We start from the raw sequence: 115,343 nt of genomic DNA on the forward strand, positions 1-115,343 counted from the left end.
CTGCGCCGGGTGCTGTCGCCTGCCCACTCACCTACCCATTTTCGAGCCAGTCCTTTCGGAGGGCCGCACCACCGAAAGGACTCACGAGGCCGTAGGCCCTCACGCTTTCGCGGCCGCTTCCTTCTGCAGTTCTATTGCTATGTCGATCAATTGGTCCTCTTGGCCGCCGACCAGTTTTCGGGCACCTGCTCGCACGAGCATCTCGGCGGACGATACTCCGTAGCGTTCCGCTTGCCGCTCAGCATGTTTGAGGAAACTCGAGTACACGCCGGCGTAGCCCATCATCAGTGCCTGCCGATCCAGCAGGCACTCCTGCGGCATGACCGGACGGACGACGTCTTCGGCGGCGTCGGCAATCTTGAAGAAGTCGATGCCGGTCTGCACGCCCAACTTGTCGCACACTCCGACGAAAGCCTCGACCGGCGTATTGCCCGCACCGGCGCCGAATCGTCTTGTACTGCCATCGATCTGCGAGGCACCCGCGCGAATCGCATACACCGAGTTGGCGACAGCGAGGTCGAGGTTCTCGTGACCGTGGAACCCGACCTGAGCATCACCGTGCAATTCGTCGACGATGGCGGCGACTCGATCCGACACCTGCTCCAGAACCAAGGCTCCCGCCGAATCGACGACGTACACACACTGACAACCGGCGTCCGCCATGATCCGCGCCTGCTTGGCCAGGAACTCCGGCGGTGCCGTGTGCGACATCATCAAGAAGCCGACGGTCTCCAGGCCGCGTTCGCGGGCGAGACCGAAATGCTGGATCGACACGTCGGCTTCGGTGCAATGCGTCGCGATTCTGCAGATCGATGCACCGTTGTCCTGAGCGATCACGATGTCCTCTTTGACACCGACACCCGGCAGCATCAGGAAGGCGACTTTGGCATTCTTGGCAGTCTTTGCCGCGATCGAAATCAATTCCTGTTCAGGTGTTTTCGAGAATCCGTAGTTGAAGGACGAGCCACCGAGGCCATCCCCGTGGGTCACTTCGATGACCGGAACGCCGGCACCGTCGAGCGCAGCGACGATGTTCTCGACGTCCTCCGCGGTGAATTGGTGACGCTTGTGATGGGACCCGTCACGCAACGAGGTGTCGGTGACTCGGATGTCGATCGTGTCGGAGAAGGGGCGAGGCGTATTCGTCTTGTTCGTCATAAGTCTGTTCCTCACACACGCACGTCGAGTATTTGCTTCGCGGCTTCGGCGCCGACCTTGGCAGCGGCCGCGGTCATGATGTCGAGATTGCCCGCGTAGGGCGGCAGATAGTCCCCCGCGCCTTCCACTTCGACGAAGATGGACACTTTCGCAAGACCGCCGGACACTACCGACGGCGGATCGAACTGCGGTTCGTTGAGCAACCGATAGCCGGGTACGTATTCCTGCACGGCTGCCACCATTCGGTGGACCGATTCGGTGATCGCGGCTGTGTCGGCGTCCTCCGGGATGGCACAGAAGATGGTGTCGCGCATGATCATCGGCGGATCGGCCGGGTTGAGCACGATGATCGCCTTGCCCCGCTTCGCGCCACCGATCGTTTCGACGCCACGGCTTGTCGTCTTGGTGAACTCGTCGATGTTCGCGCGCGTCCCCGGACCCGCGGAGACCGAGGCCACCGACGCGACGATCTCCGCATAGGAGACCTCGACGACACGCGAGACCGCAGCAACCATGGGGATGGTCGCCTGTCCCCCACACGTGATCATGTTGACGTTCGGCGCGTCGAGATGCGCACCGAGGTTCACCGACGGCACGACGGCAGGTCCGACCGCAGCTGGCGTCAGGTCGATCGCACGGATACCTGCTTCGGCATACCTCGGTGCGGCCGCCCTGTGCACGTATGCCGACGTGGCCTCGAAGATCAGGTCTGGCAACTCGGGCTGCGCAAGCAGCCAATCGACGCCTCCCGCAGAGGTTTCCAGGCCGAGACCGCGTGCGCGGGCAAGTCCGTCGCTATTGGGATCGATACCGATCATCCACCGGGCTTCGAGAACGTCGGAGCGTTGCAACTTGTACAACAGGTCGGTGCTGATGTTGCCGGAACCGACGATGGCCACTGTCGCTTTAGTCATTTGATCCCCTATACGAATTGCAGCGAGACGGACCCGAGCCCGCTGAAGTCTGCGTGGAAACTGTCACCTGGCCGAACGTCGATCGCGCGTGTGCACGAGCCGGGCAGGACGATATCGCCTGCCTTCAGCCGCACACCGAAACTCGCGACCTTGCGGGCAAGCCACGCGACGGCAATCACGGGATCGCCGAGGACCGCGTCGCTGCGACCTTCCGCGATGAGTTCACCGTTGCGATGCAGGGTCGCGTCGATCCCACGCAGGTCGATGTCGCCGGGCTTCACTCGCTCCTTGCCGAGGACGAAACCCGCGGAGGACGCGTTGTCGGAGATGGTGTCCTCGAGTTTGATCTTCCAGTCCGTGATGCGACTGTCGATCAACTCGATTGAAGGTGCGACCGCCTCGGTTGCCGCAAGGACGTCGGCTTCGGTGCAGTCCTCGCCGGGCAGATCGGCACCGAGTACGAACCCGACCTCGACCTCGACGCGCGGAAAGCAGTATCGCGCAGCAGGTATGGGTTCGTCCTCGCTGACCGCCATGTCCGCGAGGAGGTGCCCGTAATCGGGTTCGTCGACGCCCATCATCTGCTGCATCGCCTTCGACGACAGCCCGACCTTGTGCCCGACGACCCTGGCTCCGGCGGCGAGCCTGTTCCGGATGTTGAGTAGCTGAATTTCGTAGGCGTCGACGACGTCGATGTCGGCGAACGCTGCGGTGAGCGGACCGATCGGCGTCCGGTCGCGCTCGGCAGTGGCGAGCCTGCCCGCGATGTCGGCGCGTTCCTCTGTGGTGAGCATCGGTTCCCTTCCCTGTCCTACCTGGCTACCCGCGCACGCTGCGCGGCATGCAAACCCGCGCGCCTGCCGGAGAAGATGCAGTCCGCGATCGACAACCCGCTGACGTAGGAGTTCGAGCAGATCCCGACGGCAGTCCGGCCCGCCGCATACAAGCCCGGAATATCCTGTCCACCCGCTGTCTTGACTGCTCCCGTTGCTTCGTCGACGACGACGCCACCGAGCGTCAACATCGGGCACGGATTCGTCACGCTCGGTTTGATGGAAATATCGAACAACGAGAAGGGCGGCGTCCGTACGGCTTTGGTGAATTCGGCGGGCTTACCGACCGGATCGGGTTCGCCTGCATCGATGGCGAGGTTGTGTTCGGTCACGGTTGCAAGCAGACCCGCGGGGTCGATGCCCGCACGTCGAGCCACTTCTTCGACAGTGGCACCCTTCTTGGCTTCGAGCCGGAAGAGACCCTCGGCCTGCAGCCGTTGAAACCAGGTCGACTGGTCGCCGAGTTGGGACCGCGCCTCGCGGACTAAGTCGGCGTCGGCGAGCAACCAGCCCCGACCCTCGTGTTCGGCGATGAGCGCGTGACCGACGGCGGCGCCGTAACGCGATTCGTCGATCACCCGCGAGCCGGCCTTGTCGACGACCAAGGCCCGCAGGAACGCTGACGGCGGCACGATGAAACGCCATGCGGAGACGTTGCCGAGCCGATCTGTGGCGGCGCCGACGCTCTGCGCGAGCGCTATACCGCTGCCGTCGTCACCAGTAGTTCCGAGAACCAGACCGCCACGATATTGCGGCGCGTGTTCTTTCACGAGCTCGCGGTTGGCGATGAATCCGCCTGCACTCACGATCACGCCGGACCGAGCTTCGATCCGAATCGGTTTGGCGTGCGCGCGCTCGAGCCGCAGGATCCGGGCTTCCAAAGCTCTGCGCAGCGGTGGGTAGTAAATCCCGGGTTTCGCCGAGAGCCGCGCCAATCTGGCGAACAGGTTCTGTACTTTTGCCGGTGCATCGCGCATCGTCGTGGCTTCCACGCCGATCACTCGACCATCGACGTCGGTGACCAATTTGGTCGCGCGGGTGTGCGGCCGAAAATCGACACCGGCTCGTTTTGCCGCGGCGGCGAGCGGACCCGAGATCTTCTTGCCCGAGGTCCCCTTCGCCTTCGCGCGGTGTCCCCGCGGCGCGGGCTTTGCGATGCCACGGAAGGCGCCTGCCGCTTCGCTTCCCGAGTAGTAGAGGTAGTGCTTGTTGCTCGGATAAGACGTCTTGTACGGGCACAGCGACCCTTCGAACGGGACGCCGTGTGAACTGAGCCAATCGATCATCGCCGGGCTGCCGTCTACGAATCGACGCAGCGTCTCCGGGGACACTGCGTCGCCGACCTCGTGGGTCAGGTAGGCCAACATCGCCTCCGGTGTGTCCTCCACTCCGGCTGCCCGCTGTATCGACGTTCCGCCGCCCGCGTACACGACGCCACCGGAGAGTTCGGTCGCACCGCCGCCGTTGAAACGGTCGATCGCAACGACCTTCGCTCCCCCGGCCACGGCCTCCAGCGCCGCCGACGTACCGGCCGCGCCGTAGCCGATAACGACCACATCGGCCGAAAGATCCCAGGTCATCGATTGCACCTCTCGCAAAACTGCAACGTGTTTCGGTTTGGCTCGCAAAATTCCGCGATACTTCCTGGCAGAAAGATTGGACCCGCAGGCCTATCATTCTATAACGTGTTCTACATGAGCAAGCTCGAATACGACATCGTCGTTGTCGGCAGTGGCGCCGGCGGTATGACCTCCGCCCTCACCGCGGCGCACCGCGGACTGAGTGTCGTCGTCATCGAAAAGGCAACCCACTACGGCGGCTCGACGGCCCGCTCCGGTGGTGGTGTGTGGATCCCGACCAACGAGGCACTTGCCGCCGACGGCGTCGACGACGACCTCGAAGCTGCGCGGACCTACCTCCACCACATCGTCGGCACAGACGTGCCTGCCGAGAAGATCGACACCTACATCGATCGCGGTCCCGAGGTGATTTCGTTCGTGCTGCGGCACACCCCGCTGCGTTTCAGTTGGGTTCCCGGCTACTCCGACTACTACCCCGAGGCACCCGGTGGCCGCCTCGGTGGCCGCACGATGGAGCCCAAGCCTTTCAACGCCAAGAAGCTCGGTGCCGAACTTGCCAACCTGGAGCCCGATTACGGCAAAGCTCCGCTGAACGTCGTTGTCACACAGGCCGATTACAAGTGGCTCAACCTCCGCAAGCGGCACTACAGGGGCAAGCTGCGCATCATGCGGGTCGGCGCACGGCTCACGCTCGCACGGCTCACCGGCAAGCATCTGCTCGGTCGTGGCCAGGCCTTCGTCGCCGCAATGCGAAAAGGGTTGCTGGACGCGAACGTTCCGATCATGCTCGACACCCCGATGACCGATCTCCGCACCGAGAACGGCATCGTCACCGGTGTCGAAGTGCTGATCAACGGCCAACCGCAGCTCATCACAGCTCGCTACGGCGTCATCCTCGCTTCCGGCGGGTTCGAACAGAACGAGGAGATGCGCAAGAAGTATCAGCGCGAGCCCATTGGCATCGAGTGGACTGTCGGTGCGAAGGCGAACACCGGCGACGGCATCCAGGCCGGCCAGAAACTCGGTGCTGCAACAGATCTGATGGAAGACGCGTGGTGGGGTCCGTCGATCCCGCTCACCGGCGGACCATGGTTCTGCCTTGCCGAACGCAACCTGCCCGGCGCGATCATGGTCAACGACCGCGGCCAAAGGTTCCTCAACGAAGCCGCGCCCTACGTCGAAGCAGTGCACCGGATGTACGGAGGCGAAAACGGCATCGGCGAGGGGCCAGGCGAAAACGTCCCGACGTGGATGATCCTCGATCAGCGCTATCGCGACCGCTACATGTTCGCGGGACTGCAACCGGAGCAACGTTTTCCGAAACGTTGGGTAGAGGCCGGAATCGTCACCTCGGCGCCGACCATCGCCGAGCTTGCCGCCAAGGTCGGTCTGCCTGCAGACGCTCTGACCGCAACGGTCGAGCGGTTCAACGGCTTTGCGCACAAAGGTCACGACGACGACTTCGGTCGCGGAGTCAGCGGCTACGACCACTACTACGGCGACCCACGCAACAAGCCGAACCCCAGCCTCGGCGCATTGGAAAAGGCACCGTACTACGCGATCAAGATGGTGCCCGGCGATCTTGGCACCAAGGGCGGGTTGCGCACCGACACCGCTGCACGAGTGCTGCGCGAGGACGGCAGCGTCATCGACGGTCTGTACGCGGTCGGCAACACCAGTGCACCGGTGATGGGTCACACCTACGCGGGCCCCGGCGCAACCATCGGTCCAGCAATGACATTCGGCTATCTCGCCGTACTCGACATTGCCGAGCGGGCGAAGTCGAAGACCCAGTCCGCCGACCGCATCACGAACTGAGGACGACAAGTGCCCATCGATCCGAGTACCGCAATCGGTGCCGAACTACCCGCGGCGTCGTTCGGCTGGGACCCGTCCGACGTGCAGCTCTACCATCTCGCACTCGGCGCGGGCGCCGACCCGCTTGGGGAAACCGAACTGCGTTACCTGGAAGATGTTGCGCCTCAGGTGCTTCCCACGTTCGCGACGGTCGCAGCCACCTTCCACGCGACAGAAGCACCTCGGGTGTCGTTTCCCGGCGTCGAAATAGATCTCGCAAAGATCGTGCACGGCAGCCAGGAGGTAACCGTCACCCGGCCGCTGCCTGCATCCGGAAAAGCGATGACGACGACTCGCATTGCCGAGGTGTGGGACAAGGGCAAGGCTGCGGTGATCGTTCAGGAATCGACAACGGTCGACGTGGACGGCAACGAGCTGTGGCAGTCCCGCTCGTCCATCTTCGCCCGCGGCGAGGGCGGATTCGGCGGTGAGCGTGGACCTTCCGAGTCGCGAGCGTTGCCTGACCGCGCACCCGATCTCGACGTGAGAAGTACGACGCTGCCCCAGCAGGCGCTGCTGTACCGGATGTGCGGCGACCGAAATCCGCTGCATTCCGATCCCGCCTTCGCTGCTGCCGCAGGATTCCCGCGACCGATTCTGCACGGCCTCTGCACGTACGGAATCGTCTGTAAGAGTGTTGTCGACGCGGCGCTCGGCGGAGACGCTGCGCGAGTCAAGGGTTTTCGCGCGCGTTTCGCCGGAGTTGTGTTTCCCGGCGAAACGCTGCGGATCCGCATCTGGCAAGCGGACGGACACCTGATCGTCGACGCATCCGTCGTCGATCGCGACAACTCACCTGCGTTGTCCGACGTGGTCCTTACTCTGGCTTGAACTCGCCACCGCGAAGGGCGCAATCGCCAACGCGAAGAGCAATAGGACGACAACCGGGGCGAGCACCGGCAGCCACGCCACCTCAAGTGGAACAGCAACGACCGCAAGGCCGACGCACGCGAAACCGACTGCGCCGAACAGGGTCTGCCAGGTCGTCGGCAGCGACTGCTCGGTGGTCGTCGCCTCAGCGTGAATCATGAGCAGATACAGCGTCGCGGCCAGGCCAGCTGCCGAGGCAAGCACTGCAGACGGCTCTCCCAATGCAAGAACCGCGACGCAGGCAAGTACCGCGAGTGCGGCCGCGGATCGAATCCACGCACTCAGAACAACGAGCATGGCCGCTGGGGCAGCGACCGCCATCGCAATCGTTGGCGCGCTCGGCAGCGTCGCTGCGACCATGACCAAGCCCGCTGCGGCGGCGAACAGCCGGTAGGCGACATTCGGCGGGATCTTTTGCGAGGTCGCCCAAGAGGTCATCGTCGAACCCTTTGTTTGCCCGCATGATCGGGGACCAATTGCAGAACAAGGTCGAGGGTGATTCCTTCTCGCCACGCGACGATATCCACGCCGACCGTCCCCATGTCGCGATACATCGCAGCGCGCTCGAGCCGCCACATCCGGGCCAATCCGGGAGTGAGTTCGTCTTCGAAAGGCGGGCCACGCAATACGTCCACCGCGACCACCGGATGCCCCCGCTTCCGGAGGTCGATCAGAGACAACGCAAATTCGGTGTCGAGCAACGTCGAGAACGCCACGACGAGCGCACCCGGCGGCAGCGCGGCCCGATGCGCCAAAGTACCTGTAGTGCTTGCAAACTCGTCGCCGACAGCGAGCACCGTGTCCAGGATCCGATAGAACTGACGTCGACCCATGTCCGGTGCAAGCCAGCGCGGCGCCCGGCCGAGCCCGATGATTCCTGTGCGATCACCTCGTTGCAGCGCGCTCTGCACCACCTGCGTTGCACCGCGCACCGAACGCTCGGTCGCCTCTGTGGCCGGTCCCGGCGCCTGGTCGTAGGTATCGATCACGACGACGACGTCGGCCGCCCGATCGGTGAGCCGTTCGGTCACGTGCAACCGGCCGCGCCGCGCGCTCACCGGCCAATTGATCACTCGCAGTTGATCTCCCGGGACGTAGGGCCGAATGTCGGCATATTCCACACCTGGGCCGTGATGGCGTGTCAGATGTGTCCCGAGACGGTCTGGCAGATCGATGCGAGGGATCGGGGTCCGCTGTGTGGCCGCGAGCGGGTAGACGTGGACCTCCCCGACCTGCGCGTCCGCGGTGCCGACCAACAGCCCCGCCGCGGCTGTGGCTTCGACGCGAACCATCGGCAGATACCGGCCCCAGCGCTGCGCCGAGACCCGCAGGGTATCGCCGTCGGCTTCGACGTCGAGACCACGTACCGCGGTCGGTGCAACGCGGACAACCGAATTCGACGAATCCGTCGTGTCGAACCGAACCTCGATCTCGGCGTCTTCGGTTTCGAAGCACCTGACAAGGCCGGGACTGGCCGTGACCCGTACGGTCGCCTCGCGCTGCTGCCACAGCACCGAGGCAAGCACACCGATCAGCGGCGCGGCGAAGGCAAGCAGCTGCCAACTCGAACCGATCACCGCAACAGCGAGTGCGGCAGCGGCGCACGTGACCACCGACAGCGTCAATGCCGATGGACTCCAACGCATTGCAACCTCGACGCTCGCGCGATCATGCGCCGCCGGGATCGAGGTGGTCATCCCGACGTCCGAGGGACCGGCAATCGTTTGAGTAGTTCCTCGACGATGTCCTCACCGTGAATTCTGCGGACCCACATCTCCGGCCGAAGACTGATTCGATGGGCGATCGCGGGGACAGCAAGTGCCTTGACGTCTTCGGGTATGACGTAGTCGCGGCCCAACAGCAACGCCCGTGCCCGCGAAAGCTGGACCAGGTCCAACTCGGCGCGCGGACTCGCGCCGACCTCGACCTGCGGATGACTGCGCGTCGCACCCGCAAGCGCGACGACGTAGCGCAGCACGTCTCGGTGGACGGACACCTGCTCGACCGATTCGCGCATGGCGAGTAGGTCGGTCGCGTCGATCACCTGCTGCACCGTGGCTACGACGGACCCGCGGTCGAGTCGGCGTCGCAGCATCGTGTGCTCGTCTTCCTCGCCGAGGTAGCCGAGCCGCAGCCGCATGGCGAAGCGATCCAGCTGCGCTTCCGGTAGCGGGTAGGTGCCCTCGTACTCGATCGGGTTGTCGGTCGCGAGAACGATGAACGGTGACGGCAACTTTCGCGTTTCACCGTCGATACTCACCTGCCCCTCACCCATCGCCTCCAACAGCGCCGCTTGGGTTTTCGGCGGTGTTCGGTTTATCTCGTCAGCCATCAGCAGATTCGTGAAGATCGGACCGGGCCTGAATTCGAATCTGCCCGAGTGCATTTCGTAGATCGTCGAGCCGAGCAGATCCGCGGGCAGCAGATCGGGTGTGAACTGGACGCGGTTGAAATCGAGCCCGAGAGTCGCCGCAAAAGACCTCGCTATCAACGTCTTTCCCAGGCCGGGCAGGTCTTCGATCAGTACGTGCCCGCCCGCAAGTACCGCCATCATGATCATGGTCATGGCGTCGCGTTTGCCGACCACGACACGTTCGAGTTCGACGAGCACCGCCTCGGCGCGCGCAGTCGTGATGTCCGATGGCGCAGTCATGGTGACCTCACCTTCACAACTTCTCCAATCGCTCGAGGATCTCGTCCAAAGCGGTGCGCCCAGGCCCAGGGTCGTCGCGGTCGGCGAACGACACATTGAGTGGGTCGACCCATTGCCACAGCGTCGGGCCGAACAGCATGCGCCCCGACGCAACAAGTGCTGCACGATCTTTCGTCTGCCTATGCCCGGTCGAGGAGGAGAATTCCCGAGCAAGCAGTGGCCGCAGATGCCGGTCCCAGTCGCCTCTCGATCCCTCCGACCAGCTCAACTTGATCTCGGTCCGAGATCGCCACCGCCGCAAGGCCTCGACCGCAAGCGAGTCCGATTCCACCTGTCCGGCATCGTCTTCGGTGCTCGCCAGCCAGAGCACGAAGCCCAGCAGCACGAGCGCTACCGCAATACCCGTGACAAGCAGCAGCATCGAGCGGCGGTCCGCAGCGAGCACCAACAGCTCGACCGCCACCACCACCGCGATGCCACCGCCGAGAATCTTTGTCACAGTGGGCTCCGCAGGTCGTCGGACACCAAGCGCAGCAGCCCGATCGCTGACTCGCGGTCTGCTTCCGTCATCCGATGCTGACTGAATCTGGCCTCGGTGAACAGGCCGACCAACTCTGCTGCCGCACCCGAATGCAGCACACCGTGCCCGACAGCGCGGGCCAGCACCTCGGTCGGAGTGTCCGACGCCAGCGGCGCGGCCTCGGGAGCTGCGGACAGTGCTCGCTCCATCGCCGTGTAGCAGGCGATGATCGCGGTACGCGGGTCGCGATCCGGATCCGACATTGCCGCCAAACCCAATTCAGCAGCGCGAGCGAGTGATTCGGAAACCGAGTCTTCGCCATCCTCGGTGTCGTCGCCGGTCGGTTCGGCACCGAGATCGGGCACGGGTTTTCGAGCTGCGATCACAACGCCGGCTGTTGCGATGACCAGCAACAGCAAGCCGGTGACGAGGATCGTCGGCCAGAGCGTCGGCTCGTCGGAGACAAGGGGCTCGACAACGTCGGCCGTCGGTCCGCCGTCACCCGCATCAGCAGCATCCTGCTCGGACGTCGCATCGCTCGTATCTTCGGGTTCAGCGCCGAGCGACGCCCCGCCGAGCAGACCGAAGACGGCGACGAAGAGCACCCCGATGACAAGGACCGCGGCGACGGTGCGCCGATCCAGTGCGACCGAACTGGTGTCGATCGGCAGCTGCACCCGCGTCTTACGTTGGTTCCACGACGCGACGACAGCCATCAGCAAGATCAGCACCGACGCTCCGAGCAGGAAGTGAACGGCGAGAAAGGAGGCCGTCCCGCCTGCGGCTTCTTGTTTCAGGGGCGCGTCGGCCGCGGGCAGATAGCCGCGCAACGACACTGCCGCAATGACTACGAGCGCCAACAGTGCGGCGGTGCGTCCAGCTGGTCGACCGATACCGCCCATCCGTGATCCTCAATCCCGGACGACGACGACCGGGTCGTTTGTCACGATGGTACGTCTGGCACCTCGATCAGGGGTACCAGCTGTTCGATGATCGCAGCGATCAACTCGGCCTCGGTCCGATCGATGTCGACAGTGATCGCTGCCTCGTCCGACTGTGGTGGTTCGAGGGTCTGCAGCTGCGACGTCAGCAACGATGCAGGCATGAAATGCCCGGTCCGGCTCTCCATCCGTCCGCGGAGCAGTTCCTCCGAGCCTTCCAGATAAACGAAGACGACCCCGTCGCGCCGAAGTACGTCTCGATACGTTCGTTTGAGTGCAGAACACGTGACGATGCCGGACGTTCCCGAATCGATGTGGGCGCCGATCCAGTCCGCGATCAGCTGGAGCCACGGCCAGCGGTCGTTGTCGTCGAGCGGTTGACCGCCCGCCATCTTGGCGATGTTCGCCTTCGGATGAAGGTCGTCGCCCTCTTGCAGTTGCCAGCCGAAATGCTCCGCGAGAGCAGTTGCAACAGTCGACTTTCCGGTCCCGGACACCCCCATCACCACGAGGACCGTCATACGACGACACTCAACGCGAGGACTCCGACAAGCCCGGACACCGAGATGACGCACTCCATAGCGGTCCAGGTCTTGAGGTTCTGGACGACGGTGACCCCGAGATACTCCTTCACCAGCCAGAACCCGGCGTCGTTGACGTGGGAAAGGAACAGCGATCCGGACCCGATCGCAAGCACCATAAGCGACACGTGGGTGCTGGACAGATCGAGCGCAACGGGCGCGAGAATTCCGGACGCTGTCACCGTCGCAACTGTTGCCGAACCTGTTGCGACGCGGATCAGTACGGCAACGAACCAGGCCAGCAACAACACCGGCAGCGAGCTGCCCTTGATCGCATCGGCGATCGCATCCGCGATGCCGGTGTCGATCAGCACCTGCTTGAAGCCGCCGCCCGCACCGACAATCAGCAGAATTCCCGCGATCGGCGGCAACGAGTTTTCGAGCGTCTTCGAGATGTCGTTGCGGTCCATGCCGCCACCGCGCCCGAGCAGGACGATGCCTGCAAGCAACGCGAGTCCGAGCGCGATGACGGGTGTGCCGAGGAAGTCGAGCACTGCCTTGGCCGGGGACGTCGACTCCTCCGCAACCACATCGGCAAGTGCCTTACCGAGCATCAGGACGACGGGAAGCAGGATCGCGGTCAGTGCAATCGAGAACGATGGCCGCTGCTTCTCGGCTTCGGCTTCTTCTTCGTCCTCCGAGGTCAGAAACAGCGCAGGCACCGGCACGTCCACCCAGCGCGCGGCGAGCTTGCCGAACAACGGGCCGGCGATCACGATCGTCGGAATCGCAACGAGCACACCGAATCCCAGGGTGAGCCCGAGGTTGGCATCCAAAGCTGCCACTGCGACAAGCGGTCCGGGGTGCGGCGGCACCAGGCCGTGCATCGCGGACAGGCCGGCAAGGGTCGGGATCGCGATCGTGATCAGCGAAAGCCCTGATCGTCTCGCGACAAGAATGATGACGGGCATCAACAGAACGAGCCCGATTTCGAAGAACATCGGCAACCCGATGACCGCGCCGACGAGACCCATGGTCCACGGCAGGTACTTGGCACTGGATCGGCCGACGAGGGTGTCGACGATACGGTCGGCGCCGCCGGAATCGGCAAGCAGTTTGCCGAACATGGCACCGAAGCCGATCAGAATTCCGACGCTGCCCATGGTGGAGCCGAATCCGTTGGTGAAGCCTTTCACCGAATCCGTTGCACCGAGCCCAGCGCCGATGCCGACACCGATGGCGCCGACCGTCAGAGATACGAATGGATGGAGTTTCAGCCACGTGATCGCGACCACGATGACGGCTACGCCGACGATGGCAGCAATGATGAGCTGTGCGTTGCCCATTCAGGGGACCCTACGCCGTGAACACAGCGACCGGGGCATTCTCCTTACGCCGAAATCGTGAAGACCTGCACGCCCTGTGGGGGGCTCGAGTCTTCCCGATGTTCACACCGTAAGTACGAGACCTGAGGTAGGTACACCGGTGCCCGCGGTGACGAGCACGTTCTCGACATCGGGCACCTGATTCACCGACGTCCCCCGCACCTGCCGCACGCCTTCGGCGATGCCGTTCATGCCGTGGATGTACGCCTCGCCGAGTTGGCCACCGTGCGTGTTGATCGGCAACCTGCCGCCGAGTTCTATTGCGCCATCAGCGATGAAGTCTTTCGCTTCGCCGCGACCACAGAAGCCGAGCTCCTCGAGCTGCATCAACACGAACGGCGTGAAGTGGTCGTACAGAACAGCCATCTGCATGTCCTGTGGGCGCAAGCCTGACTGCGCCCAGAGCTGATCGCCGACGAGTCCCATTTCCGGCAAACCGGTCATCGCGTCGCGGTAGTAGCTGGTCATGATGAATTGATCCGAACCCGAACCCTGCGCCGCAGCCGCGATCACGGCGGGTTTGCAGGGTAGGTCCTTCGCCCGCTCTGCGGAGGTGACGACGATGGCGATGCCACCGTCGGATTCCTGACAGCAATCGAGCAGATGCAGCGGTTCGGCGATCCACCGTGACGCTTGATGATCTTCGAGTGTGATCGGTTTGCCGTAGAAGAACGCGGCTGGATTGACTGCCGCGTGTTTGCGGTCGGCCACGGCGACACGGCCGAAATCGGCACTGGTAGCGCCGGATGCGTGCATATACCTCCTGGCGACCATAGCGACCTGGCTGGCTGGCGTGCCAAGTCCGTGCGGATACGACCAACTCGCGTCGACGCCCGCCGACGATGGTGTACCCGCCAAGGCCGTCGATACCTGGCCGAATCTGACCGCAGAGCGCTCGTTGAAAGCGCGGTATGCGACAACCACATCGGCGACACCGGTCGCAACAGCCATCGCCGCCTGCTGGACGGTCGCACACGCGGCCCCGCCACCGAAGTCGATGAGGCTGAAGAACTTCAGGCTCGGGATGCCGACCGACCGTGCGACGGCGGTTGCGCGATTGGAGTCCATCGAGAACGTCGTAAGCCCGTCGACGTCGGCAGGAGTGAGCCCGGCGTCGGCCAGTGCGGCGTTCACCGCTTCCGTTGCGAGCCGAAGTTCGCTGCGCCCTGAATCTTTCGAGTAGTCGGTTGCGCCGATGCCGACGATGGCCGCTTTGCCCGAGAGGCCGCTCACGAGTGCCCCTCCGATGCAGAGGACGGAAGCGTGATCGTCACCTTCGCTGTGATGTGATCTCCAAGAGCATCTTTGCCGACGACGTCGATACCGATGTCGTTGCCGGTCACTTCCGTGACCTCACCGGTCAGAACAAGGGTGTCGTAGGCGTACCACGGCACCCCGAGGCGCAATGCGATCGATCGAACGACCGCTGTCGGGCCTGCCCAGTCCGTGACGAACCGCTGCACGAGGCCGGTGTCGGTCAGGATGTTGACGAAGATGTCCTTGGAACCCCGTGCGATCGCCTTGTCGCGATCGTGGTGGACATCCTGAAAGTCCCTGGTAGCCAATGCCGTACTGACGACGAACGTCGGGTCGGCCGTGACGGTGAACTCGGGGAGCCTATCCCCTGCCACCGGCGCGATCATGCCGTCGCTCCAGCCCGCGGACGCCATGCGGGCAACGTCAGTTCGTCGTCGATCTTCACGAACTCCACATCGACACCCATCCCTATTTCGACGGAGGCCGGGTCGACCCCACGCAGTTCGCCGAGCATCCGCACGCCTTCCTCCAACTCGATCAGCGCAACCACGAAAGGCAGAGTTCTACCAGGCACTTTCGGTGCATGGTGGACTACGAAACTGAATACTTCACCGCGACCCGACGCGACCACGTAGTCGGACTGCTCCGACTTGTCCAGCCACACAGCGGGTATCGGTGGATGGCGCAGCGAACCATCGGGCAGCTTCTGAATTCTGAGCTCACCAAGCGCGGCACCGGCCCAGAAGAACTCGGTGTCCTGAGAAACCATCGGCCGGATCGCCTTCGCCGGATCGATCCCTTCGGGCGCCGACGCAGCCTGTCTCGGCGCGAACTTCAGAACTCTGAACAGCATTTCCGCTACGACCTCGTCGCCGACCGCCCACACATTGCGGGTGGTGACGAACCAACCCTCGCCGAGGCCTGTCTTCTTCGGTCCGACAACACCTTCCAGCACCGTCGAGATCGTCACCTCTTCGCCGAGGCCAAGGTAGCGGTGGTAGGTCTGCTCGCAATTGGTGGCGACGATCGAGGTGAAGCCGGCCTCGTCGAGGATCTCCATGATCGCGCCGAGCGGGTCGTCGTCGGCTCGGGTGTAATGCAGCCCGCCCATCGTCCACACCTGGGCCATGGCAGGTGGTGCGACGACGCCGTCGTGGCCAGCAGCCCGCGCCGCGGCGTCGTCGACGTAGATCGGGTTCCTGTCACCGAGCGCTTCGACCCAGTTGTTGATCATCGGCTGGTTCACCGGATCGCGCGCAGGACGTGGCTTGCTTGCACCGGCAGCCGAAATACGTTCCGCGCCAGCTTCTATTGTCTCCGTCACGGAAGATCCTTATCGGGGTACGCGGGGTAGTTTCAGGCCGGCGGTCGCAATCAGTTCGCGCATCACTTCGTTGACACCACCGCCGAAAGTGATGACCAAGTTTCGTTTGACCTGCTTGTCGAGCCAGTTCATCAGGTGCGCCGTCTCCGGATCCGACGGGTCACCGTAGCGGGCAACGATCTCCTCAGCCAGGCGACCGATGCGCTGTATCCGTTCGGTGGCAAAGACTTTGGTGACCGACGCGTCTGCGATGGAGACCGCGTCGTCGGCACTGGACGCCACCTGCCAGTTGAGCAACTCGTTCAGGCGATAGGTCGCGTGGATCTCGCCGAGCGCACGCCGAACGTCGCCGTGCCCGAGCAGTTCGCGCTGCGCTGCCCACGCATGCACCTTGTCGTACAGACCGCCGATCCGCCCGGCAGGCCCGAGCATCACGCGCTCGTGGTTCAGCTGGGTTGTGATCAACCGCCAGCCCTGATTCTCTTCTCCGACAAGCATGTCGGCAGGCACACGCACGTCGGAGTAATACGTCGCGTTGGTGTGATGGGCGCCGTCGCACGTGATGATCGGAGTCCACGTGTAGCCAGGATCGGTTGTGTCGACGATGAGGATCGAGATGCCGCGGTGCCGGGAATCCGGTGGCCCGGTCCGGACCGCAAGCCACACGAAGTCCGCGTCGTGACCACCGGTCGTAAAGATCTTCTGGCCGTTGACAATCCAGTCGCCGTCGGCATCGGGCACCGCAGTGGTCCGCAACGCAGCCAGGTCCGTGCCTGCCTCGGGCTCGGAGTACCCGATCGCGAAGTGCACTTCACCAGCAAGGATCGCAGGCAGAAACCTACGCTTCTGCTCGTCGGTTCCATAGGTCTGCAGCGTCGGTCCTACGGTTTGCAGCGTCACAGCGGGCAAAGGTACGTCTGCCCGTATCGCCTCGTTCGCGAAGATCTGCTGCTCGACTTCACCGAAACCGCGGCCACCGAATTCTTTCGGCCAGCCGACGCCGAGCCAGCCGTCAGACCCCATTCGCTTGATGACTTCGCGATAAGTCGGTCCGTGGCGTTCGGTCATCATGATCTCGGCCTCGTCGGTGCCGATCAAGGTCGAAAAGTACTCGCGCAGTTCGTCTTGCAGTGCCTTCTGCGCCTCGGTCAGATCGATGTACACCGTGCCCCCAACAGTTCGAGCCGGTAGGAGGATCCCCCGATGATCCGTGCGAGATCCTTGATCGCAGCCGAGTACCGATGCATCGGATAGCTGGCATCGACACCGAGACCACCGTGCAAATGGTGCGCGACTTGCATTGCCGCAGGCACTTCCGTCGCGAGCCAGTAGCCGACCACGTCGAGATCGTCGTCCGCGTCCAGGCCATGTTCGAGCCGCCACACCGCCGATGCCGCGGCGACATGCAGCGTGCGCGAGGTGACGTAGATGTCCGCGATTTCCTGCGCGACCGCCTGGAACGTTGCGAGCGGCTTACCGAACTGGTGCCTCGTGCCGATGTGCGTCGAGGTGAGTTCGGTTGCGCCGGTCAGCAACCCGTCGGAGAAGGCGCCGATGCTCGCGAGGGCAAGCCGCGAAAGCACTCGAACATCGCCGGTAAGGACTGCCGTCCGGTCGACCCTGACGCGATCCAGCCGCACGGCGAATTCGGGGGCATCGGTCGACGACGGAGTCCGGACGAGCGAAACCCCTTCGGCATCAGGCGATATCAGCACAATGCCTGCGTCGGTCGGCGTGAGAATCCGCAGCGCACGGTCCGCGTAGGGAACCGCGACCTTCGAACCGGACACCAGCACCGAATCACCGTCGAGCACGGCCGTCGTGACAGGCGCCGTCGTGAACGGCGAACCCGGCTCGCCGAGAGCCGCAGTGAGAACGGCACCGCCGGCAACGGCCGCGAGAATGCCGTCGTGGCGGTCACCGCCACCGAGTGCAATCAGCGGAAGCACGCCGTAGCCAAGTGTTGCGAGCGCCGGACTCTGCACTGCTCTGCGACCCAGTTCGGTCAGCAGTGTCGCCACCGCAGCTACGCCGAGTCCGTCACCGCCGACCCGTTCGGGCAACGCGAGCGAGAGCAGTCCCGACGCGGCGATGCTCTTCCACAACTCCTCTTCCGCCAGGTCGGAGGCATGGTCGAGCCACTCGTTCGCGGCCTGCGCCACCGCGACTTGAGTCTCGTCTCTTGTGAAGTCCACGCTCGTCCCTCGAAGTCCTCTGCGCTGAGCTCTCGGTGCCTAGTTCTAGAACACGTTCCAGTTGTATCACCGAACTGCGATCGACGGAAGTCGACTGCGTTCACTTCCTCGGCAACCCCAGGATCCGTTCGGCGGCGACGGTGAGCAGAATCTGCGTCGTCCCACCGGCGATCGAGAGACAGCGCGTGAGCAGAAACCCATGTGACGCAGGCCCTTCCATCGCTCCGTCGAGACCGGCTGCATCCAACGCGAACTCTGCGACATCCTGGCGATACCTGACTCCGAGCAGCTTTCTGACACTCGACAGCGGTCCGGGATCCTGGCCTTCCAGTTGCCGCAGGGTCATCCGCGCCTCCAGTTGATTGCCGACCATGGCGTCGGCGATCAGGGCGCCGAGTCGATCGGACAGCACTGCGTCCGATGCCGGAGTCTTGTCGAGCAGCGAGGTCAGCGACTCGTCGAGTGCGGACCCCTTGCCGATCGCAACACGCTCGTTCGCCAACGTCGCGTTGGCAAGACGCCACCCACCGTCGACAGCGCCGACGACACAATCGTCCGGGACGAAAACGTCGTCGAAGAACACCTCGTTGAAACGTTCCTCGCCGGTGATCTCGCGCAACGGCGAAATGCGAATACCCGGCGACCGCATGTCGACCAGAAAATAAGTGATCCCACGATGTTTCGGCGCATCGCGATCGGTACGCGCGAGACAGATTCCCCAATCGGCAATCTGCGCTTGCGAGGTCCACACCTTCTGCCCAGCCAGCGTCCAGCCACCGTCGACTTTGGTTGCGGCTGTTCGTAATGCAGCGAGATCCGATCCAGCACCTGGCTCGCTGAACAGCTGGCACCACACCACCTCACCGCGCAGCGTCGGCAGCACATGCCGCTTGATCTGCTCGGTGGATCCGTAGCCGAGAACTGTTGGTATTGCCCACCAACCGATGACGAGGTCGGGCGATTCGACTCCAGCGGCCTCCAGTTCTTCGGCGATGAGCAACTGCGTCGCGGGATCGGCGTCGCGCCCGTACGGCGACGGCCAATGTGGAGCAAGAAGTCCGCTCTCCGCCAACGCAACTCGACGATCCTCGACAGGTAGCGCCGCGACTGCGGCGACGTCGGCCCGGATCGCTGCCCGAGCGTCGACGAGACCGCTGAGGTCGATCGTCGATCCGCGCCGGACACCAGCCCTGCTGAGGTCGGTCACCCGCGCCCGCCAGCGCGAGGACCCCCCGAGCAGTTGCCGCAAGGCAGTTACTCGACGCAGGTAGAGGTGGGCGTCGTGTTCCCAGGTGAAGCCGATGCCGCCGAGCACCTGAATGCAGTCTTTCGCGGCCGCGACCGCCGCATCGAGGGCAACCGCTCCTGCGACGGCGGCGGCGAGCGGCACATCTTTCTCGTCCTGGGCAGCATTGGCTGCATCCCACGCGACAGCACGTGCCCGTTCGGCGTTACACAGCATCTCGGCGCACAGATGCTTCACGGCCTGGAAGGACCCGATCTTGGCGCCGAACTGCTCCCGAATCTTGGCGTAATCGACAGCGGTATCCAGACACCAACCCGCGACTCCTGCAGCCTCTGCCGCAGCGAGTGTGACCGCCAGGTCGAGAACGAGGCCTGGACCGATGCCGGTGAGCACTCGATCAGGAGCGACGTGCACGTCGGTGCATTCGACGCGCGCGACCCCGACCGTGCGATCGAGTGAATCGACTGGCTCGCAGCGCAATCCACTCACGGAACCGTCGACGAGGCACCAGGCGACCTCGCCGTCGAGAACGTAGGAGAGCAGCACATCGGCACCACCGACAGCTCCGATCGACAGGCCGACCGAACCGTTCAGGACGAGACCACCGTCGGGTGCCGACGTCGCCATTGCGGGTGTGCCGTCGACGACGACCGCGCACGGCCTCGTGCCATCGGCGATCTCGGGACCCCAACGTTTGGCGACCGGTTCGCCCGATCGGTCCAGGACCAGTCCGACAAGCGCGGTCGAGAGCACCGGACCACCGACCAACGCCGTGGCGGCGGCCTCTAACATCGCCGCCAAGTCGACGACGGTTCCACCTGCGCCGCCGAGTTCTTCGCGCATCGCCACGGACAACAGGCCGACGTCCGCCACCCCGGGCCACAGCCCACGCCAGTAGTCCGCGCGCGCCGGATCCGCTTCGACCGAGCGCAGCGCTGCAATCGGCGCAGCACCCCGCGCCCATGCCCGAATGGACTCCTGCACAGCGTTCTGCTCGTCGGTCGTGGCGATACTCACAGTTTTTGCCGCCTCTCACAAATGACATCGGCTCGTAGAACGTGTTCTAATGTGTACTCCAGTCAAGTGTCAAGTGGGTACCGAAGCACCAGGTCAGCTCGCTGCACCGGGCCTTATAACGAGAGCGGGGGTTTGTCGATGGCATCGTCTTCAATGCCTTCTACGTCACGGACCGCGAGTAACGGCGCTGTGCCGACACTCAGCGACGAAGACCTGAGCTCGAACGCACAGCGTGAACGTCGTAAGCGGATCCTCGACGCGACCCTGGCATTGGCATCCAAAGGCGGCTACGACGCCGTCCAGATGCGTGCTGTCGCCGAGCGTGCCGATGTCGCCGTCGGCACGCTGTACCGCTACTTTCCATCGAAGGTGCACCTGCTCGTCTCTGCCCTCGCGCGCGAGTTCGAGCGCATCGACAACCGTCGTCGCATCCCACCCGGCGACTCGCCGCAAGAGCGTATGCATCTGATGCTCGTGCAGATCACAAAGGCGATGCAGCGCGATCCGCTGCTCACCGAGGCCATGACCCGCGCGTTTATGTTCGCCGACGCATCGGCCGCCGCCGAGGTCGACCGGGTCGGCAAAGCCATGGACCGCCTGTTTGCCCGGGCGATGAGCGACGGCGAACCCACCGAAAGACAACTCGCGATCGCGCGTGTGATCAGCGACGTGTGGCTGTCCAACTTGGTTGCGTGGCTGACGAGGCGATCGTCGGCGACGGACGTGACCGCTCGACTCGAGCTGACCGTCAGCCTGCTGCTCGGTAGTGCCGACGACGAGATTCAACAGGGTTTGTAGCAGCGACTGTGATCTGAGACAGATTCCCGACGGCAATGCAGTACCAGGCGCGGTCGATCGCATAGGTTTGCAGCGTGAGTGCTTTGGATCTACCCCTCGAGCTGCGGCGTGCATTGGCAACTATTGCCCGCACCCCGCGATTGCTCGTCACCTCCGACTACGACGGCACGATCGCGCCGATCGTCTCGGATCCGACCAAGGCGTTTCCGCATCCCGAATCCGTGCGCGCTCTCCGTGCGCTCGCAGGGCTTTCGGGCACGACGGCGGCTGTCATCTCCGGTCGCGCACTACGCGACCTTGCGGCGCTGTCCCGATTGCCTGTCGAGGTGCAGCTCGTCGGTAGCCACGGGTCCGAGTTCGACGTCGGCTTCGTCCACGCGATCGACAACGACGCGAAGCAACTGCTCGACGAGTTGGTCGTCGAGCTGGAGCAGGTCGCCGCCGCGAACGCAGGCGTGACCGTGGAACACAAACCAGCGAGTGTCGCGCTGCACGTCCGCAACGCAGAACCCGGCATCGCCCGCCAGGCCCTCAAGAAGGTGCGCCAGGGCGCTGCCAACTGGGTCGGCGTGCAGGTCACCGAAGGCAAGGCGGTGATCGAACTCGCCGTTATCGTCACCGACAAGGGCGAGGCACTCGACATCCTGCGCCATCAGGAATCTGCCTCCGCAGCAGTATTCTTCGGCGACGACGTCACCGACGAGAAGGCCTTCGCACGGTTGCACGGCCCGGACATCGGCATCAAGATCGGCGACGGCGAAAGCCTCGCCCAGTACCGAGTCGACAGCACCGAAGACGTGTCGACGGCATTGGCATTCCTACTCGACGAGCGCCGCAGATGGTTGTCGGGCGCGAGCGCACCACAGATCGAACGGTTGACGCTGCTGGCAAGCCCACGGTCGGTCGCGCTTGTCACTCCGGACGGCACGATCACCTGGATGTGTCATCCCGAACCTGATTCGGGCGCGGTTTTCGCCCATCTGCTCGGCGGTCCGGATGCCGGCCATTTTTCGGTCGGCCCACAACGCGCCGCGCTTCCGCTGTCGCAGCGCTATGTCGATCGCACGATGACCGTCGAAACGCGGTGGTCGAGTTTGCAGGTCACCGACTACCTTCCTCATGACGTCGGCCTCGAGCGCACCGACCTCACCAGGGTCATCACCGGCGACGCCAAAGCGGTTGTCAGCTTTGCCCCCCGTCCCGAGTTCGGTCAGGTAGCGATCCAGATCGAGCGAGAAACGTTCGGACTCAGGATCTTGGGGCCCAACGATCCGTTGGTGCTGCGGTCCCCCGGTGTGCATTGGGACATCACGACCGACGGCGTCAACCAGAGCGCGTTCGCGGTCGTCGATCCTTCCGAAGGCCCGATCACCCTCGAACTACGCTGTGGTACTTGGGATCTGGCGCCGTCCACTCTCGAAGAGTCGGAACGGCGCGCGCTTGCGGAGTCCTACTGGAGCACGTGGGCAGATCAGCTGATTCTGCCACCGCTGAAGCCGGACCTCATGCGTCGCTCCGCGTTGACCCTTCGTGGACTGGTGCACGCACCTTCAGGGTCGATCCTCGCCGCAGCGACAACCTCGCTGCCCGAGGACATCGGCGGCGTCCGCAACTGGGATTACCGCTACTGCTGGCTGCGGGATGCGGCCCTCACAGCGTCGGCGCTCGTGTCGGTCGGTTCGTTGCAAGAGGCCGAGGAGTACCTCGCCTGGGTGCACGATGTTCTCGAAAAGCTGCCTGGCCCAGAGCGTTTGCACCCGCTGTACACGATCTACGGCACCGGCCTACCGCCCGAAGCCGTGATCGACAACCTTCCCGGTTACGCGGGGTCGCGACCGGTCCGCGTCGGCAACGCCGCGAACATGCAGGTCCAACTCGACGTGTTCGGGCCGATCGTCGACCTGATTTCGACGCTCGCCCATGCCCGGGTAGCCAAGGGCATCACCGATCCCGACGAGGCGCTCCCCGATGTGGACTGGGAACTGGTGTGCGCCATGGTTTCTGCGGTGCAGCGCCGTTGGCAGGAACCGGACCACGGCATCTGGGAGATCCGCGGCAATCCACGCCATCACGTGTACTCGAAGGTGATGGGGTGGGTCACGGTCGACCGAGCGGTGACGCTGTCCGAGCAGTTCGGCCGTTCCATCGATCCCGCCTGGGCCGATTTGCGACAGACGATTTCCGACGAGGTACTGAAGAAGGGGTGGAACGACGAGGTCCAGTCGTTCACCGCCGCCTACGACGGCACCGACCTCGACGCTGCAACGCTGCGCATCGGCCTCAGCGGGCTCATCGATCCTGCCGATCCGCGTTTCGCAGCGACCGTAGTCGCGACCGAAGCCGAATTGCGCAGCGGGTCAACGGTTTACCGTTACCACCACGACGACGGTCTACCCGGCGGCGAGGGCGGTTTCCACCTCTGCGCAGCCTGGCTCGTCGAGGCCTATCTCCTCACCGGCAAGCGCTCGGACGCCGAGGCGTTGTTCGCGCAGCTCGTCAGCGTTGCGGGACCGACCGGACTGCTCAGCGAGGAATACGACCCCGTCGCCGAACGCTCGCTCGGCAACCATCCGCAGGCCTACAGCCACCTCGGCCTGCTCCGCTGTGCTCAATTGCTTTCCGCGAACTGAGTTTCGGCCCACCCGATCGACCAGGTCGCTCACCGGTTGCCGACTTCGCATGCCTGATCAGGCGTGTGAGGTCGGCAATCCGTTGGCGACGTCGCGACATTCCCGGTGAGAGCTGCGCCACAGCAGTGCATCTCGCCGCGGCGGCGGATCGTTCGCAAACGCGCTGATCAGCCGTGTTTATGTGATCGTTACTGCCCGTTTGCGGTAGCGACACGTTCGATTCACCGCTGATTTTAACTGTTCTCAGGTCCTTCTCAGGTGACATACGGTTTCGCTCCGAACGGAGATGGCATTGCCGCCTCAGTCAAACATATTCCAAGGCAATGCTTTTCAGCTCGGACCAACCGGACGAGACAGACCGTGAACACATAGAAGGACCGAGAATGAACATCCGCAAGCTTGCCGCCGCGGCGGTGCTCTTGACCGCTGCGACAGGCATCTCCGCAGGCACCGCGTACGCAGCACCGGCGCCAGCGCCTGGACAAGAGGCCCCTCTCAGCATCGATATCGCACCCAGCGTCAACTACACGGCGTATCAGAACGGCGCCTCGGCCGTCATCACGATCGACAACGCAGGCAAGCTGATCGTCGCGAACGGCAACTTCGAGATCCGGTCGAATTCCGGCCAGACACTTGCAGGCGTTCCGCTCGAATACAGCATCGACGACATCGCCTTCCCGATCGATGCGTCCATCGATGGCAACACAGCAACGCTGACACCGTCGACCGACCCGGCCCGCGCCTACTACAAGCCCGTCGCGCTGCCGTTCGAAAATCAGGCACCGTGGAAGACGCCGTACGAGCGTGAGGTTGCCGCTTGGACCCGCCTCACGCAGACGATCACTCTCGGCACCGGCATCGGCGCGATCTCGGGTGCTGTGATCGGTGGAGCCGCGGGCTGCATCGTCGGCGGAGCGGTTGCCGCTCCGACCGCTGTGCTGACCGCTGTGTTCGGTCCGCTCGCCGGCTGCGTCGCAGGCGCACTCGTGCTGGCACCCGTCGGCGCCCTCGGCGGAGCGATCTTCGTCGGAGCACCGGTCGCCATCGCAGCAGCGATTCAGTACTTCTCCACGATCAACGCACCGTTCACTCCGCCGGCGGAGCCCAAGAAGTAAGTTCCCCACACGCCCGACGCGGCCCGACTCGGTTTCCGAGTCGGGCCGTTTCGTGTCACGACCTGTCGCTGGGTCATATGCGGGTTACGCAATAGGGGAAATCGACAGCTAATCTGTAACGGTAACGATTTCCATTAACGTTCGAATTCAGGAGCGACCCGTGTCTCGATCCCGCGCATCCAGGACTGCCATCGCAGCGGTCGGCTTCGCCATCGCCTCGGCGGCGACCCTCAGTGCCTGCAGTTCCGACGACGCGACCGGCAACGGCAAGCCGACGATCGTTGCTTCGACGAACGTGTGGGGCAGCGTCGCCGCGGCCGTCGCAGGCGACGACGCGAACGTGACCTCGGTGATCCAGGATCCGAGCGCCGATCCCCACTCCTACGAGTCGAGCCCGAGTGACGCCGCAGCGGTCACCGATGCCGACCTCGTCGTATTCAACGGCGGCGGCTACGACGAGTTCATCGAAAAGATTCTCGGATCGGCGAAGGACAAGCCGGTCGTCGACGCCTACGAACTGCTCGGTGCCGGTCATTCCGACAGCGAAGGCGACGCACACAACCACGCTGGCGCAGGAGACGACCACGAGGGCCACGACCACGGCGCCGTCAACGAGCACGTCTGGTACGACATTCCGACCGTCGACGCCGTCGCTCACAAGATCGCCGACGAACTGAGCAAACTCGACCCGGACAACGCGAAGAACTACACGGATCGCGTCGATGCGTTCGACACCAAGCTGCACGCGATCTCGGATATCACCGCCAAGATCGCCGTCGATCACCCGAAAGCGCCTGTCGCACAGACCGAGCCGATAGCGCACTACCTGCTCGAAGCAGCCGGCGTCGAAGACCTGACCCCCGAAGAGTTCGAGAGCGCGATCGAAGAAGGTTCCGACCCCTCGCCGAGTGCAGTAGCGGCGACACGGGACCTGCTCGTCGGCAAGAAGGTCGATGCGCTGGTCTACAACATTCAGACCGAAGACAAAGTGACCCAGGATATGCGGGCCAATGCCGAGAGCGCGGGCATCCGGATCGTCGAGGTCACCGAGACTCTGCCCGATGGGCTCGACTACATTCAATGGCAGACCCGCAACGCCGAAGCACTCGCCGAGGCGCTCAATTGACCCTTGCCGCAAGCGCCGTCGCGGCCGACCACGAAGCCGACCAGCCTGTGTCACAGCCCGATTCAGCGCTCACCGCCAACCGTGCACCCGCGATAGCTCTCGCGGGTGCACGGTTGGCGTTCGGTGAACGCACGCTGTGGGACCAACTGGATCTTGCGGTCCAAGCAGGCGAATTCGTTGCGGTGCTCGGACCGAACGGGTCAGGCAAGACGTCACTGTTGAAAGTTCTGCTCGGCCAGTTGGCTTTGTCTGCGGGGACGGCAGACGTCGCGGGCGTGCCTGCCCGGACCGGAAATTCGGCGGTCGGCTACATCCCACAGCAGAAGTCGATCGACGAGGGCCTGCCACTGCGCGGTGTCGACCTGGTCGGTCTCGGTGTCGACGGTCATCGCTGGGGTACCGGACTGCGGCGCCGCCGTGAGCGTCGACGCATCGTCGAGCAAGCGATTGCCGAGGTCGGTGCACAGGCCTTCGCCTACGCACCGCTCGGAACCCTTTCCGGTGGCGAACAGCAACGCCTCCGCGTCGCCCAGGCACTGGTCGGCGATCCGAAGGTGCTGTTGTGTGACGAGCCATTGCTCAGCCTCGACCTCGCCAACCAGCGCCTGGTGTCCGAACTGATCGATCGTCGCCGCCGAATTCACCGCACCGCAGTACTTTTCGTGACACACGAGATCAATCCCATTCTGCCGCTTGTCGATCGGGTGCTCTACCTCGTCGACGGCCAGTTCCGAATCGGACCACCGGACGAAGTGATGACCTCTGCTGTGCTGTCGGAGTTGTACAACACCGACGTCGACGTGCTGAAGGTTCGCGGTCGGCTCGTCGTCGTTGGAACCGGTGACGCGCTCGACGCCCTCGGGTCCGCAGGCAAACACCACGTCGACGAGGACCACTCGTGAACGACAAACTGGCCGAAGTGTTTTCGAAAATGTTCGACTTTTCGATCACCGCAAATCTCCTGTCGTACGACTTCGTCCAACAGGCTCTGCTCGCTGCCTTCATCCTCGGCCTGCTAGCGGGCATGATCGGGCCGCTCATCATCAGCAGGCAGATGTCGTTCGCTGTACACGGCACCAGCGAACTCTCGCTGACCGGCGCGGCGGCCGCATTGCTCGCCGGCGTCAGCGTCGGACTCGGCGCAATCGCAGGATCGGTCATTGCGGCGATATTGTTCGGAATCCTCGGAACCAAAGCACGCGAACGTGATTCGGTCATCGGCGTCATCATGTCGTTCGGCCTCGGGCTGTCGGTGCTGTTGATGTGGCTCTACCCGGGCAGGACAGGAACAAGCTTCTCCCTGCTGGTCGGCCAGATCGTCGGAGTCGGTAACACCGGCCTCACCCTGATGCTCATCTGCGCTGTCCTCGTTCTCGGTGTGCTCGCCGTCGTCTACCGACCGCTGCTGTTTGCCAGTACCGACCCCGAGGTGGCGCTCGCCCGTGGCGTGCCGGTCCGCGCGCTGTCGATCGTGTTCGCGGTGCTGGTCGGTATCACCGCCGCCCTCGGCGTGCAGATCGTCGGCGCCCTACTGGTCCTGTCGTTGCTCATCACCCCGGCGGCCGCTGCCGCGCGAATCACCGCCAACCCTTTGCGTGCGACCTACCTTTCGTGCGCGTTCGCGCTGACAGCAGCTGTTGGCGGCATCCTCCTTTCGCTGGCACCCGGGGTCCCGGTATCGACATTCGTCACCACGATCTCGTTTCTCATCTACGTCGTGTGCCGCATCATCGGTTCTCGTCGCGACCGCAACGCGGGCCGCAAACTCCCCATCCCCGCCTGAACTCGCTGCTCAGAGCGATCTCCACGGTTTCGCGCTGCGCGATTCGGGTATTTCGGTCATGATCGAATGGGGTCACGAGAGGTACGAGCGATGAAGACGAGAACAACCCTCCGCGCGGCAGCGCTGGTACTGGGTGCGTCGCTTGCCGTGGCATTTCCTGCGTCCGCCTCGGCTACACCCGCGACGGCGGACAACCTGACCCGGGTACCGGAGCGAACCGCCATCACGATCATCGATCTGCGGACCGGTTCGGTCACTCGGACTCCCAACGCGAGCGAACCCCGACCGGCATTGTCGATGGTCAAGCTGTACATCGCCGACTACGCACTACGCCATGGTGATCGGTCGGCCACTGATCTCGATCTGGTCGAACAAATGATCCGCTACTCCGACGACTTCTCGGCGTCGCAGCTCGAGAGCAAATATCCCACCGCCATCGACGCGACCGCGGCCGAGTTCCGACTCACCGACACCACGGCCGGGCCGCAGTGGGGTACCTCGTTCACAAGTACGAACGATGTCGCCAACTTCCTGCGGGCCAAACTCAGGTACGATCGCGGTTCGCCCATATTCTCCTGGATGGCAACGGCGGACCGCGTCGCCAACGACGGCACCGTCCAGGACTGGGGAACCTCGACACTTCCCGCCGTCACGGGTAGCAAATGGGGCTGGTCCGACATGGGTTCGCCGATGGTGGCGTCGGCCTCCGTCGGGCCGGACTTCGTCGTCGCCGCTAGCACGTACAGACCAGGCGACGAACAGACCGCCGACATTGCCGACGCGTTCGCCACCGGTACGCCCAAGCCTTAGCTTCGACCCGCCTCGAATCCGTCTCAGCGTGCGAATCATGGTTAACTTATCGCGGCAACGGAGCTGACGAGAGGCGCACACCGATGATCGACTTCACAATTTCCGACGACCTCGCCGCCAGGCGCGACCGGATCCGTCGATTCGTCCAGGAGCAGATCGTTCCCTACGAACGCGATCCCCGCCTCACCCAGCACGGACCGACCGACGAATTGCGCAACGAACTGGTCGAACTTGCCCGCAGCGCAGGCCTTCTCACCATCCAGGCAGCTGAAGCCGACGGCGGCTGGGGATTATCACACGTCGAGCAGGCGGTTCTTTACGAGGCGGCGGGCTGGTCGACTCTCGGGCCGATCGCGATGAACTGCGCCGCCCCCGACGAGGGCAACATGTTCCTGCTCGGCAAGATCACCACACCCGAACAGGCCGCAACTTTTCTGGCACCGATGATCGCAGGCCACCAACGTTCCGCTTTCGCGATGACCGAACCCGGCGGCGCCGGCTCCGACCCAGGCCAGCTGCAGACCTCGGCGACGTTCGACGGCGAGAACTTCGTCGTCAACGGTCGTAAATGGCTCATCACGGGCGCGCGCGGGGCGAAGACCTGGATCATCATGGCCAACCTGGAGGACAACCCGCACCTGCCGAGCGGGCCGACGTTGTTCCTCACCGATGGGGACCAGCAGGGCATCGTCATCGAGCGCATCATGAACACGATGGACCGCAACTACGTCGAAGGCCATGCGGTCGTCGAGTTCCGCGATCTGACCCTGCCGAGAAATGCGCTGCTCGGCGAATCAGGGCAGGCCTTCAGATACGCCCAATTGCGTCTGGCGCCTGCACGTTTGACCCATTGCATGCGTTGGCTCGGCGCTGCCGAGCGCGCCCAAAGCATTGCCATCGCCCACGCGAAGACCCGAACGGCGTTCGGCAAGCCGATCGGAGAGCATCAGGGCGTGTCGTTCATGTTGGCGGACAACGAGATTGCGCTGCACCAATGCCGTCTGACGATCTGGCATGCCTGCTGGCTGATGGACAGCGGCGCGAAAGGGCGCCACGAAAGTTCGATCGCGAAGGCCTACGTTTCCGAAGAACTGTTCAAAGTCGCAGATCGGTGCGTTCAGGTCCTCGGCGGCATCGGTATCAGCGACGAGACGGTCGTCGAAATGATCTTCCGTGACATGCGTGCGTTCCGCCTCTACGACGGACCGACCGAAGTGCACAAATATGCGATCGGCCGTCAAATCCTGCGTTAGGCGGCCACGCCGCTCGTGAGTCTTTTCGGAGGGCCCACCCTCCGAAAAGACTCACGAGCCGAAGGCCTAGGTCGAGGAAAGAACTGCGAGCAGGATGATGCCGATCGCGACCAAAAGACCGATCGCGATGAGTGCCGTGCCGATGATGCCCATGATGTAGCCCGCCATCACCTGGCCGCGGCCACCGATTGCACCACCGGAGGCGTCGATCTCCTTGAGCGCCTTCTTGCCCATGATCCAGGCGAACGGCGCACAGATCGCACACAGGACGATGCCGAGAATCCCCAGGATCAGGATGACCGTCGACTGCGGATGATCCTGCGGGATGCCGTATCCCTGACCGTACGGCTGCGCCTGGTAGCCGGGCGCGCCGTAGGACTGGTCACCGTACGGCTGGCTCGGATACGGCTCAGCGCCCGAAGGAAAATTGGGGTCGTACGGCTTGTTCGGGTCGCCCGATGGGTAGCTCATGGGTAAATAGTCCAGAATCGGAGCCGTAATCGCAATCCGTAGCTCAACGAGTTCGTCGTTGCCTGGCCAGATCGGCAAGTACGACACCCGCCGCGACCGAGGCATTGAGCGATTCGACGTCACCGGCCATCGGAATGCTGAGCACGGCGTCGCAGGTCTCACGGACGAGGCGAGAGAGCCCCTTACCCTCGGAACCGACGACGATGCACACCGGACCCGAACCGTCGAACTCGTCGAGTGTGGTGTCGCCACCGGCATCTAGGCCGACGATCGTGACGCCCTTGTTCTGCCAATCCTTCAGTGTCCGAGTCAAGTTCGTCGCCCGTGCGACAGGAAGGCGCGCTGCTGCACCCGCACTCGTCCGCCAGGCCACCGCAGTGACACTCGCACTTCGGCGTTGCGGAATCAGCACACCGTGGCCACCGAACGCGGCGACGGACCGAACGACGGCGCCGAGGTTTCGTGGATCGGTGATGTTGTCCAGCGCGACGAGCAGAGCCGGCTCCGCAGCCGATCTGGCCGAGGACAGCAAATCGTCGGGATGGGCGTAGCGGTACGGCGGGACCTGAAGGGCAATCCCCTGATGCAAACCGTTGGCGCTCAAGCGATCCAGGTCGGTCCGCGGCACCTCGAGGATGGAGATGCCTGCGTCGGCAGCGCGCTGCACGGCTTCTTTCAGGCGGTCGTCACTCTCGGTTCCGGTCGCGACCCACAGCGCCGTCGCGGGCACTCCGGCTCGCAAGCATTCGACAACGGGGTTGCGACCGAGCACGGTCTCCGGACCGTCCTCTGCCTTACGTCCCGCGGTGCGAGCTCCCCCACGTGTCGGCGCCGCCTTGGCTGCCGCTCGCGCACGCTTCGACGCGGGATGCTTCGTGCGTTCGACTGCGGGCGGTGTTGCACCACGAGCCTCCAGACCACGCCGCCGCTGGCCGCCGGACCCGACAACCTGACCTTTTTTGGTGCCGGTCTTGCGGATTGCGCCGCGCCTGCTCGAGTTTCCGGCCATCAGTTCAAATTTCCTTCTCGCATCGAGTGCCCTAGTGTCCGGACTTCAGAGACCACTCAGGCCCGTTCGGGGTGTCGGTAACTTCGACTCCCGCTTCGGTCAAACGGTCGCGGACCTCGTCCGCAACCGCCCAATTCTTGTCAGCCCGCGCCTGCTGGCGGCGGTCCAACTCTGCTTTCACAAGCACGTCCAGCGCAGCCGTTGCAGCGCTGTTGTCCGAGCCATCCGCCCAGTGCGGGTCCAGCGGGTCGATACCGAGAATCTGCAGCATCGCCCGCACCTGGCCGGCAATGTCGACGGCGGCCGCGAGGTCGCCCGCATCGAGCGCCTTGTTGCCGTCCGATACCGAACCATGAATCTCCGCAAGCGCTTTCGGCACACCTAGGTCGTCGTCGAGGGCCGCGGCGAAGGCGTCGGTCCACTTACCGACGGGCAGGTCCCCCGCCCGATCACGCACCTTCAAGACGAAGGCTTCGACACCTTGATACGACTTCGCAGCAACCTGCAGCGCATTGTCGGAGTACTCCAGCATCGAGCGATAGTGGGCGCTGCCGAGGTAGTACCGAAGTTCTTGTGGCCGAACGTTTTCGAGCACATTCGGAACCGAGAGCACGTTGCCGAGAGACTTCGACATCTTCTCCCCACCCATGGTGACCCAGCCGTTGTGCAGCCAGTACCGGGCGAAGGCGTCGCCTGCGCACTTCGCCTGCGCGATCTCGTTTTCGTGGTGCGGGAACACCAGATCCAAACCACCGCAATGGATATCGAACTCGGGGCCGAGATAGAACTCGGCCATCGCCGAGCATTCGAGATGCCAACCGGGACGGCCTCGTCCCCACGGCGTCGCCCATGACGGCTCGCCGGGCTTAGCCGTCTTCCACAGCGTGAAATCGCGAGCGTCGCGTTTGCCTTCGCCCGCGCTCTCGCCCTGGTGCACGTCGTCGAGCTTGTGACCGGACAGGCGACCGTAGTCGGGGTAGCTGCGCACGTCGAAATAGACGTTGCCTTCCGACGCATAAGCGTGACCGTTGTCGATCAGTCGCTGCATCATCTCGATCATCTGCGGAACATGCCCGGTCGCACGAGGTTCGATGGACGGCGGCAGCACACCGAGACGGCAGTACGCGTCGTCGAAAGCCCGCTCGAACGTGGTCGCCCATTCCCACCATGGCCTGCCCGCGGCGGCAGCCTTGTTGAGGATCTTGTCGTCGATGTCGGTGACGTTGCGGATGAAAGCGACGTCGATGTCATGAGCTGTCAGCCAGCGCCGCAGAACGTCGAATGCGACGCCGCTACGTACGTGGCCGATATGTGGTTCGCCCTGAACGGTTGCTCCACACAGGTATATCGACGCGTGGCCGGGGACCCGGGGAACGAATTCCCGCAAGGTCCGCGTCTCGGTGTCGAACAGGCGCAGGGTCACGACGAGCGATTCTACCTGGCCCTTTCGGTCCGACAGACCGATGGGCGATGTGGTCGCGCAGATCAGACGCTCGTCCTCGCGGATGGTGCCGTCCGTGCGGATCCGTTCTGCGGACTCGCACCTATACCCGAACCGATCGCGCCGGCTTCGCCGCGCCGCGCGTTCGCCAACTCGACAACCAGCCGATCGGCTTCGGCTTCCAGATCGATCGCACCTCGATCGGGTGCCATCAGCACAGCGGTGATCGGAACGGCCAAGGCAAGCAGGCCGACTACGAAGACCGGGAAGAGGAACGTGAACACCTCGAGCCCGCCAGGAATCGGGGCGGACTGGTCGACCTCGACGCTGACGGCAGCCATACCGGTGAAGTGCATGCCGACAACGGCGACACCCATCACAAGACCTGCAACGAAGCGGAGCCACAGCGATTCGAGCACCAGGGTGAACCACAGCGCGACGGTCGCAGCGACGACAGCGATGGCGATCGACAGCCCCACATAAACCTTGTTGTAGCTGATCTCGCCCTGCAGCTGCAGCGCCCACATCCCGGTGTAGTGCATGAGGTTGACCGCAAGTCCCATGATCACGCCACCGACGAGCAACCGCGGCACGTTGACCGTGCGCACGACGACAACCAGGCCTAGGAACGTCGCACCGATCGACAGCACGGCCGACGCGAACGTCCAGCCGAGGTTGTAGCGAATGACACTGCCGGGTACCGCGAACCCGAGCATCGCGATGAAATGCATCAGCCAGATCGCAACTCCACCGATGGCGACCGCCGCCATTGCCAGCCAGCGCAGCCGATCACGCTGCACCTCGGCGTCCGCCGATCGCCGCGTGCAGGCCAGCCCGACGACCGACCCCGCCACCGAAACGATGTAGGCCAGGATCAGGAGCCAACTGCCCATCTCGAAGTGGTGCACGTGATCGGAGACGCTGTGCGTGTGGGATTCGGCGAGAATCTCTAGCGTTGTCATCGCTTGTCCTTACAGGTGATGTCGATCGGCCTTACAGAAACGGGTAGTTCACAACGCCATCGTCGAAAGACGATCGAGCGAGTATTCGGTGACAGCGACAAGGGCTCGCTTGGCCGACTCGCGTTTGCGCGCATCGATGCTGATGATCGGAACGTGCGGCCCGACGGCAAGCGCACCGCGCAGATCCTCTGCCGGATACCGCGGCGAGTCGTCGAACTCGTTGACTGCCACCAAAAACGGCAGTTGGCGCGCCTCGAAGAAGTCGACCGCGGCGAAGCTGTCGTCCAGGCGGCGAGTGTCGACGAGAACGACAGCCCCGATCGCGCCACGTACCAGGTCGTCCCACATGAACCAGAAGCGCCGCTGGCCCGGTGTGCCGAACAGGTACAGCACCAGATCGTCTGCGATCGTGATGCGGCCGAAGTCCATGGCAACCGTCGTCGTTGCCTTCGACGGGGTCGAGTCGACGTTGTCGATTCCTGCCGATGCGGTGGTCACCAACGCTTCGGTCCGAAGTGGGACGATCTCCGACACCGCACCGACGAAGGTCGTCTTGCCGACGCCGAAACCTCCAGCGACGACGATCTTGGTCGACGAGACCCCACGAGTTTCAGAGTGCGAGAAGGCCACCGAGGGTCCTTTCGATCAGGATGCGGCGTTCGGAGACGGTCGAACGCTCGGTGAGTGTGGCGTGGACTCGAAGATGTGACGACATCACCAAATCGCCGAGCAGTACTCGGGCGACTCCGATCGGAATCGAGAGCAGAGCCGAGACCTCGGCAACCGACGGACTGCGTTTGCACAGTTCGACGATGTCGGCGCGCAGGTCGCCTGGCGCCCACTGGTGGGACGAGGCTTCGGCGGTCGTCTCCAGAGCTGCTTCGAGCGGCAGGTCGATCGACGACCTCGTCCGGCCGCCTGTCAACGTGTACGGCCTCGCGAGGTTCGGTCCGCCAGATCCACCAGGTCCACCACTGCCCGCCGACGAACTGACGGTCATCGTCATCGAGCGCCCTGATGCGAACGAGCAGACGCCTGCACCGTCTTGCCGACGCGGTCGACAAGTACTGCCATCTCGTAGCCGACCTGGCCGATCTTGGCCGCGGTCGAGGCGAGGGTGGCAAGTATCGAACCGTCCCCGACGCTCATCAGCAGCAGGTAGCCGTTCTGCATCTCGACGACCGATTGCAGAACTGTGCCACCGTCGAACAGGTTGGCTGCGCCGTGCGACAGACTCGCCAACCCAGATGTCACCGCAGCAAGCTGCTCGGCGCGGTCGACCGGCAACTGAGCGCTCGCTGCCATCAGCAGTCCGTCGGCGGATACCAGAACGGCGTGCGAAACGCCGGGTACCTCGCGTACGAAGTTCGAAACCAACCAGTCGAGCGTGCGGTCGGTCGTAGGCCTGGTTCCGGTAGTCAACGGTCTCCTTCGCGGCTGTGTCGGCCTTCTTCGGTGCGGGTCCGTCCCTGTCGGACACCTGCGAACTGCTCGTCGAGTAGTGCACGAACCTCTGCTGGATCACGCACGTTGCGGATCGTTCCGCCCCCGGTACTCGCATTCCAGCGCGCGTGACCTGGAACGAGGCGAGCGCCGCGCTCGCGCAACGGAAGCCCGGAATCGGTGTAGCGATCGATCCTACTTTCGGTGGCGTGTTGCGCGGCCGACCAGCCGGTATCGGCAGGCGTCGACCAGTTGCGCTCGCCCGAGTCACCTGGCGTCGTCTCCAACAGCCACTCCGAGGTGAGGCGCTGGAAGATCGGCGGGGCGTCGGCCGCGGCCTGCGGCTCGGCGTCCGCAGGCACGGCTGGTGGGGCAGGATCGGGCACCGGAAACTCGACCGTCGGCCAGACTGGATCGCCTGCCGGCTGGTCGTCGGAACTGTCGATGGTCGGCCTCGGGCTGAAAAAGTCGTAGGTCTCCGACTGAATGGGACGGCCGGTGTCCGATGTCGTCGCCGGTGCCGGGGTCGGCGTCACCCCGATCGGCCTGAGCATCGATTCCGCGCTGACACCACTCGCACCCGGTGAACGTCGCGGCAGACCTGGCGAATACGTCGGATCCGATGCAGGTTCGACAGGCGTCGACACCCTGCCTGCGAACACCGCATCGTCGGGTCTGCTTTCGGTGTTGTCGGCGACGCGTCGAGCACCGAAGAAGTCGGCTGACTCGATGGCACTGCTGCGGACCGGTGCGCCTGCGTTCTGGCCATTGGTGCGGTCGACAGCACGTGGCGCTGCGATGAGAGCGCCGGGAAGATGCACGCTGACCGTGATACCCGACTGCCCGTGCTGGCCAGACGTGCTTCGGATCCGCACCGTCGCATCGTGGCGTCGAGCGAGTCGACCGACAACGAAAAGTCCCATGCGCCTTGCAGTTTCGGGCGTGACCTCGCCACCCATCGACAGCCTGTCGTTTGCAGCGCGCAGGTCGGCCTCCGGCATCCCGAGCCCGCCGTCGACGACCTCTACGAGGATGCCGCCGTCGACAGCGCGTGACACCGTCAACGCGACGTTCGTGTCGGGTGGCGAGAAGCGCAATGCGTTGTCGATGAGTTCGGCAAGAAGATGGCTGATATCCGCGGCGGCCGAACCCGTCAATGCGGCGTCCGTGCCCGGACCGATCTCGACGCGGCGATACTCCTCGACCTCCGACATCGCGGCACGCAGCACATCGCCGACCGGAACCGGATCCAACCGACCACTGCGTTCGGTCGTGTCAGCGAGGACGAGAAGGTTGTCGCCGTTACGTCGCATGCGGGTCGTGAGGTGATCGAGGCGGAACAGATGCTCCAACCGCTGGGGATCCTGTTCGTCGCGTTCCAGCGTCTCGATGAGCGAGAGTTGCTCCTCGACGAGTGAACGGCTGCGCCGGGACAGCGTTTCGAACATGTCGCCGATCTGCAGATGCTGGCCGCGCTCACTCGCCAGGCGGAGTGCCTGGTAGTGAATATCGTCGACAGCCCTCGCGAGTTGCCCGATCTCTTCCTTGGTGTGCACCGGAACCGCCGTGATGACCGGAACACCGCCACTCGTTCCGAGGCGTTCGATCTCTTCGGGCAGTCGGAGCCGGGCAACCTGCAGTGCCCCGTGGCGCAACGTACTGATCGACCGGATCAGCGACCGCCCGACGGCGAGCGCAAGAGCAAGCGCGACGAGGACTGCGCCGAGCACGATTGCCGCATCGCGCAACGCCGCCGAGCGAAGGTCGTTGGCGCGTGCCTGGACGGTCTGGCTCAGTTCCGTGCCGAGTGCGCCGGTGAGCTGGCCGTACTGTTCGGCGCTCGACTCGGCAGACGTCGTGAACTGGCTGGCTTCGACTGCGGCCGCACCGGGCCTGCTGTAGGCATCTCTGCGGTTCTGCACGGCGGACAGCAATGCACTGACGTCGACCGATGTCGATCCGAGTCGTGCCAATTCGTCGAGGGCAGCCGTCTCGGTTCCCGCAGCGGCAGCGACCTGGACGCGGACCGCGACGTCGTCACCGAAGTCGGTGGACTCGACCAGCACCTCCTGCGTGGTCAGCGACCGTTGTGCCGAAAGTGCGACTGCCAAGCTGTCGGCGAAGGTCCGGACGCCGTCGTCGTCGATCGATCGCATTGTGGACGTGAGTGCCGCCGACGTGCTCGCAGTGACGTCGTCGGAGAGTTGAGCCAACTGCGAAACCGGCGCTGCCCCTGTTGCCACCAGCTTGCGCAGGGAGTCGGCAGTTGTTGTCGCCGTTGCGAAGTCGGGCAGCGACGCTGGTTTCGAATTCGCCGGACCTGATCAATTCGCCGAATCGTGTTGCGATCTCGTCGAAACGAGCGGTCGCCGATGCTACGTCGGTGCGCGTTGCGGCCGCTACGGCGAGATCGTTTGTGCGACCGATGAATTCGACCGCGGGAGAACGATGTCGGAGTCGTCCGCAGCGATACTCAGCCGCGAGGCGTCACGTAGTTCCGATTGGACTCGAAGTGCGCCGAGCGTCATAGCCAGCACAACAGGCAGAATCAAGATCGCGGCAACCTTCTACCGCAGCGGCCACGCCGCTACCGACCAGGCCGGCACAGTTCGAGGTTCGTCGTTGGTGACGGCGTCTGGTTCATCGACAACCATGAGTTACCACCCGTTCGATAGCAGGTCTTCTGTGCTTCTGGCCTGCAGAGCAGTTGAAGGACGTTCGCGGCGAATAGCTGCCGGTCTGTCGCACGCCCCGGATTCGAGGGTGAGACGTGCGACACACCGGTGAAAGGGAGCATAGACCACGGGTCACAACTTCGCATCTATTACGTAACGACGCAGCCGCAGATGTGCTGCGACTTGATCACGTATCGATAACTAGCGAGTTGCTGAATCAGGCCGAACGGGTCGCGTCCAACCCGCGAACATGCCTGTTCAGAGGTGTCTTCCCGCGATCACGCGACCGGCGATGCCACCGTTATCAATGCCGTCGCCACAGCGGCTATGCCCTCGCCGCGGCCTGTCAAACCAAGGCCGTCCGTGGTAGTGGCCGAAACCGAAACAGGAGCACCGAGCAGGGCGGACAGTGCGTCCTGCGCCTCGGCTCGCCGTGGGCCGATCTTGGGATTGTTCCCGATCACCTGAACCGCGGCGTTTCCGACAATGAAGCCTTGCTCGGCAAGCAACCTGCGGACCTCGGTCAACATCGCAGCGCCACTCACGCCGGCCCACTCCGGCCGACCGGTACCGAAAACCGCTCCCAGATCGCCCAACCCACCAGCCGACAACAAGGCGTCGCACAATGCGTGGACCGCGACGTCGCCGTCGGAATGACCGGAACAACCGTCTGCGTTCTCGAACAGCAGTCCGGCCATCCAACAGGGCCTGCCAGGTTCGATCGGATGCACATCGGTACCGATTCCGACTCTCATCCCAACCCCTCGTCGGCAGTGTTCGTTGCTGGTTTCGTTGTTGCTGCAGTCAGTGCCCGAGCCAAGGTGAGGTCGAGTTGGGTGGTGATCTTGAAAGCGAGCGGGTCGCCGGGGATCGTCCGCACGCGCTCGCCGAGCCGCTCGACAAGTCCCGCGTCGTCTGTCGCTGGGTCGTCGGCCGACGCCGCCTCGTATGCGCGACGCAGCAGTGCGGCGTCGAACCCCTGCGGTGTTTGAATCGCGCGCAACTCGCTGCGCTTCGGAGTTCCCGTCACGCCACCGAGAATGTCGACGGTTTTGATGGTGTCGGTGACTTCCAAAGCGGGAACCACAGCCTTGCGACCGCTACGCAATTCCGCGACGACGCGCGCGATCAAGGTGGTCGGTGTCAAAGCCCGTGCGGCATCGTGCACGAGGTAGATGTCGGCATCGGGAGCCGCGGCGATTCCGGCGCGCACCGAATCGATACGCTCGGCACCACCTTCGACAACCTGCACACCGGCTGGAAGCAGCCCAACGGCCGCACCGATCAATTCGGCGGGTGCAACGACGACGACATGGTCGACAACGCCGGAGGCGAGCAGACCGTCGACGGAAAGCCGCATCATCGACGTGCCCGCGAGGGTGACAAACGCCTTGGGCGTTTGTTCACCGAGGCGAACGCCCCGGCCGGCCGCGGGTACCAATGCGACAACGCGGCCGCCGGATGCTGTGGTCACAGGCGTACCGCCAAGTCCAGGAACGATGTTCCTTCACCGGACATTGCTCTGAAAATCACTGTCCTGAACGAATCAGGACGCTGCAGCAAGAACCTCGTCGAGAATGATCTCGGCCTTGGCGTCGTCCGTGCCTTCGGCGAGAGCCAATTCGCCGACCAGAATCTGACGAGCCTTGGCGAGCATGCGCTTCTCTCCGGCAGAGAGACCACGGTCCTGCTCACGACGCCACAGGTCGCGCACAACTTCGGCGACCTTGTTCACGTCGCCGGAAGCAAGCTTTTCGAGGTTTGCCTTGTACCGACGCGACCAGTTGGTCGGCTCTTCGGTGTGCGGTGCGCGGAGCACCTGAAAGACCTTGTCGAGGCCTTCTTGGCCGACTACGTCGCGAACACCGACGTACTCTGCGTTGTCCGCAGGAACGCGAACGGTGAGATCTCCCTGTGCAACTTTGAGAACGAGATATTCCTTTTGTTCACCTTTGATGGTGCGAGTTTCGATTGCCTCGATCAACGCCGCTCCGTGATGGGGGTAAACGACGGTGTCTCCGACCTTGAAAATCATGTGTCCCGTGCCCCTTTCGATGTAGCCAGTTTAACACGGCGCAATCGGGCGGTGGGATCAACGGTGCAGGTCAGGGGCATCGCGACCTGATCGTGGGGGTTGACACAGGCGGCGATACGTGCATTGTGCTGTGCCGGAACAGGTTCCCGGCTACAGAGAAATGGTCGCGTTCTCCGTTAAGGAACCGGCCCAGCGGCTTAGGCTCTGCAGTGGACTACTACGCTGCGTGGTTGGAGCGAGAGTACCCACGCCCCCAACGTCAGAACTCGATGGAGGACCCCCGTGAAGACCGTAGCGCCCACACGTCGCGTCGCCGCACTCATTGCGCTCGCCGCGGGCACGACGCTCGCCCTCGTCGGCTGCGGCTCGGGCCAGATCTCACAGATGACCACGCAGGTCGCAGCGGTGAACGGCAGCGCAGGAGAACTGGGCCCGATCTCGCTGCGCAACCTTCACGTGCTGTATCCGAGCGCTGATTACTCCAATGCCGAGGGCGGCAAGGCTGCCCTCGCGTTCTTCGTGGTCAACACCAGCGAGGACAAAGCCGACAAGCTGGAGAAGATCACCTCGGACGCAGGGTCGGTCACGATCAAGCCGGAGGCCACGCCAGAGCTCGACCCGCAGGCAGCAATCGAGGCCGTGCCGCCGACTGCTCTGGCATCGGAGTCGGAGTCGGAATCGACGGCACCCTCCACAGCGTCCGAGCAGGCGACCGTACGTAAGACGAAGCTCGTGGTCGAGATCAACGATCTGAAGCGCAGCGTCTCCCCCGGGCTGACCGTCGCGGTCACGTTCACCTTCGCAGAAGCAGGCGACATCACGATCAACGTTCCTGTCGATGCCGCCGCAGCCGAACGGATCGAGACCGAGAAGTCGGGGCTTACCGAAGAGCACGGTTCAGCAGGCGGGCAAGAGGCCGAGGGCGGCCACTAGTTCCCCTGGGCTCACACCCGGCACGCCGCCGTCCGATTGTCGGACGGCGGACCTAGGCTCCCGAACGTGGCCAAACCGAAATCGAGCTATCGCTGCTCGTCCTGTCAGCACACGGTCGCAAAATGGGTCGGCAAATGCCCTGACTGCGGTACCTGGGGTTCGGTCGACGAGGTTCCGATACTGGCCGCGGTAGGTACAGCTCGCGGAATCGGCGCACAACGCGCAGCGATGCTGCCGTCCACCCCTGCAACGCCGATAACGCAGGTCGACGGCACAACGAACATCGCGCTGCCGACCGGGGTCGGCGAGCTCGATCGGGTTCTCGGTGGCGGGATCGTTCCTGGTTCGGTGGTACTACTCGCCGGCGAACCCGGTGTGGGCAAGTCGACGTTGCTGCTCGAGGTCGTTCACCAGTGGGCTCGACGTGCCGCGGGCGAACGCGCCCTCTACGTTACCGGCGAGGAATCCGCTGGGCAGGTGCGCCTGCGCGCCGACCGCACAGGCGCGGTGCACGAACGGGTCTATCTGGCATCGGAGTCCGACCTCGTGACCGTCCTCGGCCATGTCGAGCAGGTCGGACCCACACTCGTGATCGTCGACTCTGTGCAGACCATGTCCGCGACCGATGTCGACGGAGTGATCGGCGGTGTCACCCAGGTTCGCGCGGTCACGACAGCGTTGACATCGCTTGCCAAAGCCTCCGGCATCGCCGTGCTGCTGGTCGGCCACGTCACCAAGGAAGGCGCGGTCGCTGGTCCGCGCACGCTGGAGCATCTGGTCGACGTCGTGCTGAATTTCGAAGGCGACCGCCACTCGACGCTGCGGATGCTGCGCGGCATCAAGAACCGCTTCGGGGCTTCCGACGAGGTCGGTTGCTTCGAACTCCACGAGGACGGCATCGAAGGAATCAGCGACCCCTCCGGGCTGTTTTTGCACAACCGCGCCAACGCTGTTCCCGGTACCGCGGTCGCCGTCACGATGGACGGCAAGCGCCCGATGCTCGGCGAAATACAAGCTCTCACAACGCCTTCGCAGATGCCGACACCCAGGCGGGCGGTCAGTGGGCTCGACTACAACCGGGTTGCGATGATGCTTGCGGTCTTGGAGAGCCGGGTGAAAAAGTACTTCTCGAAGCACGAGGTCTACGTCTCCACGGTTGCGGGCATGCGGATAACCGAGCCGTCGGCCGATCTCGCCATCGCGGTTGCTCTCGCGTCGACGCTCGAAACAACGGCGATGCAGGCAGGCACGGTCGTGATCGGCGAAGTGGGCCTGACCGGCGAGGTGCGCCGGGTCTCGAACATCGGCCGGCGCCTCGCCGAAGCTCAGCGACTCGGCTTCACCCGCGCGGTGGTACCCCTCGACCACGGCCCGATTCCTGCGGGTATCAAAGCAATTCCGGTTGCCGATCTCGGCGAGGCGCTGCGCGAGGCCATACCGGGTTTCCATTGAGTAGCCGAGAGCCGAGGAACGGCATGCGTCCACATTCGCACACACGCATGCGTAATCTGAGGTGCACACATGTTCGGGTGCAAGCTCGAAACTTGCGCGACCGACCATAGCGAACCAACCATGAGGGAGAGGGTGACGTGGAAGAGCCGACAGCTGCCTTGCGCGACGCCATCGCCCGACTGGCCCCCGGCACTGTGCTGCGCGACGGTCTCGAACGGATTCTGCGTGGCCGAACCGGCGGATTGATCGTGCTCGGCTACGACCCGAGCGTCGAGGCCATCTGCGACGGTGGCTTCTCACTCGACGTCGAATTCGCACCGACCCGGCTTCGTGAACTGTCGAAGATGGACGGCGCGGTTGTGCTTTCGACCGATGCCGCGCGCATCGTGCGCGCCAACGTTCAGCTGGTTCCCGACCCGAGGATCCCCACCGTCGAATCCGGCACCCGGCATCGCGCGGCCGAGCGCACGGCGATCATGACCGGCTTTCCGGTGGTGTCGGTCAGCCAGTCGATGAGCATCGTCAGCGTGTACGTCGGCGGGATCCGCCACGTGATGGCAGGTTCTGCGACGATCCTGTCGCGGGCGAACCAGGCGGTCGCAACGCTGGAACGGTACAAGGCCCGTCTCGACGAAGTTAATCGGCAACTATCGGTCGTCGAGATCGAAGACTTCGTGACGCTTCGCGATGCCCTTACCGTCGTGCAACGACTCGAGATGGTCCGTCGAATCTCGGTCGAGATCGAGCAGGACGTCCTGGAACTCGGCACCGACGGGCGGCAATTGGCTTTGCAGCTCGAAGAACTGGTTGGCGACAACGAATTTGCGCGACAGCTGCTCATCCGTGACTACCTGGCCGGGCAGGAACCGCCGAGCGGGCAGGCAATCGACGAGACGCTGGAATCCGTCGACACACTCACCGACGTCGACCTGCTCGATCTCACGATGCTGTCGCAGATCTTCGGCTATCCCCCGACCATCGAGGCGCTCGATACTCCGATGAATCCACGTGGCTACCGCGTGCTGACGCGCGTTCCACGGCTGCCTTTTCACCAAATCCATTGGCTGGTAGGTTCATTCGGCTCGTTGCAAGGAATTCTGGCTGCCACTGCCGGCGACCTGCAAACGGTCGACGGTATCGGTCAGAGCTGGGCGCGCCACATCCGCGAAGGACTGTCGAGGCTCGCGGAGGCGAGCATCTCGGGTCCGTACGACTAACGACTCACGCGATATTGAACGGCTCCGGACCGCTGCGCAATGCCCCGAGCTGCGCGACGACCGTGTAGGCGCCGGGTGCGACGGGAGCACGATCGCCTGCACAATCCGGCTGCGACGTCGTCCCCGACCATTTGACCGTGAACAGTGCCTGCTCGCCCGGCTTGAGCTGCTGGATGCGCGATTCCGGGTTCGGGAAGCAGTCGATGTTCGACCACAGCCGAACTTGGCCGTCGATGGTGTAGACCATCGCCTGCTGCAAGCCCGCGCCGAGTTCGCGTTCGCACGGCGTCGGCGAGATGTTGGTGATCACGATGCCGAAGACGGGTTCCTGACCGACCTGGTAGGTCGGTTGCTCGACGGTGGCCTTGATGGCGAGCGACTGATCGGGACACTGTCCCGGTGCGACAGGGGCTGCCGATGTCGGCGTCCCAGCAGCCGGCGAGGTTTCGCTCGAATCCGAGCCCGACCCCGAACCGCCGCCCGAGCTACCGGGCTGGCCGGTGTCGACAACCGAGGTCGACGATGCGGCAGAAGGCAGCGTCAACGAAGAACTCGCGGCAGCTGCGGTGGTGTCGGGCGATTCGTCCCCGCCGATCGAACTGACGGCCCAGACCACGAGGACCACCGCGACCACCGCGACGCCGATCGCGAGCATACGACGACGCCAATAGATTTCGGGTGGCAGCGGTCCGGTCGGTTCCAACACGTTTACACGGTAGGTGTCTCGACCTGGTGAGCGAGCGACCTGGCTCGGCGTGTCGGCATCGAACGCGTCACAGCCCTATTTCGTATACAGACGCCCTCAGACGACCTCGCCGATGTCACCGAGCGAACCGTGCAGCTGAACTTTGCCGTCTGCGAGCTTGTAGGTGACGTGCGCGATGGCGCATTTACCTGACGCGACTCGATCGGCGATGATCCGAGAACGCTGCATGATCAGTGACCCGGTTTCGACCACATGGCGGGTTTCCAGCTCGTCGACCGTCGTCAAACCCTCGTTGCGGCCCATCAGGATCGACGGTGTGACGCGCTCGACGACACTGCGGATGAATCCGTCCGGGACCTTGCCGCGGTCGAGGGCGTCGAGTGTCGCCTGCACGGCACCGCAGCGGTCGTGACCGAGAATGACGATCAGCGGGACCTCGAGAATCGCCACTCCGTACTCGATCGACCCGAGTACGGAACTGTCGACGACATGGCCTGCTGTCCGAACGACGAACATGTCGCCGAGGCCCTGGTCGAAGATGATCTCGGCAGCGACGCGGGAGTCGCCGCAGCCGAACAGGATGGCGGTCGGATGCTGCTCGTTGACGAGCTGCGCGCGATAGGCCGCACCCTGGCTAGGATGCTCCTGAGCTCCGGCAACAAATCGCTCGTTGCCCTCACGTAGGGACTTCCAGGCGCTGATCGGGTTGGCATTCGGCATGGTGCCATTGTGCATATTCTGCAGGTTACCAGCGAGTTCGACGCGTAAAGCATGCGGAAACTCTCACCGACAGCGGCTGCAGGGAGGTTGTGAGAACCGTGTCTTTCAGCAAGGGCAACGGCACCGAGGAGCTGCTCGAGTGGTACCGCGACAACGCTCGTGACCTGCCGTGGAGGCGTCCTGGAGTGACGGGCTGGCAGATCCTGATGAGCGAAGTGATGCTGCAGCAGACACCGGTTTCGCGGGTCGCGCCGATCTGGGAGCAGTGGGTGGCACGCTGGCCGGTGCCGTCCGCGATGGCCGGGTCCTCACAGGGCGAAGTGCTGCGAGCCTGGGGAAAATTGGGCTATCCACGCCGTGCCTTGCGCCTGCACGAGTGTGCCCGCGTTCTGGCAGCCGATTTCGACGACGTCGTGCCCTCCGATGTCGATGCGCTACTAACTTTGCCGGGCGTCGGCGCTTACACCGCGCGCGCTGTTGCCTGTTTCTGCTATGGCGCCCGGGTGCCCGTCGTGGATACGAACGTTCGCCGAGTTGTCGCACGCGCTGTGCACGGCCTTGTGGACGCAGGCAATCCGTCGACGACGCGCGACCTCGCAGACGTCGAAGCGCTGCTGCCGACAGATACCGCACGCGCCGCGACGATGTCGGCCGCACTGATGGAACTCGGCGCGGTCATCTGCACGGCACGCTCGGCCGACTGCGCTCGATGTCCGCTGCCGGATTGCGCGTGGGTCGACGCGGGCAAACCCCCGTCCACGGCTGCGCCGAAGAAGGTGCAGAAGTTCGCAGGGACCGACAGGCAGGTCCGGGGCAAACTGCTCGACGTGTTGCGCGCCGGGAGTGGGGCGGTCGAGAAGGCGCGCCTGGACATCGTCTGGCCGCAGGACCCTGCCCAGCGTGATCGCGCGCTGGATTCGCTACTTGTCGACGGTTTGATCGAGCAGACCGACGATGGCCTCTTCGCCCTGGCGGGTGAGGGTGCTCAGCCGAGCCCGCCGAGAAATTCTTCGACCGCGACGCGATAGGCGTCCGGCTGGTCGTCGTGCACGAGGTGCCCAGCGTGGGCGATGCGGATGTAGGTCGAATCGGGGTGCAGATCAGCCATTCGCTGCATCTGCCCCTCCGGGGTGATCGTGTACTCGCCTTCGATCAGCAACACAGGCACGCGGACGTCCTGCCACTGCGCCCAGAAGTCCCGCGTGCCCCATTCCTCGGAGATGTCGCGAAAGGTGTCCACGTCGCCATGTAGGTACCAGCCGTCGGAGCGATGACTGAACGAGTCCAGAAAGTATTGTCCCGCAACGTCTCCGAAGAAGCCGAAGAGCTCCGCTTCCGTTCGGAACGGTTGCGGCCACGCCTTGATCATCGCCGCCCAGTGCGCGGCAGTCCGCCCCTGGAAGTCCGGAGCCATGTCCTCGACGACGAGCGCGGTCACCCGATCGGGGTACGCCGCAGCGAAGCACCAACCGTGTAGACCGCCCATCGAGTGCCCGATCACCGTCAGCGGCTCGTCGATCGGCGCGAGCGCAGCCGCGAGGTCGTCGACGAACGCTTCGGTGGTCAAGTGCTGCGGCGCGGGCCTGCCGTGGCCTGCGGCGTCGAAGGTGTAGACGTGGCCGTGCTCACGCAACCACGGGACGTGACGACGCCAGGTGCGAGCGCTGCCCATCAGCCCGTGCAACAGCACGATCGGGGCTCCCGAGCCACCTTCGTCGTGCAACACCTTCGCGCACCCCTCTCGGTTCGGTCGGCCGGGTACTGTTTTCAAGCATGGCAGTCGTGAAGATCAACGCAATCGAGGTCCCCGAAGGCGCGGGACCCGAACTCGAAGAACGATTCGCTGCGCGTGCGCACGCAGTCGAGAATTCGCCGGGCTTCCTCGGCTTTCAATTGCTCCGTCCAGTCAAGGGCGACGATCGCTATTTCGTTGTGACGCAATGGGACTCCGAGGAGTCCTTCGCAACATGGCGGGACGGGCCCGCCCGTGAGGCCCATTCCGGTGAGCGCGCGAAGCCCGTCGCCTCCGGTGCCTCGCTACTCGAGTTCGAGGTTGTCCTCGACGTCGCAGCCAAGGGCTGACACCCACACCTGATCAGTCCTGCAACGACGCGACCAACTGAGCGGCGAGGAGCACCATCGCCTCCCGTGGTCGCATAGGGTCCAAGCCGGTGAGCGTCGCAACACCCGTGAGTCGATAGGTCACGGTGTTGCGATGGATCCCGAGTCGTCGGGCGGCAGCGATCTGGTTATAGTCGCTGTCGAAGAACGCGGTCAGGGTTTCGTCGAGCGTCGGCTGCGCGCGCAGGTGATCGATCACATCGGCGAGATAGCGCCGCACGCCGACCCCGCTCAGCAACGCAAAGTGCACGAGTACGTCCTCTGGCCGCGTCACTATGCCGTGCCTGTCGAGATGTCGGCAGATCGACGCGACGTTGGTTGCATCCCGAACTGCGGTCGGTATGTCTGCGTGCGTCTTTGCCGGGGCGACGCCGATCCACAACCCGTCCGTCGGAGGTGTCGATTCCGTCTTCTGCAAGCGATTCGCCACCGTGGCCGCGGTGTTCTCCACGGAGCCTGCAAGCGGCACAAGCGCGGTCCAGCCTGTGCGATCGAGCCTCGCGAACGCGCCTGGAATCCGGTCCAGCCTGCTGCGCACCATCGCGGCCAGAGCCGGATTCGCCGATGCCCCGACCGCAAACACCACGACGAGAAACGCGTCCGCGACCGCAACGGTTCCGTCGTCCATCCACTCTCGTGGGGTGCGACCGTCGATCAGCGCGTCGATCATCGCGCGGCGCCGGTCACGTTGTTCCCACAACGGGTCGCTGACGTGGTCGATACACGCGACCGCCACGTGCGACGTCACCGTCGCGACGTACTCCATCAACAGCGGACCGACTGCACGCAATGCAGCCAGTTCGTCGTCATCGGACGTACGTTCCAGTTCCGCCCACAGAAAGGCGGCACCAGCGCGGTAGGTACCGAGAACGGTTTCCAGTGGCACCCCGTCACGAACGCGTTGCAGCGCCAGATTGGTGATGACGGCAAGTTTGTCGGCCGGCAGCGGGAAGCCGTTTTCCAGACACTCGAAGAACGCCTCGACGTTCGCCTTCGCACCCTCGACGAATTGCGTCTCCACCAGAGCTGCCGGCACCTGTTCGTAGGGCGGCAACGCTGCGGAGAACCCCCCGATCAGCGCAGCCGCTCTGGTACGCATGGCCGCAACGACGTCGGCGGGTAGCCTCGCCGCTTCTGGCCGCGTCATCACGACACAGGCTTCGTGATGAACCCCGCGATGTAGGAACTGGCGAGTTCGGGTACGCCGTTGTTCTGTTTCTCGGCTGCGGTCACTACGTCATAGTGCCGGTAGCCGGGTAGGAACTTGGCGTTGTACGGCAGAAGTCCACCCAAACCCGCGTTCTGCACCGGTGAATCCCCCGAAAGCAACGTGAGGTTCCGTGTGCCCGCCGGTGTGCTCTGCCAGCGGCCGAGGTGCAGCAGGAAATCGAGGACGCCGCCGGATCGGTATTCGAGGTGCTCGAGATCGCCGTCTCGACCCACTCCGAGCGCGAAGACCATGTCGGTGATCAACTTGATCGGCGTGTAGAGCTCGAAGAAATCGGTCGGCTGCCCGCCCGGGTTCATCGACCGCGCGAACTGATGCACGTCGGTCACTTCGTGGTCCTGGTCGGTCGGTGGACCGTGGCCGAGATCCGGTCCGTCGATGCTCGATTCGGCGACGGCGTCGTAATTCCTCCAGCCGCACAACGCTGATTTGTCGGCGGGGGTGTAGTTCTGTCCGAAGCCGACGCGCTGCGGGATGACGAAGATCGTGGGGCCGAGAATCGGCACCGACGCAAGGCCGTTCGGAATCGGGTACGTCTTACCTTGCACAGGGCAGTCGTAGAACCCCATTCCGGTCTGTAGGACGTATTCCGCCGAGTTCTGATCGAAAAACATTGCGAGGGCAGCTGTGTTGGTGATCCGGAAATCGCGGGGCAGATTCGATCCGGTGAACAGATCGAGGTAGTCGCGCCCGTAGAACAGCCGCATCCACGGTTCGGTCCGCAGATCCGCAGGGACGATTCTGCCGAGATCGCTTTCACCGCTCGGATCTTGTGCCGCGGCCATGGCAGCCAGCTGATAGGTGTTCATCACCTCCGACACAGCTATGACAGGTAGCTGACCGACGCCGAGACCGTTCGCGAGCAGGTAGTCGACGCCCTTACGCACGAAACCGCCTGCGGTCGATAGAAACTCGTCGAGCAGCCCCGTACCTTCCAGACCCGCGGGATCAGTCATCGCGAATCCGTCCAACGGCACGCTGCCGCCGCCGCACAGGTTGAAGCCCGCGTCCGCCTCGGTCTCGCGTTTGCCGTCGAAATCCCACGCCATCATCGGACCGACGAGGAACGCCCCGAGCGAATGGCCGCCGCAGTAGGACCTGGTGCGGTCCGCCTCGTTGGGGAGTACGTGCGCTATGACGGCACGCCAGTCGTCCAGGGTCAGCGCCAGACCGTACTCACCGAGGAAGGCAAGGTCCTGCGGGGTTTGGTACCGATACTTCTTGCCGTCGATCTCGGCACCACCGAAGTAGTAGTTCGCTGCGACGTGATAGTCGCCCGCCTCCTCGGCGGCGGCCCACCCCGTACGGTCCTCCGCGCAGTTCGCTCGCCTGTCGATCGAGAGATACTCGACGTACTTACCCTGCGCCGCCGCCTTCCGAACAACCTGCGGCGCTTGCGTATTCAGGTTGGCGGCACCGGAGTACAGGCCCGGCTGCATGGTGAGGATCGCATCCGCCTTCGCGGAGTCCTTCGGCCCCTTCGTCGAGCGGTATCGGAGGTAGGAGATCCAGTCGCACTCCTCCGGATGGTTCGCCGTCGAGAACGGGCTCGGATAGTGCAGTCGCACATAGGTCTGCTCGACGTCGTCACCGAGAGCCGGGTCGCCGGTGACCGGTGTGACGACCTCTCGGTCGGGTACGCCGGGCACGATCGGTGCCGCAGTGGCCTCGATGGGAGTCTCCACCAACACCGAACCCGACAGCAGCGCAACAACAATGGCGCCGATCAGCCAGTGGCCTTTACGCGTTGTCACCTCAGAGTCCCTTGATGAACTCGGCGAGGTACTGACCGCTGTAGTCGGGTTGGCCGTTGTTCTGGATCGCGGCCGCACCGATCGTGTCGATGTGGTTGTACCCGGGCAAGGTATTCACCTGGGACAGCATGGGAGCCGGGAAGAGCACGCCAGCTGTGCCTCCGATCGAACCGTCGCCGGCGAACGCCGCGAAATTGGGCTTGGTGCGACTCATGTTGTCGTACCGCAGATTCACCATTTCACCGCTCCGCGCGCCGCCGAAGCCCGCGCCGATGTCGACGACCACGCGCGACGGGAAGTACGTCTCCCAATACGCAGTCGGACCGCCGGTCGCCAATTGCCTTGCCACATCTCGAATATCAGCGACCTCATGATTCGGCGCCGTGAACGGAACACCGCGAACGTCGTCGTAGTTGCGCCAGGTGTAGAGCACCGTGCGGTCGGTCGGAGCGACCCGTTTCTGCGAACCCGCGCTCAACCGCAGGTAGGTGCCGAGGAGAGGTATCTGTGTGACCTCGCCTGGATTCGGGAACGACTTGTCCTGCACCGGTCCACCGTCGAGCGCACCGATACCTTGCTGCAGTAGCGAGAAGTTGGACGAGTTGTTGTCGATGAAGACGCCGAGCAGAGCGTCGTTGGTGAAACGGAAATCGCGTATCGTTCCCGAGCCGTCCGCACCGTTGGTGACAAACGAACTCCACGTCGGAGCAAACAGGGTGTTCAGCGTCAGATCCACTTCGAGGTCGTGCGGAAGATGGCTCAGCAGTTGGGATTCCGCGTCCGGCTCGAGATGCGCGGCCAAGCCTGCAAGGCGGTAGATCAGAAATGCCTTCGTTCCGATGACCGGTGCGGGGCCGAGAGTACGCGGCAAGACACCGGCACGGAATCCGGTCTGCAGGACGCCGTTGGCGGTACCGACGATGACGTCGGTGACGTCACGGAAGAAGGGGGTGTTCTGTATCGCGACCGGATCCGAGGTGATCATCGTGTCCTGGGCCGCGAACGCCGCGCATTGATTGAAGCCGGCGTCGTCGTTCGTTGCAGCGTTGCCGTCGAAATCCCAGTCGGCGAACATCCCGGTAACCAAGCCGCCGAGTGAGATTCCGGTGCAGACGAACTTCTGTTGCCGCTCCGCCTGCTCGGGAAGCTCGGCGAGCATGATCTCGTACTGGTCGCGAACGATGCGCTCGATGCCCATCCAGTCCGTCACCTGCAGGTCGTGCGACTGCTTGAAGCCGGGGAACTTCTGCCCGTCGAGTTCTTTGCCGTTGAAGTAGTAGTCGACTGCGTCGAGATAGTTGCCGGTCCGCAGGGCGACGTCGAAGCCGAACTTCTCGTCGAGGCAGGCGCTGCGGCGCGAGAGAGCCCAGTACTCGATGTCGGTGCCGAGGTTACGGGCGGAGTTGACGGTATTGAACGACACACCGTCGGAGTTGATGGCACCGCCGCCGAGTCCCTGCTGCTGGACGACGACGTGGTCTGCGTCGCGTGAATTCGTCGGGCCATCCGCGACGCGGTAGCGCAGGAAGCCGACCCGATCGCATTCCGCGGGATGCGCCGGCGCGTCTGCGGGTAGAGGCAGGAGGTAGCTCACGTAGGTGACGGCGATCCCGTCACGCGAGTACACCGGGCGCTCCTGGCGGTCGGTCGCCGAACTGACCGGCGCTGCGCTCACACCGGGCGCAGCTACCACCTGGACGACCGACAACCCGAGCAGGCAGGCGACGAAGGCCGCCACCGACCGATTGCGGGTTCGACCCGCTGACAAGCTTCTACTCCGAACCGCACTGTTCATGTGCACTGACGGTGCCAGCGATGTCCCGTCATGTCATTAGGCACTGTGCCAACGGGCAATGGAGGGGTTGTGCGATTTTCCAAGCGTCGATCTTCTATCGGGGCTTTTCGGAAGTACGGGCAGGGGGTATAGTCCGAGTCACGAGTTATACCCCCTAGGGGTATCTGTTTCGACCGAAGGACAGCGCAGAAATGACCAACCACACCCACGCCGATATCGGAACGACCGCCACAGCTCCGGGCCACGCCAGTTCCGAGCACGGCCCTTCTCCAGCCGACCATTCAGTGCACTCGGAGCACTCGGGGCACGGCGGCCATGCGGGTCACGGCGATCACGTCGGCATGTTCCGACGTTTGTTCTGGATCATGTTGGCGCTCGCGGTGCCAGTGGTATTCGCCTCCGACATGTTCGCGATGCTCGCCGGCTACTCACTACCCGACGCCGCGTGGATCGCCTGGATCTCCCCCGTCCTCGGCACGGTCATGTTCGTCTGGGGTGGATCACCCTTCCTCACCGGGGCAGTCAGCGAAATACGTTCGCGTACACCGGGAATGATGCTTCTCATCGCATTGGCGATCACGGTCGCGTTCGTTGCCTCGATAGGAGCGAGCCTCGGCGTGCTCGACCACCAGCTCGATTTCTGGTGGGAGCTGGCATTGCTGATCGTGATCATGTTGCTCGGTCATTGGATCGAGATGCGCTCGCTAGCGCAGACCACGTCCGCCCTTGATTCACTTGCCGCTCTGCTGCCCGACACAGCCGAACGGGTCGAGGGCGACGACGTCGTCTCGGTGGCTCCGGACCAACTGCAACTCGGAGACGTCGTCGTCGTTCGCCCCGGCGGGCGGGTGCCGGCCGACGGCACCATCGTCTCCGGGTCGGCGAGTATGGACGAATCGATGATCACCGGAGAATCGCGCACCGTCCGCCGCGGAGACGGCGATCAGGTCGTCGCAGGGACCGTGGCAACCGACTCCGGCATTCGTGTCCAGGTCACCGCAGTCGGACAGGACACCACCCTCGCTGGCATAGGTCGGCTGGTCGCCGACGCCCAGAATTCGACGTCACGAGCACAACGCATCGCGGACACCGCAGCAGGGTGGTTGTTCTGGTTCGCGCTCGGAGCAGCAGCTATCACCGCCGTTGTGTGGACGCAACTCGGGATGGGCGACGACGCCGTCATACGCACGATCACCGTGTTGGTCATCGCCTGCCCGCACGCACTCGGCCTTGCCATTCCGCTTGTGGTCTCGATCGCCACCGAACGAGCAGCCCGAGGCGGCGTCCTCGTCAAGGACCGATTGGCACTCGAAACCATGCGGACCGTTGACACCGTGCTTTTCGACAAAACCGGCACCCTGACCAAAGGCGAACCGACCGTCACCGCCGTCGAGGTGACCGCAGGCCGCACTGCTGACGAGGTCCTTGCGCTAGCCGCTGCAGCGGAAGCAGATTCCGAGCATCCGCTCGCACGCGCTATCGTCGCCGCCGCACGGCACCGGAACCTGACAGTCCCTGCCGTGGCCGAGTTTCGGTCCTCCCCGGCTGTCGGAGCGTCGGCCGACGTCGACGGAACCCGAGTTCAGGTCGGTGGTCCCGCCCTCCTCGAGCAGGAGCACGCGATCGAACTCGCAGTCGCCGACCAATGGCGCGCCGAAGGGGCGATCATTCTGCACGTCCTCGCGGACGGTGTCGTGATCGGAGCACTCGAGCTCGCCGACGAGATCCGGCCCGAGTCACGCGCCGCGGTGGACGCGCTCCACGACCGCGGCATCACGGTAGTCATGATCACCGGTGACGCCGACGCCGTCGCAAAGTCCGTCGCCACCGAGCTCGGCGTGGACCGCTACTTCGCCGGGGTGAAACCAGGAGACAAGTCGCACACTGTCGCTGCGTTGCAAACAGAAGGCCGGACCGTCGCGATGGTCGGTGACGGCGTCAACGATGCGCCCGCACTCGCCCAGGCCGACGTCGGCATCGCGATCGGCGCGGGAACCGACGTCGCGATCGCATCGGCCGGAGTGATCCTGGCCAGCGACGACCCACGGTCGGTCCTGTCGGTGATCGAACTCTCGCGAGCGTCCTACCGAAAGATGAAGCAAAACCTCTGGTGGGCAGCGGGATACAACCTCATCTCCGTTCCACTTGCGGCAGGCGTGCTTGCACCGGTCGGATTCGTACTCCCCATGTCCGTCGGGGCAATCCTGATGTCCCTCTCGACGATCGTCGTGGCAGCCAACGCACAATTGTTGCGCCGACTCGACCTCACGCCGGACGCCGTCACCGGCCGTCACGGGCATGACGCCGGGACGAGCAGAACCAGTCGATAGCTATCGGCCGAATCCCGCAGGAGAAGGCCGCACCCCGAGCGGAGGGTGCGGCCTTCTCCTCGCAAGCGGATCAGGTCAGCCGAGAAGCTGCCGCATAGCGTCGATCTCCCGCTGCTGAGTTTCGGCGATCGTGCGAGCCATCTCTATGGCATCAGGATTGGAACCTTGCGCGATTTCGACGTTCGCCATCTCGATCGCACCCGTGTGGTGGGCAACCATCATCGTCAGCCACAGCCGGTCGAAGTCCGGACCGGACGCCGACATCAACGCATCCATGTCCTGCTGAGTCATCATGCCGCTCTGCGAACTGTGATCCATTCCGCTCATCTCACCCATGTCTGCAGAGGGTGCCGGCTGGCCCCATTGGGCCAGCCACGCCGTCAATTGGTCCATTTCCGGCTGCTGTGCGGATTCGATCGCCGCAGCCAACGACAGCACCTCCTGATTGTCTGTGCGGCCGACTGCCATCGCAGCCATCTCGACAGCCTGTGCATGGTGCGGGTACATCATCTTCGCGAACATCACATCGGCATCGTTGAACTCCACGGACGCAGGAGCCGGGGGTGTCGAGTTTTGCGCCGTCGACGAAGGGGCCATCGAGTGCCCTTCCATCGACGAATCGGTCGGGTTGTCGGTACAGCCGGAGACGACGAACGCGCTGACTGCGGCAGCAGCGAGCGTCGTACTGATTTTGGTACGCATGTGAAACTCCTTGCAAGAGTGGTCAATACAGGAATCAAGGCCTAACGACCCGCCGAGACGACTACACATCTCGGACTCCCTGTCACACTCGCAAAGTTACCGATCGATCCAACACCCACACGGCCCACGGTGGCGCGCGTCCCATCGGCGACTGGGTTCGGCCGCCGATTCCGTCCACTGCTGCGGGGAAGAGTTCGATGCCGACGCGCGAGGTCGGCGCTGTCAATGCAGGCCACGACGTCACAGTGCCCGCGCACGGATGCGTCATCTGATGCACCGACGGGCAACGGTGCTCGCCGAACGCCACCGGGATCGAATTGTCGACCGGGGACACCGCCGCCATCGAGGCGTGACCGCCACTCATAGACGTAGTAGCAGTCACCGAGTGCATCGACAACACACCGAACGCTGTCAGTGCAATCAGCAATCCGGTCGCCGAGACTGTGCCTCGTCGACGTCGTCGGATCACTGGATACACGTCTTCCACCCTACCTGGTATACCTACTGGGGGTATCAAGGCTCGGCGGGCCGAGTCTGCAGAGTGGTGCCGTGATTGCGCAGCATTTACAGCACGACGCGAGCTGCCGCGTTCTACGATTGACACCACCAGTTCACAGGTGCGAAAGTGCCGATGACAACGTAATGGTGAAGCGGTAATTCCGGTGCAAATCCGGAGCGGTCGCGCCACTGTGATCCGGCGCAAACTCGCTGGTCAGCCAGACGCCCCACCATTGCAATTCGCTCGATCGGGACGCGTAATCCCAGGAGGATCCAAATGGCAATTGCACACACTCCCAGCCAGGCGACCGATTCGGTCGGCACGCTGTTGATCACAGTAGGTGTCGTGCTTATGGCACTGCTCACGCTGTACCTTGTCGGTTTCGACCAGGGCACCATCTCGCGCAGCGGTATGTATCTGCACGAGTTGATGCACGACGGTCGTCACCTGCTGGGGCTTCCGTGCCACTGACCGGAACTCTCAAAACCCTCCTCATTCGTGGTCTGCTCGCCGGCCTGATCGCCGGCCTCCTCGCGGGCAGTGTCGCGTTCTTCATCGGCGAACCGCATGTCGACGCGGCCATCGCGATCGAAGAGGCCAACTCTGCCGCCGAGCCACACGACGACGCGGGGGCGGTCGCCGGTCATTCGCACGGTGACGAAGCTACCGAGGGCCACTCGCACGGCGACGATGCGCTCGTATCCAGGGACGGCCAGAAGGGCGGCCTGTTCCTCGCGACAGCGTTGGCGGGTCTCGCCCTCGGTGCCATCTTCGCGGCAACAGCGCATTACGCACGCCGCGTGGTCAACCTCCCGGGACCGGTGCTTGCGGTGACCCTTGCAACCGCAGGCTGGCTCGCCATCGAAGCAGTGCCCTTCTTCAAGTATCCGGCCAACCCACCCGCGGTCGGCGATCCCGAGACCATCAACAAACGCACGCTGCTCTGGCTTGCCGCTGTGATCCTCGGTCTCGCCGCGATCGCGGCAGCCGCATACGTGTCGAAGATCGTTGCAACGCAGCAGTTCAGCGTTCGCCTCGCTGCACCGGTCGCGTCGTTCCTCGCCATCGTCGTGCTCGGCTACGTGCTGCTGCCGGGCGTCAACGAAGTCGGTCCTGATTTCCCTGCCACGCTGCTGTGGGAATTCCGGTTGTCGTCACTTGCCACACAGGCAACGCTGTGGATCGGCCTCGGTCTCGCCTTCGCCGTCCTCACCGATCTGGCTACCCGTCAGCGTTCGGACGCCGAAAAGCTCTCCGCCACTCGCTGATACGACACCGAGGATAGCGGGCCCGCCCAACGGCGGGCCCGCTTTTCGTTGCCGTGGGTCATACCTGAGAGGGACATCGAATCACCACCACGGGTTGATGTGGCGCGCCGAAGTGCGGACGCAGGATTTCTCCATGACCGCAACAGTTCTCACGCCATCCACCTCGGTTTCGGTAGAGCGAGCTGTCGTCGCCGTTGTCGTCGCCGTCACCGCCGGTGCGGTCGAGGCGGTCCTGCGAACTGCCGTCGAACTCGACGATCCAGGTTCCGACGTCGGCGCGCTCGCCTCGGGGCTCGGCATTCGCGCTCTCGTCTACCTTGTGGTTCTTGGTATCGCCTTCCGTCTGCGGGCAGGCGACGGGTGGGCCCGCACAACGCTGGCCGTCGGACTCGGCACTGTCGGGTTGGCGTCGCTCGTCGTCGAGCCGATGGCGGCGACACTGTCCGCCAACGGTTTCGGCGAACTGATCGACGACCTCGATCCGGTGTCCGTATTGATCGGCGTCGTCCGAATCGTCCACATCGTCGCTGTCGTAGCAGCATTGCGGTACATGTTTCGACGCGATGCGCGCGACCGTTTCGCCGGACGGGGATAGCTCTACGGGTATGGCAGCGCTGCGGAACTGCGATCTCGCAGTAGTTGGTCCATCACAAGAACCTCTTGCGTCTGCTCGTAGACCATTCCCGTCGCAATCCGTTCGATCGGTGCGATGTCGGTGTGACCGGCCGCGTAACCCGCCATGTCCAGCCCGCCTTGATGGTGGCGGAGCATAAGTTGCAGGAAGCGAACTTCCGCGTCGCGGCCGCTGAGTCGCCTAAGTTCGTCGACTTCCATCCAAGTCGCCATACCCGGCATCCCGCTCGCCGAATTGCCATGGCCGCCATGATGTTCGGAACCCATCCAGGCCATGGGAGTCGGCGACGACTGCGGTAGATCGTAGAGTTCGAGCCAGCCTCGAAGCATCCCGATCTCACGACCCTGATTCGCCCGAACGCCTGAGCAGATCTGACCGACCTTCGCATCGACATCTGCAGCCAGGTTGTCGCACAACGACACTGCCTGCTCATGGTGCACCGACATGTCTTGCGCGAACCCGATCTCGACGGCGCCGAGTACCGGACCGCCATCGTCGGTCGAACCAGGTCTGCCGATCAGAAGACCGAGCGCAACGCCGATCACCATCGCGACAACAACGGCTCCGACCACGACACCTCGACGCCTGTTCACTTCGGCGGATACACCCCGTTGTCGAGTTGCAACGCCATGAACCCGTTGTCCATGCAGCTGACCCAGATCTGATCGCCGTGGAACTCCGGCGGCGACATACACCAGTCGGCACTCATGTCGGCGATCACCAGATGCGAACGTGGACTGAGCACTTCACCTGCCGAGATCTGACCCTCGACGATTGCCCGAGCGATCGCGATGGTGCCGATCAGCGGCGGCGCCGCAAGATTACCGACCGTTGCATGCAGGGAGTTCACCAGAACGCCGTTCTTGCCTGCCTCGCCACCGGGGTTGTAGTACGCAATCTCCTTGACGTCGTTCACATCTCGGATGTCGAACACCCTGATGCCCGACTGAATCCAGCCACACGCCAGCGCCGTCGGATCGACAGGCCGGTCGACCGAACAGTAATGGGCGTCGTAGCCGAAAACGCTGTTCCCCGCCGCCGACTGCGACCAGCGGTCGGCGTTGGGTGGCAGGTTGATCTCCAGCTTGATGGTGTTGACCAGCTGCAGATTCTGCTCGTCGGTGGCGTCGAGAATCTTCACGCCGCCCGAACCCGCCTCGTCGACCGTCAGCAACAGCTGGCGACCGTCCTTCTCGATGGGAATCGTGTGCTGCGTGATCTGGCCGTCGATCCAGAATCGCCGCGAGATATGCGGAACGTTCGGGTAGGGGTCGCGGCGCTGCACGGCGCTGACATCCAGAACGGTGATGCCACCGAGGGTGGAGATGTAGAGCCGGTTGCCGTCGGGACTCACACCGAACCCGTGGTTCTCCAGTCCGGTGAATCCGGACCAGATCACTCGCGGATTGGTTGGGTCCTTGATGTCGATCGCGTGCAGCAAGCCACCGACGGTTCCTGCGGCCCAATAGGTATTGCCGTCAGGTGAGAAGCCGCCCTCGTGCGTCGTGATCGGAATCGGCATCGTCAGATTGCTGCCGGTTCCAGGATTGAGCAGGCGAGGACGTGCGCAGTCCTGCGAGATGTCGTACACCGAGAAGTAGCCGGCGCCGACCAAGATTCCGGTACCGGTACCGGCGAGGAGGCCACGCTTCTCGTTGACCTTCAACGATTCCCAGGTGCCGCCATCCATTGCCGGTTCGGTGAGGTTCGCCGTCATACGCGGGTTTGCCGGATCGGAGGCGTCGATCACCTGGACGCCGGGATGCGGGCTCAAAAACCCTGTCGGCCAATTGGATCCGGTGTACGAGCAGTTCTTGTAGGTCGGGCTGACAATCCCGGCACCTTCGCCTTGGTACTGGCCGATCAGGCTCATGTTGCACGAGTACGCGGTCTGACTGCGGCCGCTGTCTCGATCGGCGAGCGGGACCTCGCCCTGCAGCCCGGGCTCAGGCGCCGACCCGGGTCCGCAGTCGGCTCGGGCGACGGCGGTCCGGTGCACAGCAAAAAAGTCGCCGACCGGGTCGGCTACCGCTGTGCCAGGGGTTGCAAGAACAACTCCAAGCGTAAGAGCGAAGATGCCGATCGGCTTGCGACTTCTTACACCGTCCATGAAACCAGAGCGTAGTTGCCCGGCGCGTCCATGACACGTTATTCACATAATTCGAGCTGCAACGCAAACGCTCGTGAGTCCTTTCGGAGGTCGGGACCTCCGAAAGGACTCACGAGCGGTGTAGCTGCCTCAGTCCTTGGTCAGGACCGGGGCGGGGGCTGCATCGTCTGCAGCGATGTCGACGAGCACCTTCTTGGGGCGACCCTTGAAGGTGAACTTCGCATCTTCGCCCGTGCCTTCGCCGTCCCAGCCCTCGACATCGACGTCGACCGTCTGGCCGGGTCCGATCTCGTTGAACAGGATCTTCTCCGAGAGCTGATCCTCGATCTCGCGCTGGATCGTGCGACGCAGCGGACGAGCGCCGAGGACGGGATCGAAGCCACGCTTCGCGAGCAGCGACTTCGCCCGCTCGGACAGCTCCATGTCCATGTCCTTGCCTGCCAGCTGGCGCCCGACACGAGCGATCATCAGGTCGACCATCTGGACGATCTGGTCGGTCGTCAACTGATGGAAGACGATGACGTCGTCGATACGGTTGAGGAACTCCGGCCTGAAGTGCTTCTTCAGCTCGTCGTTGACCTTCTGCTTCATCCGCTCGTAGTTCGACCCGGCAGCGTTGGACTGCGTGAAGCCGAGCCCGACCGCCTTGGAGATGTCGGACGTACCGAGGTTGGACGTGAAGATCAGCACGGTGTTCTTGAAGTCGACCGTACGACCCTGGCCATCGGTGAGCCTGCCGTCTTCCAGCACCTGCAGGAGGGTGTTGTAGATCTCCTGGTGTGCCTTTTCGATCTCGTCGAACAGAACGACGGAGAACGGCTTACGGCGGACCTTCTCGGTGAGCTGGCCACCCTCTTCGTACCCGACGTAGCCGGGAGGTGCACCGAAGAGCCGCGACGCGGTGAAGCGGTCGTGGAACTCGCCCATGTCGATCTGGATCAGAGCGTCGTCGTCTCCGAACAGGAAGTTCGCAAGCGCCTTTGACAGCTCGGTCTTACCGACACCGGACGGGCCGGCGAAGATGAACGAGCCCGACGGACGCTTGGGATCCTTGAGGCCTGCACGAGTACGACGGATCGCCTTCGACACAGCTCGCACAGCGTCTTCCTGGCCGATGATCCGCTTGTGCAGTTCGTCTTCCATACGGAGCAGACGGCTGGTCTCTTCCTCGGTCAGCTTGTAGACCGGGATGCCGGTCCAGTTGCCGAGGACCTCTGCGATCTCGTTGTCGTCGACCTCGGCAATGACGTCGAGATCACCCGAGCGCCACTGCTTCTCACGCTCTGCGCGCTGTGCGACGAGGGTCTTCTCCTTGTCACGCAGGCTCGCTGCCTTCTCGAAGTCCTGCGCGTCGATCGCAGATTCCTTCTCGCGACGGGCATCGGCGATCTTGTCGTCGAATTCGCGAAGGTCCGGCGGTGCGGTCATCCGGCGGATACGCATCCGGGCGCCCGCCTCGTCGATGAGGTCGATCGCCTTGTCCGGCAAGAACCGGTCGTTGATGTAGCGATCGGCCAGCGTTGCAGCCGCGACGAGAGCGCTGTCGGTGAAGGACACCCGGTGGTGCGCCTCGTACCGGTCGCGTAGTCCCTTGAGGATGCTGATCGTGTGCTCGACAGTCGGCTCGCCGACCTGAACCGGCTGGAACCGACGCTCGAGTGCAGCGTCCTTCTCGATGTACTTGCGGTACTCGTCGAGGGTCGTTGCACCGATGGTCTGCAGTTCGCCACGAGCCAACTTTGGCTTGAGGATCGACGCGGCGTCGATTGCACCTTCGGCAGCACCCGCGCCGACGAGCGTGTGCAGCTCGTCGATGAACAGGATGATGTCGCCGCGGGTGTTGATCTCCTTGAGCACCTTCTTGAGGCGCTCCTCGAAGTCACCGCGGTAGCGGCTGCCTGCAACGAGCGAACCGAGGTCGAGCGTGTAGAGCTGCTTGTCCTTCAGCGTCTCCGGAACCTCGCCGTTGACGATGGCCTGCGCGAGGCCTTCGACAACCGCTGTCTTACCGACACCGGGCTCGCCGATCAGGACAGGGTTGTTCTTGGTGCGGCGGCTCAGCACCTGCATGACGCGCTCGATCTCCTTGGCGCGGCCGATCACAGGATCGAGCTTGCCTTCGAGCGCAGCCTGCGTGAGGTTGCGGCCGAACTGATCGAGCACAAGTGACGTGGACGGCGTGCCTGCCTCGCCACGGCTGGTGCCGGACTCGGACGGTTCCTTGCCCTGGTAGCCGGACAGCAGTTGGATGACCTGCTGCCGGACCCGGTTGAGATCGGCGCCGAGCTTGACGAGCACCTGCGCTGCTACACCTTCACCCTCGCGGATGAGGCCGAGCAGGATGTGCTCCGTGCCGATGTAGTTGTGCCCGAGTTGCAGAGCTTCGCGCAAGCTGAGCTCGAGCACCTTCTTGGCGCGTGGTGTGAATGGAATATGGCCGGACGGGGCCTGCTGGCCCTGACCGATGATCTCCTCGACTTGGCTGCGCACGCCTTCGAGGGAGATGCCCAACGACTCCAGAGACTTCGCCGCTACGCCTTCACCCTCATGGATGAGGCCAAGCAGGATGTGCTCGGTGCCGATGTAGTTGTGGTTGAGCATCCGGGCCTCTTCTTGGGCCAGGACGACGACGCGACGTGCGCGGTCGGTAAACCTCTCGAACATCTGCTCTCCCTCACTTCTTGCCCGGCACTGCCTCCGGATCGATCGCCGAACCTGTCAAGGTTCCAGTCCCCCGGTACTACTCTAGTTGCCCAGGATTCGACCCGCCGCTCGTCCACCCATTTAGGCGGGCTGTGAATGCCGGCATACGTAGTTAACGCCGCAGCTAGGGGTTTCGTTTCCATTCCTGTACGCCAACAGCGAACAAGCCTCGCCGGAGCGCTCCGACGCGATCACCCGAGCCCTCCGCGCACCTAGGTGGGGATAGTCGCACCCCCGGGGTGCCTCCGCTCAGCACTCGGGGTCCTTATTCGGCAGCGCCTCCCGGAGCAGAGTGAGTGCTATCGCACCCCGTCCAGTTCCCCCGAAAAAGCCGGAGCCCACCATGTCGATCACGAACACGATCACCGAAGCGGTGGAACGTCGTGGCATGGTGACGACGGCCGACGGCGTACTGCTTGCGGTTCGCGAAATCGGGTCCGCCGACGCCGCACTCACCGTGGTCTTCCTGCACGGGCACTGCCTGCGCACCGAGTCCTGGACCTACGTTCGCTCGACACTGCGTGCACAGTTCCCCGACGCCCGCATCGTCTCCTACGATCACCGCGGCCACGGCGACTCCGCCGAAGCCCCCGCAGGGACGTACACGATCACTCAGCTCGCCCACGATCTGCACTCCGTCCTCGACGCGGTCGCCCCGACCGGACCGGTCGTGCTGGTCGGGCATTCCATGGGCGGCATGACGGCACTGACCTACGCGGGCCTGTACCCGCACGAGATCGGCAACCGCGTCGCAGGTGTCGCGCTGATCGCCACCGCCGCCAACGGACTGACCGAGGCCGGCTTCGGTCGCGTGCTCCGCAACCCCGTCGTCTCGCTCTTCCAAGCTGCCGTCCGCCGTTCGCCCGTGACGATGCAGAAGGCCAAGCGCGTCGGCTGCAAGGTGTTCGCACCTGTCGTTCGCTCCGCCGAGTTCGGCACCCGCAAGGTCAATCCCCGCGTCCTTGCCCTCGCCAACGCGATGCACAACGCGACGCCGATCGTCACGATGGCCACCTTCCTCAGCTCGTTCATGACCTACGACGAGACGGACTCGCTCGATCTGCTCTCCGCGATCCCGACACTCGTGCTGTGCGGATCCGCCGATTTGATGACGCCGCCGTCGCATTCGATCTCGATGGCCGCTCAGGTCGAGTACTCGGATCTGGTGATCGTCGAAGGCGCCGGCCACTCGGTGATTCTCGAGCAGCCGACGCTGGTCTCCGATTCGATCGTTCGTTTGCTCACCCGGGTCGGCGGAACCACGTCGAACGAGACCGCGGGACTCGCCCTCGTCGCCTAGTCGGTGGTTCTGCCGAGCAAAACCAGCGCCCAGGTCGAAGCCCCGAACGCGGCTGTGTGCAGAACGGCTCGCACGATGTTCCAGTTCGTCCAGGACGAGAAGTCCTGCCATACCGCAGCTGGATCGGTGAGTAGGTTCGGATCGCCCACAGCGTCGAGTTGATCGTTGAGTGGAATGTTCAGCGAGAAGGTGACGATCGTGGCAACGACGTTCAGGCCGGCAGCGACGGCAACCCACACGAGCACAGCTCTGCTGTCCTTGCCGAGCAGCAAGGCAACCGCTCCGACGGTGACGAGGGGGGCGCCGAGAAACGTCAGCATGAACATCGGATTCACGATCACGGCGTTGATCCGCTGCATCACATCGACGGCTGCGCGAGGGTCGGCCTGGTTCAGAGCAGGCATCACCGAGGTCGCGTAGGCGTAGTACACGCCGGCAAGCAAGCCGGAGGTCAGCGTTGCCACAATCAATGTGAGGGTGCGAATCGTCTGCATGGCGTTACTCTCGCTGCTCTGTCGCTGCGGCCCAGATGCCTGTTGCCGCAGCGTCTGCGACGAAGACCTTGAAGTCGCGTGGCTCTCGATCGAGTGCTCGCTGCACGCCGTCCGCGAGCGAAGCGTTCCGACCGTCGAGGACGTGGGTGAAGAGGTAGATCAGCAGACCGACCACTTCCTCGGGCGCACCCTGCTCAGCGAGACCCGCGGCGAACTCCTCCGCGGTCATGGAAACGAAGCCGATCGCGCGACCAGTCGCCGAGGCGATCTCGGCAACGGCATCGGCGAAGGTGAGCAGCCGCGGACCCGTCAGCTCGTACAGCTCGCCCACATGCCGGTCGTCGGTCAGTGCAGCGACGGCGACGTCGGCGATGTCGTCCGCGTCGACGAACGGCTCGGCGACCGAACCGACCGGCAATGCGACCTCGCCTGCCTGGATCGGCTCCAAGAAGTACGACTCGTTGAAGTTCTGCGCGAACCACGTCGCCCTGATGATCGTCGACTCGAGGCCTGCGGCCTGGACGACCCGTTCGCAGGCCTCGGCATCTTCCTCACCCCGGCCGGAGAGCAGGACCAACCGCTGCACGCCACGTGCGACGGCCAGCTCCGTGAATGCCTGCATGTCGGCAATCGATCCCGGCGCTGCGAGATCGGGGAAGTAGGTGACGTAGGCAGCGTCGACGTCGGTGAGCGCGGCGCCCCAGGTCTCGCGGTTCTCCCAGTCGAAGGGAACGTCCGACGAGCGTGCGCCGTGGCGAACGTTGTAGCCGAGGTCGCTCAATCGCTCCGCGACGCGACGGCCGGTCTTGCCGGTGCTGCCAACTACCAAGATCGTGGAGTTCGTATCGATCGTCCTTTTGATCGTCCCTTTGATCGTCATTGTTTCGAGCCTTTCGTGTTGGTGTTCCTTCGTTGTGCCTCCAATTACAGTTCGGCTCGGCGAGACGATCCATCGCTCAGACTCTCGTTTCCATGTTCGATCGTCTACGATCGACGGCGTGGATGTGCTTGCGAGCCTGCTCGAAGGCCCCCGCGCTCGCGGGGCGTTTCTGATGCGTTCGATCCTGGATCCGCCGTGGTCGTTGCGTGTGCAGGACGAAGCGCCACTCACCCTCGCCGTGGTGCTGCGCGGTGACGCGTGGATATGTCAGGACGACGGGAGCACAACCCAACTCGCCGCAGGCGACATAGCGATCTGCCGTGGCCCGGAGGCCTATACGGTCGCCGACGATCCTGCTACCGAACCGCAGATCATCATCGCGCCGGGCCAGGTCACGATGACGCCGGACGGTGAAATACTTTGCGAAACATTAAGTTTGGGCATCCGCAGCTGGGGAACCAATCCGGCAGGCGAAGACATGATCGTGACCGGAACCTACGAGATGGCCGGAGCGGTCAGCCAGCGACTACTGCGCTCACTGCCTCCGCTCGCGGTCCTGCGAAACGGCGAATTGAGCGGTCCCCTACTGCAATTGCTCGAACTCGAGATCGGCAGAGACGAACCCGCACAAGGTGTTGTGCTCGATCGACTGCTCGATCTGCTGCTCATTGCGGCACTGCGAGCCTGGTTTGCGCGCGAGGATGCACCCGCCTGGTATCACGCCTATGCGGACCCCTTGATAGGCAAGGCACTTCGGCTGATGCAGAACAATCCGGCGCACGGCTGGACAGTGGCGAATCTCGCGGCCGAAGTGGGTGCGTCCCGCGCCGCGCTCGCCAAACGCTTCACCGAACTTGTCGGCGAATCACCCATGGCTTTCCTCACCGAATGGCGTCTCGCGCTCGCTGCGGACATCCTCCGCGAATCGGATGCGACCATCGAAACCGTTGCCCGACAAGTGGGTTACGGCAGCGCCTTCGCGCTGAGTACGGCCTTCAAGCGCGAACACGGGGTAAGTCCACGCGAACACAGACTCGGCGCGTGACGACAATCCGCTATAGATCACGTCCCCGCTAGAGATCGCGTTCGGAGATGACACCGCTCTGCAATGCGAGTTCGGCCAACCGGACCCGCTTCTGATTCTGCGGTAGATCCTCGACCCCGAACTTCGCGAACAGCGCGCGTAGATGGGTTTTGATCGCGTCGACGCTCAGATACAGCTCGGCCGCGATCTGCTGATTCGACGCCGGGCTCGCAAATGCTGCGCTGTGTTTGTACGGCCTGCACAGTGCGACCAACACCGAGCGCTGTGTCTCGGTCAGCGAACGCAACGTCGGGACCGCGCTCGACGACACCCGCGTCACATCGTCGACCCCTGCGCCGAATTCGTGGAAGGTCAGCAGCGCGCCGCCGATGCGAATGCGATCACCTGCACGCAACCGGCGCCGACCGGCCAGCCGCTCGCCGTTGACGAAAGTGCCGTTGCGCGAGAGACCGTCGTCCAGGATCGTCCAGTGCGTTCCCATCCACTCGATCGCGGCATGCAGGCGCGATACCTCGTCGTCCCACGTCAAGGGAACGTCCGCCTGAGGTGACCGTCCAAGGGTCACCCGAGGGCTCTCGGGTGACAAAACCAGCTCCTGCTGGCGTCCTACTTCGTCTGCATATCGCAGGCACGGCCCGTCAAGTACCGACACATCGACCTCTGTTCACGGGTCAATCGTGCCGCTTACCTCTGTCTACAGCAAGATCGTCGATGAACGTGTCGCGCTCGAACTACTTTCCGCGGCCGGGAAGACCGGTGCGGCCAAGGCGGATCAGCAGCATTCCGAGGCTGACGCCGTCGCGTCCGAGCTGTGCTTCGAAACGGCGCAGCACACCCATTTCGGCATGTCGGGTCACTTCAGGCAGCCCCGCACCCACTCGGGCCAGGCCGGCACGCCGAGTGATCTCGACGCGCCGGCGGACGAGAGCCACGATCTGTGCGTCCAGGTGGTCGATTTCTTCCCGCATCATCAGCTGGTCGAGTTCGTCGGAGAGGCTCTCCAGCGCATCGATCGGGGCCGCATCGATCTCGTCGATCTTGGCCTCGAACGGGGCATGCGTGGTGATTGTCATTTCCGGAACTCCTTGCATTCGGCGGTGTGGTCCGTCTCTGTTGGACAACTAGATCCTGTCGTGACCGACCGACTACCGGAAGTCACCCTAGGAGGGGCAAATCCGCACCCCCTGCGAGCCGGTTGCGCCCTCACAATGGATTCACACAGAACTCACGAGTCCACCACCCGAGAACCGCTACGAGAGGCAAGACACTGACCTGCTACGAGGGCGATCCGAGGCATCCCGCTGACCCGAGCCTTCAATCCGAGCTGGCCGCAGCCGGTTTCGAAGGCGCAACAGAGGTCGGCCGCGGTGGTTTCGGTGTCGTGTACCGCTGCTGGCAACCCGCGCTCGGCCGCACCGTGGCGATCAAGCTGCTGTCGTCGGACCTCGACAGGGAGAACCGCGAGCGTTTTCTGCGCGAAGGTTATGCGATGGGCCGACTTTCGGGCCATCCGAACATCGTGAACATCCTGCAGGTCGGTGTCACGGCAACGGGCCGTCCGTACATCGTGATGCCCTATCTCGCAAAGGATTCCCTTGCCACCCGCGTTCGCCGCGACGGCAACTTCGAGTGGCCTGACGCCGTCCGGATCGGCGTCAAACTCGCCGGCGCGCTCCAGACCGCCCACGAGGGCGGAACCCTGCATCGCGATGTCAAGCCGGCGAACGTACTTGTCGGTGATTACGGTGAACCACAGTTGACCGACTTCGGAATCGCCCGCATCGCAGGCGGATTCGAGACTGCCACGGGCGCGTTCACCGGCTCGCTCGCCTACACCGCGCCCGAGGTACTCAAGGGCAGGCCACCTACGATCGCCGCCGATATCTACGGGCTCGGTGCGACGATCTTCGCGTTGATCGCGGGCCGCGCGGCCTACGAACGCAAAACCGACGAAGAGTTGATTGCTCAGTTCCTGCGAATCAGCACGACGCCGATACCGGACCTACGACCCAACGGGGTTCCCGACGACGTCTGCCGCGCAATCGAGCGGGCGATGGCGGACGACCCGGCAGGTCGATGGCAGACGTCCGCCGATTTCGGCAACGCACTACGCGAGGCGCAGCAGCAGCACGGCCTCAAGGTCGAGGCGATGGCGCTGCCATCCGGTGACGACGAGGTGACCGAATATTTCACTGCGCCGCCTACCGGACACTCCGGACCGAGCCATCGATCAGGTCCGCACTATCAGCCGGTGCTGCCCTACGACGCTGCCTTCGGGCAGCCGTCCGGACCCTCGACTCAGCACGCGGTACCCGCTGCGGCATCGGGCCCTCACCATCGGGCCCCCAATCACGTTGGTGCCGAGCGCAAACGGCGCGGCCTGGCATTCGCGGTCGCTGCCGTTGCCGCCTTGGTCGTCGCCGCGTCGGTCGGTGGAGTCGTGCTCGCCCGCAACGACTCGACCGGTTCGCCGATAGCGTCGAGCGCGTCCTCGGCACCGTCGACGGTTGCCGCAGCCGTGCCGCTGGAATGGCGATCGCTCAAAGACGCGAAACTCGCTCGTCAACAGTCCGCGACGGTCGTCGACGACGGCACGATCTGGGTCTTCGGCGGTCTCGACAACAACGGGTCGACCGCCGCGGTCCAGGGTTACGACCCGGCGATCGACACCTGGAAGTCCGGACCCGATCTGCCCCTCGCACTCAATCACCCCATGGCAGTCGCCTACCGGGGCGAGCTGATCGTCATAGGCGGTTGGGAGCCGAGCGGCGCCGATCTCACCGCGAAGACGTCGGATCGGGTGTTCGCACTTCGCAACGGCGCCTGGGTCGACATCGCGAAGCTTGCCCGACCGCGCGCTGCCGGCGCCGCGGTTGTGGTCGACGACAAGATCGTCGTCGTCGGCGGCCAGTGGGAAGACCAGCAGCTGTCGACCACAACCGAGATCTTCGACGGCACGGCCTGGCGTGTTGCCCCCGGCGTCATCACACCGCGTGAGCATCTCGCTGCGACAACGGACGGTAAGTCGGTCTTTGCGGTCGGCGGCAGAGACCTGTCGGCCGACAAGAACTCCGGAGCGATGGAGGCGTACGACCTGACCTCGGAGGTGTGGACCTCGCTTCCCGCCATGCCGACGCCGCGCGGCGGACTCGGTGCGGTGTACGTCGACGGCCGCATCGTGACGGTCGGCGGCGAGGAACCGACCCGGGTGCTCGGCACAGTCGAGTCCTACGACATCGTGTCCCGATCGTGGTCCGCGCTTCCGCCGATGCACACACCACGGCACGGTCTGGCGGTTGCAGCGGTAGGCAATTGGATCTACGCGATCGGCGGTGCGAGCAAGCCGACACATGCGGCGTCGATCGCGACGACCGAGGCGCTCGCATTGCCCGCACGTTCGGCACAACCGGCCGATGCGTGGCGGCAACTCGATGATGCGCGCCTTGCCAGGCAGCAGTCGGCTACGGCCATGTCCGACGGCACCATCTGGGTGTTCGGCGGTCTCGACAACGAGGGCTCGACTGGGAAAGTACAGGGCTACGACCCGGCGATCGATACGTGGAAGTCCGGTCCCGACCTACCTATAGCGCTCAATCACCCGATGGCCGTCGACTACCGGGGTGAACTTGTCGTCATCGGCGGCTGGGAACCGCAGGGCCACGACCTGACCGCGACGACCTCGGACCGGGTGTTCGTTCTCCGCGACGGCGCCTGGGTCGAACTGCCGAGGTTGCCGGAACCGCGCGCAGCAGGAGCGGCAGCGGTCGTCGGTGATCAGATCATCGTCACGGGAGGTCAGGCGAACAGCACCCTCTCCACGACGACCGCCGTATTCGACGGCACCGCGTGGCGCGATGCCCCCGGCGCTCCGACAGCACGCGAGCATCTCGCTGCGGCGACCGACGGAACCTACCTCTATGCACTCGGTGGACGCGATTTGTCATCGGACAAGAACACGGGTGCCGTTGAACGGTACGACCCGGCTACCCGGACCTGGACGACGCTGGCGGCCATGCCGACGCCAAGGGGCGGGCTCGGAGCGGTGTACGTCGACGGGCGCATCGTTGCCGTCGGCGGTGAGGAACCGACGCGGGTGCTCGGCACCGTCGAGGCATTCGACGTGGCAACCGGGGCGTGGGCAACGTTGCCCGCACTGCATACGGCGCGACACGGTCTTGCGGTCGCCGCGGTAGGTAACACGGTCTATGCGATCGGTGGTGGAACGAAACCGACGCACGCACAATCGACTGCTGCGACGGAAGCGTTGGATTTCTCGTAGAAAACACAGCTCGGGGAAACACAGCTCGGGCCGAGTCGATACCCAAGATCGACTCGGCCCGAGGTGGGAGTTTCGACTGGTGTTACTTCTTCGCCTTGTTGTACGCGTCGGTGATTTCTGCGGAGATACGGCCGCGGGCAGATACCTTATGTCCGTTTCGGCGTGCCCATTCACGAATTGCTGCGCTTTGTTCGCGGTCGACGGAAACGCGGCTCTTTGTGCCGCTGGCCACAATCGCAGGCTTGGGGGTCCGGCGACGGCCGCTCACCTTGCGCGCACTCGAAACCCACAGGTCGAGTTGTGAACGCAGTTTGGCTGCGTTTGTCGACGACAGGTCGATCTCGTAGGAGACGCCGTCGATACCGAACTCAACGGTCTCATCCGCCGACGCTTCGCCGTCCAAGTCGTCGATGAGCGTGACAGTGACCTTCTTAGCCATGGGGTGACTTTCCTCTCGAATGGAGTGGCCTCCATTGCAGGCCTACTACTCGCGCCTAGAGTACCCCTATTGCGAGATATTCCACGACAAAGATAATGCGAATGCAATAAAGACCACTCGCTTGCGGTCGAAAGACTCCGCAAAGGCGGCTAGCGCGCGGTCGGCCGCACAATTGGGAACAAGATGGTTTCTCTGATTCCGTGTCCGGTCAGTGCCATCAGCAACCTGTCGATTCCCATACCCGTTCCGGTCGTAGGCGGCATTCCGTGCTCCATTGCAGCGAGGAACTCTTCGTCGAGAACCATAGCCTCGTCGTCACCCGCCGACGCCAGGCGAGCCTGATCGACGAAACGCTCGCGCTGCACCACGGGATCGACCAATTCCGAATAGCCCGTTGCCAATTCGAAACCGCGAACATAAAGGTCCCACTTCTCGGTGACACCGGGGACGGATCGGTGCGCACGAGTCAGCGGTGACGTTTCCACAGGGAAATCGCGAACGAAAGTAGGGGCGTGCAACTTGTCGCCGTACTGGTGTTCCCACAACTCTTCGACAAGTTTGCCGTGGCCGTACCCCTTGCCTTCGGGAATCTCCAGTCCGACGCGCTCGGCAAGTTCGAGCAATTCTGTGACGCTGGTATCAGGGGTGACCTCGACTCCGATGCTTTCGGACAACGACGGATACATCTGCACCGTCGTCCACTCGCCCGACAGATCGTATTCGGTGCCGTCGGCGAGAGTGACGACCTGAGTTCCGAGCGCCTCCTGAGCAACTTCCTGTATCAATTCCCTGATCATCCTCGCGGAATCGTCGTAGGTTCCGTAGGCCTCGTAGGTTTCCAGCATCGCGAATTCCGGAGAATGCGTCGCGTCGGAACCTTCGTTTCGGAAGTTCCGATTGATCTCGAAGACCTTCTCTATGCCACCGACCACACACCGCTTGAGAAATAGCTCGGGCGCGATCCGCAGGAACAAGTCGATGTCGAGTGCGTTCGAATGCGTTACGAACGGACGGGCCGCCGCACCGCCGTGCAGTGTTTGCAGCATCGGTGTCTCGACTTCGAGAAAACCACGTGCCTCCAGTGCATTTCGGAGCGCACGCACAACAGCAATCCGCTTGCGCGCCATTTCGCGCGCCTGCGGACGAACGATCAAGTCGACATAGCGTTGCCGGACCCGCGATTCTTCGTTCATTTCCTTGTGCGCGACCGGGAGTGGTCGTAGCGATTTCGCTGCCATCTCCCACGAATCGGCTAGAACGCTCAATTCGCCACGCCGCGAACTGATTACCTCGCCACGAACGAATACGAAATCACCGAGGTCGACGTCGAACTTCCAGTCCGCCAACGATTCTGCGCCTACTCCGGCGAGGCTGATCATGGCCTGCAGTTGCGTCCCGTCACCTTCCTGCAAAGTGGCGAAGCAGAGCTTTCCGGTGTTGCGCAGGAAGATGATTCGGCCCGCAACTCCAACGGTTTGCCCTGTTGCGGTGTCGACGGCCAAGTCCGGATACAGCGCGCGAACCTCGGCAAGCGTATGGGTGCGAGCAACCGAGACCGGATACGCCTCACGGCCCTGCTCGAGCAGTCGGTCGCGCTTGGCCTGACGCACCCTGATCTGCTCCGGGGTGTCGTCGACGGGCGGCGTATTCGTATCACTCACGACCACGCAGCCTATCGGTAGTCACTCCCGTACCCAGCGGGCGGTTTGCTCCTCCCAGGTCGGCGGGGTCCCCGGCAGGTCGTCGCCACCGGTGTTCCGCAGTCCGTCGATGATCACGGCCAGTTGCCTCGTCCGTAGCTCGGCGGTCCGGGCGCTGTCGCCGAGTGCGCTTTTCGCAATGAGCTCGAGGAGGTAGGACACGTCCAGATACGTGACGCCCGATCGCAATTGCCCCGTCGCCTGGGCGCGCTCGAACAATTCGACACCGAGCGCCAACATTCGTTCGGCTTTGCCAAGCTGTTCGGCTGTCGGAGTGAAGGTGCCCGCCAGCCGGACTGTCAGTGAGTGCGTGTCTGCCTCGACGATGCGACGCAGGAAGTCGACGTAGGCGTCCCAGGGGTCTGCGTCGCTGCTCAGAGCACGTTCCACCTCTTCGAGGTACTTGTCCTGCCCGCGGGAGCACAGGGTGGAGAGGAGTTCCTCTTTGCCTGCATAGCGGTTGTACAGTGCACCGATTCCGACGCCTGCTCGCCTCGCGACAGCCGACATCGGTGCCGACGGATCCGTCACGAACACCTCACGCGCCGCGTCCAGAATGGTCGCGTCGTTGCGTTCGGCCTCGGCGAACCGCCCACGCCGAGAGTGCGACGTCTGCTCTGACATTCCTCGACCATACCCCGTGAACGGAATGATCCGTTCAGTTATTCTTGAACGGAATGATCCGTTCAAATCACGGGAGCAGCACAATGACAGAGTCCAGCGCGCAGATCCGTCCGTTCGAAGTGGAGATCGCGGAAGCGGCGATCCAGGATCTGAAGGCCCGCATCGCCAACACACGTTGGCCCGAGCAACTCCCCGGCGCCGAGTGGGAACAGGCGTTCCCGTCTCCTACCTGAAGGAACTCGCGACCTACTGGGGCAACGAATTCGATTGGCGCGCAGCAGAAGAGCGACTCAACCAGAATGCGCAATACCTGACCGAGATCGACGGGCAGACCATCCACTTCTTCCACGTCCGCTCTCCCGAGCCCAATGCGACGCCGCTGGTACTCCTGCACGGGTGGCCGGGATCGGTGGTCTAGTTCCTCAACGTCATCGGTCCGCTCAGCGATCCTCGTGCGCACGGCTTGGACCCCGACCAGGCCTTCCACCTCGTCATTCCCTCGATGGCCTGCTTCGGTTTCTCGACTCCCCTCTCCGACAGCGGGTGGGGCAGCATGCGCAACGCCAAGGCCTTCACGCAGCTCATGAGCATGCTCGGCTACGAGAAATACGGCGTTCAAGGTGGCGACTACGGCGCCTTCGTCGCGCCCGACATGGGTCGTGTCGCACCCGAGCGTGTGATCGGCGTGCACGTCAACGCGGCAACGTTCGGCTTCATCCCTCTCGGCCCGGTGTCGGACGACGACCTCGCGGACATGACGGAAACCGAACGTGAACGCGTCGCACGCCTCGGCTACTGGACTTCCGAGCAGGACGGCTACTTCAAGGTTCAGGCAACTCGGCCGCAGACGGTCGGGTACGGCCTCTCCGACTCCCCCACCGGTCAGCTCGCATGGATCGTCGAGAAGTTCAAGGAATGGACCAACAGCACCAAAACGCTTCCCGAGGACGCTGTTTCGCGCGACGAGATCCTCGCCGACGTGTCGCTGTACTGGTTCACAGGCACCGCGACGTCCTCGGCGAACATGTACTACGAGAGCATGCACGGCGGCGAATGGCCGGTGCCGTCGAGCGTTCCGACCGGCGTCGCCGCGTTCGCTGAAGACGTATCGATTCGCCGCTACGGCGAGGAGGGCTACAACATCGTGCACTGGAGCGACTTCGAGGTCGGCGGGCACTTCGCCGCGCTCGAAACTCCGGACCTACTGGTCGGCGATATCCGTAAGTTCTTCGCCGCACTCGGCTGAAACCGCTCCAACGCCCGGACGTCCGGGGCCGTCAGCTTGCGACGACGGTCTCGGACACTCGGTCGAAATGGGCTGCACCCGAAGCCACTTGAAGTAGGCCGGCCGCCTGGATCGCCTTGTAGCCACCGACCAGATCCGTCGCCCTGTGCAGACCGAGCTGCTTCAGCGCAGCCGCCGCCAGGCTCGACGTGTACCCCTCCGAGCACACCACGATCCACTCGACGTCGTGATCGACAGCCAACGCGATACGGGCCGAACTGGTTGGATCGCAACGCCATTCGAGCACATTGCGCTCGATGGCCAAAGCGCCGGGAAGAGCGCCTTCGCGGACCCGCTGCGCCTGCGGTCGAATATCGACCAGAATCGCGCCGCGCGCGACCGCCTCGGGTAGCTCGAATGCGTAGATGCGAGCGAGCTGCTCACGCGCCTGCTCCAGCATCTCGTCGATCGAAAGTCGTTGTTCTGCAACTTTTCTTGTCATCGCTACAGATCTCCCTCTGGCATGTCGGTGAGCTTGGTCCGAGTGCGACGCAATCGCTGCCCGTCGGCAACTTCGTAGTAGGACATCGCAGTCAGCGGTGGCGAGTAGGCGTGGACGCTGAGCGTCGGTTCGGAAACGTCGGAACCACCTGGCACGTCCGGAGCACGCATCACGTCGTGCACCCACCCGATCGGGAACGAGGCCTGGTCGCCGGCGCTCAGCGTCCGACGTCGCAGTTCCGCACCGGTCCAACGGTATTCGGACAACGCGCCACTGAGAACGGTGAGTGCACCGAGAGAGCCCGCGTGATCGTGCAGTTCGGTCGATTGGTCGGGAATCCAGCTGATCAACCAGACGTCGACGTCGTCGTCGGAGCTGAGTCGGACGGCCCAGCGATTGCCTGTCGGCCACTGTCCACCGGATGGCAGCAGGTGGTCGTAGTGCCCGTTCAGGACGTCGACAGCGCCTTCGTCGGTGAGCCGCAGCAGGTCGGCCGGGCGCAGTCGAGTGGGAAGCGCCGCAGCTATAACGCGATCGGAGATGTCACGAGACGCGGGTTTTGCGGGCTGAGCAGGTACACGTGTTTCCACAGAAGATGCGGAGAGCATGAGGTTTCTCCAGGAAGTGTTAGTTGGTAAAGGCAGACGTCAGCCTCGACAACACTCCTGGGCACTCATGCGGGTAATCACCAGAAAAGTGTAGCACCTACGGTCGCAAACCCAAGCAGGAGAAAGCTAAGCGTTGCGCAGGCGCCCCTTGGCGAGGTTGCGCTCGTAGACCAGGCGCAGGCCTTCCAGCGCGAGGTCCGGCTCGTGATGGGCGATCACGTCGGATTCCGGAATGATCAGCGGCGCGCTGTCCCCGGTGGCAATCACAGCGACGTCGTCGCCTTCGAAGCCGGGAAGATCCGCCCTGACCCGCCGGACAAGGCCATCGACCATTCCCGCGAAACCGAATACCGCTCCAGCCTGCATACATTCGACAGTGTTCTTGCCGACTGCCGATCGCGGCCGCAGCAACTCCGCTTTGCGCAACGACGCGCTGTGCACAAGCGCATCCATGGAGATCTCGACGCCGGGGGCGATGCAGCCGCCGAGGAATTCGCCTTTGGCGGAAATCACGTCGACGCACGTCGCTGTTCCGAGATCGACGACGATCGCGGGCGTCCGGTAGAGGTGATGCGCCGCAATGCTGTTGACGATCCGGTCGGCGCCGACCTCCTTCGGGTTGTCGACGAGCAACGGCACTCCGGTGCGAACACCCGGCTCGACGACAACGTGCGGTACATGACCCCAGTACTTTCGCAACATCGTACGAAGCTCGCGCAACACCGACGGAACCGTGGAAAGTGCTGACACACCGGTGATTCCCTCGATATGGCTGCCGAGCAGACCTCTCAGGGCAAGCGCAAGCTCGTCCGCGGTGATCCTTGCGTCGGTGTGCATACGCCAGTCCCGCACCAGCTTCGAGTGCGATCCGGAGCCGGTGAACAAACCGAGGACGATGTTCGTGTTGCGAACATCGATCGTGAGCAGCATCTACCGGCGCCGGTCAGACTACGGAAAGCGTACGGGGAGTGATCAATCCGGAACCGGCCGGCGCGTGAGCCGGATCGGAGCCGAGTTCGACAGGCTTGTTCGCCTCATCGACGAACACGACACGCGGCTTGTAATCGCGCACTTCCTGCTCGTTCATCGTGCCGTACGCGATCAGAATCACCAGATCGCCAGGCGCGACGAGATGCGCTGCCGCACCGTTGATTCCGATCACGCCGGAACCCGCCTCGCCGGTGATGACGTAGGTCTCGAGGCGCGCACCGTTGGTGATGTCGACAATGCAGACCTGCTCGCCTTCGAGCAGATCGGCTGCCTCCATCAGGTCGCGGTCGACGGTCACCGACCCCACGTAATGCAGGTCGGCATGAGTTACCGTCGCGCGGTGGATCTTGGATTTCATCATGGTCCGGAACATCGCTGGCCCTTTCCTAGTGGGTGGAACTGCTGAGTGGGTTGGACTGTGCGGTGTCGTCGGTCTGCGGATCCTCGGTCTGCGGATCCTCTGTCCGGATACCGAGCGAGACACCGACGTTGTCGATAAGCCGAGTGGTACCGATGCGGGCCGCGACCAGCAAGCGACCTTGGCCGTTCTCCGGCGCCGGACCGAGGTCGGCGCCACGAAGTTCCAGGTAGTCGACCTCGAACTCGGAAACTGCCGCAAGCACCGACCGAGCCGTCGCGAGCACAGCCTCGGCACCCTTGGGGCCTGCGCTCGCGCCTGCGAGCAGTGCCGCCGATAACGCCGTCGCGGCTTCCCGCTGGTCCGGATCGAGATAGCGGTTGCGCGAGGACATCGCGAGGCCGTCTGCTTCGCGGATGGTCTGGACTCCCACGATCCGAACGTCGAAGTTCAGGTCGCGGACCAACTGCCGGATCAAAGCAAGCTGCTGATAGTCCTTTTCGCCGAAGTAGGCATTTGTCGGTCGCGCGATCTGCAGCAGTTTCGCGACGACGGTGAGCATCCCCGCGAAATGTGTAGGCCTGCTTGCACCTTCGAGGTCGGCTCCAACCGGGCCCGGATGGACCATCGTGCGACGGCCATCCGGATACATGTCGCCCACCGATGGCGCGAACACAACCTCGACACCTTCGTTGCGCAGCATGGCGATGTCGGCGTCGAGCGTCCGCGGATATGCGTCCAGGTCCTCCCCTGCGCCGAACTGCAGTGGATTGACGAAGATCGACACGATCACAACCGAATTGGCACGCTTGGCCTGCCGGACGATCTCGATGTGACCGCGGTGCAGCGCGCCCATCGTCGGCACCAGCGCGACACTTCGACCGACGCCGCGCAGCGCGTTCGAGATCGCGGTGACAACCTTCGGGTCGTGATGAACCGTCAGTTCACCCGGGACGAAGGCACCCTGCAACGGGTTGGCTGTTGTGGTCATCTCCCCTCCTCCAACAGGTCGATCAGTTCCGCGCCGGCACCGATGCGCTGTGCCGAACGCAACGACATCGCTCGATAGCCGGCCGCAAGGTCAGGATCGGCGGCTTCGAGCACCGCGAGGTGTGCCGCGACCGCAGCGACGTCGCCACGGGCGACGGGGCCGGTCAGTGCCGACTGTCCCCGTCGCAGCGCGTTGTCGAGCGCCGCCGAAAGCAGGGGCGCGAGCATACGTTCTGCGACACCGTTCGGCTGTTCGTCGATGGTCTGCTGACCGAGCAATTCCTGTCCTGCCAACGCAACCCGAAGTGCCGCAACAGCATCCACCACCAACGTGACGAGATGATTGCTGCCGTGCGCAAGAGCCGCGTGATAGAGAGTTCGGTTGGCCTCCGCTACGCGCACCGGTTCGCCGCCGATCTCGATGACCAACGATTGTGCGACCGCATAACCGATTTCGTCTGCCGCGGTGATGCCGAAGCAGGCGTTGGCGAGTCGCGCGGTGTCCTCGTCGTGGCCGGTGAAGGTCATTGCAGGGTGAATGGCGAGCGGCGTCGCACCGAGTGCGGTCAGCGGCGCAAGGACACCGATGCCGTTTGCACCGGACGTATGCGCGACAAGTGCACCCGGGCGCACAACGCCCGTCGACGCCAGCCCGCTGACGATCGATGCGAGTTCGGAATCCGGTACGGCGAGAACGAGCAGTTCGCTTCGCTTTGCCACTTCGTCGATCGGGAGAATGCGCGATTCGGGAAGCCGGGTTTCCGCGCGGTGCACCGAAGCGCTGGATACTGCGGAAACTCCGAAGACGATGTGGCCGACTCGTTCGAGAGCGGCACCGATTGCGGTTCCTACGCGACCTGCCGAGACGATTCCTACCGTCAATCGTGCAGGTGCTGGGCCACCGGCGTGGCTTGCTGAGGTCAACCCATAGGAGGTCAACGCTGTCCTCTCGTTCGTTCCAGTCCCGCTCAGCGGGTACCAGACGTCCTTCGCACAGGATATCGGCTACAACATCGCCGAAGCTATGGAGCGGAGAGTGATCTACGGCTCACTGGCCATGGCGCGAGCGACGACCGGAACCCTCGCTGCCGACCGTCTCCGACCGAAGATTCGCCATCAGTTCGGCGACGGAAATGCTCTTCGGGGCCGTGCCGTCGTCCTCAGCGGCCTCTGCTTCGGCGCGGCGACGACGCCGTGAGCCCGCGGCAGGCTCGGGTAGCGGGGGCAGCTCGGCGTCGACGTCAGGCTCGAACTCCGCCTCGGGCTCGAACTCCGCCTCGGGCTCTAAGATCGGCTCGGGCTCGAAGATCGGCTCGGGCGCGGTGTCGGCAGCGTCGTCGTACTGCGGCAGCTGCTGCTCTGGAGTCGAAACCACAGATGGCGCCAGCGTCGGCGCCGGGGCGGTTGGCATGGGGCCGAACTCGGGGATGGCCGCGACCTCCGCGGTCACCGGTTCGTCGTACGGCGTCGCAAATTGCGGTCGTTGATTGTTGTCGGCAACGTAGGCGGGATCCGGCGGACGATTGCGATCGAATACGGGAACGTCGCGACCGTTCTGAAGATCTCGAGCCCGGGGTTCCCGGTAATCCGGATAGTCGCCGTCCTGGCCACTCGCCAATTCCTGCACCCGCGTCGAATCGGCACGCAGGGCGACACGTTCCGACGGCAGCTGACCGTCGAAGAGGACCTGCAGGTTCGCGCGCAACGCGACAAGTTCGGCACGAAGTCCAGCGAGTTCTTCGGCATCGGCACGAACTTCTCGCCGTACGCGGGCCTCTACACCCATCTCGAACTCGCGTCGTGCGGAGATCTCGCGCTCCAACTGCAATTCGTAGACCGTCTGCAGATCGCGGGCCTTCGCCTTGTCGACGGCGGATTCTCGACGGTATTTCGTCATCGCGATACCGCCGACTATGGCGGCCCACGCGGCGGCGACGACGCCGACGCGAAGCAGTTGCACACTGTCGGCAAAGATGAGAAAAATGCTCGCGATCAGGCCCAATCCGAGCATTGCCGCCAGGATCAGCTGGCCCGCGCTGCGTCGGCCGCGACGCGGCGACTTGGTGCGGGAAGCGGACGTCATGACGCCAAGGGTAGCTGTCGAGAGGTCGAGAACCGTGGAGCGGTGCGGCGATTCTGCCGCTCGGTAGTCGTGCGGAGGCGACCGATTTCGGCCATAACGGACGTCTCGAGCATCAGTGCGCCGGCTCGTCCGGCGGGTCCTCCGGTGCCCTGCAACAGTGTTCGAGCCACAGGGCGGCAAGGACGAGAACAACTCCCGCGGCCAGCCCGACGATGGCACCCGTGCTGTCGGCGACGGCTGCGCTCAGCGTGTCTCTCTGCGGAAACACGTAAAGCAGGAAGCCGAGCCACACACCGGCACTCGCAGCGCCTACCAGTGCGGACGCCTTGGCGAGTGCTACTGCGCGTGCTGCGGTGATCGGATGCAACTGACGGAGGCCGTCACCGATCTCGTGGTTGTTGACCCGCGATCGAATGATGAACGCCGCAATAACCTCGACCACGGCGACCGGATACAACGACGCTCCCGCGTAGACCGGAATCGGTGGCAACTGGCCGTAGAAGACTCGGACCAGTAGCCACGTCGCCGCGGTGGCAAAGACGAGCAGTACAACGAGGTCGGGGATACGTGTCGGCTTCATCACTGCGTTCGTTTCAGGACGAATTCGGTCGTTCCTACACCCGCACGTTCGGCGTCGGGCAGACCAGCTAGTAGCTGCGTGAGTGGTGTGGCAACGCCGCCGACGTCGAGAACGCCGTCCGGTTCGACGTCGATCCATGGGACGAGGACGAACGCGCGTTCGTGAGCGCGCGGATGTGGCAACGTCAGCTCCGGGTCGTCGCTACGAATATCGTCGCAGGTGACGACGTCGACATCGAGCGTGCGAGGGCCCCACACGACGGTCCGCGTCCTGGCAGCTTCCTGCTCTAGTTGCTGACCGCGGTGCAGCCAGCCGAGACAATCGACATCGGGATCGTCGACGACGAGTATCGCGTTGAGAAAGTCGTCCTGATCGATCCCACCCCACGGCGCAGTTGTATATACAGGTGAAACATCGACGACGGCCGCTCCGAAAGCATCGAGAACCGACTGCAGATTCTGCACTCGATCGCCCATGTTGGAACCGATCGACAGCACTGCTCTGCTCACTCGAGCAGTCCTGGATCGTCGGTGCTGCGGCGAGCGCCCTTGCGAGATCGACGAGCGACGACGCGGACATCGGCAAAGGTAAGCGGGATCGGCGCGGCCGGTTTGTGCAGCATGACCTCGACAGCGTGCACAAGTTCGAGCGTCATGACGTCCTCGGCGATCTCGACGGCAACCGTCTCGATCAGATTCCGAGGCGGACCTGCCACGATCGCGGCCGCACGAGCAGCAAGACCGCCGTAGTCGACGGTGGCGGCGAGGTCGTCGGTGACCGCTGCGTGCGACATGTCCAACCAGACTGTGATGTCGACAAGAAACAGCTGGCCGTCACGGCGTTCGTGGTCGAACACCCCGTGGTGGCCGAATACCTCGAGGCCGACGAGTTCGATGCGATCAGACATGGTTCGCGCCTTCCCCAGCGGCACGCCAGGCGGCGCTGACCCGCAGCGCATCGACTGTGCCTGCGACGTCGTGGACCCGAACGCCCCACGCGCCGTTGACCGCTGCCAGTGCCGACACGACAGCCGTCGCTGTCTCGCGGCCGTCGGGGGGCCGAATCACCCCGTCTTCGGCAAGCAGGCTGCCGAGAAAACGTTTCCTCGACGCACCGATCAAGATCGGGAAACCAAGCTCGGTGAGCTCGGGCAATGCGGCTAGCAGAGCCCAGTTGTGGTCGGCATTCTTCGCGAATCCGAGGCCGGGATCGAGCACGATCGCAGTCGGATCCACTCCCGCTTCAACGGCCGAATCGACCTGTACCAGCAGTTCTGCACGGACCTCGGCGACAACATCGTCGTAGTGTTCAGCGGAACCGGTGTGGACATAGTCCGCCGCCGACCGCCAATGCATCAGGATCCATGGCACCTTCGCCGCCGCGACGACGGTCTTCATCGCAGCATCCGCCCGGCCCCCCGATACGTCGTTGACCACCGAAGCACCGGCGGAAATCGCAGCGGCGGCGACCGACGACCGCATCGTGTCGACGCTGACACGGATGCCGGCTGCAACCAAATCTTCGATCACAGGGACGATTCGCGCTGCTTCGACAGCTGGATCGACGCGTGCGGCTCCTGGCCGCGTCGACTCGCCGCCGACATCGATGATGTCGGCGCCTGCTTCCGCGAGCTCGACCCCGTGCGCAATCGCGGCGTCGTGATCGAGATAACGGCCACCGTCGGAAAACGAATCACTCGTCACGTTCAGAACACCCATCACGACGAGACCACGATCGTGGCGCGCCGCGGGCAGGGCGCTCACTTGCGAAACATCAGGTCCAGGGCCTCGGATCGTGAGGCCGCGCTCGACTGGAAGAGTCCACGCACCGCCGAGGTCGTTGTACTTGCTCCTGGCTTGCGAATTCCGCGCATCGCCATGCATAGATGCTCGGCCTCGACCACGACGATCGCTCCGCGGGGATCCAACTTCCGCATCAGAGCATCGGCGATCTGACTCGTCAGCCGTTCCTGGACCTGCGGTCGTTTCGCGTACAGGTCGACAACGCGCGCAATCTTCGACAGCCCGGTGACGCGGCCGGTGGTGCCGGGGATGTACCCGACGTGCGCGACCCCATGGAACGCGACGAGGTGATGCTCGCAGGTCGAGTACAGCGGGATGTCGCGGACCAGCACCAACTCCTGGTGACCTTCGTCGAACGTGGTGTTGAGAACTTCTGCAGGTTCGACGAAGAGGCCTGCGAACATTTCGCGGTAGGCACGAGCGACCCGCGCAGGCGTGTCTTTCAGTCCTTCGCGATCCGGATCCTCGCCGACCGCCAGCAACAGCTCACGTACGGCGGCTTCGGCCCGCGGCTGATCGAAAGGATTGCCGGTCTGCAGTGCCTCGGCGAATTCCCCGGCGTTGCCGTTGCCATCGAGCTGCTCGAGCGCCAAGTGACACCACCTCCAGTTTGTGGCTCCCCTTCGGCGTCAGGGCCTGTCGTCAGGCCGAGCATCCGACGGTCGAGCATTCGAATAGAGCCCTGCGGCTAAACCCTAGGCCGGACCCTAATGGCGCCCGTTCGGGCCTTCCCAGGATTCAGATTCGCCGTTCGGGCCGTATCGATCCGATCCGTCGTGTCGGCCACCTGGCTGCGGATTCCAGGCGTGCGTCGGTCCGGAAGGACCGTTGCCCTGCGGCGGTCGAGGTGGCTGACCTGGCTGATAGCCATGCTGCCCCGGCGTCCACCGATCCCCCGGTGTCGGACCGTGAGGTTCGTCGGTCTCCTGCGGCGGCCAACCGGGCGCCGACCAACCAGCTGGTGCGCCGTAGTCGGGACGCGATGGTTGCGGTGCCTGCCGCTGCGGCGGACCGTAGCCGCCACCCGGAACCGGCGCAGGCTGGTGATAGCCGTTCGCCGGAGCGTGCCGCGGCAGCTGTGACGGATCGCTCGGCGTCGGTGGCAACTCGGGCGGCCACGTCTCGCCACGTTCGGTCGCCAGTTCGCGCGGGGTCTTGACCGGCGGCTTGTCCGACGGCGTACGACCGCCGAAATCGTTGAACGCTGTGATCCGAGGACGCTTCTCGACGTCGCCGAAGATTTCTTCCAAGTCCTTGCGGTGCAACGTTTCTCGCTCGAGCAGCTCGGTCGCCAAGATATCCAGCACGTCGCGGTACTCGTTGAGAATCGCCCAGGCCTCTGTGTGTGCGGCCTCGATCAGGTTGCGCACTTCCTCGTCGATCTCGCGGGCGATCTCGTGCGAGTAATCCGGTGCGACACCCATCGACCGACCGAGGAAAGGATCGCCCTGCTCCTGGCCGTAACGGACAGCGCCGAGCTTCGCACTCATGCCGTATTCGGTCACCATTGCGCGAGCAATTTTGGTCGCCTGATCGATATCGGACGACGCACCCGTGGTCGGCTCGTGGAACACCAATTCCTCGGCTGCTCGCCCACCCATCGCCATGACGAGACGCGCGATCATCTCCGAACGCGTCATCAGGCCCTTGTCGTCTTCGGGCACCGTCATGGCGTGGCCGCCGGTACGACCGCGGGCAAGGATCGTCACCTTGTAGACGGGCTCGATGTCAGGCATTGCCCACGCGGCAAGGGTGTGGCCACCCTCGTGATAGGCCGTGATCTTCTTTTCGTGCTCGCTGATGATCCGGCTCTTGCGACGGGGCCCGCCGATGACTCGGTCGACGGCTTCCTCCAACGCGTCGCCCACGATCACGGTGCCGCCTTCGCGCGCGGTCAGCAATGCGGCCTCGTTGATCACGTTCGCCAGATCGGCGCCCGACATGCCGACCGTCCGCTTCGCCAAACCGTCGAGGTCTGCGTCGGTGGCTATCGGCTTGCCCTTCGAGTGCACACGAAGGATCGACCGGCGACCGGCGAGATCGGGATTGCCGACCGGGATCTGGCGATCGAAACGTCCTGGCCGCAGGAGTGCGGGATCGAGGATGTCGGGACGGTTGGTAGCGGCGATCAGGATGACGCCGGTGCGCTCACCGAAGCCGTCCATCTCGACGAGCAGCTGGTTGAGCGTCTGTTCGCGTTCGTCGTGCCCACCGCCGAGGCCTGCGCCGCGCTGACGGCCGACCGCATCGATCTCGTCGACGAAAATGATGCAGGGACTGTTCTGTTTCGCCTGTTCGAAAAGGTCACGCACTCGCGACGCACCGACACCGACGAACATCTCGACGAAATCGGAGCCGGAGATGGTGAAGAACGGAACGCCTGCCTCGCCTGCGACCGCGCGGGCAAGAAGTGTTTTACCTGTTCCGGGCGGGCCGTACAGGAGCACGCCCCGTGGAATCTTCGCGCCGAGTGCTTGGTAGCGCGCCGGATTCTGCAGGAAGTCCTTGATCTCGTAGAGCTCTTCGACAGCTTCGTCGGCACCGGCGACGTCGGAGAACGTCGTCTTCGGCATGTCCTTCGTCAGCTGCTTCGCCTTCGACTTACCGAAGCCCATCACCCCGCCGCGACCGCCACCCTGCATGCGGCCCATGACGAAGATGAACAGCCCGAGCAGGATCACGAGCGGCAGCACGAACAACAGCAGCGAGCTGACCCAACTTTCGCCGTTGACCTCGGTGTTGAACTTGGTGGCCCCGGAATCCTGCACAGCGCGGAAGACGTCGCCCGACGCCGCGTTCGGGTACTTCGCGATGACCTGGGTCTTTCCGTCGGTCGCGTCGTTGCCGTTCTTGAGCTTCAGGCGAATTTGCTGCTCGCGGTCGTCGATCTGCACCTCGTCGACGTTTTTGTCCTTCAGCTGCGACAGCGCGACGGAGGTGTCCACGTTCTGCCAGCCACGTGTGTCGTTACCGAAGTAGCTGAATGCGTAGACGGCAAGGAGGACGGCGGCAAGTATCGCCAGGTTTCGAAACACAGTCTTGCGGTTCATACAGCGTCGGCCGCGATGGCCAGTCCTTTCGCGTGAACTCGGATCATCGAGTGTTTCGGTCTTTCCCGCCGGAGGAAACCAGGTTACCGCGAAGGTTCGGTGTCCAGATAGCAGGCAGTCTCGCCGGATAGGTGCCGCACTCGCTCACGCCTACAACGTCCGCGCGATACGAGAGGTTCCCAGCCGGGTTGCGACAGCCCCGATCGCTAGCAATCGCGGTGCAACCTCCCATGCCCGGATAGCATCTGCAGAATGGTTCCCGGCACCGGGATTCACACCGCTCGATCGACCGAACCGACCGCGGCGTCCGACGCCGCGGAGCCTGTCGGTGGGCAATCGCGGACCGTGCTCGCGGATGTCGTCGAGCGTTTCGCCGCCGCCTGGAACGGTCTGACGGCGTCGGATACGCCCCCCGATCTGATCAGTTACGTCCCGCAGTCACCTGCGATCCGCCGCGTCACGATGATCGAACTCGTCAAGATCGACCTCGAACACCGGTGGCTCGGTGCCGATCGCGGCGGCGAGCGCCACAAACGCCTCGCCGAGTATTGCGATGAACTTCCCGAACTGCGTGCGATGCCGCTGCCTCCCGATTTGATCTACGAGGAGTTCATCGTCCGACGCCGCAGCGGGCAATCCGTCGATGCAGCCGAATACACCGAGCAGTTCCCCGACCAGGCCGACGAACTGTCGTCCATCCTGACAACCGGAGATTTCGACGGCACGCTCATAGCGCACTCGGGGAACCCGATTGCACTGGACGAAGTCGACGTCGGACAGCGCATCAGCGACTTCGACCTCATGACGAGCCTCGGCCGAGGCGCGTTCGCGAAGGTGTTTCTGGCCAGACAGCGGTCGATGCAGCGGCTCGTCGCCGTCAAGATTTCCGAGGACCACGGCACCGAACCGCAGACGCTCGCCCAACTCGATCACGACTACATCGTTCGGGTCTTCGATCAGCGAGTGCTCGAGGGACGAAAGCTGCGGCTGCTGTACATGCAGTACGTTCCCGGCGGAACGTTGCTCGACGTCCTGAAGAAGGTTCGTACGACACCGGTCGAACAGCGGTCGGGGCGCTTGCTTTTGGACGTGATCGACGCGGGCCTCGCCGACAAGGGCGAGATCCGCCCGAGTGAGCCAGGCGTTCGAACGGAGCTGGCCGAACTCTCCTGGCCCGAGACCGTTGCGTGGCTCGGTCGTCGGTTGGCGGACGCGCTCGACTACGCGGGCCGCCACGGCGTGCTGCATCGTGACGTCAAACCGGCGAACGTTCTGCTGACGGCCGAAGGGGTACCGAAGCTTGCCGACTTCAACATCAGTTTCAGCGGCAACGTGTCGGGGTCGAGTCCGGTCGCCTACTTCGGCGGGTCACTGGCGTACATGTCGCCGGAGCAGCTTTCCGTCGTGCAACCCGACTCCGGGGTTACAGCCGCCGATCTGGACACGCGCAGCGATCTGTACTCGTTGGCTGTGGTGCTGTGGGAACTCCTTACGGGCGTCAAGCCGTTCGATGACAGCGACATCGCGCAGGCAGGTGACCGAACCACACTCGAAGCGATGCTGCGGCGCCGCCGCGACGGACGTCATCCCGCTCCCGAAGATCTCCCCGCCGATTGCCCGACGGCCCTGCGTCGAGTGCTGCTGAAAGCGCTGGCACCCGAGCCCGCGGATCGTTGGTCCACCGGAAACGAGATGGCTCAGCAACTCGACGTGTGCCTCGACGCGCATGCCCGGGATCTCGTAGATCCGCCCCCGCGCAGTTGGCGACTGCGGTTGCGTTTGTGGGCGTTACCGGTGATGGCGCTCGCGATCGCCGTTCCCAATGCGCTTGCGATCGCCTACGGCTACAACCACAACGCCACGCTGATCATCAGCAAACTCGATGACGATGCGCAACAACGCTTTACCCAGCTGACCCTGTGGACGTACTCGATCGCGTTTCTGCTCGGCTTCATTGCGACGAACGTCTTCCTGTATCACCTCTGGTTCGTCTCACTCGGTCTACGGAAAGGCCGGTCCTACGACGCCGCGGCCCTGGCCAGAGCGCGTGCGGACACGTTGCGGCTCGGTCATCGAAATGCGTTGGCTTGCTTCTGTTTATGGGTGATCGCCGGCATCGGGGTGCCGGTCACACTCGCGGTCACCGGCACCGAGATCGCCACCGGCACCTACATCCACTTCTTCGCGACGCAGATCGTATGCGGCGCGATCGCCGTGGCCTACCCGTTCTTCCTCGTCAACTTCTACGCCGTGCGGTGTCTGTATCCGATCTTCCTGCCGCACGGTGCCATCAGCGACGACGACGCGACGATGCTGCGCCTACTCGATCGGCGCAGCACCTTCTACCTCGCCATCGCCGCGGCCGTGCCGCTGATAGGCGTTGCGGGAGCGACGTTCATTCCGCCCGACGATCTGGCCGACGTGATCGTTCCTATCCGGGTTCTGTGCGTCGGAAGCGCGATTGCGTTCGTCGGCGTCTACTGGGTGTTCCGGACGCTCGAAAACGATCTGCGCGCGCTCGAAAGGGTCGCGTCCTCGAGCCCTCCCAACGCGCCTGCCAACCCATCGACCGACACGTAGGCTGAAAACATGTGCCGAAACATCACCGCACTACGCGGACTGGAGCCACCTGCGACGCAGGACGAGATCACCGCGGCAGCGCTGCAATACGTTCGCAAGGTTGGTGGTCTGTCCTCCATCTCGGCGAACAACAAGGCTGCCGTCGATGTGGCCGTAGCGGAGATCGCCGCGATCACCGCTCGCCTGCTCGACGACCTGCCTGCTCGTAAGGTTCCACCCAAGAACGATCCGCCGTTGCGACGTATTCACGCTCGCCAGCACACCCACGCGCACCCGCACACGCACACGCACGCCTGAATGCTGATACCTGGGCGCTAGCCGCTCACCCCGTAGGTTGCAGCGCACGCCAGTGCGGTCTCGAGCTGCAGCCTTCGGCCTTTGACGTCGTGACCGAGGAGTTCTTCGACTCGCTGGATGCGGTATCTGACGGTGTTCTTGTGGACGCCGAGCACCTTGGCCGCCGCATCCGGACTGCGCTGGCACTGCAGGTAGACGTGCAGCGTATGCCGCAGGCGCGCCGAGCCGACGTCCAGACCGTCGATGCCTGCGAGCTCGCGAGATATCAACGCGCGCATACCTTCTCGATCCGCAGACAGTAGGTGCACCAGCTCCACGTCTCGGTAGTCGGTCAGCCACTCGGACCCACCCGCGCTCTGCGCGACGGCCCGCGCCGCGACAGCCTCGCGGTGGCTGCGGCGAAAACCGGCAACACCGGTTCCCCAGCCACCGAGTGCGACGCGAATCGAGCTGTCTGCCAACCGATCGGAGCGCAGGTCGACCAGATCCGTCGCCGAATCGAACGCCAGCCAGGCCCACAATCCCCGCGCACCCGATGGCACCGTCAGCTTGTTGGTCGCACCTACCCGCTCTGCGATCGACGCCGCGACGCGATCCAGCGCGGTGATCACGTCGCCGTCCGCCGCAGCGTCGTCGGACCAGACGACAAACGCGACATGGCGTCCGGGGAGTCGATAGCCGAGCCGCCTCGACGCAGTGTCGGTGTCGGTCGCATCGCCCGCAAGGATCGCGCGGACCGTTTCGGCACGGCGGGTGAACACATCGCGCAGGCTCAGTTCCCGCTCTTCGACGAAGGTATCGGTCAGCAACTCCAGCGAGATACCTAGCCACTTGTTCGCCAACTCGAAAAGGCGAAGGAGAATTGCCCGCTCGAATGTGTACGGCAGATCCTGTTCGGTGATCACGTCGGCCATGTACTCGGTGCCCGCCTGCTGACCGGCCCGATAGATATGCATGAGAACACGCAGTTCCAGGCCGCGCCGCGCGACCGTTCGCGCGAGGGTATGCGCCTCGGGCGGCACGACGACGTTGAATTCGTCGTCCGTGAAGGCAACGAGCAGACTGTGCAACTGCGCTCTGGTACTAGCTCTCAGATCGTGCTGCAGTTCGCGGTCGGCGAGCCCGGGAACAAGCGCAACAATTCGCGAGTCGAGTCGGTCGACGAGCGGAATCATCCGCTCGGGATTGAGGTTTTCCGCAACGTAGGCACGCAACCAATCCCTGATCTCGGCCTCCGGCGCGGCGCTCACCACGATGAGCGCCTACCGACCCGACGCGTGAGAGACGAAGTCACGCACTGCATCACGATCGTCGTCGACCCGCCAGGCTATCGACAGTTCACACGGCGCGAGGTCGAGAACCGGTCGAGCGACGATGCCCGGCCAGCGGTAGAGCGGCACAGCACCCTCGGCGATCAAGCAGATGCCGAGTCCATGCTCGATTGCTTCGATCTTCTCTTCGGCTGTGTCGGCTTCGGCGCCGACGACGACGGGGCGACCATCGCGCGCGTAGGTCGCGAGCCAGTAGTCGCGAAGGGCTCCGGCTTCGGGCGGCAGGGCAATGAAGGGCTCGTCGAGTAGGTCGACCATGTTCACCCCGTCGGATTCGGCCAGTCGATGGCTTTCGGGCATGATAATCCACTGCAGCTCACTGCGGAGGGCGCGCGAAAGATACCGTTCGTCGGCCGGCGGGACCCAGGCGAGCGCCAGATCCGCTTTCCGAGTCGCGAGGCCACAGGTCGGGTCACTCCATGGCGAGGGGTGGAATTCGAGGGTCTGCCCGCTTCCACGTTCGAGATCGTTGAGCAGGCCGCGGTTTATCGCCGTTTGCAGACCTACTCGCAGCGTCTCCCCCGCATGGTTGAGCCGCAGGCTGATCCCGTTCCATGCCGCAAGAATGCTGCGCGCACCTTCGAGCAGTTCCTTACCTGCAACCGTGAGCGCGACCGACCGCTGGTCACGGTCGAAGAGCGTCGTTTCCAACTGTGTTTCCAGTTGGCGGATCTGGCGCGACAGCGTCGGTTGCGCGATCCCGAGTCGCACTGCGGCATTGGTGAAATGCAATTCCTCGGCGACGGCGACGAAGTATCGCAGGTCACGCAAGTGCGGCTCCATAGCTAATGGCTATCAGAAATCTGATTGAAGGTCCAACCAGGCGCGGGCGGACGTTGGGGCGCTACTCGACGATGTGAATCAGATCTAGGGATTCAGGAACGCAAAGAATCGCGCCTATTGCGGTTTTACCCCGACTACGGTCTACTAAGTGAATATCACCTAGGTTCGATTCGGAGAGGTCGCGCATGAGCAAACGAGTAGTGGTAGCGGGCGTCGGAATGATTCCTTTCAAGACACCGAGAAACGCCGAGCCGTACGGCGCGATGGGCGAACAGGCAGCGCGGAAGGCACTCGCCGACGCGGGCGTGGACTACACGTCGGTGCAGCAGGCCTACGTCGGCTACGTCTACGGCGATTCCACGTCCGGCCAGGCAGCGCTCTACGGCCTCGGCCAGAGCGGCATCCCGATCATGAACGTCAACAACAACTGCTCGACCGGATCCACCGCGCTGTTCCTCGCGCGACAGGCGATCGAGACCGGCGCAGCGGAATGCGTGATCGCCCTCGGATTCGAACAGATGCAACGCGGCGCACTCGGATCGATGTGGAGCGATCGACCCAACGCATTCGACCGATTCAACGACAGCACCAAGGCGCTGCAGGGCTGGGACAACGACGCCCCGTTCGCCGCGCAGTACTTCGGCGGCGCGGGCACCGCGTACGCCAACAAGTACGGCGTCGACCCGAAGGTGTTCGCGCAGATCGCCGTCAAGGCACGCAAGCACGCCGCCAACAATCCGTACGCCGTCTTCCGCGATCCGATCACCGTCGAGGAGGTCCTGGAATCCCCACGAATCTTCGGTCCCCTCACCCGCCTGCAGTGTTGCCCGCCTACGTGCGGAGCAGCCGCGGCAATTCTGTGCAGCGAACAATTCGCCGCCGCGCACGGACTCGACGATTCCGTCGTGATCAAGGCCCAAGCGATGACCACCGACTTCCCGTCGACGTTCTCCGGCGACATGCTTCGCGTGGTCGGCTACGACATGGCCAAAGCCGCTGCCGATCAGGTCTACGAGGCGGCAGGTGTCGGACCGGAAGACATCCGCGTCGTCGAGCTGCACGACTGCTTCACGACCAACGAACTTCTCACCTACGAGGGTCTCGGCTTCACGCCCGAAGGCACCGCGGAAAAGTTCATCGCCGACGGGAACAACACCTACTGCGGCCAGGTCGTGACGAACCCGTCGGGCGGTCTGCTGTCGAAAGGACACCCCCTCGGCGCGACCGGTCTCGCGCAGTGCGCAGAACTGGTGTGGCAGTTGCGAGGTCAGGCGCAGGGCCGTCAGGTCGAGGGCGTCAACCTCGCGCTCCAGCACAACATCGGACTCGGCGGAGCCGCAGTCGTCACCCTCTACGAGAAAGTGAGCTGATCTCCGTGGCACTCGACACCAACATCATCGGGACGACTTTCCCAGGCACCGAACTGACCCTCGATGCCGGTCGACTTCGCTTCTTCGCCAAGGCAATCGGCGAGACCAACCCGATCTTCACCGATCCCGAAGCCGCCAGAGCCGCTGGACATCGCGACATCCCCGCACCGCCGACCTTCTTCTTCTCGATCGAACTCGAGAACCCGAACCCGTTCGGTTGGGCTGCGGATCTCGAGATCGATCTCCGCTACGTCCTGCACGGCGAGCAGCGTTTCGTCTATCACTCCGCCGCCTACCCCGGCGACACCTTGACTGCGACGTCGACGATCTCCGACGTCTACAGCAAGAAGGGCGGAGCGTTGGACTTCATCGTCAAAGACACCGCGGTGACCCGCGCCGACGGTTCCGCCGTCGCCGATCTGACAACGATCATCGTGGTCCGCAACCCGGCAGGAGCGAACAAATGACAGCTACCGACACAATCGAGGTCGGCACCCAACTGCCACCGCTCGAGATCGCCGCGATTTCCCGAACAACCCTTGCGCTCTTCGCAGGCGCGTCCGGCGACCACAATCCGATGCACGTCGACCTCGACGTGGCCAAGTCGATCGGCCTGGAGGACGTCTTCGCGCACGGCATGCTGTCGATGGCCTACCTCGGTCGACTGCTCACCAATTGGGTTGATCCGCAGGCGATTCGGTCCTACGGCGTCCGCTTCGCCTCGATCACACCTGTGCACGGAAAGCCGACCGCCACGGGCGAGGTCGTCGCGATCGACGATGTCGACGGCGAACGCCGCGCAACGCTCGCCCTCACCGTCACCCTCGCTGACGGCCAAATCACCCTCACCGGCGACGCAGTCGTCGCCGTCTGATCATCCGAACCGAAAAGGACTGCAACACATGGGAACTCTCGAAGGCAAGGTCGCCATCGTCTCCGGCTCGGGCCGCGGCATCGGACGCGAGATCGCGCTCAAGCTCGCCCGTGAAGGCGCAAGCGTCGTCGTCAACGATCTCGACGCCGATCCGGCCGCGGAAACTGTGGCCGACATCGAAGCCGCCGGCGGCAAAGCTGTTGCCTGCGCAGGCAGCGTTACCGAGGACGGCTTCGCGGAGCGTTTCGTCCAGACCGCCGTCGATTCGTTCGGCGGACTCGACATCATCATCAACAATGCCGGCTACACCTGGGATTCGGTCATCCAGAAGATGACGGACGAACAGTGGGACGCGATCCTCGACGTGCACCTCAAAGCACCGTTCAAAATCTTGCGCGCAGCGCAGCCCGTCATCGCTGCCGCGGCCAAGAAGGCCAAGGAAGCGGGCGAGCCGATTCCCTGCCGCAAGGTCGTCAACATCTCCTCGATGGCAGGCACCGGCGGCAACGCGGGCCAGGCGAACTACTCGGCTGCCAAGGCAGGCATCAACGGTCTGACCAAGACGCTGGCCAAGGAGTGGGGCCGCTACAACGTCACCGTCAACACCGTTGCCTTCGGTTTCATCAAGACCAGACTCACGGAGGCATCGGCCGACGGCAGCAGCACCATCGACATCGAGGGCAAGAAGCTCAAAGTCGGCGTCAACCCGCATCTGCTCGCTGCGATGGAGCAGATGATTCCCCTCGGCCGCGCAGGCACACCGACCGAAGCAGCCGGCTCGGTCTACCTGCTGTGCACACCCGAATCCGACTACGTCAGCGCGCAGACCCTCGTCTGCGGTGGCGGTTTCAGCATCTGAGAACGGAATTCACGTGACCACCGCTGTGTACCGCTCGCCATGGATCGACGACGAGATCGTCGCTCTGAAAGACATGGCCACGAAGTTCTTCGAAGCAGAACTCATTCCGCACCAGGAACGGTTTGCCGACCAGAAGCACGTCGATCGCGAATTCTGGAACCAGGCGGGCGCCCTCGGCCTGCTGTGCGCATCGATACCCGAGGAGTACGGCGGCGGGGGCGGGACACTCGCCCACGATTTCGCCCTGTTCGACGCTCAGTACGGACTCGGCGATACCGCATTCGGCAACATGGTGCACAGCGGTCTGGTCGCTCATTACATCCTTGCGTACGGCAGCGAGGAGCAGAAGCAACGTTGGCTTCCTGGTATGGCCAGTGGTGCCATCGTCGGCGCCATCGCCATGACCGAGCCTGGCGCGGGATCGGACCTGAAGGCGTTGCGCAGCACAGCTGTTCGCGACGGTGATCACTACATCGTCAACGGATCCAAGACGTTCATCTCGAACGGAAAACACGCCGATCTCGTGATCGTCGTCGTCAAGACCGATCCGAGTGCGGGCGCAAAGGGTACGTCGCTGATCGTCGTCGAAACAGCAGACCCACCGGGTTACGAGGTCGGCCGTCTGCTGAACAAGGTCGGCATGAAAGGTCAGGACACCGCGGAACTGTCGTTCACCGATGTCCGTGTTCGGGCAGCCAATCTCCTTGGTGAGGAGGGAGCCGGCTTCGGCTACCTCATGAAGCAACTCGCTCACGAGCGGCTGGTCGTCGCAGTGTGCGCGGCCGCTGCGACCGAGGCTGCAGTCGCGTTGACGGTGCGCTACACCAAGGAACGCAAAGCATTCGGGGCCACACTGTTCGAGATGCAGAACACACGTTTCGAACTCGCGGAGTGCGCCACCCTCGCGCACGTGTCACGCGTGTTCGTCGACAGCTGCATCGAGCGCCATCTTCGCGGCGAACTCGACGGCGCGACAGCGTCGATGGCGAAGGCGTACACAACGGAAATCCAGGGTCAGGTCGTCGACCGTTGTGTGCAACTCTTCGGCGGCTACGGATACATGCTCGAGTATCCGATCGCGCGTATGTACGCCGATGCCAGGGTCCAGCGGATCTACGCGGGCGCGAACGAAGTCATGAAGGAACTGATCGCGCGCTCGCTGTAGCGCATCCACGCCAAGAATCCGAATCTGAAGGAACAGCAATGTATTTGACACAATCACTGCACCGCAACGTACAGCAGCGGCCTGATCGCCCGGCGACGATCTTCGGCGGCCGCACGCGCACCTTCGCCGAATCCGCCGACCGGATCGCACGTTTGGCAGGCGCTCTTTCGTCGCTCGGCGTCGCACGTGGCGACCGAGTCGGCATCCTGGCACTGAACTCCGATCGCTATCACGAGTACTTGTTCGCGGTGCCGTGGATCGGCGCTGCAGTGAATCCGGTGAACATCCGCTGGAGCCCCGCGGAAATTTCCTACTCCCTCGTCGAGTCCGACACCCGAATCCTGTTCGTCGACGACACCTTCGCTCCGATGATCCCCGCTCTGCGGCAACAGTTTCCCGGATTGGCGACGATCATCTTTTGTGGTGAAGGCGCTGTGCCGGACGGGGCGCTCGCCTACGAAGACCTCGTTTCGAGCAACGATCCGATCGAGGACACCCGTACCGGCGGTGACGAACTGGTCGGCGTCTTCTACACCGGCGGCACCACCGGTCATCCCAAGGGCGTCATGTTGAGCCACACGAACCTGCTGACGTCGGCAATCGGCAGTCTCGCTTCGGGGCAGTTCATTTCGCCGTTGGGGCGACTGCTGCACGCGGCGCCGATGTTCCACCTCGCAGACATCGCCTCGTGGACGGCAGGCAACCTCGTCGGTTCGACGCACGTCATCGTGCCGATGTTCACACCAGCCGGTGTCATGAAAGCAATCGCGGAGCACGCGGCGACCGATGCGCTGCTGGTGCCGACGATGATCCAGATGCTTGTCGACGATCCAGCGATTGGCGATTTCGACCTGTCCTCGCTCGATCACCTTGTGTACGGGGCGTCCCCGATCTCGGTGGCATTGCTGGAACGGGCCCGCAAGGTGTTCCCGTCGGCCGGGTTCACGCAGGCCTACGGCATGACCGAATTGTCGCCCGTCGCAACACTTCTCCACCCAGCAGATCACGACAACCCCGAGCTGCGTCGCGCTGCCGGACGCGCTGCTCCGCACGTCGAAGTCAGGATCGTGGATCCGGACGACAACGAGGTCGACAGGGGTGTGGTCGGCGAGGTCGTCGTTCGTGGCGACAGCGTCATGCTCGGCTACTGGAACCGACCCGACGATACAGCCGCAGCAATCCGCGATGGCTGGATGCACACCGGCGATGGCGGCCGCATGGACGAGAACGGCTACGTCTTCATCGTCGATCGCATCAAGGACATGATTATCACCGGCGGCGAGAACGTCTATTCGGCCGAGGTGGAGAACGCACTCGCCGGCCATCCGGCGGTTGCCGCATGTGCGGTGATCGGCGTACCGGACGAAGAGTGGGGCGAACGGGTACACGCCGTCGTAGTGCTGCTGCCCGAAACTTCGGCGACCGAGGACGAGATCCGGGCGCATTGCAAATCCTTGATCGCAGGCTACAAGTCACCACGCAGCGTCGAATTCGTCGACGCACTGCCGATGTCGGGTGCCGGAAAGATTCTCAAACGCGAACTGCGCAAACAGTATTGGGATACAGCCGCACATCAGGTCTCCTGACCTCGCCGGCGTCGGCCGACCATGACGACCGATCCCGAAGCGGTCGGTCCGCTTCGGGGCACACGGCCCGCCAACCGCCGCCAGCTGATCGTCGACGCTGCCGCGGACTTGTTCTACCGCAACGGCTTTGCCGATGTGGGAATGAGCGATGTCGCGGCAGCGGTCGCGATCGGTCCGTCGGCACTGTACCGGCACTTCCGTGGCAAGCAGGACCTACTTGCGACGGTCGTCTCGACCGCGCTCGCCAAGGTCGCTGCGTCGCTGACCGCGGCAGAATCCGACACCTCGGTCGACATCGCAAGTGTATTGGCAGCGGCCGCTGTGGAATACCGAGGCATTGGCGTGCTCTGGCGCCGCGAAGCGCGCCACCTGCTACCGGCCGAGCGCAAGGCGATGCGCGCGGAAACGCGTCGAATCGAAGGTCGGGTCGCTGCCGCGATCGTCCGCACGCGGGGAGACCTCGGCGCTGCCCAGGCAGACTTCCTCGCCAAGAGCGCTCTTGCCGTCGCGAACAGCATTTCCTTCCACGGTGTTTCGCTACCGGAGCCCGAATTCGTCACGGTACTGAGCGAACTCGTCGCGTCCGTGCTGGCCGCTCGCGTTCCGCGGGTGGGCGAGCGATCGGCCGGTGCGATCGCGCCGCCTGGAGCGCTGACCGCACGATCACGGAGCGAAGCCATTCTCGCCGAAGCCACTCGCCTGTTCGCGACGAACGGCTACTCGAGCGTGAGTGTCGACGACATCGGAGCTTGCGTCGGTATGGCCGGACCGAGTGTCTACAGCCACTTCCCGAACAAATCGGACATCCTCGCGGCGGCCATCTTTCGAGGTGACGAATATCTGCAGCTCGAGATGAACAGGGCCTTCGCTGCGGCGCGCGATCCGCAAGACGGCCTGCACCGACTACTCGTCGGCTACTGCACCACCTTCTCCGACAACCCACACATCACCACGCTGATCGTTTCCGAGTCGATGCACTTACCCGAAGCCGAACGCACTCGTGCGCGCAACGCTCAGCGCTCCTACATTGCCGAGTGGGTACACCTGCTCCGACTGATCCATCCCGAGCTCGACTACGCACGGGCACGGCTACGTGTTCAGGCCGTGCAGATCATGATCAACGAGATCGTGTCGTTGCCGTCGACAAGTCCAGCCGTGCCGTCGGCGCTGATCTCGATCGGTGCCGACGTCCTAGGGATAAGGCGGCTGCGCCGATCGTGAGTCTTTTCGGAGGGCGGAACCACCAAAAGGACTCACGAGCGGCGTAGCCGCCTCTAGCAGTCAGGCGCAAGACGCGCCCACGGCCGACGTTGTTCCAGCTGCGCGGCGAGAGCGAGAATGACGGCCTCGCGACCGGGTGCCGCCGCAATCTGGACGGCGAGCGGTGTCCCGGTGACCGGGTGTATTCCGATCGGGACACTTGCCGCGGGATAGCCCGACACGTTCCACAGTGCCGCGTAGGGCGCATATCGAATGCTCGCGACCATGTTCGACAGCCACGATTTTTCGCTGAATGCTTCGGCCTTCGGCGGCGATTGCGCCAGCATCGGCGTGAGAACGACATCGAATTCGGCGAAGAATTCGCGCAGGTTGGTGTCGAGACGATCGGACTGTGCGGACTTGACCAGTCCGAGACGCGTTGCGGCTTTGCCGAGCCGCACATGCCCGCGCGACCGCTTCTGCAACCGCGTGCGATCGAGGTCTCGCGCATCGAGCGCGGTCGACGCGGTCCAGCGCGCGATCTCACCGACCGGGTTCTTCGGATACGGCAGTACCGTCGTCTGCACCAGGTGCCCTGCCGAGGCGAACACGCCTCCCGCCGTCCGCGCGGCTGCTGTCCAGTGCCGGTCGACGCGGACGATCGGCGACGGCGATCCGACCGCGAGACCGATCTTCAGCTTTCCTGGATGTCCGATCGTCGCAAGTTCCGGCTGATCGGCCATCACCGACAGGACGAGCGCTGCGTCGGCGACTGTGGTTGCAAGCGGACCGTTTTCGGCCATTCCGTACCAGTCGTTGCCACCGATGCCTGCGGGCACCAGACCGAACCCGGGTTTGATGCCGACCAGTCCGCAGCACGCTGCTGGACTTCTGATCGAGCCGAGTCCGTCGTTGCCCTGCGCGACGGGCACCATGCCTGCGGCGACAGCGGCCGCACTGCCACCGGACGACCCGCCCGCGGTGCGCTCGAGGTTCCACGGATTCCTGGTGATCACACCGGGACGGTCCGTCACGCCCCAGGCACCGAGCTCCGGCATCGCGGTCAGGCCGACGACGACGGCCCCTGCCGCTCGCAATCGTGCGACGACTTCGTGATCGGCACCCGAGGGCACGTTGCTTCCTGCGCTCGATCCGGCCAGCATCGGCTCACCCGCAACCGGCAGATTGTCTTTGACGGCAATCGGAACCCCGTACAGCGGAAGGGATTCAGAACCACTGCGGTCCGCGAGCGCCGCAGCTTCCGCAAGCGCTCTGTCGGTGCGAACAGCGACGAATGCACCGATCTCGCTGTCGCGTTCTGCGATGTTCTCCAGCGCTCGCCGGACGACGTCGACGGGATCGGCACGGCCGGATCGGCAGTCCTCCGCAATTGTCACGGCGGCGTATCGGTCCTGGTTTCGGTCCTCGATCGACATTGCGGTCACCTTCCGAGCGCTCCACGAAGGCAGGAGTGTCGTGCCGCAAGTTATCATTCTTCATGCCTCCCGGACGACGCCGGAATGCGAGAACCCACGGTCATGACACGCAATGACACAGGCTGAGCACACGGTCGTACCACCGTATGTCGCCGATCGATTCACCGCGGAGTGGGAATCGACGGGTCGGCCACCCGATTTCGACGCCTACCTCCCCGACGCCGAAGCGATCCGTCGTGTCGCACTCATCGACCTGATCAGAATCGATCTCGAACACCGCTGGTTGCATGCACGACTCCCCAAACGGCTCACCGACTATTGCGTCGACTACCCGGAGTTACGTGCCGACAGGTTGCCCGCGACGTTGATCTACGAAGAGGTGCAGCTCCGCCGACGCAGCGGCGACGTTGTGGACGAACTCTCCTACCTGCGTGAATACCCAGCTCAGGCGCGGCAATTGGCGGCCATGCTCGACGCCGCGGAGGACACCCGAACTGTCGCAGCGCGAACCGAGGTCGGCACCGATGCAGTCACGAACGCGGTCCGGGTTCCCGATGCGCTCGAATACGTCGAGGTCGGTCAGCGGGTCGACGAATTCGATCTGCTCACCGGTCTCGGCAGTGGTGCATTCGCACGGGTCTTCCTGGCGAGGCAGCGGTCGATGCAACGGCTCGTCGCGGTCAAGATTTCCGAGGATCACGGCACCGAACCACAGACGCTCGCGCAACTCGACCACGACTACATCGTCCGGGTCTTCGATCAGCGGGTAGTGAGCGACCGCGGTCTCAAATTGCTCTACATGCAATACGTTCCGGGTGGGACGCTGCTCGGCGTACTGCACCGCATCCGACAGACGCCTGCCGAACTTCGTAGTGGCCAACTGCTGCTGGACGTCATCGACAGCGTCCTTGTCGACCGTGGCGAGATCCGCCCCGCCGACTCCACAGCACGCGACGAGCTGGCCACCCTGACCTGGCCCGAGACGGTTGCCTGGCTGGGCCGCCGGCTCGCCGAGGCGCTCGATTACGCGCACAACCACTTGGTGCTGCACCGAGACATCAAGCCCGCCAACGTATTGTTGACCGCGGAGGGTATTCCCAAACTCGCGGACTTCAACATCAGCTACAACCGAAACGTCGACGGTGCGAGCCCGATCGCCTACTTCGGTGGCTCGCTGTCCTACATGTCGCCCGAGCAACTCGAAGCCTGCCATCCCGACAATCCCTCCACCGCAGCAGAATTGGATACCCGCAGTGATATCTACTCGCTCGGCGTCGTCCTCTGGGAACTGCTGACGGGAAGAAAACCGTTTCCCGACAACAGAATCACCGCCGACAACACCCCGGGTCGGTCGATGCCGGGCGACCGGACCACGCTCGACGCGTTGCTCCTCCATCGCCGCTCCGGTGTGTCGAACGAGATGCTCGCCGACCTGCCGGCCAACACCCCCGCGACGCTGCGCCGAGTGCTGTTGCGCTGCCTCGCACCGGAGCGCGACGACCGCTGGGCGACGGGTGCCGAGTTGGCGCAGCAGTTGGATCTGTGTCTGGACGCGCGCGCCCGAGATCTCGTCGATCCCCCACCGGGCAGTTGGCGCTTCAAACTGCGGCCGTGGTCGATTCTCATCATGGAACTCGGCGTGGTCGTACCGAACGCACTCGCCGCGTACCTGAACTACTTCATCGTGAGTGCACTCGTCGCAGGCAAACTCGACGACGCAGCCCAACACCGCTTCGATGTCATCTGGTTGGTCGTGACCGTGGTGTCGTTTCCCATCGGCGCCCTGCTCATCCTCTACATGCGTCGCTATCTCGTTCTCGTCCCGCACGGGCTCAAACACGGCAAGACCTATCCGCCCGACATCCTCGCCCGTGCGCGTAGCGATGCTCTGCTGCTCGGCGACCGCGTCACGGCCATCCTCTTCGGCGTGTGGATCAGCTTCGGTATCGGCTGGGCCGTGACGATGGCGATCGTGATCGGCGATCTGTCACGGCGCGACTACGTCTACTTCTTCGCGTCGCTCGTCGTGTGCGCTGCCATTGCCGTCTCGTACCCGTATTTTCTCGTCGCGTTCTACGCGGTCCGCTGCCTCTACCCGACGTTTCTGCCGCACGGCGAGGTCAGCGGCAAGGACTCGACCGTGATGGTCGGCCTGCACCGCCGGGGCATTCGCTACCTCGCACTTTCGGCAGCGGTCCCGCTGGTGGCGGTGGCAGGTGCGACGTTCGTCCCACTCGACGAAATAGGTTCGGTTATCGTCGCTGTACGCATCCTGTGCATCGGCGGTGTCATTGCGTTCATCGGCGTCTACTGGCTGTTCAGGAAGGTCGACGCCGACCTGAACGCACTGGAAGGCGTCACGTCGAACACCTCGGAACAGATACCTTCACCATGAGCACGGAGCACATCGGCAGTCCGGCAACAGACCCCAGCGTCGTAGACGATTTCGTCACCGCGTGGGAGTCGACCGCTGTGCCGCCGATCCTGGCCGACTTCCTCCCCGACACCGCGGCGATACGCCGGACCGCTCTGCTGGAACTGATCAGCATCGACCTGCGCCATCGGTGGTTGCGGACCGGCCTCGGCAAGCGCCTCGTCACCTACTGCGACGAGTTTCCCGAACTCGAGCGCGCCGATCTGCCTGCCAGCCTGATCTACGAAGAATTCGTGATCCGTAGGCACAGCGGTCAGACCGTCGACCCGCGTGACTACCTGAGCGAATTTCCGGCCCAGGCACAGCGACTCAAACAACTGCTGAACACCGACGAGGACACCAGCACCGTGCTGGCTCGACCGCCCGTGCCCGACGAGCCGACGCAGTACTCGGGTGACCCGACCGAGGTCGCCGACGAGCCGACGCAGTACTCGGGTGACCCGACCGAGGTCGCCGACGAGCCGACGCAGTACTCGGGTGACCCGACCGAGGTCGCCGACGAGCCGACCGCCTACGCCGACGAGGCGACCGCCTACGCCGAAAACACCGCGTACGCCGAAAACACCGCCTACGCAGACGAACCCACAGCCCTCGGTATGGATTCGATGACCTTCGCGGCGGCCACCGAGGATTCGACAAGTACCGCCATGTATCAGGATCCGAGCCTCGCGACCGCCGGTGCGTTCGTCGAACCCGGCGGCATGGAGGATCTCGACACCATCGAGGTCGGGATGAGTATCGACGACTTCGATCTGCTGACGGTGCTCGGCAGCGGCGCCTTCGCCAGGGTGTTCCTTGCGCGACAGCGGTCGATGCAGCGGCTCGTCGCGGTCAAGGTGTCCGCCGATCACGGCACCGAACCGCAGACTCTTGCTCAGTTGGACCACGATTACATCGTTCGCATCTTCGATCAGCGGCTGATCGCCGACCGCAAGTTGAAGCTGCTCTACATGCAGTTCTTGCCTGGCGGCACCCTCCTCGGGGTGTTGCAGTGGGTGCGCGCGACGCCGGAGGCGAACCGTTCAGGTGCACTTCTGCTCGACGCGATCGATGCCGCGATGGAGGAGAAGGGCGAAATCCGGCCGACCGATTCGAGTGTTCGTGCCGAGATCGCCCAGTTGTCGTGGCCCGAGACCGTTGCCTGGTTGGGCCGCAGGCTCGCCGATGCCCTCGACTACGCGGGTGGACGCGGCGTGCTGCACCGCGACGTCAAACCTGCCAACGTGCTGCTGACCGCGGAAGGAGTACCGAAGCTCGCGGACTTCAACATCAGCTTCAGTCGCAATGTCACCGGCGCCAGCCCTGTCGCGTACTTCGGCGGTTCGCTGTCCTACATGTCGCCCGAGCAATTGGCCGCGTGCCATCCCGGCAGGCCGGGCAGTGCCGCCGAACTCGATACGCGCAGCGACATCTATTCCCTCGGTGTCGTGCTGTGGGAACTGCTGACAGGACACAAACCGTTCGGCAACGAGGGTGTACAGGGCGGGGATACAACAACACTCGACCGAATGATCGAACGGCGAAACGACGGCATCGCCGCCGATGCCTTCACTCATCTGCCTGCCGATTGTCCTGCTGCGCTGCGCCGCGTTCTTATGACGTGTTTGGCACCTGTGCGGACGGACCGCTGGTCGACGGGCACCGAGTTGGCTCAGCAACTCGACCTCTGCATGGACGCCCGAGCCCGGGACCTGGTGGATCCGCCGCCGGACAGTTGGCGGCTGCGGCTGCGCAAGTGGGCAATCCCGGTGATCGCGCTGGCGATGGGCATCCCCAACGCTCTCGCGAGCGTGTACAACATCCACCACAACCAGACGTTGATCATCAGCCGCCTCGACGAGGATGCGCAGCTGAAGTTCGGGATCATCACCCAGATCATCAACCTGACGTTCTTCCCGCTCGGCGCAGCGGTGATCATCTACATCTGTCGGTACGTGCTGTCGGTGTCGCGCGGCATGATCGCAGGCAAGACCTACGATCCGAAAATTCTTGCTCGCGCTCGTCGCGATGCGCTGCGCATGGGCGACGTCGTGGTCGCGATTGCCTTCCTGCTCTGGGTGATCGCCGGCATCGCTTTCCCGATCACGCTGCAACTCGTCGCAGGCAACATTCCCGCGGACGCGTACGTGCATTTCATCGGTTCGCTTGTGGTCTGCGGCGCGATCGCGGTTGCCTACCCGTTTTTCCTCGTCAATCTCTACATCGTCCGCAGCATCTACCCGATGTTCCTCACCTACGGCGAGACGAGCAAAGCGGACGCCCGACAACTGCGAAACCTCGACAGGCGCTGCAATCAGTACCTCGCCATCGCCGCGTCGGTTCCGCTGTTGGGTGTGGCAGGCGTGACGTTCATACCGCCGGGCGACATCCCGAGTGTCATATTTGCGGTGCGTGTCCTGTGCGTCGGCGGCATCATTGCGTTCGTGGCGACGTACTGGATCTTCCGATCGCTCGAAGAGGACCTGCGAGCACTGCAGCGGGTCGTCTCCAGCGAGTCCGACCGGTGACCGTCATCGAATGAACCGATTCGATGCCGGCCGTCCGAGCCTGCATGCCGCGGACGCCGTCGGGCGGTTCACCGTGGCATGGGCGACCGCGGCGGCACCACCCGAGCTCGCCGCGTTTCTCCCCGACCCCGACGCCATCCGCATCGGCACGTTGCTGGAACTGATCCGCATCGACCTGCGACAACGATCGCTCCGAGGTGCCGAACCGAAGCACCTAGCCGACTACCGCGCCGAGTTCCCCGAACTCACCGCGGACCTCGTACCTCTGACGACCGTGCACGAGGACTTCGTGATTCGGCAGCGTCGCGGCGAGAACGTCGACCCTGAGCAGTATCTGCTCGAGTACCCGGCGCACGCCGAACAACTACGTGGTCTGCTGACCGTCGACGACGAGACGGCGTATTCGACGGCGGACGTCACCAACGTCGCCGACCGGACCGCAACGCACCGGTCGGGCAGTACGACGGTGGCACGGCCCGGACCGTTCGAACCGCTCGAAGAGTTGGCGGTCGGGCAGCGGGTCGACGAGTTCGACCTGCTGACCAGCCTGGGCAGCGGCGCCTTTGCACGGGTATTTCTTGCACGGCAACGATCGATGCAGCGGTTGGTCGCCGTGAAGATCTCGGAAGACCGCGGTACCGAACCACAGACGCTCGCGCAGTTGGATCACGACTACATCGTGCGGGTATTCGACCAACGCCTGGTGCCGGAGCGCGAACTGCGGCTGCTCTACATGCAGTACCTGCCGGGCGGAACGCTCCTGAACGTGCTGCGCAACGTTCGCCGAACGACGTGGGAACCGAGCCGGAGCGGTCAATTTCTGCTCGATGCGATCGACGAATCGATGGAGTCGCGGGGTGAGATCCGGCTGACCGATTCGAGTATCCGCACGGAGCTTGCGGCATTGTCGTGGCCGGAGACGATCGCCTGGCTCGGCCGACGACTTGCCGACGCTCTCGACTACGCGGACCGCCACGACGTCCTGCATCGAGACGTGAAGCCCGCCAACGTCCTGCTCACGGCCGAGGGTGTTCCCAAGCTTGCGGATTTCAACATCAGCTTCAGCGGAAAGGTGGCAGGTGCAAGCCCGGTCGCCTACTTCGGTGGATCGCTGTCGTACATGTCGCCCGAACAGCTGGAGGCATGCCATCCCGGTCGGCCCCGTACCGCGGCCGAACTGGACACCCGAAGTGACATCTTTTCCCTCGGCGTCGTGTTGTGGGAGTTGCTCACGGGCCGAAAACCGTTCCCCGACAATCGCATCACAGGTTCGGACGAACTGACCGCGGGCGACAACAGAACGCTCGACGCCCTGCTCGACGATCGCCTCGCCGGGGTGAGTGCCGACGCTCTCGACGATTTGCCGCCCGACACTCCGTCGACCCTGCGTCGGGTGTTGCTCACCTGCTTGGCGCCCGACCCGAACGATCGGTGGCAGTCGGGCGGGGAATTGGCGCAACAGTTCGATCTTGCCCTCGATCATCGTGCTCGCGATTTAGTCGATCCGCCCGAGCGCAGCTGGCGGCTGCGGCTGCGCAAGTGGCTGGTGCCGATCGTCGCGTTGTGCGTCGTCATCCCGAACGGCATTGCCAGCCTGTACAACATTCAGCAGAACCAGATGCTGATCTTCAGTCGCCTGTCCGAGCGCGCGCAGCAGCGCACCGAGTTGCTTGCGTTGCTGGTCAACACCATCGGATTCGGACTCGGGTTGCTGCTGATCGTCTACCTGTCCAGACGCTTGCTGACCGTCCCAGGCGGCCTGCGTAAAGGTCGCACCTACAGCGCTGACACCCTAGCCAAAGCCCGGGGCGATGCGCTGCTGCTCAGTCGTCGCATCGTCGCCGTCGTGTTCGGTCTGTGGATGCTGTCGGGTGTCAGTTGGCCGTTCGGACTCGCCTCCGCGGAGGCGACCATTCCGGTGAGCGCGTACGTGCATTTCATCGCCGCGCAGGTTGTGTGTGCGGCCATTGCGGTCGCCTATCCGTTCTTCTTGCTCACGTTCTATTCGGTCCGCTGCATCTATCCGATATTTCTGCCCTACAGCGATATCGACCAGCGCGACGCTGCCCTACTGCGCAGGCTGCGGAGCAGGAACAGCTTCTACCTCGCGCTTGCGGCGTCGGTCCCGTTGCTAGCGGTCGCAACTGTGACGTTCCTCGACGTGCGCGACATACCGTCGGTCTTCGTCGCGGTGCGCATACTGTGCGTCGGCGCACTCGTCGCATTTGCGGTGTCGTACTGGCTGTTCCGGCTTATCGACACCGATCTCGAATCGCTCGAACGGGTTGTCGCGAACAGTTAGAGGTCGCCGTCGTCGGAGTAGACCTTCGGATCCAGCGTGCCGATGTAAGGCAGGTCGCGGTAGCGCTCGGCGTAGTCGAGGCCGTAGCCGACGACGAATTCGTTGGGGATGTCGAAGCCGATCAACGCAACGTTGACGTCGGTCTTGACCGCGTCGGGTTTACGCAGCAGCGTGACGACCTCGAGCGAGCCCGGATTTCGGCTGGAGAGGTTGCGGATCAGCCAGGACAGCGTCAGCCCCGAGTCGATGATGTCTTCGACGATCAGCACGTTGCGCCCGGCGATGTCTTTGTCGAGGTCCTTGAGGATCCGAACAACGCCCGACGACGACGTCGACGACCCGTAGGAGCTGACCGCCATAAATTCCATCTGCGTAGGAATCGGCAGCGCGCGGGACAGGTCGGTCATGAAGAAAATTGCGCCTTTGAGAACACCGACGAGAAGTAGGTCGCCCTGCGGCGAACCGACCGGATAGCGCTCGGCTATCTCTGCCGCCAATGACTTGACGCGTTCTTGGATCTGATCCTCGGTGAGTAGAACCGATGCGATGTCGCCCTCGTACACGCCGTGGACCCCTTCATCTGTTGTCGAAACCCAGGGTCAGCCTGCCATGTTCGCGGGTGCACACCAACCTGGCTCCCGCCGAACCCCCGCCGACCGCGACTCCGCCCTGCCCTCGCCACGCGACAACCAGGTCGTCGATTGCGCGTAAGTGCTTGTCGGTCAACGATTTTGCTCCACCGCCGAGTAGCCACGCACGGATCACCCTGCGACGAAGGGCAGCGGGTTCACCGACGAGAGCGTCGACGATCAGGTCGCCGTCGACGCGAACCCTGGTCAGAATCGCTTCCGCCGCAGCATCGAGAACGGCACCGTCTTCGCGCAGTTGTTCGGCAGTACGAGCCAGTGCCGGCGCGACCGCGCCGCCGAGCACATCTTCGAGCAGCGGAAGAACTTCGGTCCGCAGCCGGACTCGGGTGAAGTCGGGCTCGCTGTTGTGCGGATCTTCGTACGGTTCGAGACCGAGGTCGACGCAAGCCTGCCGCGTAGTCGCTCGACGAACATCGAGAAGCGGCCGCCCCCACGGCGGATCGAAGGCGCGCATACCCCAGATCGACCTGCCACCCGAGCCACGTGCCAGACCGAGCAACACCGTCTCCGCCTGATCGTCGAGTGTGTGCCCGAGCAGCACGGGAGCGCTGCCACGTGCGGTTTCCAGCGCGTGGTAGCGCGCGGTTCGCGCCGCGGCTTCGATACCGCCGACGGTCCCCACCGTCACTGCGACGACCTCGGCGGTCGCACAACCCAACGCGCGCGCCCGGGTGGCCGCGGTCTGTGCCACCGCGCCCGAACCCTGCTGCAGCCGATGATCGACCACGATCGCACGGACACGATCCGTCTCGGCCACAGCTGCCGCGGTCAGCGCGAGCGAATCAGCGCCCCCTGAGAGCGCGATCGCAACGTCGTCGTAGGGATGAGCGTCGAGCCAACGTCGTACGGCCTGCCGGAGCAGCAACAGCGCAGGCGTTTCGGGAAGCATCGCCAGCGTCAGCCCAAGACCCTGGCGATCCACTTGTCGGGCGCTTCGATTTCCGTTGTCAGCGGCAAGGTATCCGGTCCGGTCCAAATGGCGTTGAACTGGTCCATCCCGACCTGACCGACCACGGCATCGACGAATTTCTTGCCCCGGACGTACTGCTCCATCTTCGCGTCCATGCCGAGCAGCGCCCTGATCAAGCGCTGCACCGGGTTGGCGGAGCGTTTGCGCCGGTTGTCGAATGCGCGTCGAATTTGCTCGACCGACGGCACCACAGCGGGTCCGACGGCATCCATCACGTGATCGGCATGGCCTTCGAGCAACGTCCCCAGCATCAGCAAGCGGTCGAGCGCCTCCCGCTGCGGCGGTGCCTGGGTGGCGCGAAGCAGACCGACGACGCCACGCTGTTCGGCGGGCCCGTCACCGTTGTTCGCTCGCTTCCGTTCGCGCAGCGCTTCACCGAGCCTGCCGACCAACTCGGACACGGATTCGTCGCCGACCTCGCCGAGCACCGCGACCGACTGCTGCATGTAATCGGTCAACCACGGCGACGACGAGAACTGCACGCGGTGGGTTACCTCGTGCAGGCATACCCACAACCTGAAATCGGTCGGCGAGACCTTCAGCGCGCGCTCGACCATCACGATGTTCGGCGCGACGAGCAACAGCGTGCCGTCCGGGCCGGTGAACGGGTCGTACTGACCGAGAATCGCCGACGACAGGAACGCGAGCATCGCACCGGCCTGGACGCCGGCAGGCTTGCCTGCGAGCAGTCCCTTGTCGGCATCGTCGTCACCTAGACCTGTGCCGGTCATCTGCTCCATGGAATATGCGGCGGCCCGGACCCACCCTGCGCGGTCGACCACCTGCGCGGCAGGGATCGGCAGCCCATCGGCGAGCCGGGTGACCTCACGAACCGGACCTTCGGCGCGTATCGACGCCTCCGACAGTTCGGTTACCGCTGCTTCCGCCGTGTACCGCGACACCTTGGGTCCGCGCGGCGACAACCGGACGCCCGTCTTCGCAGCGAGTTCCCAGTCGACCGCACCGGCGAAGCTGTTGGTCTTCTTCTCGGTCGCAGTGTCCGACTCGGCATCTGCATCTTCGGCGGTCTCGGTCTTGTTCTCGGTCGTCTTGTTCTCTGTCACTGACATCCACACCCTTGCAACGTGGCGGCGACCGCATCGAGTGCGGGCCTGCTCGCCTCCGGGGGTCGTCCGTTCGACATCAACGCGAACGTCAGCACTCGTCCACTCGAATCCACGACATATCCGACCAACGCGCTCGCGTCCGATAAAGTGCCCGTCTTCGCGCGGACCCAGCCCGCCCCCGCCCGATCACCGGCGCCGTAGCGGTCCGACAGGGTGCCCGTCGCACCCGCGACAGGCAGGTAGTCGAGCATCGGCCGCAACTCGGGCTTGGCCTCACCTGCCGCCGCCGTCATGATCGCGTCGAGCACTCGGGCAGGCACCCGATCGTCGACCGAGAGTCCGCTGAGGTCGTGCAATGTGACGCCGCCGAGGTCGAATTCGGCGTCGGTCAGGGTGTCGAGCACCGCTGTGACCGCTCCGTCGAACGACGCGTCGCCTTTTTCTTCGATTGCTATCTCGCGTCCGATCGCCTCGGCGAGGACGTTGTCGGAGCGTCCCATCATCTGGCCGAGCCGATCACGCAGCGGAGCCGACTGCACGCTCGCCACCGGTGCTGCGCCCTCCGACGCCTCACCGGGCCGAACCTTCGCGGGATCGAGGCCGAGTTCGACGGCGAGCAGCCTGCCTGCGTCCAACGCCGGTGTCGCCGTGCGCGGTGATTCGTCTTCGAGTGGTTTGAGTCGACCGCCGTCGATCATCACCGGTTCCATCGGCGCGATGTAGCCGCCGCCGATGTCGTTCGGGAACCAGCCTTTCGCAAGGGTCGGTCCGCTGTAGGCGCGGGTGTCGACGAGAATTGTGTCTACCTCCGCGCCGCTTCGTTTGATCTGCTCGACGAGATCCTGCAGCCGCGGCGCCCCGGCATAGATGCTCGGTTCGCCAACGGCCTGTGCGGTGAGCGTGGGATCGCCGCCACCGACAAGAACCAATTCGTTGGGCTGAGGACCTGCGACAACAGTGGTGCTCACCCGATGATCGGGCGGCAGTGCCAGCATCGCGGCGGCTGCGGTGAGAACTTTCGTCGTCGACGCCGGCGTCATCGGTCGATCCGGCTCGGTGTTCCACAGCACTGCCCCCGACTCGGCGTCGGTGACGGATCCGGAGAAAGTGCCCAGGTCAGAATTACCGAGCGCAGGCGTCAAGGCCGCGGACAACCCTGCCGACGACGGGATCGGGGCCGAATCCGGAACGGGAACGACCTGCGGTGCAAGCACGATGGGAGGCGGTTCGGTAGCTACGGTCAGTTTCCTACCGGATGCACCGGAATCCCACGGCGCAGCGACGACCAGCACTGCCGAACCGGCAGCTAGCAGCAGCACGACTACGGTGACTGCGAGTGTTCTGGTGTGGCGTCGACGTCGAGCGGCCAATGCGCCGATGTTCTTTTTGCCCTGGCCGACCAAGCTTTCCTCCACTCCTGTGTGAGCCAACACTATCCTTGACGCGCTAGCCTTCCCGAAGCGAATTGCCGAGACACAAGAAGAAGAGAGGCATGGCGTGGAGTTCGACGTCACCATCGAGATCCCCAAGGGGCAGCGCAACAAGTACGAGATCGACCACGAGACCGGACGGGTTCGGCTCGACCGCTACCTGTACACGTCGATGGTCTATCCGGCCGACTACGGCTTCATCGACAACACCTTGGGCGAGGACGGCGATCCGCTGGACGTGCTGGTGCTGCTCCCCGAGTCCGTGTTTCCCGGTGTCCTGATCAACGTTCGCCCGGTCGCGATGTACCGGATGACCGACGAGAAGGGTGGCGACGACAAGGTCCTCGCAGTTCCGGCAGGCGACTACCGCTGGGATCACATCCAGGAACTCGAGGACGTCCCGTCCTACGAACTCGATGCGATCAAGCACTTCTTCGAGCGGTACAAGGACCTCGAGCCTGGCAAGTTCGTCAAGGGCTCGGAATGGGTCGGGCGTACCGAAGCCGAAGCCGAGGTCGTAGCGTCGATCCAACGGCTGAAGGACCACGGACACTAGCTCCCACCGCCACTGGTTTTATTGCAGTGCCCCGATGATTGCTCCCATCGCCGGGTAGGCGACGGCGAAGTAGCCCGCGTCGATGGCGAACAGGGTGAGGCTGCGGCGCTCGAAGAGATAGACGACTCCGAGCGCGCAGCCGACCCAACCGATGCCCGCGGCCGCACCCGCCGCGGCCCCGAACACCACGCCTTCAGTACCGATGAACGGTGCGAGTGTCGCGGCCATCACCAACGAAAGTGCCGCGGCACCAACAAAAATGCGCGGAGCGCCCGTGGCTAGTTGGGTGTCGCTCACGTCGGCAGCACGCTGCCACGGCGCCGCGAAGAGCGCCGAATACCACACGCCGCCGATGACGAACGTCGACGCAGCAGCAAGCACGATTGCCAGCAGATTCACTTCGCTCATGGTCGGCAAGGTAGCCGTCGGAGACGTTGTTCGAATTGTAGAAAATTTACCCGAGGTCGCCGATCGGTACGAACGACGCGTAGTCACGCCCGAGCCGACCGACGATGTCGAGATAGCGCGCCGGTGTGAAGCCGGTGAAGCGTTTGAACGTCGCGATGAAGTGCGACTGGTCGTAGTACGACGACGATGCGACGAGCTCGGTCCAGGTCGGGGTCCGGCCGTCCAGCGGTAGCGCGTTCAGAAACTGGTGCAGCCGAACAACATCGGCGTACGCCTTCGGTGCGATACCGCAGTACCGCCGAAAGAGTTCGATCAGCGTTCGATGCGCAATTCCGAAGTCCGTTGCCAGACTTGCGATATCGAGATCGGAGTCCGCATCGATCCGACGGCAGGCTGCAACGACGCGAGGATCCGGTTTCGAGCGAGGCAGCTCGAGGACGAACTGCTCCAAGCGATCGCACGCGTCCTCCGCGGTGCATCCGGCAAGGTGTTCGCGCAACTCGTCGCTGCCTGGGAGCACGTCGCCGCTTGCGCGAACCGTGGTCGTCAGCTCCGCGACGGGCACTGCGCTGAAAGCGCGAATCCCGTACGGCTCCAACTCGATTCCAACGTGGTGCAACTCGTCAGGATCCTCGATCACGACGTAGCGCGGATGAATGCCCGAGACGAAACCTGCGGCCAATTCGGTGTGCCGATCACCGTCGGGGCCGACGATCCAGTACGGGTCGGAGAGATTGACGATGAAGTGCACGAACGGCAGCGGGAGGATCTTTTCGTAGCGCGCAGGCCGCGGACCGTGCAGGAACCACAGCTTGCGCACGTACGGCGCAAGCAGTGGTGCCGGCGGACGCTCGAAGTACTGCACTCGAGCACAGTAGCGGTCAGGCCTTGTCGGCTTCGCGCTCTTCCTTCGCGGCCTGCGCCGCAGCCGCGATACCGCCCGCCGTTCGCAGTGGCACTTCTTTCCAGAAGAACACCATGACAAGCGCTATCAACGCGAGACCCGTCGCCGACAGGAACACCGTCGACATAGATTCGGCGAACCCGACTTTGAACGGCCGCGCCAACTCCGGGCTCAGCTGCTGGATGATCGAACTGTCCTGCAGCACACCGGCAGCGGCGGACACATCTTGATTCACCAGCCCCTTCGACAATTGAGCATCGACAGGATTGCTGCTTTGCACCCCGTCGGCAAGGGCCTGCTGGAAGGTGGGATCCTTTGCGGCGGCTTGCAATTCGCTCGAGATGTTCGGAGTCACCTGCGCGAACAGAATCGAGAGGAAGATCGCGACACCCATGGTTCCGCCGATCTGACGGAAGAACGTGGCCGCGGCCGTGGAGACTCCCATGTCCTTGGGAGGCAATGCATTCTGCAGTGCGAGCGTCATCGGCTGCATCAGGTTGCCGAGCCCGAAACCGGTGATCGCCATGTAGATCATGGCGAGCCACAGCGGGGAATCGGCATCGATGAAGTGCAGTAGGAACAGCCCCGTGGTCAGCAGCGTCGCACCGATGATCGGGAACGCGCGATAACGTCCGGTCCGCGAGATCATTTGACCCGAAACAATGGACCCGACCATCAGTCCGAGGACCAACGGCAGCATCTGCAGGCCTGCGTCGGTCGGGCTTGCTCCGCGTACCACCTGCAGGTACTGCGGGATCAACGTGATTCCGCCGAACATCGCGGCACCGACGACCACGGAGATGACGACACCCATTGCGAAGGTCGAGTTCTTGAACATCCGCAACGGGATGAGTGCAGCGTCTTTCAGCCGTGATTCGACGAAGACGAAACCGACGACGCCCACAACGCCGACGACGTAACACAGGATCGCTCGGCCGCTGCCCCAACCCCACACGCGTCCCTGCTCGGCGATGATGAGCAACGGAACGATGCCGACCGCGAGCACGAATGCACCCCACCAATCGACGCGCACGGTTGGCTTACGGACCATCGGCAGATGCAGCACCCGGAAGACGACCGCGAGTGCGAACAATCCGATCGGCACGTTGACGAGGAACACCCAGCGCCAGCCGCTCACGCCCAGAATGCTTTCCTGCCCTGCGAAGAGGCCACCGAGCACCGGGCCGATGACGCTGGACGTACCGAACACCGCGAGGAAGTAGCCCTGGTACTTCGCGCGCTCACGAGGGCTGACGATGTCGCCGAGGATGGTCAAGGCAAGCGACATCAGACCGCCTGCGCCGAGACCCTGGAACGCGCGGAATGCCGCGAGCATGTACATCGATTGCGCGATCGTGCAGAGCAGCGAGCCGACGACGAAGATCGTGATCGCGAGCATGAAGAACGGCTTGCGCCCGTACATGTCGGACAACTTGCCGTACAGCGGCGTCGCGAGCGTCGCCGTGATCAGATACGCGGTCGTGACCCAGGCTTGCAGCGAGTACCCGTCGAGGTCGTCGGCGATGGTGCGGATAGCGGTCGCGACGATGGTCTGATCGAGTGCGGCGAGCAGCATGCCGAGCATGAGCCCGCTCATGATCACGAGAATCTCGCGGTGGGTGAAGCCTGCCTCGTTGGCCTCGGTGTTCTTGTCGGCCGGGTTCTTGTCGGCCGGGTTCTTGTCAGCCGGGTTCTTGTCAGCCTTGGCAGATGTCGTCACGCCTGGTCCTCTCTCGTCGTCACGTTCGCTGCGTGCACCTTGTTGGCCGCGTGCATGGCAGCGAGCATCTCCGGACGCCTTTGCTCGTAGCCGTCGACGAACAGCGCGAGCAACCGGCGAAATTCTCGTCGGTCGCTGTCCGGCCAATCGGCTAGTACCCGGCTGAGGTTGTCGTTGCGACGGCGTCGCATCTGTTGGGCAAGTTCGTGACCGACCGTGGTGACTGCAAGCACGCTTGCCCTGCCGTCCGCGGGATCGGCAAGCCTCTCGACGAACCCTCGTTCGACGAGATGCGCAACCTGCCTGCTGACCGTCGAGGGATCGGAGAACAAAGCTTCCGCCAGCGCTCCCGAGCGCATCGGTCCGTCCGCGATGAGGCGGAACAGACAGGTGAACGCTGCCGGATCGATCTCGCCTTTCGACAGCGCCGCGATCTGCGCAACCGTTCGATCCCTGATGCGTTGCAGACGGATCAGTTCGCTACCGATCGCGTCGACAAGCTCACCCTGCCCACTATCGTCAGTCATCTTGCTTGCAACTCTCAACTAGTTGTACAAAGCAAGTATGTAGCGGTTATCGCAGGTGGGGCAACATATTTACCGAGCTTTACCGACCCTTGAAGTTCGCTTCGCGCTTCTGCGCGATGGCCGTGATCGCCTCGGTCAGGTCTTCCGACGGCAGGAAAGCCGCGTTCCAGGCGGCGACATATCGCAGTCCTGCCGCGACGACATCGACCCTTTCCTGGGCGAGAACATCCTTGATGCCGTGCACGACCAGCGGCGGATTCGCGGCGATCTCGCGAGCCGTCGCGTGCGCGGCGGCCAACGCGGCCTCGGCGTCGTCGTAGACGTCGTTGACGAGTCCGATCTTCTCGGCGCGCGCTGCGTCGATGTCCTTGCCGGTGAACGCCAGTTCGCGCAGGTGACCGTCACCGATGATCGCCGGTAGCCGGTTCAGCGAACCGATGTCGGCGACGATCGCGACCTTCGCCTCACGGATGCTGAACTTCGCGTCGGCACTGGCATAGCGAATGTCGACCGCAGCGATCAGGTCGACACCGCCGCCGATGCACCAGCCCTGAACAGCGGCGATGACCGGCTTGCGGCAATCGGCAACTGCTGTCACCGAGGCTTGCAGGCCTTTGAGGTGATTGTGGAAGTCGGTGCGCGGCGCGGCGAGTGCACGGTCGGCGAGCAGCGGACCGAACAGCGGCGACATGGCGGGAAGGTCGAGCCCGAACGAGAAGTGCTTCCCCGATGCGGCCAGCACAACCGCTCGGACCTGCGGATCTGCATCCAATTGGCCGAAAATCTGCGGGAGTTCAGCCCAGAAATCGGGGCCCATCGCGTTGCCTTTACCCGGCCCCGTCAACGTCACCTGAGCGACATTGTCGGTGATCTCGACGGTGAAAGCCTTCCAGTCAGTCATGCCGGTCAGCCTAGCGAGTGCGACGTCACACTGTTACGCCGCGTTAAGACTCTGTCAATTGGGTACTCAAGTGTAGAAAAACCGACGAGAGGACGCGGATGATCAAATTTCGCCAGCGAAAATGACCTCGCCTCCGAAAGGTTCCGGGATGTTGATGCACCAAGGTCTCGGCCTTGACCGATTCAACGCGATACCGCGCGAACGCGCGATCCACGCGTTGTTCGAATGCTGCTGTTGCGTCACCTGGGCGCGCAAGGTGGCCGACGCGAGGCCGTACGACACTCACGACGACTTGCTCACGAAGTGCGACATCGAACTACTCGCGTTTTCTCAGGCTGATCTGGATCGCGTTTTCGAGTCCTGTGTCCACTGCGAAACCTCCGACAACTCCGTCGAAGAACTCTCTCGGGTCACTCGTGCACGAATCTCTCGCATGCTTGGACCCGTCGGCGGCTATCCGGAATATTAGTCTTGAGGACATGCGGAAGCTGCTGCACCCGAATGCTTCACACGTCGCCGATATTCTGATCTCGCGTGGGCACC

General features: G+C 63.9%; 110 protein-coding genes, 1 pseudogene and 1 riboswitch (1 of these 112 running past the window's edge). Of the genes and pseudogenes, 39 read left to right on the forward strand and 72 right to left on the reverse strand.

Annotated features, from left to right (window positions below):
* Positions 1-99: 99 nt before the first annotated feature.
* Genes dmpG through ACHIRB_RS22090 form a run of 4 tightly spaced genes read right to left on the reverse strand, consistent with a single transcriptional unit; the run spans position 100 to position 4,503 of the window.
* Positions 100-1,158 (reverse strand): 4-hydroxy-2-oxovalerate aldolase, encoded by a 1,059-nt coding sequence (dmpG, locus tag ACHIRB_RS22075; RefSeq protein ID WP_395123519.1) that lies wholly within the window; start codon positions 1,156-1,158, stop codon positions 100-102.
* Between the two features lie 11 nt (positions 1,159-1,169).
* Entirely contained in the window at positions 1,170-2,072 is a 903-nt protein-coding gene (locus ACHIRB_RS22080; RefSeq protein ID WP_395115048.1) for an acetaldehyde dehydrogenase (acetylating), read from the reverse strand.
* Positions 2,073-2,080: 8 nt separating this feature from the next.
* Complete coding sequence (locus ACHIRB_RS22085) at positions 2,081-2,866, reverse strand: 2-keto-4-pentenoate hydratase (protein ID WP_395115049.1); 786 nt, start codon at positions 2,864-2,866, stop codon at positions 2,081-2,083.
* A gap of 17 nt (positions 2,867-2,883) precedes the next feature.
* Positions 2,884-4,503 (reverse strand): FAD-binding protein, encoded by a 1,620-nt coding sequence (locus ACHIRB_RS22090; RefSeq protein ID WP_395123518.1) that lies wholly within the window; start codon positions 4,501-4,503, stop codon positions 2,884-2,886.
* Positions 4,504-4,599: 96 nt separating this feature from the next.
* Between ACHIRB_RS22090 and kstD the strand changes: the two genes are divergently transcribed.
* Positions 4,600-6,303 carry a 3-oxosteroid 1-dehydrogenase gene (kstD, locus tag ACHIRB_RS22095; RefSeq protein ID WP_395123517.1) on the forward strand — a complete coding sequence of 568 codons (1,704 nt, stop codon included), beginning with the start codon at positions 4,600-4,602 and terminating at the stop codon, positions 6,301-6,303.
* A gap of 9 nt (positions 6,304-6,312) precedes the next feature.
* Positions 6,313-7,173 (forward strand): MaoC/PaaZ C-terminal domain-containing protein, encoded by an 861-nt coding sequence (locus tag ACHIRB_RS22100; protein WP_395115053.1) that lies wholly within the window; start codon positions 6,313-6,315, stop codon positions 7,171-7,173.
* On the opposite strand, the gene ACHIRB_RS22105 is transcribed toward ACHIRB_RS22100, so the two are convergent.
* The 13 genes from ACHIRB_RS22105 to ACHIRB_RS22165 form a co-directional block, all read right to left on the reverse strand.
* A complete protein-coding gene (locus tag ACHIRB_RS22105; RefSeq protein WP_395123516.1) occupies positions 7,135-7,650 on the reverse strand; it encodes a hypothetical protein in 516 nt (171 codons plus the stop codon). The genes ACHIRB_RS22100 and ACHIRB_RS22105 overlap by 39 nt on opposite strands.
* The gene (locus ACHIRB_RS22110) at positions 7,647-8,909 is read right to left on the reverse strand and encodes a DUF58 domain-containing protein (protein ID WP_395123515.1); all 1,263 of its coding nucleotides are present in this window, start codon (positions 8,907-8,909) and stop codon (positions 7,647-7,649) included. Before ACHIRB_RS22110 ends, ACHIRB_RS22105 begins: the two co-directional genes overlap by 4 nt.
* On the reverse strand, positions 8,906-9,865 hold the full coding sequence (locus tag ACHIRB_RS22115; RefSeq protein WP_395115055.1) for an AAA family ATPase: 960 nt from the start codon (positions 9,863-9,865) through the stop codon (positions 8,906-8,908). Before ACHIRB_RS22115 ends, ACHIRB_RS22110 begins: the two co-directional genes overlap by 4 nt.
* A 13-nt stretch (positions 9,866-9,878) precedes the next feature.
* Entirely contained in the window at positions 9,879-10,364 is a 486-nt protein-coding gene (locus ACHIRB_RS22120) for a hypothetical protein (RefSeq protein ID WP_395115056.1), read from the reverse strand.
* Complete coding sequence (locus ACHIRB_RS22125) at positions 10,361-11,287, reverse strand: DUF4129 domain-containing protein (RefSeq protein WP_395115057.1); 927 nt, start codon at positions 11,285-11,287, stop codon at positions 10,361-10,363. Before ACHIRB_RS22125 ends, ACHIRB_RS22120 begins: the two co-directional genes overlap by 4 nt.
* Positions 11,288-11,328: 41 nt before the next feature.
* Positions 11,329-11,847: a gluconokinase gene (locus ACHIRB_RS22130; RefSeq protein WP_395123514.1), complete on the reverse strand. Its 519-nt coding sequence runs from the start codon at positions 11,845-11,847 to the stop codon at positions 11,329-11,331.
* On the reverse strand, positions 11,844-13,193 hold the full coding sequence (locus ACHIRB_RS22135) for a GntP family permease (RefSeq protein WP_395115058.1): 1,350 nt from the start codon (positions 13,191-13,193) through the stop codon (positions 11,844-11,846). Before ACHIRB_RS22135 ends, ACHIRB_RS22130 begins: the two co-directional genes overlap by 4 nt.
* Before the next feature lie 102 nt (positions 13,194-13,295).
* Complete coding sequence (locus ACHIRB_RS22140) at positions 13,296-14,465, reverse strand: lipid-transfer protein (protein WP_395115059.1); 1,170 nt, start codon at positions 14,463-14,465, stop codon at positions 13,296-13,298.
* Positions 14,462-14,875, reverse strand: coding sequence for a MaoC family dehydratase (locus ACHIRB_RS22145; RefSeq protein ID WP_395115259.1), 414 nt, complete (start codon positions 14,873-14,875; stop codon positions 14,462-14,464). Before ACHIRB_RS22145 ends, ACHIRB_RS22140 begins: the two co-directional genes overlap by 4 nt.
* A complete protein-coding gene (locus ACHIRB_RS22150) occupies positions 14,872-15,813 on the reverse strand; it encodes a bifunctional MaoC family dehydratase N-terminal/OB-fold nucleic acid binding domain-containing protein (protein WP_395115060.1) in 942 nt (313 codons plus the stop codon). Before ACHIRB_RS22150 ends, ACHIRB_RS22145 begins: the two co-directional genes overlap by 4 nt.
* A 9-nt stretch (positions 15,814-15,822) precedes the next feature.
* Positions 15,823-16,977: an acyl-CoA dehydrogenase family protein gene (locus tag ACHIRB_RS22155; RefSeq protein ID WP_395123513.1), complete on the reverse strand. Its 1,155-nt coding sequence runs from the start codon at positions 16,975-16,977 to the stop codon at positions 15,823-15,825.
* The gene (locus ACHIRB_RS22160; protein ID WP_395115063.1) at positions 16,962-18,008 is read right to left on the reverse strand and encodes an acyl-CoA dehydrogenase family protein; all 1,047 of its coding nucleotides are present in this window, start codon (positions 18,006-18,008) and stop codon (positions 16,962-16,964) included. Before ACHIRB_RS22160 ends, ACHIRB_RS22155 begins: the two co-directional genes overlap by 16 nt.
* A 100-nt stretch (positions 18,009-18,108) precedes the next feature.
* Positions 18,109-20,271: an acyl-CoA dehydrogenase family protein gene (locus tag ACHIRB_RS22165; RefSeq protein WP_395115065.1), complete on the reverse strand. Its 2,163-nt coding sequence runs from the start codon at positions 20,269-20,271 to the stop codon at positions 18,109-18,111.
* Positions 20,272-20,424: 153 nt separating this feature from the next.
* Between ACHIRB_RS22165 and kstR the strand changes: the two genes are divergently transcribed.
* From kstR to ACHIRB_RS22205, 8 genes are all read left to right on the forward strand, one after another.
* Entirely contained in the window at positions 20,425-21,069 is a 645-nt protein-coding gene (kstR, locus tag ACHIRB_RS22170; protein WP_395115260.1) for a cholesterol catabolism transcriptional regulator KstR, read from the forward strand.
* A 74-nt stretch (positions 21,070-21,143) separates the two neighbouring features.
* A complete protein-coding gene (gene otsB / locus ACHIRB_RS22175; protein ID WP_395123512.1) occupies positions 21,144-23,699 on the forward strand; it encodes a trehalose-phosphatase in 2,556 nt (851 codons plus the stop codon).
* A 383-nt stretch (positions 23,700-24,082) separates the two neighbouring features.
* Positions 24,083-24,814, forward strand: coding sequence for a DUF8020 domain-containing protein (locus tag ACHIRB_RS22180; protein WP_395115068.1), 732 nt, complete (start codon positions 24,083-24,085; stop codon positions 24,812-24,814).
* Between the two features lie 160 nt (positions 24,815-24,974).
* Positions 24,975-25,940: a metal ABC transporter solute-binding protein, Zn/Mn family gene (locus ACHIRB_RS22185; RefSeq protein ID WP_395123511.1), complete on the forward strand. Its 966-nt coding sequence runs from the start codon at positions 24,975-24,977 to the stop codon at positions 25,938-25,940.
* A gap of 47 nt (positions 25,941-25,987) precedes the next feature.
* Positions 25,988-26,842 (forward strand): metal ABC transporter ATP-binding protein, encoded by an 855-nt coding sequence (locus tag ACHIRB_RS22190; RefSeq protein ID WP_307829682.1) that lies wholly within the window; start codon positions 25,988-25,990, stop codon positions 26,840-26,842.
* 29 nt (positions 26,843-26,871) lie between these two features.
* Positions 26,872-27,723 (forward strand): metal ABC transporter permease, encoded by an 852-nt coding sequence (locus ACHIRB_RS22195; protein WP_395123531.1) that lies wholly within the window; start codon positions 26,872-26,874, stop codon positions 27,721-27,723.
* Positions 27,724-27,813: 90 nt separating this feature from the next.
* Positions 27,814-28,533 carry a hypothetical protein gene (locus tag ACHIRB_RS22200; RefSeq protein ID WP_395115071.1) on the forward strand — a complete coding sequence of 240 codons (720 nt, stop codon included), beginning with the start codon at positions 27,814-27,816 and terminating at the stop codon, positions 28,531-28,533.
* 83 nt (positions 28,534-28,616) lie between these two features.
* Positions 28,617-29,786, forward strand: a complete 1,170-nt coding sequence (locus ACHIRB_RS22205) for an acyl-CoA dehydrogenase family protein (RefSeq protein WP_395115072.1) — start codon at positions 28,617-28,619, stop codon at positions 29,784-29,786.
* 66 nt (positions 29,787-29,852) lie between these two features.
* Here ACHIRB_RS22205 and ACHIRB_RS22210 read toward each other — a convergent pair whose 3' ends face one another.
* From ACHIRB_RS22210 to carD, 12 genes are all read right to left on the reverse strand, one after another.
* Positions 29,853-30,257 (reverse strand): DUF4190 domain-containing protein, encoded by a 405-nt coding sequence (locus tag ACHIRB_RS22210; RefSeq protein ID WP_233529218.1) that lies wholly within the window; start codon positions 30,255-30,257, stop codon positions 29,853-29,855.
* 43 nt (positions 30,258-30,300) lie between these two features.
* Entirely contained in the window at positions 30,301-31,266 is a 966-nt protein-coding gene (gene rlmB, locus ACHIRB_RS22215; protein ID WP_199705044.1) for a 23S rRNA (guanosine(2251)-2'-O)-methyltransferase RlmB, read from the reverse strand.
* A gap of 31 nt (positions 31,267-31,297) precedes the next feature.
* A complete protein-coding gene (gene cysS, locus ACHIRB_RS22220) occupies positions 31,298-32,689 on the reverse strand; it encodes a cysteine--tRNA ligase (protein WP_395123510.1) in 1,392 nt (463 codons plus the stop codon).
* A gap of 62 nt (positions 32,690-32,751) precedes the next feature.
* Positions 32,752-33,669: an MHYT domain-containing protein gene (locus tag ACHIRB_RS22225; RefSeq protein ID WP_395123509.1), complete on the reverse strand. Its 918-nt coding sequence runs from the start codon at positions 33,667-33,669 to the stop codon at positions 32,752-32,754.
* 48 nt (positions 33,670-33,717) lie between these two features.
* Entirely contained in the window at positions 33,718-34,299 is a 582-nt protein-coding gene (locus tag ACHIRB_RS22230) for a GTP-binding protein (RefSeq protein ID WP_395123508.1), read from the reverse strand.
* Entirely contained in the window at positions 34,280-34,669 is a 390-nt protein-coding gene (locus ACHIRB_RS22235) for a DUF742 domain-containing protein (RefSeq protein ID WP_395115263.1), read from the reverse strand. The genes ACHIRB_RS22230 and ACHIRB_RS22235 overlap by 20 nt, the downstream gene beginning before the upstream one ends.
* A gap of 2 nt (positions 34,670-34,671) precedes the next feature.
* The gene (locus tag ACHIRB_RS22240) at positions 34,672-35,091 is read right to left on the reverse strand and encodes a roadblock/LC7 domain-containing protein (RefSeq protein WP_199705034.1); all 420 of its coding nucleotides are present in this window, start codon (positions 35,089-35,091) and stop codon (positions 34,672-34,674) included.
* Positions 35,088-37,355 (reverse strand): ATP-binding protein, encoded by a 2,268-nt coding sequence (locus ACHIRB_RS22245; RefSeq protein WP_395123507.1) that lies wholly within the window; start codon positions 37,353-37,355, stop codon positions 35,088-35,090. Before ACHIRB_RS22245 ends, ACHIRB_RS22240 begins: the two co-directional genes overlap by 4 nt.
* A gap of 156 nt (positions 37,356-37,511) precedes the next feature.
* A complete protein-coding gene (locus tag ACHIRB_RS22250; protein ID WP_395115079.1) occupies positions 37,512-37,664 on the reverse strand; it encodes a hypothetical protein in 153 nt (50 codons plus the stop codon).
* A 401-nt stretch (positions 37,665-38,065) separates the two neighbouring features.
* Positions 38,066-38,542, reverse strand: coding sequence for a 2-C-methyl-D-erythritol 2,4-cyclodiphosphate synthase (ispF, locus tag ACHIRB_RS22255; protein ID WP_395123506.1), 477 nt, complete (start codon positions 38,540-38,542; stop codon positions 38,066-38,068).
* Positions 38,539-39,261: a 2-C-methyl-D-erythritol 4-phosphate cytidylyltransferase gene (gene ispD, locus ACHIRB_RS22260; RefSeq protein ID WP_395123505.1), complete on the reverse strand. Its 723-nt coding sequence runs from the start codon at positions 39,259-39,261 to the stop codon at positions 38,539-38,541. The genes ispF and ispD overlap by 4 nt, the downstream gene beginning before the upstream one ends.
* Before the next feature lie 72 nt (positions 39,262-39,333).
* Positions 39,334-39,822, reverse strand: coding sequence for an RNA polymerase-binding transcription factor CarD (carD, locus tag ACHIRB_RS22265; protein WP_007528440.1), 489 nt, complete (start codon positions 39,820-39,822; stop codon positions 39,334-39,336).
* Positions 39,823-40,104: 282 nt separating this feature from the next.
* Between carD and ACHIRB_RS22270 the strand changes: the two genes are divergently transcribed.
* The 3 genes from ACHIRB_RS22270 (at position 40,105) to disA (ending at position 43,424) form a co-directional block, all read left to right on the forward strand.
* Positions 40,105-40,755, forward strand: coding sequence for a copper chaperone PCu(A)C domain-containing protein (locus ACHIRB_RS22270; protein WP_199705021.1), 651 nt, complete (start codon positions 40,105-40,107; stop codon positions 40,753-40,755).
* Between the two features lie 66 nt (positions 40,756-40,821).
* Positions 40,822-42,207: a DNA repair protein RadA gene (radA, locus tag ACHIRB_RS22275; protein WP_395123504.1), complete on the forward strand. Its 1,386-nt coding sequence runs from the start codon at positions 40,822-40,824 to the stop codon at positions 42,205-42,207.
* A gap of 137 nt (positions 42,208-42,344) precedes the next feature.
* The gene (disA, locus tag ACHIRB_RS22280) at positions 42,345-43,424 is read left to right on the forward strand and encodes a DNA integrity scanning diadenylate cyclase DisA (RefSeq protein WP_199705016.1); all 1,080 of its coding nucleotides are present in this window, start codon (positions 42,345-42,347) and stop codon (positions 43,422-43,424) included.
* Positions 43,425-43,428: 4 nt separating this feature from the next.
* Here disA and ACHIRB_RS22285 read toward each other — a convergent pair whose 3' ends face one another.
* Both ACHIRB_RS22285 and ACHIRB_RS22290 read right to left on the reverse strand, forming a co-directional pair.
* A complete protein-coding gene (locus tag ACHIRB_RS22285; protein ID WP_395115085.1) occupies positions 43,429-44,130 on the reverse strand; it encodes a hypothetical protein in 702 nt (233 codons plus the stop codon).
* A 96-nt stretch (positions 44,131-44,226) separates the two neighbouring features.
* The gene (locus ACHIRB_RS22290) at positions 44,227-44,850 is read right to left on the reverse strand and encodes a carbonic anhydrase (RefSeq protein ID WP_395115087.1); all 624 of its coding nucleotides are present in this window, start codon (positions 44,848-44,850) and stop codon (positions 44,227-44,229) included.
* 98 nt (positions 44,851-44,948) lie between these two features.
* Here ACHIRB_RS22290 and ACHIRB_RS22295 point away from each other — a divergent pair, with 98 nt between their 5' ends.
* Positions 44,949-45,878, forward strand: coding sequence for an HhH-GPD family protein (locus ACHIRB_RS22295; RefSeq protein ID WP_395123503.1), 930 nt, complete (start codon positions 44,949-44,951; stop codon positions 45,876-45,878).
* On the opposite strand, the gene ACHIRB_RS22300 is transcribed toward ACHIRB_RS22295, so the two are convergent.
* The gene (locus ACHIRB_RS22300; protein WP_395123502.1) at positions 45,836-46,576 is read right to left on the reverse strand and encodes an alpha/beta fold hydrolase; all 741 of its coding nucleotides are present in this window, start codon (positions 46,574-46,576) and stop codon (positions 45,836-45,838) included. The genes ACHIRB_RS22295 and ACHIRB_RS22300 overlap by 43 nt on opposite strands.
* Positions 46,577-46,623: 47 nt before the next feature.
* Between ACHIRB_RS22300 and ACHIRB_RS22305 the strand changes: the two genes are divergently transcribed.
* Positions 46,624-46,932: an antibiotic biosynthesis monooxygenase family protein gene (locus tag ACHIRB_RS22305; RefSeq protein WP_395123501.1), complete on the forward strand. Its 309-nt coding sequence runs from the start codon at positions 46,624-46,626 to the stop codon at positions 46,930-46,932.
* A 13-nt stretch (positions 46,933-46,945) separates the two neighbouring features.
* Here ACHIRB_RS22305 and ACHIRB_RS22310 read toward each other — a convergent pair whose 3' ends face one another.
* Genes ACHIRB_RS22310 through ACHIRB_RS22320 form a run of 3 tightly spaced genes read right to left on the reverse strand, consistent with a single transcriptional unit; the run spans position 46,946 to position 51,721 of the window.
* A complete protein-coding gene (locus tag ACHIRB_RS22310; protein WP_395123500.1) occupies positions 46,946-48,118 on the reverse strand; it encodes a PucR family transcriptional regulator in 1,173 nt (390 codons plus the stop codon).
* On the reverse strand, positions 48,118-49,953 hold the full coding sequence (locus tag ACHIRB_RS22315) for a hypothetical protein (protein ID WP_395123499.1): 1,836 nt from the start codon (positions 49,951-49,953) through the stop codon (positions 48,118-48,120). The genes ACHIRB_RS22310 and ACHIRB_RS22315 overlap by 1 nt, the downstream gene beginning before the upstream one ends.
* Position 49,954: 1 nt before the next feature.
* Positions 49,955-51,721, reverse strand: coding sequence for a hypothetical protein (locus ACHIRB_RS22320; RefSeq protein ID WP_395123498.1), 1,767 nt, complete (start codon positions 51,719-51,721; stop codon positions 49,955-49,957).
* A 218-nt stretch (positions 51,722-51,939) separates the two neighbouring features.
* Here ACHIRB_RS22320 and ACHIRB_RS22325 point away from each other — a divergent pair, with 218 nt between their 5' ends.
* Complete coding sequence (locus ACHIRB_RS22325) at positions 51,940-54,078, forward strand: heavy metal translocating P-type ATPase (protein ID WP_395127776.1); 2,139 nt, start codon at positions 51,940-51,942, stop codon at positions 54,076-54,078.
* 75 nt (positions 54,079-54,153) lie between these two features.
* Here the strand turns inward: ACHIRB_RS22325 and ACHIRB_RS22330 are convergent, their stop codons facing one another.
* Together ACHIRB_RS22330 and ACHIRB_RS22335 are read right to left on the reverse strand one after the other, a co-directional pair.
* The gene (locus tag ACHIRB_RS22330) at positions 54,154-54,780 is read right to left on the reverse strand and encodes a DUF305 domain-containing protein (protein ID WP_395115096.1); all 627 of its coding nucleotides are present in this window, start codon (positions 54,778-54,780) and stop codon (positions 54,154-54,156) included.
* Between the two features lie 82 nt (positions 54,781-54,862).
* Complete coding sequence (locus tag ACHIRB_RS22335; protein WP_395115098.1) at positions 54,863-55,258, reverse strand: hypothetical protein; 396 nt, start codon at positions 55,256-55,258, stop codon at positions 54,863-54,865.
* Positions 55,259-55,389: 131 nt separating this feature from the next.
* Positions 55,390-55,609, forward strand: a riboswitch (cobalamin riboswitch).
* Here ACHIRB_RS22335 and ACHIRB_RS22340 point away from each other — a divergent pair.
* The 3 genes from ACHIRB_RS22340 (at position 55,604) to ACHIRB_RS22350 (ending at position 57,142) form a co-directional block, all read left to right on the forward strand.
* Positions 55,604-55,750 (forward strand): CbtB domain-containing protein, encoded by a 147-nt coding sequence (locus ACHIRB_RS22340; protein ID WP_465254665.1) that lies wholly within the window; start codon positions 55,604-55,606, stop codon positions 55,748-55,750. It overlaps the preceding riboswitch by 6 nt.
* Positions 55,741-56,547: a CbtA family protein gene (locus tag ACHIRB_RS22345; protein ID WP_395115099.1), complete on the forward strand. Its 807-nt coding sequence runs from the start codon at positions 55,741-55,743 to the stop codon at positions 56,545-56,547. Before ACHIRB_RS22340 ends, ACHIRB_RS22345 begins: the two co-directional genes overlap by 10 nt.
* A 133-nt stretch (positions 56,548-56,680) precedes the next feature.
* Complete coding sequence (locus ACHIRB_RS22350; RefSeq protein ID WP_395123496.1) at positions 56,681-57,142, forward strand: hypothetical protein; 462 nt, start codon at positions 56,681-56,683, stop codon at positions 57,140-57,142.
* 2 nt (positions 57,143-57,144) lie between these two features.
* On the opposite strand, the gene ACHIRB_RS22355 is transcribed toward ACHIRB_RS22350, so the two are convergent.
* The 3 genes from ACHIRB_RS22355 to ACHIRB_RS22365 form a co-directional block, all read right to left on the reverse strand.
* Positions 57,145-57,753, reverse strand: coding sequence for a DUF305 domain-containing protein (locus ACHIRB_RS22355; protein WP_395123495.1), 609 nt, complete (start codon positions 57,751-57,753; stop codon positions 57,145-57,147).
* A gap of 17 nt (positions 57,754-57,770) precedes the next feature.
* The gene (locus ACHIRB_RS22360; protein WP_395123494.1) at positions 57,771-59,291 is read right to left on the reverse strand and encodes an LVIVD repeat-containing protein; all 1,521 of its coding nucleotides are present in this window, start codon (positions 59,289-59,291) and stop codon (positions 57,771-57,773) included.
* A 129-nt stretch (positions 59,292-59,420) separates the two neighbouring features.
* Positions 59,421-61,955, reverse strand: coding sequence for an ATP-dependent Clp protease ATP-binding subunit (locus tag ACHIRB_RS22365; RefSeq protein ID WP_395123493.1), 2,535 nt, complete (start codon positions 61,953-61,955; stop codon positions 59,421-59,423).
* Between the two features lie 382 nt (positions 61,956-62,337).
* On the opposite strand from ACHIRB_RS22365, the gene ACHIRB_RS22370 reads away from it, so the two are divergent.
* Positions 62,338-63,294, forward strand: coding sequence for an alpha/beta fold hydrolase (locus ACHIRB_RS22370; protein WP_395115107.1), 957 nt, complete (start codon positions 62,338-62,340; stop codon positions 63,292-63,294).
* On the opposite strand, the gene ACHIRB_RS22375 is transcribed toward ACHIRB_RS22370, so the two are convergent.
* Together ACHIRB_RS22375 and ACHIRB_RS22380 are read right to left on the reverse strand one after the other, a co-directional pair.
* The gene (locus ACHIRB_RS22375) at positions 63,291-63,788 is read right to left on the reverse strand and encodes an anthrone oxygenase family protein (RefSeq protein WP_395115108.1); all 498 of its coding nucleotides are present in this window, start codon (positions 63,786-63,788) and stop codon (positions 63,291-63,293) included. The two genes, ACHIRB_RS22370 and ACHIRB_RS22375, sit on opposite strands and share 4 nt — an antisense overlap.
* A gap of 4 nt (positions 63,789-63,792) precedes the next feature.
* Positions 63,793-64,668, reverse strand: a complete 876-nt coding sequence (locus ACHIRB_RS22380) for an NAD(P)H-binding protein (protein WP_395115110.1) — start codon at positions 64,666-64,668, stop codon at positions 63,793-63,795.
* Positions 64,669-64,786: 118 nt separating this feature from the next.
* Here ACHIRB_RS22380 and ACHIRB_RS22385 point away from each other — a divergent pair, with 118 nt between their 5' ends.
* The gene (locus ACHIRB_RS22385; protein ID WP_395115112.1) at positions 64,787-65,713 is read left to right on the forward strand and encodes an AraC family transcriptional regulator; all 927 of its coding nucleotides are present in this window, start codon (positions 64,787-64,789) and stop codon (positions 65,711-65,713) included.
* A gap of 28 nt (positions 65,714-65,741) precedes the next feature.
* Here ACHIRB_RS22385 and ACHIRB_RS22390 read toward each other — a convergent pair whose 3' ends face one another.
* Together ACHIRB_RS22390 and ACHIRB_RS22395 are read right to left on the reverse strand one after the other, a co-directional pair.
* Positions 65,742-66,365 (reverse strand): FHA domain-containing protein, encoded by a 624-nt coding sequence (locus ACHIRB_RS22390; protein ID WP_199704978.1) that lies wholly within the window; start codon positions 66,363-66,365, stop codon positions 65,742-65,744.
* A gap of 79 nt (positions 66,366-66,444) precedes the next feature.
* The gene (locus tag ACHIRB_RS22395) at positions 66,445-66,786 is read right to left on the reverse strand and encodes a chorismate mutase (protein ID WP_199704974.1); all 342 of its coding nucleotides are present in this window, start codon (positions 66,784-66,786) and stop codon (positions 66,445-66,447) included.
* A gap of 194 nt (positions 66,787-66,980) precedes the next feature.
* Between ACHIRB_RS22395 and ACHIRB_RS22400 the strand changes: the two genes are divergently transcribed.
* Entirely contained in the window at positions 66,981-69,992 is a 3,012-nt protein-coding gene (locus ACHIRB_RS22400) for a Kelch repeat-containing protein (protein ID WP_395123530.1), read from the forward strand.
* An 82-nt stretch (positions 69,993-70,074) separates the two neighbouring features.
* Here ACHIRB_RS22400 and ACHIRB_RS22405 read toward each other — a convergent pair whose 3' ends face one another.
* The 3 genes from ACHIRB_RS22405 to ACHIRB_RS22415 all read right to left on the reverse strand — a co-directional run bounded on the left by ACHIRB_RS22405 (position 70,075) and on the right by ACHIRB_RS22415 (position 72,755).
* Positions 70,075-70,431 (reverse strand): histone-like nucleoid-structuring protein Lsr2, encoded by a 357-nt coding sequence (locus tag ACHIRB_RS22405; protein WP_395123492.1) that lies wholly within the window; start codon positions 70,429-70,431, stop codon positions 70,075-70,077.
* A gap of 149 nt (positions 70,432-70,580) precedes the next feature.
* Entirely contained in the window at positions 70,581-72,092 is a 1,512-nt protein-coding gene (lysS, locus tag ACHIRB_RS22410; RefSeq protein WP_395123491.1) for a lysine--tRNA ligase, read from the reverse strand.
* Positions 72,093-72,113: 21 nt separating this feature from the next.
* Positions 72,114-72,755, reverse strand: coding sequence for a TetR/AcrR family transcriptional regulator (locus ACHIRB_RS22415; RefSeq protein ID WP_395123490.1), 642 nt, complete (start codon positions 72,753-72,755; stop codon positions 72,114-72,116).
* Positions 72,756-72,838: 83 nt separating this feature from the next.
* On the opposite strand from ACHIRB_RS22415, the pseudogene ACHIRB_RS22420 reads away from it, so the two are divergent.
* Both ACHIRB_RS22420 and ACHIRB_RS22425 read left to right on the forward strand, forming a co-directional pair.
* Positions 72,839-73,173, forward strand: a pseudogene (locus tag ACHIRB_RS22420) (epoxide hydrolase N-terminal domain-containing protein).
* Positions 73,174-73,308: 135 nt separating this feature from the next.
* Entirely contained in the window at positions 73,309-74,001 is a 693-nt protein-coding gene (locus ACHIRB_RS22425) for a hypothetical protein (protein ID WP_395123489.1), read from the forward strand.
* A gap of 31 nt (positions 74,002-74,032) precedes the next feature.
* Here the strand turns inward: ACHIRB_RS22425 and ACHIRB_RS22430 are convergent, their stop codons facing one another.
* From ACHIRB_RS22430 to ftsH, 13 genes are all read right to left on the reverse strand, one after another.
* Complete coding sequence (locus ACHIRB_RS22430) at positions 74,033-74,482, reverse strand: rhodanese-like domain-containing protein (protein ID WP_395123488.1); 450 nt, start codon at positions 74,480-74,482, stop codon at positions 74,033-74,035.
* Positions 74,483-74,484: 2 nt separating this feature from the next.
* A complete protein-coding gene (locus tag ACHIRB_RS22435) occupies positions 74,485-75,090 on the reverse strand; it encodes a cysteine dioxygenase (RefSeq protein WP_395123487.1) in 606 nt (201 codons plus the stop codon).
* Between the two features lie 126 nt (positions 75,091-75,216).
* On the reverse strand, positions 75,217-76,020 hold the full coding sequence (locus tag ACHIRB_RS22440; protein WP_199704961.1) for a type III pantothenate kinase: 804 nt from the start codon (positions 76,018-76,020) through the stop codon (positions 75,217-75,219).
* A 13-nt stretch (positions 76,021-76,033) separates the two neighbouring features.
* Positions 76,034-76,453, reverse strand: a complete 420-nt coding sequence (gene panD, locus ACHIRB_RS22445) for an aspartate 1-decarboxylase (protein ID WP_199704960.1) — start codon at positions 76,451-76,453, stop codon at positions 76,034-76,036.
* Between the two features lie 13 nt (positions 76,454-76,466).
* The gene (gene panC, locus ACHIRB_RS22450) at positions 76,467-77,429 is read right to left on the reverse strand and encodes a pantoate--beta-alanine ligase (protein WP_395123486.1); all 963 of its coding nucleotides are present in this window, start codon (positions 77,427-77,429) and stop codon (positions 76,467-76,469) included.
* Positions 77,426-78,367 carry a Rossmann-like and DUF2520 domain-containing protein gene (locus tag ACHIRB_RS22455; protein WP_395123485.1) on the reverse strand — a complete coding sequence of 314 codons (942 nt, stop codon included), beginning with the start codon at positions 78,365-78,367 and terminating at the stop codon, positions 77,426-77,428. Before ACHIRB_RS22455 ends, panC begins: the two co-directional genes overlap by 4 nt.
* A 109-nt stretch (positions 78,368-78,476) precedes the next feature.
* On the reverse strand, positions 78,477-79,511 hold the full coding sequence (locus tag ACHIRB_RS22460; RefSeq protein WP_395123484.1) for a DUF6779 domain-containing protein: 1,035 nt from the start codon (positions 79,509-79,511) through the stop codon (positions 78,477-78,479).
* 112 nt (positions 79,512-79,623) lie between these two features.
* Positions 79,624-80,091, reverse strand: a complete 468-nt coding sequence (locus ACHIRB_RS22465) for a DUF3180 domain-containing protein (protein WP_395123483.1) — start codon at positions 80,089-80,091, stop codon at positions 79,624-79,626.
* Positions 80,091-80,600, reverse strand: a complete 510-nt coding sequence (folK, locus tag ACHIRB_RS22470) for a 2-amino-4-hydroxy-6-hydroxymethyldihydropteridine diphosphokinase (RefSeq protein WP_395123482.1) — start codon at positions 80,598-80,600, stop codon at positions 80,091-80,093. The genes ACHIRB_RS22465 and folK overlap by 1 nt, the downstream gene beginning before the upstream one ends.
* Complete coding sequence (gene folB / locus ACHIRB_RS22475; protein ID WP_395115129.1) at positions 80,597-80,998, reverse strand: dihydroneopterin aldolase; 402 nt, start codon at positions 80,996-80,998, stop codon at positions 80,597-80,599. Before folB ends, folK begins: the two co-directional genes overlap by 4 nt.
* Complete coding sequence (gene folP, locus ACHIRB_RS22480; protein WP_395115266.1) at positions 80,991-81,809, reverse strand: dihydropteroate synthase; 819 nt, start codon at positions 81,807-81,809, stop codon at positions 80,991-80,993. The genes folB and folP overlap by 8 nt, the downstream gene beginning before the upstream one ends.
* Positions 81,810-81,850: 41 nt before the next feature.
* Positions 81,851-82,486, reverse strand: coding sequence for a GTP cyclohydrolase I FolE (gene folE, locus ACHIRB_RS22485; RefSeq protein WP_395123481.1), 636 nt, complete (start codon positions 82,484-82,486; stop codon positions 81,851-81,853).
* Positions 82,487-82,600: 114 nt separating this feature from the next.
* The gene (gene ftsH / locus ACHIRB_RS22490; protein ID WP_395115131.1) at positions 82,601-84,943 is read right to left on the reverse strand and encodes an ATP-dependent zinc metalloprotease FtsH; all 2,343 of its coding nucleotides are present in this window, start codon (positions 84,941-84,943) and stop codon (positions 82,601-82,603) included.
* Between the two features lie 252 nt (positions 84,944-85,195).
* Here ftsH and ACHIRB_RS22495 point away from each other — a divergent pair, with 252 nt between their 5' ends.
* The gene (locus ACHIRB_RS22495; protein ID WP_395123480.1) at positions 85,196-87,523 is read left to right on the forward strand and encodes a serine/threonine-protein kinase; all 2,328 of its coding nucleotides are present in this window, start codon (positions 85,196-85,198) and stop codon (positions 87,521-87,523) included.
* Between the two features lie 9 nt (positions 87,524-87,532).
* Entirely contained in the window at positions 87,533-87,820 is a 288-nt protein-coding gene (locus tag ACHIRB_RS22500; protein WP_395115133.1) for a DUF2277 domain-containing protein, read from the forward strand.
* 17 nt (positions 87,821-87,837) lie between these two features.
* On the opposite strand, the gene ACHIRB_RS22505 is transcribed toward ACHIRB_RS22500, so the two are convergent.
* Positions 87,838-89,073, reverse strand: a complete 1,236-nt coding sequence (locus tag ACHIRB_RS22505) for a PucR family transcriptional regulator (RefSeq protein ID WP_395127777.1) — start codon at positions 89,071-89,073, stop codon at positions 87,838-87,840.
* A 9-nt stretch (positions 89,074-89,082) separates the two neighbouring features.
* Positions 89,083-89,922 carry a LysR family transcriptional regulator gene (locus ACHIRB_RS22510; protein WP_395123478.1) on the reverse strand — a complete coding sequence of 280 codons (840 nt, stop codon included), beginning with the start codon at positions 89,920-89,922 and terminating at the stop codon, positions 89,083-89,085.
* 197 nt (positions 89,923-90,119) lie between these two features.
* Here ACHIRB_RS22510 and ACHIRB_RS22515 point away from each other — a divergent pair, with 197 nt between their 5' ends.
* The 7 genes from ACHIRB_RS22515 to ACHIRB_RS22545 are packed head-to-tail and all read left to right on the forward strand — an operon-like array spanning position 90,120 to position 97,009.
* Positions 90,120-91,304: a lipid-transfer protein gene (locus tag ACHIRB_RS22515; RefSeq protein ID WP_395123477.1), complete on the forward strand. Its 1,185-nt coding sequence runs from the start codon at positions 90,120-90,122 to the stop codon at positions 91,302-91,304.
* A 5-nt stretch (positions 91,305-91,309) separates the two neighbouring features.
* The gene (locus tag ACHIRB_RS22520; protein WP_395123476.1) at positions 91,310-91,771 is read left to right on the forward strand and encodes a MaoC family dehydratase N-terminal domain-containing protein; all 462 of its coding nucleotides are present in this window, start codon (positions 91,310-91,312) and stop codon (positions 91,769-91,771) included.
* Positions 91,768-92,178, forward strand: a complete 411-nt coding sequence (locus tag ACHIRB_RS22525; protein ID WP_395123475.1) for a MaoC/PaaZ C-terminal domain-containing protein — start codon at positions 91,768-91,770, stop codon at positions 92,176-92,178. Before ACHIRB_RS22520 ends, ACHIRB_RS22525 begins: the two co-directional genes overlap by 4 nt.
* A 28-nt stretch (positions 92,179-92,206) precedes the next feature.
* A complete protein-coding gene (locus ACHIRB_RS22530) occupies positions 92,207-93,037 on the forward strand; it encodes an SDR family NAD(P)-dependent oxidoreductase (protein ID WP_395123474.1) in 831 nt (276 codons plus the stop codon).
* 13 nt (positions 93,038-93,050) lie between these two features.
* The gene (locus ACHIRB_RS22535; protein WP_395123473.1) at positions 93,051-94,202 is read left to right on the forward strand and encodes an acyl-CoA dehydrogenase family protein; all 1,152 of its coding nucleotides are present in this window, start codon (positions 93,051-93,053) and stop codon (positions 94,200-94,202) included.
* Positions 94,203-94,240: 38 nt separating this feature from the next.
* Positions 94,241-95,788 carry a long-chain-fatty-acid--CoA ligase gene (locus ACHIRB_RS22540; protein ID WP_395123472.1) on the forward strand — a complete coding sequence of 516 codons (1,548 nt, stop codon included), beginning with the start codon at positions 94,241-94,243 and terminating at the stop codon, positions 95,786-95,788.
* Positions 95,789-95,809: 21 nt separating this feature from the next.
* Positions 95,810-97,009, forward strand: coding sequence for a TetR/AcrR family transcriptional regulator (locus ACHIRB_RS22545; protein ID WP_395123471.1), 1,200 nt, complete (start codon positions 95,810-95,812; stop codon positions 97,007-97,009).
* A 53-nt stretch (positions 97,010-97,062) separates the two neighbouring features.
* Here the strand turns inward: ACHIRB_RS22545 and ACHIRB_RS22550 are convergent, their stop codons facing one another.
* Entirely contained in the window at positions 97,063-98,424 is a 1,362-nt protein-coding gene (locus tag ACHIRB_RS22550; RefSeq protein ID WP_395123470.1) for an amidase, read from the reverse strand.
* 112 nt (positions 98,425-98,536) lie between these two features.
* On the opposite strand from ACHIRB_RS22550, the gene ACHIRB_RS22555 reads away from it, so the two are divergent.
* The 3 genes from ACHIRB_RS22555 to ACHIRB_RS22565 are packed head-to-tail and all read left to right on the forward strand — an operon-like array spanning position 98,537 to position 105,667.
* Positions 98,537-100,819: a serine/threonine-protein kinase gene (locus ACHIRB_RS22555; RefSeq protein WP_395123469.1), complete on the forward strand. Its 2,283-nt coding sequence runs from the start codon at positions 98,537-98,539 to the stop codon at positions 100,817-100,819.
* Positions 100,816-103,365, forward strand: a complete 2,550-nt coding sequence (locus ACHIRB_RS22560; protein ID WP_395123468.1) for a serine/threonine-protein kinase — start codon at positions 100,816-100,818, stop codon at positions 103,363-103,365. Before ACHIRB_RS22555 ends, ACHIRB_RS22560 begins: the two co-directional genes overlap by 4 nt.
* 10 nt (positions 103,366-103,375) lie before the next feature.
* Positions 103,376-105,667 (forward strand): serine/threonine-protein kinase, encoded by a 2,292-nt coding sequence (locus ACHIRB_RS22565; RefSeq protein WP_395115147.1) that lies wholly within the window; start codon positions 103,376-103,378, stop codon positions 105,665-105,667.
* Here ACHIRB_RS22565 and hpt read toward each other — a convergent pair.
* From hpt to dacB, 4 genes are read right to left on the reverse strand one after another with little or no spacing between them, the layout of a single operon-like run.
* Positions 105,664-106,230, reverse strand: a complete 567-nt coding sequence (gene hpt / locus ACHIRB_RS22570) for a hypoxanthine phosphoribosyltransferase (RefSeq protein WP_395115148.1) — start codon at positions 106,228-106,230, stop codon at positions 105,664-105,666. The genes ACHIRB_RS22565 and hpt overlap by 4 nt on opposite strands.
* Positions 106,231-106,243: 13 nt before the next feature.
* Entirely contained in the window at positions 106,244-107,206 is a 963-nt protein-coding gene (tilS, locus tag ACHIRB_RS22575; RefSeq protein ID WP_395123529.1) for a tRNA lysidine(34) synthetase TilS, read from the reverse strand.
* Between the two features lie 8 nt (positions 107,207-107,214).
* Complete coding sequence (locus ACHIRB_RS22580; RefSeq protein ID WP_395123467.1) at positions 107,215-108,357, reverse strand: zinc-dependent metalloprotease; 1,143 nt, start codon at positions 108,355-108,357, stop codon at positions 107,215-107,217.
* Positions 108,348-109,733 (reverse strand): D-alanyl-D-alanine carboxypeptidase/D-alanyl-D-alanine endopeptidase, encoded by a 1,386-nt coding sequence (dacB, locus tag ACHIRB_RS22585; protein WP_395123528.1) that lies wholly within the window; start codon positions 109,731-109,733, stop codon positions 108,348-108,350. The genes ACHIRB_RS22580 and dacB overlap by 10 nt, the downstream gene beginning before the upstream one ends.
* Positions 109,734-109,851: 118 nt before the next feature.
* Between dacB and ACHIRB_RS22590 the strand changes: the two genes are divergently transcribed.
* The gene (locus tag ACHIRB_RS22590) at positions 109,852-110,340 is read left to right on the forward strand and encodes an inorganic diphosphatase (protein ID WP_395115151.1); all 489 of its coding nucleotides are present in this window, start codon (positions 109,852-109,854) and stop codon (positions 110,338-110,340) included.
* Positions 110,341-110,358: 18 nt separating this feature from the next.
* Here the strand turns inward: ACHIRB_RS22590 and ACHIRB_RS22595 are convergent, their stop codons facing one another.
* The 5 genes from ACHIRB_RS22595 to ACHIRB_RS22615 form a co-directional block, all read right to left on the reverse strand.
* The gene (locus ACHIRB_RS22595; RefSeq protein ID WP_395115152.1) at positions 110,359-110,748 is read right to left on the reverse strand and encodes a DUF1761 domain-containing protein; all 390 of its coding nucleotides are present in this window, start codon (positions 110,746-110,748) and stop codon (positions 110,359-110,361) included.
* Positions 110,749-110,794: 46 nt separating this feature from the next.
* Positions 110,795-111,613: a DUF6597 domain-containing transcriptional factor gene (locus ACHIRB_RS22600; protein WP_395115153.1), complete on the reverse strand. Its 819-nt coding sequence runs from the start codon at positions 111,611-111,613 to the stop codon at positions 110,795-110,797.
* Positions 111,614-111,629: 16 nt separating this feature from the next.
* The gene (locus ACHIRB_RS22605; RefSeq protein WP_395123466.1) at positions 111,630-113,372 is read right to left on the reverse strand and encodes an MDR family MFS transporter; all 1,743 of its coding nucleotides are present in this window, start codon (positions 113,370-113,372) and stop codon (positions 111,630-111,632) included.
* The gene (locus ACHIRB_RS22610) at positions 113,369-113,899 is read right to left on the reverse strand and encodes a MarR family winged helix-turn-helix transcriptional regulator (protein ID WP_395123465.1); all 531 of its coding nucleotides are present in this window, start codon (positions 113,897-113,899) and stop codon (positions 113,369-113,371) included. Before ACHIRB_RS22610 ends, ACHIRB_RS22605 begins: the two co-directional genes overlap by 4 nt.
* A 79-nt stretch (positions 113,900-113,978) precedes the next feature.
* Entirely contained in the window at positions 113,979-114,800 is an 822-nt protein-coding gene (locus ACHIRB_RS22615) for a crotonase/enoyl-CoA hydratase family protein (RefSeq protein ID WP_395115156.1), read from the reverse strand.
* Between the two features lie 148 nt (positions 114,801-114,948).
* Here ACHIRB_RS22615 and ACHIRB_RS22620 point away from each other — a divergent pair, with 148 nt between their 5' ends.
* Both ACHIRB_RS22620 and ACHIRB_RS22625 read left to right on the forward strand, forming a co-directional pair.
* The gene (locus tag ACHIRB_RS22620; RefSeq protein ID WP_395115157.1) at positions 114,949-115,269 is read left to right on the forward strand and encodes a 2-oxo-4-hydroxy-4-carboxy-5-ureidoimidazoline decarboxylase; all 321 of its coding nucleotides are present in this window, start codon (positions 114,949-114,951) and stop codon (positions 115,267-115,269) included.
* Positions 115,270-115,279: 10 nt separating this feature from the next.
* Positions 115,280-115,343 carry the beginning of a YbaK/EbsC family protein gene (locus tag ACHIRB_RS22625; RefSeq protein ID WP_199704918.1) on the forward strand. It continues 410 nt past the right edge of the window, so only the first 64 of its 474 coding nucleotides appear in the window; it begins with the start codon at positions 115,280-115,282; its stop codon lies off the right edge, out of view.

It is taken from the genome of Antrihabitans spumae (assembly GCF_043944905.1).
GTDB classification, from domain to species: domain Bacteria; phylum Actinomycetota; class Actinomycetes; order Mycobacteriales; family Mycobacteriaceae; genus Antrihabitans; species Antrihabitans spumae.

Bases quoted from the DNA above. Each gene is read 5' to 3' on its own strand.
- dmpG (WP_395123519.1), bottom strand. From the start codon at position 1,158: ATGACGAACAAGACGAATACGCCTCGCCCCTTCTCCGACACGATCGAC.
- ACHIRB_RS22080 (WP_395115048.1), bottom strand. From the start codon at position 2,072: ATGACTAAAGCGACAGTGGCCATCGTCGGTTCCGGCAACATCAGCACC.
- ACHIRB_RS22085 (WP_395115049.1), bottom strand. From the start codon at position 2,866: ATGCTCACCACAGAGGAACGCGCCGACATCGCGGGCAGGCTCGCCACT.
- kstD (WP_395123517.1), top strand. From the start codon at position 4,600: ATGAGCAAGCTCGAATACGACATCGTCGTTGTCGGCAGTGGCGCCGGC.
- ACHIRB_RS22105 (WP_395123516.1), bottom strand. From the start codon at position 7,650: ATGACCTCTTGGGCGACCTCGCAAAAGATCCCGCCGAATGTCGCCTAC.
- ACHIRB_RS22110 (WP_395123515.1), bottom strand. From the start codon at position 8,909: ATGACCACCTCGATCCCGGCGGCGCATGATCGCGCGAGCGTCGAGGTT.
- ACHIRB_RS22115 (WP_395115055.1), bottom strand. From the start codon at position 9,865: ATGACTGCGCCATCGGACATCACGACTGCGCGCGCCGAGGCGGTGCTC.
- ACHIRB_RS22125 (WP_395115057.1), bottom strand. From the start codon at position 11,287: ATGGGCGGTATCGGTCGACCAGCTGGACGCACCGCCGCACTGTTGGCG.
- ACHIRB_RS22130 (WP_395123514.1), bottom strand. From the start codon at position 11,847: ATGACGGTCCTCGTGGTGATGGGGGTGTCCGGGACCGGAAAGTCGACT.
- ACHIRB_RS22135 (WP_395115058.1), bottom strand. From the start codon at position 13,193: ATGGGCAACGCACAGCTCATCATTGCTGCCATCGTCGGCGTAGCCGTC.
- ACHIRB_RS22145 (WP_395115259.1), bottom strand. From the start codon at position 14,875: ATGATCGCGCCGGTGGCAGGGGATAGGCTCCCCGAGTTCACCGTCACG.
- kstR (WP_395115260.1), top strand. From the start codon at position 20,425: ATGCCTTCTACGTCACGGACCGCGAGTAACGGCGCTGTGCCGACACTC.
- ACHIRB_RS22180 (WP_395115068.1), top strand. From the start codon at position 24,083: ATGAACATCCGCAAGCTTGCCGCCGCGGCGGTGCTCTTGACCGCTGCG.
- ACHIRB_RS22195 (WP_395123531.1), top strand. From the start codon at position 26,872: ATGTTCGACTTTTCGATCACCGCAAATCTCCTGTCGTACGACTTCGTC.
- ACHIRB_RS22200 (WP_395115071.1), top strand. From the start codon at position 27,814: ATGAAGACGAGAACAACCCTCCGCGCGGCAGCGCTGGTACTGGGTGCG.
- ACHIRB_RS22205 (WP_395115072.1), top strand. From the start codon at position 28,617: ATGATCGACTTCACAATTTCCGACGACCTCGCCGCCAGGCGCGACCGG.
- ACHIRB_RS22210 (WP_233529218.1), bottom strand. From the start codon at position 30,257: ATGAGCTACCCATCGGGCGACCCGAACAAGCCGTACGACCCCAATTTT.
- rlmB (WP_199705044.1), bottom strand. From the start codon at position 31,266: ATGGCCGGAAACTCGAGCAGGCGCGGCGCAATCCGCAAGACCGGCACC.
- ACHIRB_RS22225 (WP_395123509.1), bottom strand. From the start codon at position 33,669: ATGACAACGCTAGAGATTCTCGCCGAATCCCACACGCACAGCGTCTCC.
- ACHIRB_RS22235 (WP_395115263.1), bottom strand. From the start codon at position 34,669: ATGACCGTCAGTTCGTCGGCGGGCAGTGGTGGACCTGGTGGATCTGGC.
- ispF (WP_395123506.1), bottom strand. From the start codon at position 38,542: ATGAGAGTCGGAATCGGTACCGATGTGCATCCGATCGAACCTGGCAGG.
- carD (WP_007528440.1), bottom strand. From the start codon at position 39,822: ATGATTTTCAAGGTCGGAGACACCGTCGTTTACCCCCATCACGGAGCG.
- ACHIRB_RS22290 (WP_395115087.1), bottom strand. From the start codon at position 44,850: ATGCCGAATGCCAACCCGATCAGCGCCTGGAAGTCCCTACGTGAGGGC.
- ACHIRB_RS22305 (WP_395123501.1), top strand. From the start codon at position 46,624: ATGGCAGTCGTGAAGATCAACGCAATCGAGGTCCCCGAAGGCGCGGGA.
- ACHIRB_RS22310 (WP_395123500.1), bottom strand. From the start codon at position 48,118: ATGACGCGGCCAGAAGCGGCGAGGCTACCCGCCGACGTCGTTGCGGCC.
- ACHIRB_RS22325 (WP_395127776.1), top strand. From the start codon at position 51,940: ATGACCAACCACACCCACGCCGATATCGGAACGACCGCCACAGCTCCG.
- ACHIRB_RS22330 (WP_395115096.1), bottom strand. From the start codon at position 54,780: ATGCGTACCAAAATCAGTACGACGCTCGCTGCTGCCGCAGTCAGCGCG.
- ACHIRB_RS22350 (WP_395123496.1), top strand. From the start codon at position 56,681: ATGACCGCAACAGTTCTCACGCCATCCACCTCGGTTTCGGTAGAGCGA.
- ACHIRB_RS22360 (WP_395123494.1), bottom strand. From the start codon at position 59,291: ATGGACGGTGTAAGAAGTCGCAAGCCGATCGGCATCTTCGCTCTTACG.
- ACHIRB_RS22365 (WP_395123493.1), bottom strand. From the start codon at position 61,955: ATGTTCGAGAGGTTTACCGACCGCGCACGTCGCGTCGTCGTCCTGGCC.
- ACHIRB_RS22370 (WP_395115107.1), top strand. From the start codon at position 62,338: ATGTCGATCACGAACACGATCACCGAAGCGGTGGAACGTCGTGGCATG.
- ACHIRB_RS22375 (WP_395115108.1), bottom strand. From the start codon at position 63,788: ATGCAGACGATTCGCACCCTCACATTGATTGTGGCAACGCTGACCTCC.
- ACHIRB_RS22380 (WP_395115110.1), bottom strand. From the start codon at position 64,668: ATGACGATCAAAGGGACGATCAAAAGGACGATCGATACGAACTCCACG.
- ACHIRB_RS22395 (WP_199704974.1), bottom strand. From the start codon at position 66,786: ATGACAATCACCACGCATGCCCCGTTCGAGGCCAAGATCGACGAGATC.
- ACHIRB_RS22405 (WP_395123492.1), bottom strand. From the start codon at position 70,431: ATGGCTAAGAAGGTCACTGTCACGCTCATCGACGACTTGGACGGCGAA.
- ACHIRB_RS22415 (WP_395123490.1), bottom strand. From the start codon at position 72,755: ATGTCAGAGCAGACGTCGCACTCTCGGCGTGGGCGGTTCGCCGAGGCC.
- ACHIRB_RS22425 (WP_395123489.1), top strand. From the start codon at position 73,309: ATGCGCAACGCCAAGGCCTTCACGCAGCTCATGAGCATGCTCGGCTAC.
- ACHIRB_RS22430 (WP_395123488.1), bottom strand. From the start codon at position 74,482: ATGACAAGAAAAGTTGCAGAACAACGACTTTCGATCGACGAGATGCTG.
- ACHIRB_RS22435 (WP_395123487.1), bottom strand. From the start codon at position 75,090: ATGCTCTCCGCATCTTCTGTGGAAACACGTGTACCTGCTCAGCCCGCA.
- ACHIRB_RS22440 (WP_199704961.1), bottom strand. From the start codon at position 76,020: ATGCTGCTCACGATCGATGTTCGCAACACGAACATCGTCCTCGGTTTG.
- panD (WP_199704960.1), bottom strand. From the start codon at position 76,453: ATGTTCCGGACCATGATGAAATCCAAGATCCACCGCGCGACGGTAACT.
- panC (WP_395123486.1), bottom strand. From the start codon at position 77,429: ATGACCACAACAGCCAACCCGTTGCAGGGTGCCTTCGTCCCGGGTGAA.
- ACHIRB_RS22460 (WP_395123484.1), bottom strand. From the start codon at position 79,511: ATGACGTCCGCTTCCCGCACCAAGTCGCCGCGTCGCGGCCGACGCAGC.
- ACHIRB_RS22465 (WP_395123483.1), bottom strand. From the start codon at position 80,091: ATGAAGCCGACACGTATCCCCGACCTCGTTGTACTGCTCGTCTTTGCC.
- folB (WP_395115129.1), bottom strand. From the start codon at position 80,998: ATGTCTGATCGCATCGAACTCGTCGGCCTCGAGGTATTCGGCCACCAC.
- folP (WP_395115266.1), bottom strand. From the start codon at position 81,809: ATGGGTGTTCTGAACGTGACGAGTGATTCGTTTTCCGACGGTGGCCGT.
- ftsH (WP_395115131.1), bottom strand. From the start codon at position 84,943: ATGAACCGCAAGACTGTGTTTCGAAACCTGGCGATACTTGCCGCCGTC.
- ACHIRB_RS22495 (WP_395123480.1), top strand. From the start codon at position 85,196: ATGGTTCCCGGCACCGGGATTCACACCGCTCGATCGACCGAACCGACC.
- ACHIRB_RS22500 (WP_395115133.1), top strand. From the start codon at position 87,533: ATGTGCCGAAACATCACCGCACTACGCGGACTGGAGCCACCTGCGACG.
- ACHIRB_RS22515 (WP_395123477.1), top strand. From the start codon at position 90,120: ATGAGCAAACGAGTAGTGGTAGCGGGCGTCGGAATGATTCCTTTCAAG.
- ACHIRB_RS22525 (WP_395123475.1), top strand. From the start codon at position 91,768: ATGACAGCTACCGACACAATCGAGGTCGGCACCCAACTGCCACCGCTC.
- ACHIRB_RS22530 (WP_395123474.1), top strand. From the start codon at position 92,207: ATGGGAACTCTCGAAGGCAAGGTCGCCATCGTCTCCGGCTCGGGCCGC.
- ACHIRB_RS22540 (WP_395123472.1), top strand. From the start codon at position 94,241: ATGTATTTGACACAATCACTGCACCGCAACGTACAGCAGCGGCCTGAT.
- ACHIRB_RS22545 (WP_395123471.1), top strand. From the start codon at position 95,810: ATGACGACCGATCCCGAAGCGGTCGGTCCGCTTCGGGGCACACGGCCC.
- ACHIRB_RS22550 (WP_395123470.1), bottom strand. From the start codon at position 98,424: ATGTCGATCGAGGACCGAAACCAGGACCGATACGCCGCCGTGACAATT.
- ACHIRB_RS22555 (WP_395123469.1), top strand. From the start codon at position 98,537: ATGACACAGGCTGAGCACACGGTCGTACCACCGTATGTCGCCGATCGA.
- ACHIRB_RS22560 (WP_395123468.1), top strand. From the start codon at position 100,816: ATGAGCACGGAGCACATCGGCAGTCCGGCAACAGACCCCAGCGTCGTA.
- ACHIRB_RS22565 (WP_395115147.1), top strand. From the start codon at position 103,376: ATGAACCGATTCGATGCCGGCCGTCCGAGCCTGCATGCCGCGGACGCC.
- tilS (WP_395123529.1), bottom strand. From the start codon at position 107,206: ATGCTTCCCGAAACGCCTGCGCTGTTGCTGCTCCGGCAGGCCGTACGA.
- ACHIRB_RS22580 (WP_395123467.1), bottom strand. From the start codon at position 108,357: ATGTCAGTGACAGAGAACAAGACGACCGAGAACAAGACCGAGACCGCC.
- ACHIRB_RS22595 (WP_395115152.1), bottom strand. From the start codon at position 110,748: ATGAGCGAAGTGAATCTGCTGGCAATCGTGCTTGCTGCTGCGTCGACG.
- ACHIRB_RS22610 (WP_395123465.1), bottom strand. From the start codon at position 113,899: ATGACTGACGATAGTGGGCAGGGTGAGCTTGTCGACGCGATCGGTAGC.
- ACHIRB_RS22615 (WP_395115156.1), bottom strand. From the start codon at position 114,800: ATGACTGACTGGAAGGCTTTCACCGTCGAGATCACCGACAATGTCGCT.
- ACHIRB_RS22620 (WP_395115157.1), top strand. From the start codon at position 114,949: ATGTTGATGCACCAAGGTCTCGGCCTTGACCGATTCAACGCGATACCG.